53 protein-coding genes (1 of these 53 cut by a window edge) are annotated in these 90,573 nt (G+C 73.5%); 27 read left to right on the forward strand and 26 right to left on the reverse strand.

Going from position 1 to position 90,573, the window contains the following annotated elements; all coding sequences use genetic code 11:
• Together ABT023_RS14695 and ABT023_RS14700 are read right to left on the reverse strand one after the other, a co-directional pair.
• Nucleotides 1-1,074, reverse strand: partial view of a sugar ABC transporter ATP-binding protein gene (locus tag ABT023_RS14695; protein WP_350885488.1) — the 5' portion only. The gene continues 480 nt to the left of window position 1, outside the view; only the first 1,074 of its 1,554 coding nucleotides appear in the window; it begins with the start codon at nucleotides 1,072-1,074; its stop codon lies beyond the left edge, outside the window.
• Between the two features lie 19 nt (nucleotides 1,075-1,093).
• The gene (locus ABT023_RS14700) at nucleotides 1,094-2,155 is read right to left on the reverse strand and encodes a sugar ABC transporter substrate-binding protein (RefSeq protein WP_350885490.1); all 1,062 of its coding nucleotides are present in this window, start codon (nucleotides 2,153-2,155) and stop codon (nucleotides 1,094-1,096) included.
• A 441-nt stretch (nucleotides 2,156-2,596) separates the two neighbouring features.
• Here ABT023_RS14700 and ABT023_RS14705 point away from each other — a divergent pair, with 441 nt between their 5' ends.
• Genes ABT023_RS14705 through ABT023_RS14740 form a run of 8 tightly spaced genes read left to right on the forward strand, consistent with a single transcriptional unit; the run spans nucleotide 2,597 to nucleotide 9,797 of the window.
• A complete protein-coding gene (locus ABT023_RS14705; RefSeq protein ID WP_350885492.1) occupies nucleotides 2,597-3,178 on the forward strand; it encodes a glucose-6-phosphate isomerase family protein in 582 nt (193 codons plus the stop codon).
• Entirely contained in the window at nucleotides 3,165-3,848 is a 684-nt protein-coding gene (gene deoC / locus ABT023_RS14710; RefSeq protein ID WP_350885494.1) for a deoxyribose-phosphate aldolase, read from the forward strand. The genes ABT023_RS14705 and deoC overlap by 14 nt, the downstream gene beginning before the upstream one ends.
• The gene (locus ABT023_RS14715; protein ID WP_350885496.1) at nucleotides 3,845-4,783 is read left to right on the forward strand and encodes a hypothetical protein; all 939 of its coding nucleotides are present in this window, start codon (nucleotides 3,845-3,847) and stop codon (nucleotides 4,781-4,783) included. Before deoC ends, ABT023_RS14715 begins: the two co-directional genes overlap by 4 nt.
• Nucleotides 4,780-5,586 (forward strand): MBL fold metallo-hydrolase, encoded by an 807-nt coding sequence (locus tag ABT023_RS14720; RefSeq protein WP_350885498.1) that lies wholly within the window; start codon nucleotides 4,780-4,782, stop codon nucleotides 5,584-5,586. Before ABT023_RS14715 ends, ABT023_RS14720 begins: the two co-directional genes overlap by 4 nt.
• Nucleotides 5,583-6,470 carry an SIS domain-containing protein gene (locus ABT023_RS14725; RefSeq protein ID WP_350885500.1) on the forward strand — a complete coding sequence of 296 codons (888 nt, stop codon included), beginning with the start codon at nucleotides 5,583-5,585 and terminating at the stop codon, nucleotides 6,468-6,470. The genes ABT023_RS14720 and ABT023_RS14725 overlap by 4 nt, the downstream gene beginning before the upstream one ends.
• Nucleotides 6,467-7,981, forward strand: coding sequence for a xylulokinase (locus ABT023_RS14730; RefSeq protein WP_350885502.1), 1,515 nt, complete (start codon nucleotides 6,467-6,469; stop codon nucleotides 7,979-7,981). The genes ABT023_RS14725 and ABT023_RS14730 overlap by 4 nt, the downstream gene beginning before the upstream one ends.
• An 11-nt stretch (nucleotides 7,982-7,992) precedes the next feature.
• Complete coding sequence (locus ABT023_RS14735; RefSeq protein WP_350885504.1) at nucleotides 7,993-8,847, forward strand: class II fructose-bisphosphate aldolase; 855 nt, start codon at nucleotides 7,993-7,995, stop codon at nucleotides 8,845-8,847.
• Nucleotides 8,844-9,797: an NAD(P)-dependent oxidoreductase gene (locus tag ABT023_RS14740; RefSeq protein WP_350885506.1), complete on the forward strand. Its 954-nt coding sequence runs from the start codon at nucleotides 8,844-8,846 to the stop codon at nucleotides 9,795-9,797. The genes ABT023_RS14735 and ABT023_RS14740 overlap by 4 nt, the downstream gene beginning before the upstream one ends.
• Here ABT023_RS14740 and ABT023_RS14745 read toward each other — a convergent pair.
• Nucleotides 9,788-10,507 (reverse strand): SigB/SigF/SigG family RNA polymerase sigma factor, encoded by a 720-nt coding sequence (locus ABT023_RS14745; protein WP_502890678.1) that lies wholly within the window; start codon nucleotides 10,505-10,507, stop codon nucleotides 9,788-9,790. The genes ABT023_RS14740 and ABT023_RS14745 overlap by 10 nt on opposite strands.
• Before the next feature lie 451 nt (nucleotides 10,508-10,958).
• Here ABT023_RS14745 and ABT023_RS14750 point away from each other — a divergent pair, with 451 nt between their 5' ends.
• Together ABT023_RS14750 and ABT023_RS14755 are read left to right on the forward strand one after the other, a co-directional pair.
• The gene (locus ABT023_RS14750) at nucleotides 10,959-11,444 is read left to right on the forward strand and encodes a hypothetical protein (RefSeq protein WP_350885509.1); all 486 of its coding nucleotides are present in this window, start codon (nucleotides 10,959-10,961) and stop codon (nucleotides 11,442-11,444) included.
• 187 nt (nucleotides 11,445-11,631) lie between these two features.
• A complete protein-coding gene (locus ABT023_RS14755; protein ID WP_350885511.1) occupies nucleotides 11,632-12,990 on the forward strand; it encodes an FAD-dependent oxidoreductase in 1,359 nt (452 codons plus the stop codon).
• Between the two features lie 70 nt (nucleotides 12,991-13,060).
• Here ABT023_RS14755 and ABT023_RS14760 read toward each other — a convergent pair whose 3' ends face one another.
• Complete coding sequence (locus ABT023_RS14760; RefSeq protein ID WP_350885513.1) at nucleotides 13,061-14,272, reverse strand: MFS transporter; 1,212 nt, start codon at nucleotides 14,270-14,272, stop codon at nucleotides 13,061-13,063.
• A gap of 580 nt (nucleotides 14,273-14,852) precedes the next feature.
• Here ABT023_RS14760 and ABT023_RS14765 point away from each other — a divergent pair.
• The 8 genes from ABT023_RS14765 to ABT023_RS14800 all read left to right on the forward strand — a co-directional run bounded on the left by ABT023_RS14765 (nucleotide 14,853) and on the right by ABT023_RS14800 (nucleotide 30,764).
• Entirely contained in the window at nucleotides 14,853-15,608 is a 756-nt protein-coding gene (locus ABT023_RS14765) for a LuxR C-terminal-related transcriptional regulator (RefSeq protein WP_350885515.1), read from the forward strand.
• Nucleotides 15,609-15,613: 5 nt separating this feature from the next.
• Entirely contained in the window at nucleotides 15,614-16,453 is an 840-nt protein-coding gene (locus tag ABT023_RS14770) for an aminoglycoside phosphotransferase family protein (RefSeq protein WP_350885517.1), read from the forward strand.
• Between the two features lie 187 nt (nucleotides 16,454-16,640).
• Nucleotides 16,641-19,868 carry a non-ribosomal peptide synthetase gene (locus ABT023_RS14775; RefSeq protein WP_350885519.1) on the forward strand — a complete coding sequence of 1,076 codons (3,228 nt, stop codon included), beginning with the start codon at nucleotides 16,641-16,643 and terminating at the stop codon, nucleotides 19,866-19,868.
• Nucleotides 19,861-22,131 (forward strand): beta-ketoacyl synthase N-terminal-like domain-containing protein, encoded by a 2,271-nt coding sequence (locus tag ABT023_RS14780; RefSeq protein ID WP_350885521.1) that lies wholly within the window; start codon nucleotides 19,861-19,863, stop codon nucleotides 22,129-22,131. Before ABT023_RS14775 ends, ABT023_RS14780 begins: the two co-directional genes overlap by 8 nt.
• Entirely contained in the window at nucleotides 22,131-22,397 is a 267-nt protein-coding gene (locus tag ABT023_RS14785) for a phosphopantetheine-binding protein (RefSeq protein ID WP_350885523.1), read from the forward strand. The genes ABT023_RS14780 and ABT023_RS14785 overlap by 1 nt, the downstream gene beginning before the upstream one ends.
• The gene (locus ABT023_RS14790) at nucleotides 22,397-25,828 is read left to right on the forward strand and encodes a non-ribosomal peptide synthetase (protein ID WP_350885525.1); all 3,432 of its coding nucleotides are present in this window, start codon (nucleotides 22,397-22,399) and stop codon (nucleotides 25,826-25,828) included. The genes ABT023_RS14785 and ABT023_RS14790 overlap by 1 nt, the downstream gene beginning before the upstream one ends.
• Nucleotides 25,825-28,713 carry a type I polyketide synthase gene (locus tag ABT023_RS14795; RefSeq protein WP_350885527.1) on the forward strand — a complete coding sequence of 963 codons (2,889 nt, stop codon included), beginning with the start codon at nucleotides 25,825-25,827 and terminating at the stop codon, nucleotides 28,711-28,713. Before ABT023_RS14790 ends, ABT023_RS14795 begins: the two co-directional genes overlap by 4 nt.
• Nucleotides 28,710-30,764, forward strand: coding sequence for a non-ribosomal peptide synthetase (locus ABT023_RS14800; RefSeq protein WP_350885529.1), 2,055 nt, complete (start codon nucleotides 28,710-28,712; stop codon nucleotides 30,762-30,764). The genes ABT023_RS14795 and ABT023_RS14800 overlap by 4 nt, the downstream gene beginning before the upstream one ends.
• A 106-nt stretch (nucleotides 30,765-30,870) precedes the next feature.
• On the opposite strand, the gene ABT023_RS14805 is transcribed toward ABT023_RS14800, so the two are convergent.
• Nucleotides 30,871-31,854 carry a GlxA family transcriptional regulator gene (locus ABT023_RS14805; RefSeq protein WP_350885531.1) on the reverse strand — a complete coding sequence of 328 codons (984 nt, stop codon included), beginning with the start codon at nucleotides 31,852-31,854 and terminating at the stop codon, nucleotides 30,871-30,873.
• A gap of 110 nt (nucleotides 31,855-31,964) precedes the next feature.
• Here ABT023_RS14805 and ABT023_RS14810 point away from each other — a divergent pair, with 110 nt between their 5' ends.
• Both ABT023_RS14810 and ABT023_RS14815 read left to right on the forward strand, forming a co-directional pair.
• Nucleotides 31,965-32,900 carry an NADP-dependent oxidoreductase gene (locus ABT023_RS14810; protein WP_350885533.1) on the forward strand — a complete coding sequence of 312 codons (936 nt, stop codon included), beginning with the start codon at nucleotides 31,965-31,967 and terminating at the stop codon, nucleotides 32,898-32,900.
• Between the two features lie 196 nt (nucleotides 32,901-33,096).
• Nucleotides 33,097-33,627, forward strand: a complete 531-nt coding sequence (locus tag ABT023_RS14815; protein ID WP_350885535.1) for an AAA family ATPase — start codon at nucleotides 33,097-33,099, stop codon at nucleotides 33,625-33,627.
• A 213-nt stretch (nucleotides 33,628-33,840) separates the two neighbouring features.
• Here ABT023_RS14815 and ABT023_RS14820 read toward each other — a convergent pair whose 3' ends face one another.
• The 11 genes from ABT023_RS14820 to ABT023_RS14870 all read right to left on the reverse strand — a co-directional run bounded on the left by ABT023_RS14820 (nucleotide 33,841) and on the right by ABT023_RS14870 (nucleotide 62,876).
• Entirely contained in the window at nucleotides 33,841-34,800 is a 960-nt protein-coding gene (locus ABT023_RS14820) for an aldo/keto reductase (protein WP_350885537.1), read from the reverse strand.
• A 208-nt stretch (nucleotides 34,801-35,008) separates the two neighbouring features.
• Entirely contained in the window at nucleotides 35,009-35,743 is a 735-nt protein-coding gene (locus tag ABT023_RS14825; protein WP_350885539.1) for a beta/alpha barrel domain-containing protein, read from the reverse strand.
• A gap of 12 nt (nucleotides 35,744-35,755) precedes the next feature.
• Nucleotides 35,756-36,694: an aminotransferase class IV gene (locus ABT023_RS14830; protein WP_350885541.1), complete on the reverse strand. Its 939-nt coding sequence runs from the start codon at nucleotides 36,692-36,694 to the stop codon at nucleotides 35,756-35,758.
• Nucleotides 36,691-37,413, reverse strand: a complete 723-nt coding sequence (locus ABT023_RS14835; RefSeq protein WP_350885543.1) for a thioesterase II family protein — start codon at nucleotides 37,411-37,413, stop codon at nucleotides 36,691-36,693. The genes ABT023_RS14830 and ABT023_RS14835 overlap by 4 nt, the downstream gene beginning before the upstream one ends.
• On the reverse strand, nucleotides 37,410-38,639 hold the full coding sequence (locus ABT023_RS14840) for a MupA/Atu3671 family FMN-dependent luciferase-like monooxygenase (RefSeq protein WP_350885545.1): 1,230 nt from the start codon (nucleotides 38,637-38,639) through the stop codon (nucleotides 37,410-37,412). Before ABT023_RS14840 ends, ABT023_RS14835 begins: the two co-directional genes overlap by 4 nt.
• Entirely contained in the window at nucleotides 38,636-41,785 is a 3,150-nt protein-coding gene (locus ABT023_RS14845; protein ID WP_350885547.1) for a type I polyketide synthase, read from the reverse strand. The genes ABT023_RS14840 and ABT023_RS14845 overlap by 4 nt, the downstream gene beginning before the upstream one ends.
• Nucleotides 41,766-43,508 carry a non-ribosomal peptide synthetase gene (locus tag ABT023_RS14850; RefSeq protein WP_350885549.1) on the reverse strand — a complete coding sequence of 581 codons (1,743 nt, stop codon included), beginning with the start codon at nucleotides 43,506-43,508 and terminating at the stop codon, nucleotides 41,766-41,768. Before ABT023_RS14850 ends, ABT023_RS14845 begins: the two co-directional genes overlap by 20 nt.
• Nucleotides 43,505-47,122 carry an AMP-binding protein gene (locus ABT023_RS14855; protein WP_350885551.1) on the reverse strand — a complete coding sequence of 1,206 codons (3,618 nt, stop codon included), beginning with the start codon at nucleotides 47,120-47,122 and terminating at the stop codon, nucleotides 43,505-43,507. Before ABT023_RS14855 ends, ABT023_RS14850 begins: the two co-directional genes overlap by 4 nt.
• An 87-nt stretch (nucleotides 47,123-47,209) precedes the next feature.
• Nucleotides 47,210-47,434, reverse strand: a complete 225-nt coding sequence (locus ABT023_RS14860) for an MbtH family protein (protein WP_350885553.1) — start codon at nucleotides 47,432-47,434, stop codon at nucleotides 47,210-47,212.
• Nucleotides 47,431-57,801: a non-ribosomal peptide synthetase gene (locus ABT023_RS14865; RefSeq protein ID WP_350885555.1), complete on the reverse strand. Its 10,371-nt coding sequence runs from the start codon at nucleotides 57,799-57,801 to the stop codon at nucleotides 47,431-47,433. The genes ABT023_RS14860 and ABT023_RS14865 overlap by 4 nt, the downstream gene beginning before the upstream one ends.
• A 116-nt stretch (nucleotides 57,802-57,917) precedes the next feature.
• A complete protein-coding gene (locus ABT023_RS14870) occupies nucleotides 57,918-62,876 on the reverse strand; it encodes a non-ribosomal peptide synthetase (RefSeq protein ID WP_350885557.1) in 4,959 nt (1,652 codons plus the stop codon).
• A 268-nt stretch (nucleotides 62,877-63,144) separates the two neighbouring features.
• On the opposite strand from ABT023_RS14870, the gene ABT023_RS14875 reads away from it, so the two are divergent.
• Nucleotides 63,145-64,692, forward strand: a complete 1,548-nt coding sequence (locus ABT023_RS14875; protein ID WP_350885559.1) for an amino acid adenylation domain-containing protein — start codon at nucleotides 63,145-63,147, stop codon at nucleotides 64,690-64,692.
• Nucleotides 64,693-64,820: 128 nt separating this feature from the next.
• Here the strand turns inward: ABT023_RS14875 and ABT023_RS14880 are convergent, their stop codons facing one another.
• Genes ABT023_RS14880 through ABT023_RS14905 form a run of 6 tightly spaced genes read right to left on the reverse strand, consistent with a single transcriptional unit; the run spans nucleotide 64,821 to nucleotide 75,019 of the window.
• Nucleotides 64,821-67,073: a penicillin acylase family protein gene (locus ABT023_RS14880; protein ID WP_350885561.1), complete on the reverse strand. Its 2,253-nt coding sequence runs from the start codon at nucleotides 67,071-67,073 to the stop codon at nucleotides 64,821-64,823.
• Entirely contained in the window at nucleotides 67,070-68,755 is a 1,686-nt protein-coding gene (locus tag ABT023_RS14885; protein WP_350885563.1) for a condensation domain-containing protein, read from the reverse strand. The genes ABT023_RS14880 and ABT023_RS14885 overlap by 4 nt, the downstream gene beginning before the upstream one ends.
• Nucleotides 68,756-68,809: 54 nt before the next feature.
• Nucleotides 68,810-70,618 carry an ABC transporter ATP-binding protein gene (locus ABT023_RS14890; RefSeq protein WP_350885565.1) on the reverse strand — a complete coding sequence of 603 codons (1,809 nt, stop codon included), beginning with the start codon at nucleotides 70,616-70,618 and terminating at the stop codon, nucleotides 68,810-68,812.
• Nucleotides 70,615-72,447, reverse strand: coding sequence for an ABC transporter ATP-binding protein (locus ABT023_RS14895; protein WP_350885567.1), 1,833 nt, complete (start codon nucleotides 72,445-72,447; stop codon nucleotides 70,615-70,617). Before ABT023_RS14895 ends, ABT023_RS14890 begins: the two co-directional genes overlap by 4 nt.
• On the reverse strand, nucleotides 72,444-74,060 hold the full coding sequence (locus ABT023_RS14900; RefSeq protein ID WP_350885568.1) for a condensation domain-containing protein: 1,617 nt from the start codon (nucleotides 74,058-74,060) through the stop codon (nucleotides 72,444-72,446). Before ABT023_RS14900 ends, ABT023_RS14895 begins: the two co-directional genes overlap by 4 nt.
• Nucleotides 74,061-74,062: 2 nt before the next feature.
• A complete protein-coding gene (locus tag ABT023_RS14905) occupies nucleotides 74,063-75,019 on the reverse strand; it encodes a phytanoyl-CoA dioxygenase family protein (RefSeq protein WP_350885570.1) in 957 nt (318 codons plus the stop codon).
• 282 nt (nucleotides 75,020-75,301) lie between these two features.
• Between ABT023_RS14905 and ABT023_RS14910 the strand changes: the two genes are divergently transcribed.
• The 4 genes from ABT023_RS14910 (at nucleotide 75,302) to ABT023_RS14925 (ending at nucleotide 79,322) form a co-directional block, all read left to right on the forward strand.
• Nucleotides 75,302-76,612 (forward strand): condensation domain-containing protein, encoded by a 1,311-nt coding sequence (locus ABT023_RS14910; RefSeq protein WP_350885572.1) that lies wholly within the window; start codon nucleotides 75,302-75,304, stop codon nucleotides 76,610-76,612.
• A gap of 111 nt (nucleotides 76,613-76,723) precedes the next feature.
• A complete protein-coding gene (locus ABT023_RS14915; protein ID WP_350885574.1) occupies nucleotides 76,724-76,918 on the forward strand; it encodes a hypothetical protein in 195 nt (64 codons plus the stop codon).
• The gene (locus tag ABT023_RS14920) at nucleotides 76,905-77,708 is read left to right on the forward strand and encodes a phytanoyl-CoA dioxygenase family protein (protein WP_350885576.1); all 804 of its coding nucleotides are present in this window, start codon (nucleotides 76,905-76,907) and stop codon (nucleotides 77,706-77,708) included. The genes ABT023_RS14915 and ABT023_RS14920 overlap by 14 nt, the downstream gene beginning before the upstream one ends.
• A gap of 54 nt (nucleotides 77,709-77,762) precedes the next feature.
• Nucleotides 77,763-79,322, forward strand: coding sequence for a non-ribosomal peptide synthetase (locus tag ABT023_RS14925; RefSeq protein WP_350885578.1), 1,560 nt, complete (start codon nucleotides 77,763-77,765; stop codon nucleotides 79,320-79,322).
• A gap of 40 nt (nucleotides 79,323-79,362) precedes the next feature.
• Here ABT023_RS14925 and ABT023_RS14930 read toward each other — a convergent pair whose 3' ends face one another.
• The 4 genes from ABT023_RS14930 to sthA all read right to left on the reverse strand — a co-directional run bounded on the left by ABT023_RS14930 (nucleotide 79,363) and on the right by sthA (nucleotide 85,091).
• Nucleotides 79,363-80,232: an AfsR/SARP family transcriptional regulator gene (locus tag ABT023_RS14930; RefSeq protein WP_350885580.1), complete on the reverse strand. Its 870-nt coding sequence runs from the start codon at nucleotides 80,230-80,232 to the stop codon at nucleotides 79,363-79,365.
• 359 nt (nucleotides 80,233-80,591) lie between these two features.
• Nucleotides 80,592-82,064: a M28 family peptidase gene (locus tag ABT023_RS14935; protein WP_350885582.1), complete on the reverse strand. Its 1,473-nt coding sequence runs from the start codon at nucleotides 82,062-82,064 to the stop codon at nucleotides 80,592-80,594.
• 42 nt (nucleotides 82,065-82,106) lie between these two features.
• Nucleotides 82,107-83,306 carry a cytochrome P450 gene (locus tag ABT023_RS14940; protein ID WP_350885584.1) on the reverse strand — a complete coding sequence of 400 codons (1,200 nt, stop codon included), beginning with the start codon at nucleotides 83,304-83,306 and terminating at the stop codon, nucleotides 82,107-82,109.
• 381 nt (nucleotides 83,307-83,687) lie between these two features.
• On the reverse strand, nucleotides 83,688-85,091 hold the full coding sequence (gene sthA / locus ABT023_RS14945) for a Si-specific NAD(P)(+) transhydrogenase (protein WP_350885586.1): 1,404 nt from the start codon (nucleotides 85,089-85,091) through the stop codon (nucleotides 83,688-83,690).
• Nucleotides 85,092-85,434: 343 nt separating this feature from the next.
• Between sthA and ABT023_RS14950 the strand changes: the two genes are divergently transcribed.
• Both ABT023_RS14950 and ABT023_RS14955 read left to right on the forward strand, forming a co-directional pair.
• A complete protein-coding gene (locus ABT023_RS14950; protein WP_350885588.1) occupies nucleotides 85,435-89,793 on the forward strand; it encodes a peptidoglycan-binding protein in 4,359 nt (1,452 codons plus the stop codon).
• 58 nt (nucleotides 89,794-89,851) lie between these two features.
• Nucleotides 89,852-90,573, forward strand: a 722-nt coding sequence (locus ABT023_RS14955; protein ID WP_350885590.1) for a hypothetical protein, incomplete at its 3' end; no start/stop codon positions are given.

Below are 90,573 nucleotides of genomic sequence, written 5' to 3' on the forward strand. Positions count from 1 at the left end.
GGTGCGGCGTTCCTCCGCGACGTAGGCGAGGCCGAGTCGCTGGGCCGCGCCGGGTCCGGGGATCCGCACGGGCCGGCCGGCGACGCTGAGGCCACCGCCGGTCAGGCGGCGCAGCCCGATCACGGCCTCGGCGATCTCGGAACGGCCCGCGCCGACCAGCCCGGACATCCCGACGATCTCACCGCGGCGTACCGCGAAGCTGACGTCGGTGAAGCCGTCGGCGGTCAGGCCGCGCAGTTCGAGCGCCACCTCGGCCTGTTCGATCGCCTCGCTGCGGTCGGCCATGACCTCCGCCACGACGGCCCGCTTGCGTTCGCCGGCCATCAGCGCGACGGCGCGCTGCTGGTGGAGCTCGCCGGGCGGGCCGGCGGCGATGAACGCGCCGTCGCGCAGCACGATCACGTTGTCCACGATCGAGTAGACCTCGGCCAGCCGGTGGCTGACGAGGACGACCGCCACGCCCTCGTCGCGCAGCCGGGCCATCACCGCGAAGAGCCGCTCGGACTCCTCGTGCGTCAGGCTGGAGTTGGGCTCGTCGAGGAAGAGGACCTTGGGCTGGCGGGAGAGCGCCCGGACGATGTCGACCATCTGCCGGGACGCCGCCGACAGGTTGCGGCACAGCGTCGACGGATCGGGCAGGTAGTCGGCCATCTCCAGCCGGTCGAGCAGCTCGCGGGCCCGTTGGACGTTAGCCCCGCGCCGGGCCAGCCCGAACCCGGAGCGCTCACCGAGGTCGTAGAGGAACAGGTTGTCGGCAATGGTCAGTTCGCCGATGAGCAACGGTTCCTGGTTAACGACCACCACTCCGGCGGCGATCGCCTCCAGCGGGCTCGCGAAGGAGACGTCCTCGCCGTTGAGGGTGAGCCGGCCGGCGTCGGGCTGCATCTGACCGGAGCACAGGCGGATGAGGGTGGACTTGCCGGCGCCGTTCTCACCGAGCAGTCCGGTGACCTGGCCGGCCGGGAACTCCAGCGACACGTCGCGCAGTGCCCTGACCGCGCCGAACGACTTCGTCAGGCCGGCGGCCGCGAGGGCCGCCGGCCTGACGTCGCCCACATGGTTGGTTGGTTCCATGAGGTGGTGGCTTCTCCGATCAGGAGGCGCCCGGGGCGCCGAGCGGCTTCACCGAGGGGTCGTGCTCTGCCAGGTTGGCCTTCGTGACGAAGGGGGCGGTGGCCTCCTGCTTCACCTCGGCGGGCTGCTGGCCGGTCACGGCGGCGTTGAACAGTTCGACCGCGACGTTGTAGCCCTGACCGAACGCGTCCTGACCGATCACGCCGTGCATCGAGCCGTCCTTGACTGCCGCGATGTTCTCGGTGGTGATGTCGAAACCGATGACCTTGACGGTGTCCTGCTTCTTGGCGGCGGCGACGGCCTGGGCCGCGCCGAACGGTCCGCCGGCGGTGGCGTAGATGCCGACGAGGTCGGCGGTGGACTGCAGGTAGTTCTGCGCCGCCGCGAAGGTGTTGGACGCGGAGTCCTTGGCCTCGACGCCCTGGCTGACCGGGGTCAGCTTCGAGCCCTTGAGCCCGTCGACGAAGCCCTGTCGGCGCTGCTCCGAGCCGGGGGCGGTGAACTGGCTGACGATGATGCCGACCTTGCCGGCCTTGTCGCCGGCGGCCTTGATCATCTCCTGGGCCGCGGTCTGACCGGCCTTGTACTGCTCCTGCGCGTAGTTGATGGTGCCGCCGGAGGTTCCCACGCAGTCGAAGAGCGTGTTGTAGACGCCCATCTTGATGCCCTTGGCGGACAGGCTCTTGATGTCGGCGCAGTTGCCCTCGCCGGCGATGAAGAACCCGACGCCCTTGTAGCCCTGGGCGTCGGCGGCGCGGATGGCGCTGGAGACCGTCTGCACGTCGATGTTCTCGCCCGCGACGATCCAGTCCACCTTGCCCTTGTTGGAGCCCAGCACCCGGTTGGCGTAGTCGGCGCCGGCCTTCACCGAGACCCAGTACGGGTTGTTGGCGAAGCCGATCATGGCGATCTTGACCTCGGAGTCCGGAGCCTGGTCGGTCGGCGCGGGACGTCCGGCGATCGGGTCGGCCGGCTCGCCACCGCTTGAGTCGTCGGCCCCGCAGGCCGTGGTGGCCAGGGTGACGGCCAGCAGTGCGGCGACGCCCCGGGCGAGCGTCTTGCCGCGTGTCCGGTTGGACATCTTTCCTCCAGGGTTGGTGGGGGTGGGACGTTCCCCGTGCGTTCTTCGAGGAGTCAGTGGCCCGCCAAGAGGGCGCCGCCCGGGTGACCCGGGACGGATCCTTTCGGCGTTCGCTGTGGCCTCTGCACGTGTGCCGTGTGCGGAGGCCCACACTTACGGAGCAACACTACATTTGACCGTCCGGATGTCAACGCGGTGTTTCCAGAACGTTAGCCGAGGGTGCCGCGAGTTGGTAGCTGCGCTACCGCTGTAAGTCCGCTTTATCCGTGAAGTTCAGTTATGGCACCCCCAACCATTCCGCCAACTGAGTGAAATCAGGATGCTTTCGCTACAAACAGCACCTCGGGGCCGCCCGGGTGGGTGACATCGTGATGTAACTTTGCTACAAAGTGAGCCGAGGGCGTGCCGTACGGGTCCGCCGCCTGGAGCAGGAGGAGCACGGTGACCGCACCGCAACAGGGACCGGGCCTGGTCATCACCCCGAGGGGGATGGCCGGACGCACCGGTCGCTACGAGAAGAGGCTGGCCGACCTCGGCGGGCTCTTCGCCGACGAGGCGGCGTTCACCGCGCGCCTGGCGACCGAGGCCGACCGGGTCATCTACCACGTCGACGAGTTCCGCCCGTCGACCGAGGCGGGCGACCTGATCACCGGGATCTCCACCCTGTCGCCCGGCCGGGTCGGCGCCGAGTTCCACATGACCCGGGGCCACATCCACGCCCAACAGGACCGCACCGAGATCTACCACTGCCTGTCCGGCCACGGACTGATGCTGATGGAGACCCTCGACGGCCGTACCGTCGTGACCGAGCTGAGCCCCGGCGTCGTCGCGTACGTGCCGCCGGTGCACATCCACCGCAGCGTCAACCTGGGCGACACCGACCTGGTCACGCTCTTCTGCTACCCGGCCGACGCCGGCCAGGACTACGGCATCATCGCCCGCTCCGGCGGCATGCGGCACCGGGCCGTCGCCGACGGCGACGGATGGCGCCTTGAGGAGAACCGCTCCTATGTCGCCCGTTGAGATCACCGGCCACGCGTTGGCCCGCATGGTCGACATCAGCGCCGTGCAGGCCCAGCACGGCCGCGTGGACGTCGAGGAACTCGCCGGCCACGCCCTGGCCGGAGACTTCGTCGCCGCTCACGTGCTGCCCTCCTGGCTGCCCGTGCTGCGCCCGCTGCTCGACGGATCGAACACCAACGCCGGCTCCCCGGTCGGCTTCCCGTCCGGCGGCACGGCCACCCCGGTCAAGGTGACCGAGGCGCGCTGGCTCCTCGACGCGGGAGTGCAGGAGATGGACGTCGTGATGAACGTCGGGCTGGTCCGCTCCGGCGAACTGGCCGCCGCCACCCGCGACGTCGCCGCCGTGCTGGAGGCCGTCGACGGACGGGTACCCGTCAAGGTCATCCTCGAGGTCGGCCTGCTCGACGAGAGCCAGCTGCGCGACGCGGCACGGGCCGCGGTCGACGCCGGGGCCGCGTCGCTGAAGACCGGCACCGGCTGGCAGCCCCGGCCGACCACGCCCGAGCACGTCCGCGTGATCCGCGAGATCGCCGGGGCGGACCGGGAGATCAAGGCGTCCGGCGGCATCCGCTCGTTGGCCCAGCTCCACACCCTGCTCGACGCCGGGGCGACCCGGTTCGGCATCAACACCGCGTACGCCGTGCGGCTGGTCGCGGAGGTGACGCCGTGACCCCCGACGACCTGCGGCCGGCCACCCGGCCCACCATGTACTTCATCGGCGTCAGCACCGCGTCGTCGGCGATCCACCGCGTCTTCGCGGCGTGGCGTCCCCTCCTCGGCCTGGACGGGGTCGACCTCGTCGGCATCGACGTGCCGGTCGGCGCGGAGCCCGCGGTCTACCGACGGGTCGTCGAGCACCTGCGCGACGACGAGCTCTCCCGCGGCGCCCTGGTGACCACCCACAAGCTCGACCTCTACGCGTCCGGCCACGACCTGCTGCGGCAGGTCAACGACGACGCCGCGCGGCTGCGCGAGACCAGCGCGCTGGTGGCCCGGGACGGCTGGATCGACGGCCTGGCCCTGGACACCGTCACGAGCCAGATGGCCCTGCGGTCCATCGTCGCGGACATGGCGGGCCGGGACGTGCTGGTCATGGGAGCCGGCGGTGCCGCCCTCGCCCTCTGCGACCACTTCGCCCACCGGGCCGGCGACGACGCACCCGGGCGGGTCGTCGTCACCGACGTCGCCGACCAGCGACTCGCCGCCCTCACCGCCGACATCGCCACCGGCGACCCGGCGATCACCTGGCGGACCCACCGCCTCGACCGCGGCGAGGCGCACGACGAACTGCTGGCGGGCCTGGCCCCGGGCGCGCTCGTGGTCAACGCCACCGGCATGGGCAAGGACCGGCCCGGGTCACCGCTCAGCGACGACGCCACCTTCCCGCACGGCGGGTACGCCTGGGAGTTCAACTACCGCGGGGAACTCGGCTTCCTGCGCCAGGCGCGGGCCCGGGCCGAGGCCGACGCGCTCACCGTCGCCGACGGCTGGCGGTACTTCGTCCACGGCTGGACCAGGGCGATCGACGCCGTGTTCGACCTCGGGATCCCCACCAGCGGCCCGGACTTCGAGCGGCTGTACGACGCGGCCCAGGAGGTGCGATGACGGTACGCGCACGGTGGCTCGGACAGGCCGGCTTCTGGCTCACCACCGCCGGCCCCGACGGCGACGCGCACCTGCTCGTCGACCCGTACCTGTCGGACTCCCTGGCCCGCAAGTACGCCGGCACGACGTTCCCGCACCTCCGGATGCTCCCGCCGCCGGTGAGCGCGACCGGCCTGCCGCCGCTGCGCGCGGTGCTCTGCTCGCACGCGCACACCGACCACATGGACCCGGACACCCTCGTACCGCTGATGGCCGCCCAGTCGGAACTCCGGCTGTCCTGCCCCCGCGCGGTCCTCGGCGAGGCGCTGCGCCGCTCCCGCGCGCCCCGGTCCCGGCTGGACGCCCTCGCGGACGGCGACCGGGTCGACTACGGGCCCTTCACGGTCACGGCGCTGCCCGCCGCCCACGAGGAACGCCTCCTGGACAGCCGCGGCGACGACCACTTCCTGGGCTACGTCGTCGAGGCCGCCGGCACCCGGATCTACCACTCCGGTGACTGCGTGCCGTGGGACGGGCAGGTCGAACGGCTCGGCGAGCTGGGCATCGACGTGGCGCTGCTACCGGTCAACGGACGCGACGCGCACCGGCTCGCCCACGGCGTACCCGGCAACTTCGACTTCGCCGAGGCCGTCGAGCTCTGCGCGGCTGCCGGCATCCCCACCCTGGTGCCACATCATTGGGGAATGTTTGACTTCAACACCGTCGATCCGGCCACCTTCGACCTCGACGCCGCCGCGCGCCGCGGCGTCACGGTGCGCCTACCCCACCACGGCGACACGCTCGACCTGGGGGCTGCCCGATGAACGCCGGGACCGTGCTGGAGCGCATCAACAAAAGCCTGGAGACACTGCGTCGTTCCGAGCGCAAGGTCGCCGACGTCGTCCTCGCCGATCCCCACGGGGTCGTCCGGATGACGCTGGCCGAACTCGCCGAGACGGTCGGGGTCAGCCAGCCGACCATCGTCCGGTTCGCCAACGCGATCGGCTGCGACGGGTTCCACGACTTCCGCATCCAGCTCGCGCAGAGCGTCGCGCTCGGCATCCCCGCGACGCAGTCGGTGATCGAGGCCGAGGACGGCACGGCCACCCTGGTCAGCAAGATCTTCGACTTCTCGATCACCTCGCTCGACCACGTACGACGCCACCTGGACCCCCAGGCCCTCGACCGGGCGGTGGGAGCCATCACCGCCGCCGGCCGGGTCGTCTTCATCGGGCTCGGCGCCTCGGGCATCGTGGCCATGGACGCGGAGCAGAAGTTCCCGCTGCTCGGGGTGCCGTGCTCGGCGCCGATCGACACGCACCAGCAGTTCCTCGCGGCGGCCACCAGCACACCGTCGACGGTCCTGGTGGCCATCTCGCACACCGGTCGCACCGTGTCGATCCTGGACACCGTACGCGTCGCCCGGGACCGGGGGGCGACCGTCGTCGGCATCACCGGCGGCCCGTCGCCGCTGGCCGAGCTGAGCGACATCGCGCTGATCGTCGAGTCCCTCGACAACACCGACGTCTACACGCCGACGATCTCGCGGCTGGCCCAGCTCGTCGTCATCGACACCATCGCCACCATGATCCTGCTGCGCCGGGGCGAGTCGGCGCTCGGCGACGTCCGCGAGATGAAGACCCGACTGGCGCAGATGCGTACCGGGTTGCCGTACCAGGGCAGCGCGGACCGGCGGGAGGAGACATGAGCGACGTCGCGCTCGCCTTCGACCTGGGCACCGGCGGCTGCAAGGCGGCCCTCGTCGACCTGGCCGCACAGGTCGTCGGCACCGCGTTCGCCCCCTACCCCACGGCCTATCCGGCACCGGGACGGCACGAACAGCGCCCGGCGGACTGGTGGGCGGCGGTCGTCGGCTCGTCGCGGGAACTGCTGGCCGCCGACGCCGGCCGGCACCGTGTCGTCGCGGTGGGGCTGTCCGGGCACAGCCTGGCGATGGTGCCGGTCGACGCGGACGGTGCGCCCCTGCTGGACTCGGTGCCGATCTGGTCCGACACCCGCGGGGAGGACGCGGCGGCGGCGTACTTCGCCGACACCGACGAGACCGACTGGTACGCGCGCACCGGCAACGGCTTCCCGCGCGGCATGTACACGGTGTTCAAGGCCGCGTGGCTGCGCTCCGCGCACCCGGACGTCGCCGCCCGCACGACGCGGATCCTCGGCAGCAAGGACTGGGTCAACGCCCGGCTCACCGGTGTCCAGCGCACCGACCCGAGCTACGCCTCGGGCAGCGGCGCCTACGACCTCCGTACCCGCCGGATGTTGCCCGACGTGCTGGCCGCCCTCGGGCTGCCGGCCGGCTGGTGGCCACCCATCGTGCCGTCCACCGAGTTCGTCGGCCGGCTCACCGCGGCCGCCGCGGCGGCCACCGGCCTACCGGTCGGGACACCCGTGGTGGCCGGTGGGGTCGACAACTCGTGCATGGCGCTCGGGGCGGGCCTCGACCACGCCGGTGAGGCGTACGTGTCGCTGGGCTCCTCCAACTGGGTCACGGTGGCCGCGGCCGACCCGGTGCTCGACCCGGTCGGCCGGCCGTTCGTGTTCGACCACGTCCTGCCGGACCTGTACGTCTCGGCCCTGTCGACCTTCGGCGGCGGCAGCAGCCTGAGCTGGCTGGCCGCCGCACTCGGCCGCGACGACGACCTCGACGCCCTGCTCGACGAGGCCGCCGCCGTGCCGGTCGGCGCGGACGGGCTGACCTGCGTGCCGACCCTCGCCGGCGGCACCGTCGCCGAGGGCGGCGTGGGCGTGCGCGGCGCGTACCTGGGGCTGGACCTCGGGCACACGCACGGCCACCTGGCCCGCGCCCTGGTCGAGGGCATCGGCTTCAGCCTGGCCGACGCGGCGCGCCCGATGCTCGCCGCCGTGCCCGCCGCCCCGGAGATCGCCGCGACCGGCGGCGGCGCCCGCGGCCGGCTGATGCTCCAGGTCCTCGCCGACCTCGTCGGCCGGCCGATCAGCCGCCCGGACGCCGCGCGGCACGGCGCCGCGCTCGGCGCCGCGACCCTCGCGCTGCTCGGCACGGGCGCCTGGACGGACACCGCGATCCTGCGGGCGGCCCGGCGCGCGGCGCTGCGCGTCGAACCGCGACCGGACCTCGCCGCCTACGCGCTGCCCCGCGCCCGGTTCGACGCCGCCCGCGCGGCGACCCGCGCCCACGCCGCCGCCGCGGCGACCGACCACCACCGCACCACGACATAGGAGAAGCCGCCATGCCCCTCGCCGACCCTCGCCCACTCCTCGCCGCCGCCCGCAAGGCGCGGCACGGCGTCGGGGCGTTCAACGCCACCCTGCTGGAGCACGCCGAGGCGCTGGTCACCGGCGCCGAGGCGGCCCGCGCGCCGCTGGTGTTGCAGATCAGCGAGAACGCGGTCCGCTACCACGGCGGCCTGCGCCCCCTCGCGCTGGCCGCGCGGGCGCTCGCCGAGGCGGCGACCGTCCCCGTCGTGCTGCACCTCGACCACGCCGAGGACGTCGACCTCGTCCACCAGGCGGTGGATCTCGGCTTCACCTCCGTCATGTTCGACGGCTCCCGGCTGCCCGACGACGAGAACCGGGCCGCCACCCGCCGGATCGTCGCGCACTGCCACGCCCGCGACGTCGCGGTCGAGGCGGAACTCGGTGAGGTCGGCGGCAAGGACGGCGTGCACGCCCCGGGGGTGCGGACCGACCCTGGCGAGGCCCGCAGGTTCTGCGAGGAGACCGGCGTCGACTCGCTCGCCGTCGCGGTCGGCACCTCCCACGCGATGGCGTCCCGCGACGCGGTGGTCGACCTGGAACTGGTCGCCGCGATCTCCGAGCTGGTGCCGGTGCCCCTGGTGCTGCACGGTTCCTCCGGCGTCGACGACGCGACCCTGCGGGCCGTGGTGACCCGGGGGATGACGAAGGTCAACATCGCCACCCATCTCAACAAGGTGTTCACCCGGGTGGTGCGCGAGCGGCTCGACGCGGACCCCAGGCTGCTGGACGCGCGCAAGTACGTCGCGCCGGCCCGCGACGCGATGGCGTCCGAGGTGGAGCGCCTGATCACGCTGCTCGGCCCGCAGACACCGCAGGTGCTGTCGTGACCGCGCCCCGGATCCTCGTCACCCCCCGGTCGATGTCGGCACCGGGCTCGGCCGCCGTCGACCGGCTCCGGGCCGCCGGCTTCACCGTCGTGGCACCCGCCCCGGGGCGGCAGCCCACCGGCGCGGAACTCGCCGCCGCGCTGCCCGGCGTCGTCGGCTGGATCGCCGGCGTCGAGACGATCGACGCGGGCGTCCTGGCCCACGCCGACGCCCTGCGGGTGATCAGCCGCAACGGCGCCGGCCGCGACGCCATCGACGGTACGGCCGCCGACGCGGCCGGCGTCCAGGTGCTCACCGCCCGGGGCGCCAACGCCCAGGGCGTCGCCGAACTCGCCCTCGCGCTCGCCCTCATGGGCCTGCGCGGCCTGCCCGAGGCCAGCGCCGCCCTGCGCGCCGGCCACTGGCGGCGCGGCACCGGGCGGGAGGCCGCCGGGCGTACCCTCGGCGTGGTCGGTCTCGGCGCGATCGGGCGCCGCCTCGCCCACCTGGCGGGCGGCCTCGGCATGCGGGTCGTGGCGCACGATCCGTTCGTCAGCGACGGCGGCGACGTGGCGCTGCTGCCGCTGGAGGCGCTGCTGCGCACCAGTGAGGTCGTGTCGCTGCACGTCCCGCCGTCACCGGCCGGGCCGCTGCTCGGCTCCGCCGAACTCGCCCTGCTCCGCGACGACGCCGTCCTGCTCAACACCGCACGCTCGACCCTGGTCGACGAGGTGGCCCTGCTGGCGGAGCTGGAGTCCGGCCGGATCGCGCTGTACTCGGTCGACGCGTTCGACCGCGAACCGCCGGAGCCGTCGGCCCTGCTCGCCCATCCCCGGGTGGTGCCGACGCCACACCTCGGCGCTTCGACGACCGAGAGCGTCCGCCGGGCGTCGGACGCCGCGGTGGAGAATCTGCTCGCCGCCCTCGGCGTCGCCGCTGAACCGCCGCACGGGCCGGAGGGTCAGGCGTAGTCCTCGGCGAGCTGGCCGCGCAGCTGGGCGAGCGCTCGGGTGATGAGCCGGGAGACGTGCATCTGTGAGACGCCGATCCGGCCGGCGATCTGGGCCTGGGTCAGGTTGCCGTGGAAACGCATGCTCAGGATCCTGCGTTCGCGTTCCGGCAGCGTGGCGAGGGCCGGGCCGAGGGCGACGCGGATCTCGGCCAGGTCGAGGCCGTGGTCGTTGACGCCCAGGGTGTCGCCGAGTTCCCTGCTGCCGTCGGCCCCGATCGGGGTGGACAGCGAGGTGGCCCGGTAGGCCCGGGCCCCTTCCAGTCCTTCCAGGACCGTCTCCTCGGTCAGGTCGAGGTAGGTCGCGATGTCGGCCACGGTCGGCGAGCGCCTCAACGTCTGGGTGAGGGTGCTGTTCGCCTCGCTGATCGTCAGGCGTAGTTCCTGCAGGCGGCGGGGCACCCGCACGGCCCAGGTGCGGTCACGGAAGTACCGCTTGATCTCGCCGATGATGGTGGGGATGGCGTATCCGGTGAAGTCGACGCCCCGGGTGGGGTCGAAGTTGTCGACGGCCTTGATGAGCCCGACCGCGGCGGTCTGGGCCAGGTCCTCGTCGTGTGCGCCGCGTCCGGCGTAGCGGCGTGCCAGGTGGCGGGCGAGTGGCAACCACGCCTCGATGGCGCGTTCCCGCAGGGCCGGTCGGCGGGGGTCGTCGGCCGGGGTGGCGGCCATCGAGGCCAGAAGGTTGTCGGCGCTGTCGGCGTTCTGCGCGCTGCTTCGTCGGCCGAGGCGGGTGCTGGTCGACGGTTCGAGGGTGGTGGACATGGGGTGGTCCTTCCGCACGTGCCCGTGGATCGGATCGACCGGAAGATCTCCGAACCGGCTGTCGCCGGAGCACACGTACGGGCGGGTGCGCTGTCGCAAGGCCACGATCACGGGCCTCGCCACCGCGTCATGTCGTCCAGTTGATGCCGCGAACACTACCCGAAGGATTGGCTAATTACTAGCCGAACGGACGATGCGGGATGGATGTGCCCTTCGCCCGGTCAGGTGTCGGATCTCGGGCAACGAGGGTTGGCGGGGCCTGGCCGGCGGCGCTCCGCCGATCGGTGTCCAACTCGTGCCCGCTTCGTGATCATCGGCGGCTCTGCCGGAGTGTGCGGGGCCGTGCCAGGATGTGGCGGTGTCGTACCCTCCTCATCCGTCGTACCCACCCATGCCCGGCGCCGTCACGCCGCTGATGGCCTACCCACACCCGATTTCGCCGCCCCCGGGCCACGCGGTGCTGGCCGTCTCGGTCAACCGCGGGCCGTACATCGTGCCCGCCCCGACCACCAGCAAATTCAAGATCGACCGCCAGGCGGTGCCGATCCCCGGTGAGGGCACCTGGTACGTGGCCGTCCCGGCGGGGCCGCACGACGTCCGCTACACCGACTTCATGGGCATCCCCGTCATGACCACCGCGCTCGTCGCCCACCCCGGGGCCCTGCACGCCCTGTCGTTCCGCTTCGGCGGTTGGCGCAACCGCGTCCACGACGGGAACGGCACCGACGTGACGAAGTTCGGCATGTGGTCGAACTACAGCGTCCTGCTCGTCACGCTGGTCGTGTTCGGGCTGCTCTGCTGCGGCGGCGCCGGGCTCGTCGCCTCGCTCTCCACCTCGCCCTGACCACCTCGCCGCCGGCCACTGAGGACAGCTTTCGTCCGAACCGGGCGCCGTCCTCGGTGGCCGGCCCGGATCTTTCGCGGATCAGCTTCGGCGAAAGGCCGGCCGACTGTGCGGGAGTCCGGGCCGTCGAGCCGGTTGCGCAATCTGGAAGAGGACCGGCGCGCCTCGGTCGCCTACCGTCTCGACCATGGGCCGCGCAGGCAACGCCGTGGTACTGGGTGCCAGCATGGGCGGGCTGATCGCCGCCCGGGTGCTCAGCGACGCGTACGACACCGTCACGATCGTCGACCGCGACATCCTGCCCGAGGCGCCGGCGCCGCGGCGCGGGGTGCCCCAGTCGCGTCAGCTGCACGTTCTGCTGGCCCGCGGGCGGCAGGCGCTCGACGAGCTGTTCGACGGTCTCAGCGACGAGCTGCACGCGGCCGGCGCACCCCTCGTCGACCTCAACGGGCAGGTGCACTGGTGCAACGACGGCTACCCGATGCGCCGCTCCCCGTCCCAGCTCATCGGCGTGGGGGTCAGCCGCCCCCTGCTGGAGCGCACGGTGCGGGCCCGGGTGGAGAAGCTGGGGAACGTCCGTTTCCAGCCTCCTGCGGAGGCGACCGGTCTGCTGAGCACCGACGACCGTCGCCGGATCACCGGTGTCCTGGTGACGCCGCGCGACGGGGCGGCCTACCGGCTCGACGCCGATCTGGTGGTCGACGCCTGCGGCCGGGCGTCGCGTACCCCGGGGTGGCTGACCGCGCTCGGCTGCCCGGCCCCGCAAGAACAGCGGGTCGCGGTCGACGTCACCTATGTCACCCGCAACTACGAGCGCGACCCCCGCCACCTCGACGGCCTCCTCGGCGCGCTGACCAACGCCGTTCCGGGGCGTCCGCGCACCGGCATCGTCGCCGCCCAGGAGAATGGCCGCTTCGGGGTGGCCCTCGCCGGGGTGCTCGGCGAGCAGCCGCCGCTGGACGACGAGGGCTACGCACGGTTCGCCGAGTCGCTGGGTCTGCCGCTGATCAGCCGGTTGGTGCGCGAGGCCACCCCCGTCGGCGAACCGGCCCTGATGCGCTATCCGGCGAGCGTCCGGCGGCGCTACGAGCGGCTGCGCCGCTTTCCGCTCGGCTACCTGGTGTTCGGGGACGCCCTGTGCAGCTTCAACCCCGTCTACGGTCAGGGAATGACGGTCGCGGCCACCGAGGGCCTGCTGCTGCGGACCCTGCTGGCGGGCGACCGGGACCGGCTGTGGCGGCGGTTCTTCCGCGGGGCCAGCAAGCTCATCGACGGCCCGTGGTCCATCGCGGTCGGCACGGATCTGCGCTTCCCCGAGGTGGACGGGCGCCGGACGGTGCGGGTGCGGCTCGTCAACGCGTACGTGCACCGGCTCCATGCCGCCGCCCGCACCGACGCGGTGCTCGGCACCGCCTTCCTGCGGGTCCTCAACCTCGTCGACCCGCCGCACCGGCTGCTGCGTCCGGCGATCGTGCGTCGGGTGCTGCGGGGCGGGGCCTCGCGGTCCGCGCGGGGTGCCCGGCCCGCAGCCGCCCCGGGGACCTGATCCCGGCCGCGACCGTCCGTAGGGTGCCCGGCCCGTCGGCCGGGATGGTCCCGGCCGACGGTGCGGGGCCCTACGGGCTGGTCGCGGAGGCTGCCGCCCGGACGAGCGTGACCTCGCCGCGGCGCGCGACCGGGACGATCAGCGCCGACGCGGCCAACGCGGCCACCGCGATGCCGAGCCAGCCCCAGAAGCCGAAGGCGATGACCAGGCCGGACAGCACGGCCGGGCCGATGATGTTCTGCGTGATCACGTGTAGGTCGAACGCGCCGAGGTACTCGCCCTGGGCGTGCTCCGGGGCGAGCCCGAAGGCGAGGCCCCACCCCGAGGCTGCCTGCATCACCTCGGCCACCGACAGGATCAGCACCGCGGCGACGATCGCGACGGACACCAGCACGACGTCGTCGTTGAGGGCGGTCACCGCGATGACGGCGCATCCGCCGGCCAGCCAGTAGCCGGAGCGCCGGGCGAGCCTGCCGGCACCGTCCACGGTGTCCGCGCCACGGCTGGCCCGCACCTGGAACAGGATGACGAACACCGTGTTGAAGATGAGCAGCAGCGGGATCAGGAAGTGCGGCAGCGAGGTGCGGTTGAGTGCCCACAGCGGCATCGTGACCAGGATGACGGTGACGTGGGAGGCGAGCACCGTCGAGACGCCGACGACGGAGAGGAAGCGCGGGTCGCGTACGGCGGCGAAGCGCTTGAAGCCCACCGGAACGGGACGCGACGGCGTGTCGGGCAGGCGGGTGACCAGCAGCGCGGCGCTGGCCATCAGCGCGGCGGTGGTGAGCGGGATCAGCACGAGCAGCCGCTGGCTGAGCGCGGCGACGGCAGCCACGCCGATGCCGATGCTGAAACCGATGTTGAACACCGACCGCATCATGGCCTTGAGCTTGACCCGTTCCTCGGCGGGCACGAGGTTGCCGACGAGCGCCCCGTTGGTCGGGCCGGTGCCGTACTCGATGAAGCCGACGGCGACCACCAGGGCGAAGAAGTGGACCGCGTTGTCCACCAGGGCGTAGAGCCCGAATCCCACCGCCAGCGCGGCGAACAGCATGACGAGCAGCCGGCGCGCGCCCACCCGGTCGGCGATCACGCCGAACAGGACCGATGAGATGAAGGCGGACATGCCCGCCGCGGACAGGCCCAGACCGACCTGCTTGGGGTCGAGTCCGACGCGGAGCGTGAAGTAGACGACACTGCCGCTGAGAAAGACTCCCTTGCCGATCGATTCGGCCAGCCGGATCGCGATCAGTTTCCTGCGTAGCGGATCGGTCGGTACCAAACGGGTTCCGGAATCAATCAATCGCGAAAAGGGCATATTCGCACATCCTGGTGTGGGGGAGCGGTCGGCGTCAATCATCGCGGTGGCGGGGCAGGGCGGGACAGGGCGTTCGGTGGGCCGGGGGTGGGACGAATTCCTGGGTCGATCGGGACAGCTGCCCGTGGACGCCCGGAGCTCGGTGGGCTAGTCGTGCGGCCCGACCAGGGCGGGCGTCCTGGGTCGTGCGAGGCGTTGAGCAGGGGGCCCTGGGTTTCGTCCCGGCCCTCCGGTCCGTTGTGGGCCGTTTCGTCGTCGAGAAGCTTCCTTCGATCGCTCATATTGATTTGATCGCTGCAATTGCGTCAGAAGATGGACATGGATACCGTACGGCTAAGTACGCGTGTTCTTCTGTTGGTGGTCATCAAATGTTCACGCCGATGCGGAGTCGGCTATTCCGCGACGCCTCCACCGAAGGGAGGCGTCGCGGGCCAGTTAGGACGGGTGAGGTGTTGTGATGGTCAGCGTGGGCTCGACCACCGAACTGGCTCCTACGATGAGGCGGGAGCCAGGAGGTGTCGCGTACGAGGCAGTATCCCGTGCTGTGACAGTTGTGCTGGCCGATGCCCAGCCGGTGGTGCGCAAGGGCCTGCGTGCCCTGCTGTCCTCCTCGGCCGAGGTCGCCGTGGTCGCCGAGGCGGGTACCGCGCGGGAGGCGATGAAAGGGGCGGCGGCGCTGCGCCCCGACGTGCTCGTGCTCGACATCGAGCTGCCGGACTTCCAGGCGGGCGTGACGCTGCAGGAGATCGCCCGGCTCTCGCCCTCGACCGCGGTGCTGGTCTTCACCGCGGTCGAGGACGAGGGGTCGGTCTTCGCGGCCATGCGCGCCGGCGCGCGGGGCTACGTGCTCAAGAGCTGCCCGGGCGACGGCATCGTGCGGACGATCCGGGGCCTCGCGACGGGCGAGGTGATCCTTGGACCCAGGGTGGCCGATCAACTCATCGCGAAGCTCGGCCGGGAGCCCCGCAACCAGCAGCTCTTCCCGGAGCTGACGACGCGCGAGCGCCAGGTGCTGGAGCTGATCGCTTCGGGCATGCGCAACGGGGCGATCGCCACGCAGCTGCACCTGTCGCCCAAGACGGTCAGCAACCACATCTCGACCATCTTCAACAAATTGAACGTGTCGGACCGGTACGAGGCGATCGAGGTCGCCCGAAAGGCCAGGCTGGAGCGCCCCGCGCCGAGTCCCGACCGGGTGTCCGGTGGCAGCGTCCCGCTGGCCCACAGGTGGGGCGCCGCGCCCCTGCCGAAGGTGGGCGACTCCGCCGCGTACGCCGACGCGCGATCGACGGAGAGGTGAGTGGGATGGTCCTTGATCTGGAAGCGATCACGAATCGACTGGAGCCGAGGTTCGGCAAGGCGGCGCACCGCTGGGTCGGCACGTTGCCCCGGCGGCTGGACGAACTCGTCGAGCAGTGGGGGCTCGACCTCGGCGACCAGCTCAAGTCCGGCAACTCCTCGGTGGTGTTCCGGTGCCGGGGCCCGCAGGGCGACGCGGTGCTGAAGCTGTCACCCGACAGCTACGCCGTGCGGGAGGAGGTCGACATGCTGCGCCAGTTCGCGGCCAGCGGGCGGGTGCCGGCGGTGCTGGCGACGGCCAAGGGCGCGGTGCTGCTCGAATCGATCCACCCGGGCACGTTGGTGGAGAAGATGCCGCAGCCGCCCTCGCCGGCGGAGTACGCCGCGTTCCTCAACGACCTGCACGGCGTCGGGGACCCGGCGGCCTCGCCGCGGCGGCTGGAGGACTGGATCGACGTGCTGTTCAACTCGGCGGTGCGGCGGGGCGCCGACCTCACCGGGTCGAAGCGGCTGCGCGACGACCTGTTCGCGGCACCCACCGACACCGTGCTGCTGCACGGCGACCTGCACCTGGGCAACGTGCTCAGCGGCGGTGCGAAGGGCCTGGTGGCCATCGACCCGATGGCCTGCGCCGGTGACCCCTGCTTCGACGCGGTCGACTACGTGCTGGAGGGTCTGGACCGTGCGGAGATGGTGCGCCGGCGTGACGAGTTGGCCGCGGCGGCCGGCATCGACGTGGAGCGGCTCGACATGTGGTGCCGGGTGACCGCCCCGATCGGGGCGACGTACGTCAGCAACCCGGGGCACTCCGCGGAGCTGGCCGCCTTCGGCCGCGGCGAGTACTAGCGACGTTCCCCGGCGGTGCGCGCATCCCGACCGGCCCCCGGTCCGACGGCTGACCCCGTCGGGCCGGGGGCCGGGCCGCATCCGGCGGAGGCATCGAGGTGCCCGGAACGCGACCCGGGAGGATTTCCCCGGGCAGCGGGGAACGATGCTCTGTCGGGTGGGAGGTCCGGCGGACCACGCTCGATCCATGGTTCGTACCGGTCCTGCTTCCTTCGCTCAGGAACGACTCTATTTCCTCAACCAGCTCCAGCCCGGCAACCCGGCGTACGTGGTGGCCTTCGCGGTCCACCTGCACGGCGCGCTGCGGCCCGAGGTGCTGCGCGGGGCGCTGACGCGCGTCGTCGCCCGGCACGACGCGCTGCGCACCACGTTCGCGTTGGTCGACGGTGTGCTCACCCAGCGGGTGTCGCCCACCCCGCACGCGGACATCGACATCCAGGTAAGCGGGTGGGCCGACCGGGACACCCAGGAGACCTTCCTGCACACCCTGGTCGCCGAGCAGGCCCGCCGTCCCTTCGGGCTCGGCGACGGGCCGGTGCTGCGCGCCTTCCTGCGTTCCTGGGGCCCGGACGAGCACACGCTCGCGGTGTTGGTGCACCACATCGCCTGCGACGGCTGGTCGGTGGGCCTGCTGCTGCGGGACCTCGCCGCCGAGTACAACGCCGCGTTGTCCGGACCCGGTGCCGCCGAGTACGCCGAACCGCCGCAGTCCCACCTGACGTACGCGCGGCGGCAGCGCGAGTCCTGGGAGCGCGACAGCTCCGGGCTGGACTTCTGGCGAGCCCGGCTGCGTGACGTCCCGCAGCTCGCGCTGCCCACCGACTTCCCCCGGCCGAGCGTGCTCAGCGCCGACGGCGCGGTGCTCCGCCGCCCCGTCGAGCCCGCGCTGGTCGAGCGGCTCACCGACTGGGCCAGGGCGCGGGGTGCAACGCTGTTCGCGGTGACGCTGGCCGCGTACGCCTCGGTGCTGTCGCGGTACGCGCGCCAGGACGAGGTGGTGATCGGCGTGCCGGTGGCCAACCGGATGGACGAGGCCGAGGAGCGCCTCGTCGGCTGCCTGGTCAACACGCTGCCGATCCGCCTCGACGTGTCCGGCCGGCCGAGCTTCGCCGAACTGGTCGACCGGGCCCGCGGGGCCAGCATGGCCGCGTTCGCCAACCAGGACGTGCCGTTCGAGCAGATCGTGCGGGCCACCGTGGGGGAGCGGCAGCTCAGCCACGCCCCGCTGTTCCAGACCTCCCTGACGGTGCAGAACTTCCCGTTCGCGTTCCCCGAGTTCGACGGGGTGAAGCTGACCGAGGTCGACGTCGAGATCGACGTCACCAAGTTCGACCTGGGCCTGACCCTCGACGTCTCCACCGCCACGCCGTTCCTGCGTGCCGAGTACAGCACCGAACTGTTCACCCCGGCGACCGTCGAGACGCTGCTCAACCACTACCTGACCTTCCTGAGGTCGGTCGTCGACGAGCCGGACGACGAGCCGTCCATGGTGACGGAGGCCGAGCGGCTGCTGCTGACCGAGGGGGTGAATCCGCCGGTCCCGCAGCGGCCGGTCGAGCACCCGTCGGTGCTGCGCCGGTTCGCCGAGCACGTGGCGCACACCCCGGACGCGGTGGCGGTGCGCCACCGGGACGTGGAGGTCACCTACGCCGAGCTGGACCGGTGGGCCGGGCGGATCGCGGCGGGCCTGGCCGATCGGGGCGTACGGCGCGGCGACCGGGTCGGGCTGCTGCTGCGCCGCTCGCCCGCGATCGTCGCGGCGATCCTGGGCGTGTGGAAGCTCGGCGGCGTCTACGTGCCACTGGACCCCGAGTACCCGCAGCAGCGCCTCGAACTGATCACGGCCAACGCCGCGATGCCGTTCATGTTGGTGGAGGCCAGCACCGCCGACACCGCCGGGGCGCTGGCGCAGGACCGCGACATCCGGCTGGCCGACGCGCACACCCTCAACGGGACGTCCGTGGTCGCGGAGACGTTCCCCGGTCCGGACGACCAGGCGTACATCATCTACACCTCGGGCTCCACCGGTGTGCCCAAGGGCGTCATGGTCGGACACGGCGGCCTGGACGCCCTGCACAGCCCGACCCCGGCCGGCCTCGACGTCACCGCCGCCGACGTGTGGCTGGCGGCGAGCTCGTTCTCGTTCGACGCCTCGGTGTGGGAGATGTGGGGCGCGCTGACCACCGGCGGCCGGCTGGTCGTCGCCGACCAGGCCGACCTGGTGGACCGGCAGCGGCTCGCCGCGCTGGTACGGCGCGAGGCCGTCACGGTGGTCTTCCAGACCCCGGGTGCGCTCTACCGGCTGCTGCCCCCGTACCTGCGGCTGCTGGGCGCGCACGAGGTCTCCAGCATCCGCTACGTGGTTCTCGGCGGCGAGGCGCTGAGCTGGTCGCGGGTCACGTCGCTGGTCGCCGGCGCGCCGGGCATGCGCGCGGTGTTCGTCAACATGTACGGCATCACCGAGGGCACCATCCACGTCACGATCTTCGCGGCGCCCGCCGCGGACCTGGCCCGGGTCGGGGAGGGCAACGTCGGTGTGCCGTTGCCGTCGGGGCGCTGCTACGTCCTCGACGACGACCTGCGGCCGACCGGTCTCAACGTGCCCGGCGAGCTGTACTGCGGCGGCGTGCTCGTCGCGCACGGCTACGTGGACAACCCGGAGCTGACCGAGGCGCGCTTCCTGCCCGACCCGTACGGCAGGGGCGTGATGTACCGGACCGGCGACGTGGTCAAGTGGGGCGTCGACGGGAACCTGGTGTACCTCGGCCGCAACGACAACCAGGTGCAGCTGCGCGGCTACCGCGTCGAGCTGGCCGAGGTCGAGGGCGCGTTCCTGACCCACCCGGCGGTGCGTTCGTGCGCCGTGGCGGCGGAGAACGACGAACTGGCCGCCTTCGTCGTCGGCGAGTTCGGCCCGGACGCCGAACGCGAGTTGCGGGCCTACGTGCGGGGGACGCTGCCGGCGTACATGGTGCCGTCGCGGATCCTGACCGTCGCGGCGATCCCGCTGACCACGCACGGCAAGGTGGACACCGCGCGGCTGCTGGCCGACAGCCGCGCCGCGCGCACGGCCGCAGCCCCCGCGGCGCGGCGCGACCTCACCGCCGGCACCGGCCTGGAGGAGCGCATCCGGGCCTGCTGGGGCGAGGTGCTGGACCGGGTCGACATCGGGCTGCACGACAACTTCTTCGACCTGGGCGGGCACAGCTTCACGCTGATCGCGCTGCAACAGCGGCTCTCCGAGGAGGGCCTGGACGTCTCCGTGACGGACCTGTTCCGCTCCGGCACGGTCGCCGGCTGCGCCGCGCACCTGCAACAGGAGGCCCCGGTGCTCGCCGACGCGAAGGCGGCGCAGCGCCGTCAGGGTCGCGCCCTGCTCGCCGACCGGCGCCGCACCGGAGGCGGCCGTGGCTGAACTCGACGACAGCGCGGCGGTGGCGGTGGTCGGCATGGCCGTACGGGCCCCGGGCGCCGAACGCGACCTGGACCTGTTCTGGCACCACGTGGTCGACGGGGTCGACGCGGTCACCTTCTTCACACCCGAGCAGCTCGTCGGCTGGGGCGTGCCGAAGGACGTGGTGGAGCGGCCCGACTTCGTGCCCGCCCGGGCGGTGCTCAGTGGCGCGGACCGCTTCGACCACCGGCTGTTCAGCTACTCGCCGTCGGACAGCGCGCTGATGGATCCACAGCAGCGGATCCTGCTGGAGTGCGCCTGGACCGCGCTGGAGCACGCCGGCTACCCGCCCGTCGCGGCCGACGGCAACCGGATCGGCGTGTACGTCGGCACCGGCCTGAACGTCTACCTGCTCGACAACGTGTGGCCCAACGAACGCGCGGTCGAGGCGGCCGGCGGCCTGGGGCTGATCATCGGCAGCGACAAGGATTTCGCGGCCACCCGGATCGCGTACAAGCTCAACCTGCAGGGTCCGGCGCTGGCCGTGCAGACCGCCTGCTCGACGTCGCTGGTCGCGGTGCACCAGGCGGCACAGGCGTTGCTGACCTACGACGCCGACGTGGCGCTGGCCGGTGCCGCCACGGTTGCCCCGCCGACGCGGCGCGGGCACCTGTACGAGCCCGGCGGGATCTTCTCCGCCGACGGCAGGTGCCGGGCCTTCGACGCCGCGGCCGACGGCACCGTGCCCGGCGACGGCGCGGGCGTGGTGGTGCTCAAGCGGCTCGGGGACGCGCTGCGCGACGGCGACACCGTGCACGCCGTGATCCGCGGCTCCGCGGTCAACAACGACGGCTCCCGCAAGGCGGGCTTCACCGCGCCCGGTCCCACCGGCCAGAGCGGCGTGATCTCGGCGGCGCTGAGCGTGGCCGACGTCGACCCGGATACCGTCGGCCTGATCGAGACCCACGGCACCGGCACCGCGCTCGGCGACCCGATCGAGGTGGCGGCGCTGCGGCAGGTCTTCGACAGCGTTCGGCCCGACCGGCGGCCCTGCGCTCTCGGCGCGGCCAAGTCGGTCGTCGGGCACCTGGACACCGCCGCCGGGGTGATCGGCCTGATCAAGACGGTGCTGGCGCTGAAGCACCGGGTGATCCCGCCGATCGCCCACCTGCGCACGCCCAACCCGGCGGTCGAACTGGACGGTTCGGTGTTCGAGCTGCCGGCGACGGCCCGGCCCTGGGAGCCGATCGACGGCGTACGCCGGGCCGGGGTGAGCGCCTTCGGCATCGGCGGCACCAACGCCCACGTCGTGCTGCAGGAGGCCCCGGCCGTCCGGTCCCGGCCTCGCCGCCACGTCACCGAGCTGGTTCTGGTCTCCGCCAAGACCGCCGCCGTGGCGCAGGACAGCCTGGACCACGCCGTGGCCCACGTGGCCGGGACGACGCCCGGCGAACTGGCCGACCTCGCGTACACGCTGCGGACCGGCCGGGCCGAGCTGCCGTGGCGGGCCGCGTTCCTGACCGGAGCACACGGCTCGCCGGCGACGGTCCGGCAGGCCGGCGCGAAGGGGCGGGCGCGCGGGGTGGCGCTGCACCTCACCGGGGCCGGCGAGCTGACCGGCAACCGGCCCAACTACGACGCCGACCCGGTGTACCGCCGGGTCGTCGACGAGGGCGTGGCGCTGCTGCGCGGTCACGACCTCGACGAGGCCGTCCGGGAGCGCTGCGACCGGCTGCTGGCCTGTGTCGGCCTGGCGCGGTCGCTGCGCAGCCGGGGGCTGGCCCCGCGCGCCGTGGCCGGCGCCGGCATCGGCGCGGTGGCCTGCGCGGTCGTGGCCGGGATCATGTCCGTCGCGGACGCGCTGGGGCTGATCCGCGGCACCGGCGTCGACGGCGTCCGGCTCGGCCCGGCCGACCTGCCCGTCCACGCCTTCGACGGGCAGCCGCTGACCGGCGGCGGCGACCTCGCGTACTGGCGGGCGCGGGCGGCCGAACCGCCCGCGTCGGCGACGCTGCCCGTCGACCTCGACCCGGTGTTCTGGATCGAGGTCGGCACGAGCGTCACCCCACACCTGGGCCCGGACCAGCCCGTGCTGCCCGCCGACCGGCACGCCCGGCTGCTCGCGACCGTCGGCGCGCTGTGGCAACTGGGTGTCATCGGCGCCTGGGACGGCGTGCACGACACCGGACGGCGTCGGCTGCCCGCCCCCACCTACCCCTTCGCGGCCACCCGGCACTACCTGGACGCCCCCGCGACCCACCTGGACACAGAGAGGCACCACTGATGCGCGACGTACACGACCGGACCTGGGTGGCCGAGTTCGAGGAGCTGTGGATGGAGGTGCTCGGCGTCGACACGGTCGACGACGACGACGACTTCTTCGACCTCGGCGGCCACTCGCTCAGCGCCCTGCGGCTGAGCACGCTGATCCGTCAGGAGCTCAACCTCGCGGTGATGTTCGGCCACGTCCTGGAGAACCCCCGCCTCGCCGACCTGCGTGACGTCGCGAGCCAGGTGTCGCCGGACAGGCCCGTGGCGGAGAGCGTGTGATGGCCGCCCGCGACCTCACCACCTGGACGCCGCTCGCCGCACGGGTGCTCGGCCTCACGCCCGAGCACCTGCGCGACGCGGCCGGCACGGAGTCGTTCGTCGCCCTCGGCGGCACCTCGCTACAGGCCATCGCGCTGGTCTCGCTGGGTCAGCGTGAGCTGCGGGCGCACGTGGACAGCGCCCGGCTGCTGTCTGCGCTGCCGCTGGCGCGGGCGCTGGCCGGCGCGGTGGACTACGTGGACACCGCGCCGCCGGTGGCCGCGCGGCGGCCCGCCGAGCTGGAACTGCTGCCCGGCCAGCGGTCCATGCTGGCCGCGCACCTGCTCGACCAGGACGCGCCCTACCACCTGATGTTCACGCTGGAGGCGGACGGGCCGCTCGACGGGGCCCGGACCCGTTCGGCGCTGCGCGAGTTGGCGACCCGGCACGAGGCCCTGCGCACCCGGTTCGTCCGGGACCCGCGTCAGGCCCGGATCGTGCTGCCCGCGCCGTACGAGCCGAGGCTGCTGCACCAGACGCTGCCCGGCGACGACGCGGTACGCGCCGTGCACGAGCTCTACGGCCGGTCGGCCGCGCGGTTGCTGCGCCCCTTCGAACAGCCGCCGGTCGTCTTCGTGCTGACCCGTGCCGGGCGGCGCGACCTGCTCACCATGCTGGTGCACCACACGATCAGCGACGGCTGGAGCGTCGGCGTGCTGTGGCGCGAGTTCGCCGAGCTCTACGCCGGAAACGGCCCGCTGGGCGCCGCGCCGTCGCCGGACTGGGTCGGCTCGCGGCTGGCCGCGCAGGAGGCCTCCGGGGCGCTGGACGGCGCGCTGGCCCGGACGGCGGCCCGGCTGGACGGCGCGCCGTTCACGGTGACGCTGCCCACCGACCTGCCGCCGGTCGTCGAGGCCGACGGTCACGGCGCGCGGCTGCACCTGTACCTCGACGCCGAGGCGGCGCGGGCCGCGACCGAGCTGGCCCGGCACTGCCGGGTGACGGTGACGTCGGTGGCCATGGCGGCGTGGGCACTGGCCGTGTCCCGCCGCGCGGGCCTGACCGACCTGGTGCTCGGGGTGCCGGCGGCGGGCCGGTTCGAGGCGGGCATGGACGACATCGTGGGCCTGTGCACCCGGGTCGTCCCGGTGCGCTGCGGCGCGGCCGACGACGTCGACGTGCGGGACTACGTACGCGGCGTGGCGGCGGCGCTGGCCGAGGCCGCCGCCGACGCCGACGTGCCGTTCGAGCGGGTCGTCTCCGGGCTCGGCGTCGACACCGACCCGGGCCGCAACCCGCTGGCGCAGGTCGGCTTCGCCGCCCACCACGAGCTGGTGCCCGACGAGCTGGCCGCCGGTGGCCGCACCTGGCGGGTGCACGAGGGTCACTGCCACGGCGCGGTGTTCGACGCGCTGCTCTACCTCCAGTCGTGGTCGGGTCGTCCCCGGTTCGCCCTGGAGTACGCGACGTCGGCGCTCACCGCCGCCGACGCCGGGGAGCTGGCCGAGTCGTTCGGGGCGGCGCTGCTGGAGCTGGCCGCCGGTCCGGGCGCGGCCCTGCGCGACGTCACGACCCTGTCGGCTGGGCAGCACGCCCGGCTGCGGGAGCTGGGCGCGGGCGGCTCGTACGACACCTCCGGCGACGTGTGGAGCCGGTTCGCGGCGCACGCGGAGTCGGCGGGCGAGCGGATCGCGCTGGTCGACGCGCACGCCGGGCTCACGCTGACCTACCGTGAGCTGCACGACCATGCCGTCGAGCAGTCGCGGCTGCTGCACGCGCACGGCGTGCGCGCCGGTGACGCGGTGATCCTGGAGCTGCCGCGCTCGGCCGCCGAGGCCGTCGCGGTGCTGGGTGTGCTGCGGCTGGGCGCGTACTACGTCGCGGTCGACCACCTCGCCACCGACGAGTGGCGGGCACACCTGGCCGCAGCCGTCGCGCCACGGGCCCGCCTCGGCGCGGGCCCGCCCGGCCCGCAGTGGTCGGGCGTGGGCGACTGCGCCCCGGCCTGCCTGCGCACGCCGCCGCGGGCCGGGGACGACGCGATCGGGGCCGCCCCGGCCGGCCCGACGCGGGCCGCGTACGTCTCCTTCACCTCGGGCTCGACGGGCGTGCCCAAGGGCGTGGTCGTGCCGCACCGGGCGGTGCTGCGGCTGGCCGACGATCCGCGGCTGTTCGCCGACCGGTCGGGCATGCGGATGATGCGGCTGTCCCCGCTGGCGTTCGACGCGTCCACGCTGGAGCTGCTGGTGCCGCTGGTCAACGGCGACACGGTGGTGGTGTTCCCGCCCGGGGAGCCGACGCCGAGCGGCCTGGCCGAGTTCCTGCCCACCGCCGGGATCACCCACGCCTGGCTCACCTCGGGCGTGTTCCACCTGGTCGCCGACCACCGCCCGGACGGGTTCGCCGGGCTGCGGCAGCTGTTCACCGGGGGCGGCGTGGTCTCACCGGCGCACGTGCGCCGGATGCTGCGGGCCTGCCCGGGGCTGCGGGTCACCAACGGCTACGGCCCCACCGAGAACACCACGTTCACCACGACGTACTCGGTCGACCACGCCGACGCGACGCCGGACCCGCTGCCGATCGGCGCGGCGGTGCACGGCACCGACCTGTACGTCGTCGACCCGTCCGGACGCCTTGTCCCGCCGGGCGCCGTCGGCGAGTTGCAGGCGGCGGGCACCGGGCTCGCCGACGGCTACCTCAACGACGCCGCGCGCACGGACGCGTCGTTCGTGCGGCACGCCGGCCTGGGGGCGCGCCTGTACCGCACCGGGGATCTGGTGCGCTGGGGCGCGGACGGGCAGCTGCGCTTCCTCGGCCGCAACGACCGCCAGGTGAAGATCGCCGGGCACCGGGTGGAGCTGGTCGACGTCGAGCGCAGGCTGCGGGCGCAGCCCGGGGTGCGGGACGCGGTGGTGTTCACCACCGGGGATCCGGCGACCGGCGTACGCCTGTGCGCCGCGCTCAAGCCCGCACCCGACGGACTGGTGGTGGCCGGCGTGCGCCGTGCGGTGGAGGCCGAGCTGCCACCCTACGCCCGGCCGCAGCAGTGGGTGACCGTGGCCGAGTTCCCGCTCGACCGCAACGGCAAGGTCGACCTCAGGGCCCTGGGCGTGCTGGCCGCGGTGCCGCAGCCCGCCGCCGTCACGCCCACAGCAGCGGCGGCGGGGCGGCCGGCGTCGATCCCCGCCCCGAGCTCGGCGTCGGTGGCCGAGTTCGAGGAACTGGTGACGGGGGTTTGGGTGGAGGCGCTGGGCACCGACGACTTCGACGTCGACGAGGCGTTCTTCGACGTCGGCGGGGAGTCGCTGCGGTTGGCGATCGTGCGCCGGCTGCTGCAGGAGCGACTGGCCGGCCGGGCCGTCCCGCTGACCGACCTCTACCGCTTCCCGACCGTCCAGACGCTGGCCAGGCACCTGCACGCACAGACCGAAGGAGTAGGCGCATCCTCATGAACGGCGACATCGCGATCGTAGGCATGGCGGGCCGGTTCCCCGGCGCTGCCGACGTCTGGCAGTACTGGTCCAACGTGGTCGCCGGGACGATCACGATCAGCGAGCTGACCCGCGGCGAGCTGCTGGCCGCGGGCGTGTCCGCCGACCGGCTCGACGACCCGGCGTACGTGCCGGCGCGGGGCGTGCTGGCCGACCCGGACCTGTTCGACGCCGCCTTCTTCGGCATTACGCCACGGGAGGCCGAGACCATGGATCCGCAGCACCGGCTGCTGATGCAGACGGCGTGGGCCGCGTTGGAGTCCGCCGGGCTGGCCGGCCAGCAACCGTTCGGGCGGGTCGGCGTGTTCGCCGGGGCCGGCTTCAACTACTACGCGCTGCACCACGTGTTCACGCAGCCCGGCCTGGTCGAGACCCAGGGGCTGCTGTCGGTCGTGCTGGGCAACGAGAAGGACCATCTGGCGGCGAAGATCGCGTACCGGCTGGACCTGGGCGGCCCGGCGGTCACCGTGCAGACCGCCTGCTCGACGTCGCTGGTGGCGGTGCACCTGGCCTGCCAGAGCCTGCGCACCGGCGACTCGGACGTCGCGCTCGCCGGCGGAGTCTGTGTGGCCGTGCCGCAGCAGGCCGGCTACCTCTACGAGACGAAGGGCATCATGTCGCCCGACGGCACGTGCCGGCCCTTCGACGCCTCGGCCGACGGGACGGTCCCCGGCAACGGCGTCGCCATGGTGGCGCTCAAACGCGCCGAGGACGCCCGCCGCGACGGGGACACCGTGTACGCCCTGATCAAGGGGTCGGCGGTGAACAACGACGGGGGCCTGAAGGTCGGCTACACCGCGCCCGGCGTCGCCGGGCAGATCGACGTGCTGAACCGCGCGTACGCCGCCGCCGGCGTCGACCCCGCGAGCGTCGGTTACCTGGAGGCGCACGGCACCGCCACCGAGGTCGGCGACGCGATCGAGCTGGCGGCGTTGACCGAGGTGTTCCGTCGGGGCGAGCGGCCGTGCTCGATCGGCTCGGTCAAGGCCAACGTCGGACACCTCGACGCGGCGGCCGGTGTCGCGGGCCTCATCAAGGCCACGCTGGCGCTGCACTTCCGGCAGATCCCGCCGCTGGCCGGCCTCAAGCAGGCCCGGCCCGAGCTGCTCGACGGGTCGACCCCGTTCACCGCGGACAGCGTGGCCCGACAGTGGGACACCGCCGGCGGGCCGCGTCGGGCGGCGGTCAGCTCCTTCGGCCTGGGCGGCACCAACGCCCACGTGGTGCTGGAGGAGGCCGACGGGCCGGCCGTGCCCGGTTCCTCCACGGCCGACGGCGACGCCGAGCTGATCGTGCTGTCCGGGCGCAGCCCGGAGGCGGTCCGGGCGGGCGCCGAGCAGCTGAGCGAACACCTGCGGCAGCGCCCCGACCTGGCCGTCGGCGATGTCGCGCTGACGTCGCAGACGTACCGCAGGCACTTCCCGCACCGGCTCGCGGTCGCCGCGCGGGACGTCCCGGCGGCGCTGACCCGGCTGCGCAGGGCACCGGTCCGCGAGGCGGCCCGCCGGCCCAGCGTGGTGTTCCTGTTCCCGGGCCAGGGCGCGGAGTTCCCCGCCATGTCGCGGGGCCTCTACGACCGTTACCCGTCCTTCCGTGCCGACCTCGACCACGGGGCGGGGCTGCTGGCCCCGGACCTGGGGCTGGACCTGCGCGACGTGCTGGTCGACGTCGACCCGCACGGCGTCGTGCACCGCACCGACGTCACCCAGCCCGCGCTGGCGCTGCACGAGCTCGCGCTCGGCAGGCTGCTGGTGTCGTGGGGCGTACGCCCGGCGGCGCTGATCGGCCACTCGATCGGCGAGTTCGCGGCTGCGGCGCTGGCCGGCGAGATGGCCGCCGAGGACATGCTGCGCCTGGTCGTGACCCGCGGCAGGCTGATGCAGGACGCGCCTGAGGGCGGCATGCTGGCCGTGCTCGCGCCGGTGCCCGACCTGGAGGAGCACCTGGCGGGCCTGGACGACCTCGACGTGGCCGCGCGCAACGGCCCCGAGGTCACCGTGGTGGCCGGGCCGGTGGCACAGCTCGCCGCGTTCCGGGAGCGCCTGGCGGCGGCCGAGATCCGCTGCCGGACGTTGCCCGCGCAGCGCGCCTTCCACTCGCGGATGATGGCCGGGGCGGCCCGGCTGCTCGGCGTCGAGGCGGATCGCATCGCCCAGCGACCCCGCACCATCCCGGTGGTCAGCAGCATCGACGGCGGGTTGCTCGGCAAGGGGCTGCCGCGCGCCGAGGGCTACTGGGCCGCGCAACTGCGCAGCCCGGTGCGCTACCACGACGCGCTGCTGACCGGGCTGGGCCTGCCCGATCCGGTCCTGGTCGAGGTCGGGCCGGGCACCGCGCTGACCGGCGCGGCCCGGGAGGCGCCGCAGGACGGGCGGCGGGTACCCGGGTTCGCCCTGCAGCCCCGGCCGACGGAGCGGGCCGACGCCGGTGACGTGCTCGCCGGACTCGGCGGGCTGTGGACCGCCGGCGCGGCCGTGGACTGGGCAGCGGTGCGCGGCGACAGCAGGGCGCGGCGGGTCGCGCTGCCCACGTACCCCTTCGCCCGCACCCGGCACTGGCTCGACGCCGCACCGGCGCGACCGGCCGAGGACCCTCCGCAACCGGCGGCGGACCCCGCCGGTGCCGGCGGGGACGAGGTGCTGAAGGAGATCATTGAGCTGTGGGGCCGGATGCTCGGCTCTCCCGAGATCGGGCCGGACGCGAACTTCTTCACGCTCGGCGGTGAGTCGCTGCTGTTCATCCGCATGATCAGCCAGGTGCAGCGCAGGTTCGGGGTGCGCGTGCAGACGGAGGCGCTGTCCGCCGATCCCACGCCGCGCGTGCTGGCCGGGCTGGTGACGGCATGACCGGCCGTGTCGATCCGACCCTGGCCGCGGCGGTGGCGGCCGTGCTCTGCCACCGCCTGTCGGCCGCGACCTCGGTCGCCGTGCACGGCCCGTGGGGCGACAGCCTGGTGCGGGTCCTCCCGGACAGCACCCTGACCCAGGTACGCGAGCGGACGCGCGGCCCGCAGCCGGGTCCCGCCGTCGTGGTCCCCGCGTCGGACGAGCCCCCGGCGTCCGTGGCGGTGGGCGTCGGGCCGGCGGCGCCCACGACGGGCGGCGCCGGGGCGTCGGCGGTGCTGGGCGGAACACCGGTGTGGTTCGCCCGCGGCCACGGCGATCCCGCACACCTGCAGGAGCGCCTGGACACCCTGCACGCCTGGCTCGCCGCCCACCCGGACCGGCCGGTGCGGGAAGCCGCCCTGGTCGGCCCGGGGGAGCGCAGGACGCTGCTCGGCTTCAACGCCGCGCCGACCCCCGCGCCGCGTACGCCCGTGCACGAGACGATCTGCCGCCAGGCGCAGCTCACCCCCGATGCCGTCGCGCTGCGCGGCGGCGGACGCGACCGCACCTATCGCGAGTTCCTGGACGAGGCGGCGGCGCTGGCGGGGCGGCTGCGCGCCGAGGGCGTGGGACCCGGGTCGGTGGTCGGCCTGTGCACCGAGCGAAGCCCCGAGATGGTGGTCGCGGTGCTCGGCGTCCTGCTGGCCGGCGGGGCGTACCTGCCGCTGGATCCGTCCCACCCGCGCCCCCGGCTGGACCTCATGCTCCGCACGGCCGACGCGGCGCTGGTGCTGGCCGACGACGAGGGGCGGGCCGCGCTGGGCTCCGGCGGGGAGCCGTCCGTGCCCGTACGGCCGCTGGCGGGCGGCGACCTGCCCGCCGCGCCGGTCGACTGGCGCGGCTACCGGGCGCCGGAGGAGGTGGTGCGGGGGCTGTCGTACGTCATCTTCACCTCCGGCTCCACGGGAGCGCCCAAGGGCGTGCAGATGACGCACCTGTCACTGGCCAACCGGCTGGTGTGGATGTGCGACGAGTACCCCATCGGCCCGGGCGACCGGGTGCTGCAGAAGACGCCGTACACCTTCGACGTGTCGGTGTGGGAGCTGTTGTGGGCGTTCATGACCGGCGCGACCCTGGTCACGGCCGAGGCGCAGGCGCACCGCGACCCGCAGGAGATGGTCGAGGTCGTCGCCCGCGAGTCGGTGACCACGGTGCACTTCGTGCCGTCCATGCTCGCCCTGTTCGTCGAGGAGCGCGGGCTGGGCCGGTGCACCGGCCTGCGCCGGGTGATCTGCAGCGGGGAGGCGCTGCCGCCGAAGCTGGTCAACAAGCTCACCACCGCTCTGCCGCAGGTCGAGGTGCACAACCTGTACGGGCCGACCGAGGCGGCGATCGACGTCACCGCCTGGCCGTGTCGGCGGCCCGAACCGGGCGACACGGTCCCCATCGGCCGGCCGATCACGAACGTCGCCGCGTACGTCCTCGACGAGCGCGGCGAACTCGCGCCGCTGGGCGTGCCCGGGGAACTGGTCCTCGGCGGGGACTGCCTGGCCCGGGGGTACGCCGGGCGGCCCGACCTGACCGCGGAGCGGTTCGTCGAGGTCGACGTCGCCGGGTGGCCGCAGCGGGTGTACCGCACCGGTGACCTGGCCTGGTGGTCGCCGAGCGGGCACCTCAACTACGGCGGGCGCATCGACACGCAGGTGAAGATCCGCGGGCAGCGGGTGGAACTCGGCGAGATCGAGTCGGTGCTCAACCGGCACCCGCTCGTCGCCAACAGTGTCGTGCTGCTCCGCGGCGACCTGGGCGCCGCCGCGACCCTGGTGGCGTACCTGGTGGCCGAGCGCGACGCCGACCCACGGCGCCTGGCCGAGCCCGCGCTGCGCGCCCTCATGGCGCAGCAGTTGCCCGACTACATGGTGCCCCTGCGGTACGTGGTCCTCCCGGAGCTGCCGGCGACCGCGAACGGCAAGGTCGACCGGGGTGCCCTGCCCGCCCCGCCGGCCCGGGTTCGCCGGCCGGTCGTGACCGTCGACGCCGCTGTCGGCCTGTCGGACGCCGGGCGTCGATGACCGGACCGTGCAGGCGTCGCGGCCCGCCGCCGCGCCGCCGCGCCGCCGCCCCCGTCGGGCACCGCGACTGTGCGGGTCCTCCCCGGGGGCGGTGCCCGGAAGCCGATCAGCGTGGCGCGCCCGTCGGCGTGGCACGGCCGGCGCGGAACGTGTGGCGGTAGGTCGTCGGCGGCACGCCGATCGCGGCGGTCAGGTGCTGGCGCAGCGAGGCGGCGGTTCCGAACCCGGCCTCGCCGGCGACCCGGTCCACCGGTAGATCGGTCGACTCCAGCAGGCGGCGCGCGTGTGCGACGCGTTGCTGGGTCAACCACTGGCCGGGGGTCGTCCCGACCTCGTCGCGGAAGCGCCGGGAGAACGTTCGCACGCTCATCCGCGCGTGGTCGGCCAGCTCGGACAGGGTCAGCGGTCGATGGAGCCGGTCGAGTGCCCAGTCGCGGGTCATGGACGTGGTGGCCGTCGAGGGCTCGGGCACCGGACGTTCGATGAACTGCGCCTGGCCGCCCTCGCGCCAGGGCGGCACGACGCACAGCCGAGCCACCCGGTTGGCGACCTCGCTGCCGTGGTCGCGGCGAAGGAGGTGCATGCACAGGTCGACCCCGGCGGCGACCCCCGCCGCCGTGAGCACGTCTCCGTCGTCGACGAACAGCACACCGGGATCGACCTTGATCCGGGGGAACATCCGTTGGAAACGGTCGGCCTCGTTCCAGTGCGTCGTCGCGGCGCGGCCGTCCAGGAGGCCGGCGGCGGCGAGGACGTACGACGCGGTGCAGATCGATACGATACGGGCACCCCGCCGGAGACGGGTGAATGCCTCGGCCAGCTCGTCGGGAAGCAGGTTCCGGTCCTCCGGGGGACCGCACACGAACGGGGGGATCACCAGGGTGTCCGCCGTCTCGAAGACCTCGACCCCGTGCCGCACCGCGACGACGAAGTCCGCGCTCGTCGCGACCGGAGCGCCGTCGAGGCTACAGGTGATCACTTCGTAGAGCGGGTCGCCGTCCTCGCCCGTCGCGGTGCCGAAGATCCGCACCGGGATGCTCAACTCGAACGGATAGACACCCTCAAGAGCCAGGACGACGACACGATGCATGGCCAGATCCTGTCACATGTTGGCGATCTGGCCACTCGAAGCGCGTACCCGTCTCCCGCAGTGTTGGCCGTACGCCGATCGGCGACTCGTACGGGAGCAAAGGAAAGATCATGCGTGCTGTCAGTCAGGACTCGCTCGGGGGCCCCGAGGTGTTGAAGGTGGTCGAGGTGGACCGCCCGGAGCCGGGGATCTCGGAGGTGCTCGTCCGGGTCCACGCGGCCGGCGTCAACCCGACCGACTGGTGGCACCGGGCCACCGGGGGGCTGCTGGGCGAGACGCCGGTCAGGCTGGGGTGGGACGTGTCCGGCGTGATCGAGGCGGTCGGGCTCGGTGTGACGATGTTCAGGCCCGGCGACGAGGTGTTCGGCATGCCGCGCCTACCGCAACCGGCGGGCACGTACGCGGAGTACGTGACCTCCCCGGCTCGGCACCTCACCCGTAAGCCGGCCGCGCTCTCCCACGTGGAGGCCGCCGCGCTCCCGGTGGCGGCGCTCACCGCGTACCAGTCGCTGGTCGACAGCGCCGAGGTGCGCCCGGGTCAGCGGGTGCTGGTCCATGCCGCGGCGGGTGGCGTCGGCCACCTCGCCGTCCAGATCGCCAAGGCACACGGCGCGTACGTCATCGGCACCGCCCGCTCGGCCAAGCACGCCTTCGTGTACGGCCTCGGTGCCGACGAGGTCATCGACTACACGCGGGTCGACTTCGCGTCGGCGGTGAGCGACGTCGACATCGTGATCGACACCATCGGGGGCGACTACGGGCCGCGCTCACTCCGGACGCTGCGCGACGGCGGCATCGTGGTGTCGCTCGCTGCGCCGGCGGAGGCCGATCTGGCGGCGAAGGCGCGCGAGCGCGGCGTACGGGCCGGCTTCACGATCGTCGAACCCGATCATGCGGGGATGAGGGCGATCGCCTCGCTCGTCGAGACGGGGCGGCTGCGCCCCGAGATCGAGGTGGTCCTGCCGCTTGAGCAGGTGGCCAGGGCGCACGAGATCGGCGAGACCGGCCGCACGACTGGCAAGATCGTCCTTGCCGTCATCGACTGATCGGGGTCGGGTCCGGGGCGGTCCTCGCCCCGGCCCTCCGGCCCGCTGGTGTCGGGGCCGTTGCAGTCGTCCGCGGGATTCGAGGAGTCGATCACCGCCGACCGGCTCGCATACGCCCGCGAACTCCTCATCGACCTCACCAACCGCAACGCTCCGTGACACGATCCCGGGCCGCCGGCGGGCGTACGCTGCCGCGATGAGCGCACCATCTCGCATCCTGGTCTACGGGGTGTACGGCGCGGGCAAGTCCACCCTCGCGGCGCGGCTGGCCGAGCGCCTCGGGGTGCCGTGGTACCCGGTCGACGACCTGCTCTGGCAACCCGGCTGGGTCGAGGTGCCGGTCGCGCAGCAGCGCAGCCGGATCGAGGAGATCTGCCGACGGGACCGCTGGATCCTCGACGGGGCGTACCACGGGTGGCGGGATGTGCCGCTGGCTCGCGCCGACCTGGTGGTCGGCCTGGACTACCCGCGTCGGTGCTCCTCGTGGCGGCTGCTGCGCCGTACCGTGCGCCGGCTGGTGACGGGGGAGGAGATCTGCAACGGCAACCGCGAGTCGCTGGGCAGCGTGCTGTCCCGGGACTCGATCCTGGTGTGGCACGTCACCGCGTTCGGCCGGGATCGCCGGCGGATGCGGGCCTGGCAGACGGATCCGTCCGGGCCGCCGGTGTTGCTGTTCCGCTCCCCGGCGGCCCTGGACCGCTGGCTGGCCGATCTGCCCGGCCGATGAAGAACGAAGGCCTGCTCCACACGGCGGGCAAGTTCGGCACGGGGGCATCGGTGTCAGTCCCTCTCTGCCGTTGACTCGGCCAGAAGGAGTTCCGAGCAACGGTGCGACCGCAGGTGGCCAGGATTCCGGCGGCGACGAGTCCGATGCGCAGCCGAGGTACGGCTTCCCCGTCGAGGACGGTACGGGCGAGTGAGCCGAGATGTCCCGTCGGGTTCAGCCGGTGGCGGTGACATCTGTGTGGACCAGGCCGGTGAGCACCTTGTCGACGAGGGCCATGGTCGTCCCGTCGAGGCGTACGCCGCTCCCGCCGACGTTCTCCGTCAGTTGCTCCGGCCCGGAGGCGCCGACGACCGCCGCGCGGACGCCGGGGCGGTTGAGCACCCAGGCGATCGCGAGCTGGGCGGTGGTGAGCCCACGCCGGGCGGCCAGCCTGCCGAGGAGCTCGACCCGGTCCAGCACCGCGTCGTGCATCAGCGCCGACATGGTCTGCCGGCCGAGGTCGGTCGCGCCCCGGCTCTGTGCCGGGGCCGGTCGTCCGGGTCGGTACTTGCCGGTGAGGATGCCCTGGGCCAGCGGCCAGAACGCGACCAGACCGAGTCCGAACCGCTGGCACGTCGGCACGACCTCACCCTCCGGGACGCGCCACACCACGTTGTACTGGGGCTGGTTGCTCACCGGTCGCGGAGCGCCGATCTCCTCGGCGACCCGGCAGGCCTCGCTGATCTGCGCGGCGGTCCACTCGCTGACGCCGTAGTGTCTGATTGCGCCGGCGGCGACGAGTTCGGCGAAGGCCCCGATCGTCTCGGGCAGCGGAACCGAGTCGTCGAACCGGTGGGCGCTGAGCAGGTCCAGATGGTCCACCCCGAGCTGCCGCAGGCTGCGCCGGGCACTGGACAGGATGTGGTCCCGGGACAACCCGCCGCTGCCACCCGGGTACGGGTAGTACACCTTTGTCGAGATCACGTAGTCGTCACGGGGCACGCCACGAAGCGCGCCGCCCAGCGCCTCCTGCGCGCCGTCGTACGAGTCGGCCGTGTCGAAGAGGTTGACACCCAGGTCCAACGCCGCACGCACCAGGGCGTCGACCCGCTGCTGCCGGTCCCGGCCGATGGTCAGCCAGCTACCGAGGCCGACCTCGCTCACCGACAACGTCCCCAGCTCGCGGTACCTCACCTGGCCTCCTCCCCGGACCGGCCGGGCTGTCGCGTTCGCCGCACCGGTCCCCTCGGGGCGCCGGCAGTGGGTGGGGCGGGTCGCCGGCCGGGATCTGCCTCCTGGCACGGAGGTGCCGTGGCGGAGGAGCATCCCCGGGATGATCCTCCGCCACGTCCGTCACCGGCCGGATCTACCGGCCCCCGGTGGACTCAGCCCCCGGTCGGCCTCAGCGGCCGACGAGCTCGGTCGGCGTCTCGACCGAGTCGATCGCCTTGCGGAACTCGCGCAGCGCGGCCACCGGGTCGCCGTCGGCGAAGAGGCACGAGTTCACCAGGATGGAGGAGAAGCCCTGCTCGGCGGCGGCGACGGCGTGCTCGACGGAGCCGACACCACCATCGAGCATGACCGGCACCGTGGCGGTGGCCAACAGCGCCTCGGTCGCCGTCCGCCACTGCGGGTCGATGCCCCGCCGGGCGCCGATCGGGGAGCCCATCACCCGGACCATGGTGCTGCCCAGCTCGACGCAGTCGGCGAAGACCGCCGCGTCCGGGGTGATCAGCGGCCACACCTCGAAACCCTCGGCCACCAGGACAGCCGCGGCCTCCACGACAGCGGCGTTCTGGCTGACGTGGTAGCCCTCGTCGAGCACCTCCAGCTTGATGATCCGAAGTCCGGTCATCTCGACCGCCCGGCGCGTCCGGTCGATGGCCTCGGCCGCCGTGGTGGGGTGGTTGATGTTGAGCACCGGCAGCACCGGGGAGCCCTCACCGAGGGAGTCCCGGACCGAGCCCAGAGTCGCGCTCGAGTAGCCGATCGGCAGGTCGTCGCCCCGTGTGACCTGGTCGATCGAGTGGGTGTTGACCGCCAGATAGCGGCAGCCGCTGGCGTCGAGCATGGCGACGGCCTGGCGGGTGTCCACCCGGTGCTCTGGCCGGGCACCGAAACAGTGGAAAAGTTCCACGAGTGTTCCTCCTCAGATACGGGCAGCTTGGTGGGGTTCGGACGTACGGGTGAGCCAGCCCAGATCACGGAAACGTCGCCCGCGGACGGCGTCACGGAAGGCCTCCGCGACAGCACGGAACACCGGACCACGCGGGTCGGTCCCGTGCCCGTCGATTTCGGTGGCCGGCACGAGCTCAGCGGCCGTGCCGGTCAGGAACACCTCCTGCGCCTGGTACAGGTCGGTCAGCTCGACCGGCCCCTCGGCGACGTCGATGCCGAGCTGTCGGGCCAGCACCAGCACGGTGTCCCGGGTGATGCCCGCCAGCAGGCTGTCGGAGAGCCACGGCGTCAGCAGCCGGCCGCCGCGTACCAGGAAGACGTTCGCGACCGTGGACTCGGCCACCCGGCCGGAGACCGGATCGAGCTGGATCGCGTCGTCGAATCCCCGCGCCGCGGCAGCGGTACGGGCCAGCGCCGACACGGCGTACGTTCCGGTCGCCTTCACCTGCGGGGGGAACGAGGTGGCGGCCGGACGACGCCAGGGTGACACCGTCAACCGGACGCCCGGCGGGAGTGCGCCCGTCCCGGTGTCGGCCGGCGCCATCGAGTAGACCTCGACCGCGAGGACGAACCGGAACCGGCCCAGGTCTACGCCGAGCTGACTGTCGGGCGTGTAGAGAACCGGGCGCAGATACGACTCGTCCGATCCGCCGGTGTCCGCCGCGGCCAGCACCCGCTCGCGCAGCCGGGGAAGGTCGTAGTCGTGCGGGATGCCCAGCTGGTGGGCGGAACCGAGCAGCCGTCGCAGGTGGTCGTCGAGGCGGAAGATCGCCGGGCCCTGCGCCGTCGGATAGCACCGGATCCCCTCGAACACCGCCGTGCCGTGCTGCATGCTGTTGCTGCCGAACGGCAGGCCGTCCGGCCCGGCCGGGTCCCACACCGTCCGCAGCGCGCTGCCCCGGACGCTCATCGCGGCGTCCGCGTTTCGAGATCGGCGGCTTCGACCAACAACTCCAGCAACACGCGGTGGTCCTCCAGTACCGCGCCGTGCCCACCGGGCACCGCCACCGACCGTGACCCGGGCCCGCCGACCTGCTGCCAGGCCGCCAGGTGTTCCGCGCCGACCAGGGGATCCTCGCTGCCGGCCACCGCCAGCACCGGGCAGTCCAGCCGCACCCGGGCCCGCGGATGGCTCTCCACCACCGCACAGTCCGCCCGCCAGATCGGCAGCATCAGGGCCCGCAGCTCGGCCTCGGGCAGCGCCGTCCGGACCATCATCCCGTGCGTGGCCAGGGCCTCGACGAACTCGTCGTCGGGCAGGTGACCGACCCGGGCGTCCGCGTCGATCAGGTGCGGGGGCGGCGAACCGGCGACGACCAGGCCACGGCAGCCGATTCCCTGGTCGGACAGCCGGGCCGCCAGTTCGGTCGCCAGCAGCGCGCCCATGCTGAACCCGAAGAGGACCAGCTCACGGGGATCGCCGCCGGCGTCCAACTCGACCCGCAGCTGCCGCCACAGATCGTCGGCGAGCGACCCGAAGGTGCGGCAGGCGGGCTCGCCGTACCGGCCGTCCCGGCCGGGCAGCGTCGGCACGTGGCAGCCCGCCGCCCGGCGCAGCTCCTGAAGCACCGGCAGGTAGGTTCCCCTGCCCCCGCCCAGGTGCGGGTACACGCTGAACCAGGCGGTCAACGCAGGTCCCCCGCGCGGTCACGTACCTCTTCCTGCAACCGGCCGAGCTGCCGGACGCACTCGAAGACCTGCTCGTCCGGCAGGCCGAAGTCGACCAGACAACCCAGCTCGGTCACCCCGGCCGCGACCAGGCGGTCGACCATCGGCAGGCAGCTCTGCACGCTGCCGAACAGGCCGGACTGCCGCAGGTACCGCTGGAGCCCGTGCTCCAGCAGCAGGGCCCGGTCGGCCTCGGTCACGTCCTCCGGGCGGACCCCGACGTCCTGGGTCGCGGCGAACTTCTCGAACAGGTTCAGGTGCGCCGAGAGGTATCGGCCCAGGGGCTCGCGCACCCGGGGGACGACGTCCTCCGCCCGCTCCGCGAGATGGGTGTGCAGCATGCAGGTGACCTGCCGGTCCGCGCTGACGTGTCCGGCCTCCGCGCGGGCCTTCCGGTACAGCGTCACCTTCTCGGCGATGTCGTCGACGGTCTGTTCCAGCATCGCGGTCAGCACGTGCAGGTCGAGCTCCCCGGCGGTCTGCCAGGTCTGCGGGTTGCTGGAGCTGGTCAGCCAGGTCTCCAGCGGCCGGGCCGGCCGCGGGTAGGTCCGCGTCTCGATCGTCCGACCCTGCGGTCCGGCGCGCAGGCTGCTGCCGCCCTCCCAGAGGGTGCGCAGGACCGCCAGGCGTTCGGTCAGCACCTCCTTGCGGCGCTCGTACGAGTCGGGGTCGAGGACGAAGTCGTCGGCGTGCCAGCCCGACGCGAGCGACAGCGCGACCCGACCCCGGCTGATCGCGTCGAGCACGCCCCACTCCTCGGCCACCAGGAGCGGATCGTGCAGCGGCAGCACCACGCTGCCGGCCCGCAGTCCGATCCGCCGGGTCCGGCTGGCGATCGCCGCCAACAACACCGCCGGAGCGGGGTACGGCGCCCCGAACGGGTTGAAGTGCCGCTCGGGCACCCACACCGCGTGCAGGCCCAACTCGTCGGCGAGTTCGGCGCAGCGCAGCACGAGGTCGTACTTGTCGGCCGGCGCGTCGTCGAGGTCGGCGGAGAAGAAGAACAGGCTGACCGCGAGCGCCGGCCGCCGGCCGGGCGGCGCGGCCGGCTCGGCGGACCGCGCCGGCGTGGACGGCGTCGACGGCGCGGCGCCCCCCGCCTGGCGCTGCCGCAGCAGGCGCTCGACCAACTCCCGACGTTGCGGGGAGAGCCGGTCCAGGTCGATCCCGTCGATCGGCGCGCTCATCGGTCGGCCGCCACGTTCAGCTCGGCCAGCCGGGCCGCGACCTCGTCCTCGGAGAGCGCGTCGACCTCGGCGAGGAGCGCGGCCAACTCGTCGGCCGACCCGTCGGTCGCCGCGTCGGGCTGCCCCGCCTCCGGACGGGCAGCCCCGGCCGTGGCCGGGGCCTGCGGCCCGTCCGGCGGGACGAAGCCGCTGACCTCCAGGTGCGCGGCCAGCCCGGCGACGGTGGGCGACTCGAACAACGCGGTCATCTCCAGGTCGGCCGCGCCGTCGCGGCGGACCTGGGTGACCATCTGCATCGCCAGCAGCGAGTTGCCGTCCAGGTCGAAGAAGCTGTCGTTGAGTCCGACCCGGTCCGTGCCCAGCAGTTGCTTCCACAGGGCGACGAGGTAGCGCTGGGTCCGGGTGAAACCGGCGTCCGCGGCCGGCGCCGCCGGCGCAGCGACCGGTCCGGCCGGCGCAGCGGCCGGCGCCGCCGCCGCGCGGGCCGCCGGGAGCATCGGGTCCAGCCAGTGCCGGGTCCGGGCGAACGGGTAGCTGGGCAGCGACAACCTGACGCGCCGCTCGTCGGAGTAGTAGGCGGCCATGTCGAAGCTGCCGCCCAGCAACCACAGGTCGGTCAGGACGCCGAGCAGATCCTCCGCCTCCCGGGTGTCGTCCACCGTGAGCACCGGCAGGCAGGTCGCCTCCGCAGCGGTGGACCGCACCAGGGCGCTCAGCGCCCGGCCCGGCCCGACCTCCAGGAACGCCGACACCTCGTCCTGGACCAGCGTCCGTACCCCGTCGGCGAAGCGCACCGGCTGGCACATCTGGGCGACCCAGTAGTCGACGCTGGTCGCCTCCCGCGCGGTCAGGTAGTCGCCGGAGACGTTGGAGATGATCGGAATCCGCGGCTCCCGCAACGTGAGCCCGGCGAGGCCGGCCCGCAACCGCTCGGCCGCCGGCTCCACCAGCGCGGAGTGGAACGCGTGGCTGACCCGCAGCCGGGTGGTGGTCACGCCGTCCTGGCGCAGGACCGCGGCGAACTCCTCGACGGCGTCCTCGGTGCCGGCGACCACGACCAGCGACGGCGCGTTCTCCGCCGCGACGCTCAGGTCCCGGCCGTCCAGCAGCTGCCGTACCTCGTCGATCGGCAGGTTGACCGAGAGCATGGCGCCCTCGGCGGTCTCGGCCAGCGCCTGCCCGCGCAGGGCCACCAACGTGACCGCGTCCGGCAGGTCGAGTACCCCGCCGAGCACGGCGGCGACCAGCTCACCGATGCTGTGGCCGAGCATGGCGTGCGGTCGGACCCCCAGGTCGATCAGGGTCTGTCCGAGCGCCCACTCCACCGCGAACAGCGCCGGCTGGGTGACCTGCGTCCAGGCCAGGGCGGCGCGGGTCTCCTCGGTGTCGCCCGCCTCCGGGTTGATCGCCGCCCGCAGGTCCAGACCGGCCCCCCCGAACAGGTCCAGCACCGTCTCCAGGTGCCGGGCGAACAGCGGGTCCCGCCGGGCCAGCGCGGCGCCCATGCCGACCCGCTGCGCGCCCTGCCCCGGGAAGAGGAACACCGGACGGTCGTTGGGGCGACGCCGGCCGGTCTTCTGCCGCCGGCTGCCGGTGGCGGACAGGGCGGAGGCCACGTCGGTCAGGTCCCGGGCCAGGACCACCCGGCGGTGCTCCCACTCCTGCCGGCCGGTGGCCAGCGTGTACGCCACGTCGGCCAGCTCGACGCCCGGGTGCTCGCGGGCCCAGCGACCCAGCTTGCGGCTCATCTCCTCCAGCGCCTCCGGCGTGCGCGCGGAGAGCTGCACCGCGTGCCGACGCCGGCCGGAGCGGGCCCCACCGGGCGACGGGTCCGGCTCGCGCAGCACGACGTGCGCGTTGGTGCCGCCCATGGCCAGCGAGTTGACCGAGGCGAGCAGCGGCCCGTCGGCGTCCAGGTCCACCAGCTCGCTCGGCACCCGGAACGGGCTGCTGTCCAGCTCCAGCTTCGGGTTCGGCCGCCGGAAGTTGACCACGGGAGGCACCCGGCGGTGCCGCAGCGCCAGGACCGCCTTGATGAGCCCGGCGACGCCCGCCGCCGCGTCCAGGTGACCGATGTTGGGCTTGACCGAGCCGAGCCAGCAGTACTGCCGGTCCGGCGTCGACTGCTGGAAGGCCCGGCTGATCGCCGCCACCTCGATCGGATCGCCCAGCGGGGTGCCGGTGCCGTGCGCCTCCACGAACCGGATGTCCCGCGCCGACACCCCGGCCCGGGCCAGCGCCCCGCTGACCGCCCGGTACTGGCCGTCGATGCTGGGTGCGGTGAAACTGGCCTTGGCCCGCCCGTCGTTGTTGATGGCGGAGCCGAGGATCACCCCGTGGATCTGGTCGCCGTCGCGGACCGCGTCGGCGTACCGCTTCAGGACCACGACGCCCGCGCCGTTGCCCGGGATGCTGCCGGCCGCGTCGGCGTCGAAGGCCCGACAGTGGCCGTCCGGGGAGGACGTGCCGCCCGGGTTGGCGAGGTACCCGCCGCGCAGTGGCATCCGTACCGACGAGCCGCCGGCCAGCGCCATGTCGCACTCCCGGCCGACGAGGGCGCGGGCGGCCAGGTGGATGGCGACCAGCGAACTGGAGCACGCGGTCTGCACGCTCAGGCTCGGCCCCCGCAGGTCCAGCCGGTGGGAGACCCGGGTGGCCAGGAAGTCCTTGTCGTTGCCCACCATGGTCTGCAGGTCGCCCACCATGGCCGCGACGTCGTCGCGGTGGCCCATCACGTTGTAGAGCATGTACGTGTTCATCGTGCAGCCCGCGTAGACCCCGATCTCACCGTCGTAGCGGCGCGGGTCGCAGGCGGCGTCCTCAAGGGCGTGGTACGCGGTCTCCAGGAAGATGCGGTGCTGGGGGTCCATGATGGACGCCTCGCGGGCGGAGTACCCGAAGAACGCGGCGTCGAAGGCGTCGGCGTCCTCCAACGCGGCGGTGGCGTCCACGTAGTGGGGGTTGTCCACCAGCTCCGGGCGCACCCCCGCGGCCAGCATCTCCTCGCGGGTGTGCCGGGTGACGCTCTCGACGCCCTCGCACAGGTTCAGCCAGTACGTGTCGACGTCCGGCGCGCCCGGCAGGCGGGCCGCCATGCCGACGATCGCTACCGCGTCGGGGTGTTCGTCAAGGGGCGTCATGGCCATGTTCGGTCCTTCGGGGTCGGGCCAGCGCGGGGGCGGGCGACGTCGGACGGGTGGTGCGCCGCGCGGCGAGGTGCCCGGCGAGGTCCCGCGGGCAGGGGTACTCGAACAGGTAGTGGATCGGGAAGGTCACACCGAGGCTGACCTGGAGCTGGTGGTGCACCCGGGTCACCACCAGCGAGTGCGCGCCCGCGTCGAAGACGTTCGTGTCCGGTGCGACCGTGCTCAGGGCCAGGGCGTCGGCCCAGATGCGGCAGACCGCTGCCTCCACCTCGCGTGCCCCCGCCGACCCGGGCAGCACCTCGGTGTACTCGCGCTGCGCCGCCTGGCGCAGCAACGCCTCGTCGAGTTTGCCGTTCGCCGTCATCGGCAGCTCGTCGAGCGTGACGACCTGCTCGGGCACCATGGCCACCGGCAGCCTCTCGCCGACCAGCCGGAGCAAGTCGGTGGGGTCGACCCGTCGGCCGGTGACGAAGGCGACCAGCCGGCGGGGCTCCTCCAGCACCAGCGCGGCGCAGCCGACGACGCCGGGCACCTCCCGCATGGCGAACTCCACCTCACCGAGTTCGACCCGGAACCCGCGTACCTTGACCTGCCGGTCCGCGCGGCCCACCACGACGAAGCCGTCGTCCGGATCGAGGTAGGCCAGGTCACCGGTGCGGTAGTAGCGCAGGCCGGCTGGGTCGGCGGCGAACCGCTCGGCGGTCGCCTCCGGCCGGTGCAGGTAGCCGTCGGCCACCCCCGGCCCGGCGATGAGGATGTTCCCGAGCGCCCCGACCGGGAGCGGCCGGTCGTCGTCGTCGGCCAGCCAGATGCGGCTCGCCGCCGACGGCAGCCCGACCGGCAGCACCGCAGGCAGTTCCTCGTCCGGCACCTTCGCGGGGATCTCGTAGGCCAGGCAGTTGACCGTGGCCTCGGTCGGGCCGTACCCGTTGACCAGCCGGCAGTCGGTGGCGACCAGCGCGCGCAGGCCGACCACCGTGGACCGCTTCAGCACCTCGCCGCCGAGCAGGACCAGGCGCAGGTCGGGCAGGGGCTCACCCGTGGCGACCAACTGGTCGGCGTACGACGGTGTGGTGAACAGGACGGTGACCCGCTCCCGCCGCAGGAACCGGGCGTACGTCCGCGCGTTGGTGCGGTCACCGGGTGCCGGCACGACGACGCAACCACCGTACGGCAGGGCCGTGAACAGCTCCTGGAGACCGAAGTCGAAGCCGAGGGAGAGGGTCTGCGCCATCCGTACCCACGGCCCCAGCTCCCACGCCCGCCCCTCCCAGGCGATCAGGTGCGACAACTGGCCCTGCCGGATCAGCACCCCCTTGGGGCGGCCGGTGGACCCGCTGGTGTAGACGGTGTACGCCGGGTCGTCGGGACCGGGCCCGCCGGGCGGGACCGGGGCGGCGCCACCGGACGGGGGGCCCGTCGGCGTCTCATCCGGGCCCGTCGCGCCCAGCGCGACGTCGAGCAGCACGATGCTCGGGGCGTGCGGCAGGCCCGCCGTCAGCCGCGCCGCCCGGTCCGCCTGCGCCGCCGAGGTGAGCAGCAACCGGGGCGCGCAGTCGGCCAGCATCTCGCGCAGTCGGGCATCGGGGAACTCGACGGGCAGCGGGAGCACCCCGAACCCCACCGACCAGGCGCCGAACATCCCGACCGTGAAGTCGGCCGGCGACTCCAGCAGCAGGCCGACCTGCCGGCGGGCTGCCTCCTCGGCGTCCCGCGCGGTCACCGCGCACCGCCCGCGGGGTGCTCCTGTGCCATCGCGGTCCGCAACGCCGCGCCGACCCGGTCCGTCCGGGCGACGAAGTCGGCGAAGTCGATGGTCCGGCCGGCCTCCACCAGCGCCGGCGCGTCGGGACGGTCGGTCGCGACCGACCGTATCCGGGCCAGTGGTGGCGGATCGAGCGGGGGCGTGTCGCAGCTGCCGAGGGTTCGGGTGAGTGTCTCGTCGGCGGGGGAGAGGAGCAGCACGTCGTCGACGACCGTCGTGCCGGCGGAGCCCGCCGCCCGCACCATCGCCGCGAACGTGGCCAGGATCGCCTCCGCGGTCCGGGGCAGGAACAGGTCGGTGGCGTAGTCCAGGGTCAGCAGGTAGCCGGTGTCCCGTGGGGTGACCACCAGGTCGAGGTCGTACCGGCAGCTGCGCCGGGGCACCGGGACGCTGTGCAGGACCAGCCCGTCGAGTTCCAGCCGGGCCGCCCGGCCGCTGATCGCGTCGAGCAGGCCCGGCACCTCGGGCAGCGGGTTCTCCTGCACCGTGATGAGCGTCTCGACCAGGGGCAGCCGGCCGGCTGCCCGTTGCGGGCGTACCGCCTCCACCGCCCGTACCAGGGGATACAGGCCGGCGTCGAGGCCGGCGAGGAGCTGCTGGCGGACGTCGGTGACCAGCTCCGCCAATGGCTGCTCCGGCCGCACCTGAACGGCCAGCGGCACGGTGTTGGTACACAGTCCGCCGACCTCGGCCAGCCGGCCGGACGGCCGGCCGACCACCGGTACGCCCACCACCACCGGGTTCGGCGTGCCGTAGCGGTGCAGGCAGGCCGCCCAGAGCGCCGACAGCAGCGCCACCCGGGCAGGTCCCGCGCCCGGGTCGGTGACGGGCACGGCGTGTTCGACCCGGCCCGCCCGCGCGCCGCGGCGGCTGCTCCGCGCCCCGTCGGTGCGTACGTCGAGGGACGCGGCCCGGTTCGGTAGCCGTTCGACGAGCCGGCTGTCCCGCTCGGCGGCAACCGGGGCGGCCAGGTACTGCTCCTGTGCGGTGACGTAGTCGTCGTAGGAGCCGCGCGGCTCGTCCGGCGGCGTGCGTCCGGCGCGCAGTGCGGCGTACCCCCGTCCCAGGTCACGCAGGGCCATGCTCAACGACCAGAGGTCGGTCACCGCGTGGTGCACGACGAGCTGGTAGACCTGCCGCTGCGGTGACTGCCACCGGTGCAGCCGCAGCAACGGCCCCTCGTCCAGCCGGAACGGCACGGTCGCCGCGTACCCGAGCTGCTCCTCGATCTGGTCGTCGCGGACCGGGATCGGCTCCGGCGCCAGCGCCTCGGCCATTCGTTGCGCCGACACCGGCTCACGTCGCCGCAGGTTGCCGTCCGTGACGATGCGGGCCGCCAACTCCGGCTGCCGGCGTACCGCCGCGTGCAGCGCCGCCCGGAACATGTCCACGTCGGTCGACGGGTCCAGCTCCCAGGCGAAGGAGATGTTGTACTCGTCGCTGTCCGGATTGAGCATCTGGAGGAACGCCAGCGACTCCTGGGCCTTCGACAACCGCCCGTGGGCGTGGCCGCCCGCCGCCGGCGCGGTCCGCCCCGGTCCGGTCGCCGGCTGTGCCGTGCCGGCCGGCGGGTCGACCACCCGGGCCGTCACGTCCGCCAGGCTCAGCCCTTCGAGCAGGTCGCGCACCGGCACGTCGACCCCGAACTCCCGGAAGACCAGCTCGGCGACGTGCAGTGCGTTGAGTGAGTCCATTCCGTAGCTGACCAGCGGTTCGGCGTCCAGCGGGATCGGCGTTCCGAGCGCCGTCTCGACCACCTGCCGGACCCTCGGGGGCGACGGTCGCCGGGCGAGGCCGGCCGGCACCGGACCCTCGGTCGCGGCCGGGCCGACCTCGGTGTCGGCCGAGCCGATCCGGGCGTCGCGGGTGCCGTAGTCACCGTCCTGGTAACGGCGCGCCGTCTCACCCCGGCGCAGCTTCCCGCTGGTGGTCCGGGGCACCGTCCCGGACCGGACCCCGACCAGGTCGATCAGGGCGACCCCGAACGCCGCGGTGATCCCGACCGCGAGCCGCCGGCGGTCGTCCGGGCCGAGACCCCGGCCCCGCGCCTCCCCGACGATCACGACACCACGGCCCGCCGGATCGGCGAACGCCACCACGCCGCCGACCCGCAGCGCCGGCACCGACTCGGTGGCCACCCGTTCCAGGTCCTGCGGGTAGAGGTTGCGACCCCGGATCACGATCATGTCCTTGACCCGGCCGGTGACGTGCAGCTCGCCGCCGACGAGGAACCCGAGGTCCCCGGTGCGAAGCCAGGAACCCGGCAGGCCCGCCACGGTGGCGCCGAAGACCGCGCCGGAGGGGTCCGGCCGGCCCCAGTAGCCGGCCGCGACACTCGGGCCACTGACCAGGATCTCGCCCACCTCCCCGTCGGGCACCGGGGCGTCGCCGTCGACCACCGTGACGGCGCAGCCGTACGGCACCCCGCAGGAGACCACCTCGGTGCCGTCGGCGGACGTCCGGGTCCGGGCTCCCGTCCCGGGCGGCACCGCGGTCACCAGCAGGGTCGCCTCGGCCAACCCGTAACAGGGGATGAACGCCTCGCGCCGGAAGCCGGCCGGTGCGAGCAGTTCGGCGAAACGGTCCAGGGTCGCCGCGCGGACGGGTTCCGCGCCGCTGTACGCCTTGCGCCACCCGGACAGGTCGAGGCCGTCGGCGGGCGCGCGTTCGAGCGACCTGATCACCAGGTCGTAGGCGAAGTTCGGCGCGCCGCTGGTGGTGACACCCAGCTCGCCGATGGCCCGCAGCCAGGCGACCGGGCTCCGGACGAAGTCCTTGGGGGCGGCGAGATACGCCGGGATACCGGCGTAGACGGGATGCAGCAGGTTCCCGATCAGCCCCATGTCGTGGTAGGCCGGCAACCAGCTCAGCACGACCGAGGTCTCGTCGTGGTCGAAGGCGTGGGCGATCGACCGCAGGTTCGCGACGAGGCCGCGATGGGTGACGACGACCCCCTTCGGCGCCCCGGTGGAGCCGGAGGTGTACTGCAGGAAGGCCGGCGCGTCCGGATCCACCGGCACCGGCTCGGCCAGCGGCTGCGCGGCGGGCCGCCAGTCGGCGGGGACGCCGAGCACCCGACCGGCCAGCTCGGCCATGGTCTCGTCCGAGGTCCAGACGAGCGTGGCGCCGCTGTCGGCCACGATCCGGCCCACCGTCCGCGCCCCCGTCTCGCTCTCCAACACCGGGTAGACCGGCACCGGCACGCGACCGGTGTAGAGGCACCCGAGGAAGGCGGTGACGAACCCGAGGCCGGGTGGGTGCACCAGCAGCACCCGGTCGCCCGGGGCGGTCGTCGCCTCCAGCCGGGCGCCGATCCGCGCGGCGGCGTCGTCCAGTTCGGCGTAGGTCAGCCGCTCGGTCGGGCGGGCCAGGTCGCTGAGCCAGGTGAAGGCCGGCCGATCCGGCCGGTGCCGGCTGTGCGCCCGCAGCGCGTCGGGAAGGCTGTCGTGTCCGCTGTGCAACGCTGCCCCCGCCCCCATCGCCGACCCGGGTACGACCGCGGAGGCCAGGTCCGTTCCACGCGCACCACCGGCGCCGGACGGCCGGGTCGCGCCGGCGGACAGGTCGAACATGCCGGCACGTTAACGTCCACCGGTTCGCACCGGGTTACGTGCCGCCCGGTGGGTGGGGACCACGCACCGGGCGGCGTGCCGACCGGTCTACTCGGCGGGCGTCCTCGCGTCCATCCACTCGGCCAGGCTGCGGGGGCGCATGTCCGTCCAACTGGTCTCCACGAAGGTCAGGCACTCCTGCCGGTCCGCCGGGCCGTGGACCACCTGCCAGCCGTCCGGCACCGGCATCGCACCGGGCCACAACGAGTACTGGTGCTCGTCGTTACGTACCACCACGTACGTGCCGTTCGGGTCCTCGAACGGATTGCTCATTGCTCCTCCTCGTAGGTGTCCGCCAGGCCCGGGAGGGCGCGGGCGATCATCGGGCCGATCGTCGCCAGTGCCGGCGGCTCCAACAGCCGCCAGTGGTCGGTCGCCACCTCACGGATCTCGATTGCGCCGGTGACGTGGGGCCGCCACGCCGCCGCCTCCGGCCCGGTCACCGGTGTCGTCGCGCGGAACAGCAGCAGGTCGCCGGTGAACCGGGGCGGGGCGTACGTGCGCATCAGGTGGTGGTGGCGGTCGACCAGCCGTTCGATGACCGCCGCGTCCCGTGCGTCGACGCCGTCGAACTGGCGGGTCTCCCGGCGCAGGAGGTCGACCAGTGCCGCCCCACCGGCCGCGTCGTCCGGTCCGGCGCCGCCGTCCGCCCCGGCCCGCGGTGGTGGGTAGCCGTCGATGGCCGCCAGGAGTCCCACCGACTCGCCCGCCGCCTGTAACCGGCAGGCCAGCTGGTGGGCGACCAGGGCACCGAAGGAGAAACCCACCAGGTGGTACGGCCCGTGCGGTTGGCGCTGCCGCAACTGCGTCAGGTGCCGTTCGGCGAGCGCCTCGACGCTCTCCGGCAGTTCGTCGCCGGAGAGCGCCGGTGCCTGTAGCGCGTAGACCGGGTGGGCCTCGCCCAGATGGCGCAGCAGCCCGGCGTACCCCCAGCCGAGTCCGGTGACCGGCGGGAGACAGAACAGGGGGGCGCCGTCGCCGGCCGGACGTAGCGACAACACGGGGTCCAGGCCGGCGGCCGGCGCCCCCCGCGCGATCCGACCCGCCAGGCCGGCGACCGTCGCCCCGTCGAACACGTCGCCCAGACCGAGACGTATGCCCAGGACGTCGTGGACCCGGCTGACCAGCCGGATGGCCAGCATCGAGTGCCCGCCGAGGTCGAAGAAGTTCTCGTCGACACCGACGTCCGGCAGCTCCAGCAACTCGGCGAAGATCCGGCGCAGCGCCTCCTCGGCGGGGGACGCGGCCGTCCGGCCGATCGCGACCCGAGCCCGGGGCGCCGGTAGCGCGTCCCGGTCGAGCTTGCCGTTCGGGGTGAGCGGCAGCCCGTCGAGCGGCACGATCGCCGCCGGCACCATGTACGACGGCACGCGTTCGGCCAGGAACCGGCGCAGGTCCGCCGGGTCGAGCGCCTCACCGGGCCGGGGCACGACGTAGCCGAGCAGGCTCCGCTCGCCCCGGTGCTCCGCCACCACGACCGCCGTCCGCAGCACCGCCGGATGCCGGCCGAGCGCCGCCTCGATCTCGCCGGGCTCGATGCGGAAGCCGCGGATCTTGGTCTGGTCGTCGGCCCGTCCGGCGAACTCCAGCACCCCGTCCGCCTGCCACCGGCCCAGGTCGCCGGTGCGGTACATCCGCTCGCCCGGGTGGAACGGGTCCGGCACGAAGCGCTCCGCGGTCTGCGCCGGTTGGCCGAGGTATCCCCGGGCCAGTCCCACCCCGGCGAGATACACCTCGCCCGTCACGCCGGGCGGCACCGGCACCAGGCGCCGGTCGAGGACGTACACCCGGGTGTCGTCCAGGGGGCGGCCGATCGGCACGGTGGCCGGCACCGGCTGCCCGGGACGCAGGCCGTGGTGGGTGACCACGAAGGTGGCCTCGGTCGGACCGTACAGGTTGGTGATGGTGGCCTGCGGTGCGTGCTCGCGCACCGCGCGGACGGCCCCCGTGGAGGCCACGTCACCGCCGGTCCAGATCTCGCGCAGGCCGGTGAACGCGTCCGGCCGCTCGTCGGCGAGCAGCGTGAACAGGCCGGCGGAGAGATCGGCGGCGGTGACCGCCGGATCGGTCAGGGCCCGGTGCAGCGTGTCGACGTCCAACGGGCCGGCCGGCGCGACCACCACGGTGGCGCCGTTGAGCAGCGGCACCCAGGTCTCGTGCACCGACAGGTCGAAGGCGTGCGGCGAGTGCATCAGCATCCCGTCGCCGGGACCGCACCGCCAGCACGGGTCGGCGGCCAGGTCCAGGACGTTGCGGTGGGAGACGGCGACGCCCTTCGGCGCCCCGGTCGACCCGGACGTGTACATCACGTAGGCGAGGGAGTCGGGGTGCTGCGCCACCGCCGGGGCCAGGTCGTCGCCGGGCTCACCGGGGGTGTCGTCGTCCACCACCAGCACCGGCACGTCGCAGCGCAGCCCGACCGACCGGCTGGCCCGGTCGACCAGGACCACGGCCGCCGCCGACCCCCGGACCACCACCTCCATCCGGGACACCGGCTGCCCGGTGTGCAACGGCACGTAGGCGCCGCCGGCCTTCAGCACGGCCAGGCTGCTGACCAGCACCTGCGGCGAGCGTTGGTGCAGGACGGCGACGGGCGTCTCCAGGGTCACCCCGGCCCGGCGCAGCCGGTGCGCCAGTCGGTTCGCGCGCCGATCCAACTCGGCGTAGCTCAGCGTCGCGCCGGCCGCCCGGACCGCGACCGCGTCCGGGGCCCGTTCCACCTGGTCACCCAGGCGCCGGTGGATGGTGTCGGGCCCGGCCGGTGCGGCCCGCGCGGGGCCGGCCCAGTCGACCAGGATCCGGTGCCGTTCGGCCGGTTCGAGGATGTCGAGGTGACTGACCGGGACGTCCGGCGCGTCGGTCGCGGCCCGCAGCACCCGGACCAACCGTCGGACGAGCGCCTGCACCGTGCCCCGGTCGAACAGTTCCGTGCTGTACTCGACCAGCCCGTCGATGCGTTGCGGCCCGCCGTCCGCGCCGGAGCGCACGGTCAGGTTGAGGGCGAGGTCCAGCCGGGCGGTGGCGGTGCTGACCGGCAGTGACTCCGCCCACAGGTCGGCGAAGCGCAGCCGGTCCTCGGTGCTGTACAACAGCCCCAGCAGGACCTGGAACAGCGGCTGCCGGGCGGCGGCCCGGGCCGGGTTGAGCCGCTCGACCAGCAGCTCGAAGGGGACGTCGTCGTTGGCGTACGCCGCCTGGTCCCAGTCCCGGACCCGGGCCAGGAGCTGCCGGAACGTCGGGTCGCCGGAGACGTCGGTGCGCAGCACCAGGGTGTTGACCAGGAAACCGACCAGGTCGTCCAGGGCCGGCTCGTCGCGCCCGGCGACCGGGCAGCCGATCGGGATGTCCGCGCCGGCCCCGCTGCGGTGCAGCAGGGTCGCCACCGCCGCCTGCAACACCATGTAGAGCGTGCTGCGGGTGTCCCTGGCCAGCTCGCCCGCCGCCCGGCACAGCTCGGCGTCGATCTCGACGGGCACCACGTCACCACGGTGGCGGGGCCGCTGCGGGCGGGGCCGATCGGTGGGCAGCGTCAGTTCCTCCGGCAGGTCCCGCAGCGCCTCGCGCCAGAAGGCCAACTGGCGGGCGGCCCGGCTGTCGGGGTCCGCGGCGCTGCCGAGCATCTGCCGCTGCCAGAGCGTGTAGTCCGCGTACTGCACCGGCAACGGCGCCGCCACCGGTGCCGTACCGGCGACCCGGGCCGCGTACGCGTCGGCCAGGTCCCGCAGCAGGCAGGGAACCGACCAGCCGTCGGCGGCGATGTGGTGCACGAGCAGGAGCAACACCCGGTCGTCCGGCCCGGCCTCGAACAGGGTCACCGCGACGGGCGGCTCGGTCGCCAGGTCGAAGACCCGGTGGGCGGCGTGGTCGACCGCCGCGCGTAGCCCGGCCGGGTCCACCCGAACGACGTGGAGGCGGATCGCCGCCGCCGACGGGTCCAGCACGAGCTGGCTCGGCTCCTCCCCGACGAGGCGGTACACCGTGCGCAGGACCTCGTGGCGGCCCAGCATGTCGTTGCACGCGGCCTCGATAGCCACCGGGTCGGGCGCTGCGGAGAACCGCAGTGCGATGGGCAGGTTGTAGGTGGGGCTGCCGCCTTCGAGCCGGTCGAGGAACCACAGCCGGCGCTGCGCGAAGGACATCGGCAGCACGGCCGGCCGGGCCGAGACCCGCAGGGCGGGGCGCGCGGCCGTGCCTACGGGCTGCCGGCGGGCCAGCGCCGCCGGGGTGCGCGCCTCGAAGACGTCACGGACGGTCAGCTCGACGCCGGCGTGTTGGCGCAGCCCGCCCAGCAGGCGGATCACCAGCAGCGAGTGGCCGCCCAGGTCGAAGAAGTCGTCGTCGACGCCGACCCGGTCGACGCCCAGGACCTCGGCGAACAGGCCACAGACCAGGGCCTCGTGGGGGGACCGGGGCGCCCGGACGGTGGTGTCGGTCGCGGCGGCCGGTGCCGGCAGCGCGCGTTGGTCCAGCTTGCCGCTGGGGGTCAGCGGCATCCGGTCCAGCATCATGATGACGCCGGGCACCATGTAGGTGGGCAACCGCAGGCCGAGCTGCTGGCGGAGCCGGTCCGGACTCAGCTCGTGGCCGGGCACCGGCACGACGTACGCGACCAGGTGGGCGGCGCCGGCGCTGTCCGTCCGCGCGAGCACGACGAGTTCGTCGACGTCCGGGTCCTCGCGCAGCAGCGCCTCGATCTCGCCGAGTTCGATCCGCAGGCCCCGGATCTTGACCTGGTTGTCGGCGCGGCCGAGGAATTCGAGTTGTCCGTCGGGTAGGTAGCGGGCGAGGTCTCCGGTGCGGTACATGCGTGCGCCGGGGGTGGTGGAGAACGGGTCGGGGAGGAATCGCCGGGCGGTGAGGGTGGGTTGGTTGAGGTAGCCGCGGCTGAGGCCGGTGCCGGCGAGGTGGAGCTCGCCGGGGATGCCGGTGGGGGTGGGGTTGCCGTGGGGATCGAGGACGTAGGCGCGGGTGCCGGGTAGTGGTCGGCCGATGGGTGGTCGGGCGGTGTGGGGGTTGATGCGGGCGGCGGTGGAGTAGGTGGTGTCTTCGGAGGGGCCGTAGAGGTTGTGGACGTCGCGGATGTGGGCGTGGTGGTAGAGGTCGGTGACGAGGTCTGAGGGGAGCGGTTCGCCGGCGAGGTTGACGGTGTGGACGGTGTCGGGTAGCGGGTGGTTGCGGAGAAGTTCGCGCAGCAGGCTGGGCACGGTGTTGATGAGGGTGACGGGGTGGCCGGTGGTGGGGAGGTCGAACAGGGTGTCGACCAGGACGATGGTGCCGCCGCAGGCCAGGGGGGTGAACAGTTCGAAGACGGATAGGTCGAAGCAGATGGAGGTGGAGGCGAGGACGCCGGCGAGTTCGTGGGGTTGGTACCGGGTGGTGGCCCAGTTGATGAGGGTGGTGGCGTTGCGGTGCTCGACGGCGACGCCCTTGGGCCGGCCGGTGGAGCCGGAGGTGTAGAGCACGTACGCCAGGGCGTCGGGCCGGACCGGCAGGTCGAGGGGGGTGCCGGGTTGGGAGTCGATGTCGGCGGCGTGCTCGTCGAGGTGGATGAGAGTGCCGGGGTAATCGGCGAACCGGTCCCGCTGGCCGCTTTCGGTGACCACGATCGGCGCGGCGGCATCGGCGAGCATGAACCGGATCCGGTCGGCCGGGTAGGCGGGATCCAACGGTAGATAGCAGCCCCCCGCCTTGAGGACGGCCAGAAGGGCGACCGGCAGGGCCGGGCCTCGGGTCAGGCAGACCCCGACCGGCGCCTGCGGTGCCAGGCCGGCGGCACGCAGCAGGTGAGCCAACCGGTTCGCGGCCTGGTCCACCTGCCGGTAGGTCATCGACTCGCCCCGGTTCACCAGGGCGGTCCGGTGCGGGGTGCGTTCGGCTTGCCGCTCGACGAGTTGGTGCAGGCCGGACACGGTCGGCGGGGCCAGGGCCGGGGTGCCGGTCAGCAGCCGGGCCCGCTCGTCGGCGTCGAGCAGCGGGATCGCGCTGGCGGACGTTCTCGGATCGGTGGCGAGGGTGGTCAGGATCCGGTTGAGGTGGCGCAGCATCCGTTGCGCGGTGTCGGGGGTGAACAGGTCGGTGGCGTAGCCGAGGGCGGCGAGGATCCGCCCGTCGGGCTGCTCCAGCATGCTCAGGCTCAGGTCGAACTTCGCGGTGCTGTCGGTGACGTCGACGGGCTGGGTGGTGACGTCGCCGAAGGCGGGGTTGTCGCTGGTGGGTTCGTAGGAGAAGAAGGTCTGGAACAGGGGGTTGCGGCTGAGGTCGCGCTCGGGGCGTAGGCGGTCGACGACGAGGTCGAGGGGTACGTCCTGGTGGGCGTAGGCGGCGAGGCAGGTCTGGCGGATGCGGCCCAGCAGTTCGGTGAAGGGTGGGTTCTGGCTGAGATCGGCGCGCAGGACGATGGTGTTGACGAACAGGCCGATGAGGTTCTGGCTCTGTGGGTGGGCGCGGCCGGAGACGGGCGTGCCGATGGTGATGTCGTCCTGGCCGCTGTAGATGCTCAGGAGCGTCGCGTAGCCGGCGAGGAACACCATGAACGGTGTCGCGCCGTGGGCGCGGGCGATCTCCCGCAGTCTGGTGGCGGTGTCGGCGGGGACGTCGGTGGTGACGGTGTCACCGCGGAAGCTCTGCCGCGCCGGTCGGGGGTGATCCGTCGGCAGCTCCAGCAGTTCCGGGGCACCGGCCAGGTGTTCCTGCCAGAACGCCAGCCCACCTGTGAGGCGGTCGTCGTGGAGGATGTCGTGTTGCCAGGCGGCGTGGTCGACGTACTGGATCGGCAGCTCCGCGGGTCGGGCCGGCACGCCGCCGACTGCCTCCCGGTAGAAGCCGGACAGCTCGGTGAACAGGATGCCGAGGGACCAGCCGTCGGAGACGATGTGGTGCATGTTGAGCAGCACCGCGTGATCGTCGTCGGCAAGGACCAATACCGCGCAGCGCAACAGCGGCCCGTCCAGGTCGAACGGTCGGGCGACCTGTTCCCGCGCCCACACCGACACCGCGTTCCCGCGGGAGACCGCCGGCAGTTCGGACAGCCGGGTCACCTCGATGGTGGGCAGCTCACCAGAGACGAGCTGCGCCGGTTCCCCGCCGAGGTCGACGAACCGGGACCGCAACGCGTGATGCCGTTGGCAGACCCGGTCCAGCGCGGTCTGCAACGCCGGCAGGTCCAACCGGCCGGGGATCCGGTACGCCGCCGGCAGGCTGTAGGCCACGCCCACCGAGTCGAGCTGTTCCAGGAACCACAGTCGCCGCTGCGCGTACGACAGGCGCAGTTGTCGTGACGCGGTCGCGTCCGCGTCGACCCGGGCCAGGAACGCCTCCCGCTGCGCCTCCGACAACCGCGCGAACCGCTCGAACGAGCCGTCCGTCGCCCGTCCGTCGCCCGGCGTCTCCGCGAGCAGGTCGTCGAGGATCCGGTCGATTCGTCCGGTGCCGCCGGTGGCCATGGGTGCCGTCGCCGTGTGTTGTCCTCGGCGTATGTGTTGGGCGAGTCCGGTGATGGTGGGGTCGGTGAGGAATGCGGCGAGGGGGATGTCGGTGCCGGTGCGGTGGCGTACCGCCCAGACCAGTCGGGTGGCCAGGAGGGAGTGGCCGCCGAGTGCGAAGAAGTTGTCGTGTACGCCGATCCGGTCGATGCCGAGGATCTTGTGGAAGTCGTCGGCCAGGTCGCGTTCGACGTCGTCGCGGGCCGCGACGAACTCCTCGGCGCTGTCTCGTACGCCGGTCTCGGGTGGTGGGAGGCGGCGTAGGTCGACCTTGCCGTTGACGGTCAGCGGGAACTGTTCGACCGGTACGAACACCGACGGCACCATGTACTCGGGCAGGGACCGCCGTAACCGTTCCCGCAACCCGGCCGGGTCCACCGCCGTGTCGTCGGTCTGGATGTAGGCGACCAGCCGCCGGTCCTGCGGAGCCACCTCCACCACCCGGGCCAGCACGGCCCGCACCCCGTCGCAGGCCGCCACCGCGACCTCGACCTCACCCAACTCCACCCGAAAACCCCGGATCTTCACCTGGTTGTCGGCCCGACCCAGGTATTCGAGCTGCCCGTCGGGGAGAGAGCGGGCCAGGTCACCGGTGCGGTACATGCGCGCACCGGGGGCGTCGGCGAAGGGGTCGGGGAGGAAACGTAGGGCCGTGAGGGCGGGTCGGTTGTGGTAGCCGCGGCCGAGGCCGGTGCCGGCGAGGTAGAGCTCGCCGCGGATACCGGTGGGGGTGGGGTTGCCATGGCGGTCCAGGACGTAGGCGCGGGTGCCGGGCAGGGGACGCCCGATGGGTGGGCGGGGGTCGTCGGGGTTGATCCGGCCGGCGGTGGAGTAGGTGGTGTCCTCCGACGGACCGTAGAGGTTGTGCACGTCGCGGACGCCGGGGTGGGCGTAGACCTGGGCGACGAGGTCGGCGGGCAGGGGCTCCCCGGCGAGGTTGACCGTGCGCACGGTGTCGGGCAGCGAGTGGGCGCGTAGCAGTTCCCGCAGCAGGCTGGGCACGGTGTTGACCAGCGTCACCGGGTGCCCGGTGACGGCCGGCAGGTCGAACAGGGTGTCGACGAGCACGACGGTGCCACCGCCGCTGAGCGGGGCGAACAACTCGAACACCGACAGGTCGAAACAGATCGAGGTCGAGGCCAGCACCCCGGTCAGTTCCTCGGCCCGGTACCGGTCGGTCGCCCAGTCGACCAGGGCGATGGCGCTGCGGTGCTCGACCGCGACGCCCTTCGGCAGTCCCGTCGACCCGGACGTGTAGAGGACGTACGCCAGCGCGCCCGGTGGGACGGGCAGGTCGAGGGGGACGGCTGGCCGGGCGTCGATGTGGGCGGCGTGTTCGTCGAGGTGGACGACGGTGCCGGGGTGGTCGGCGAACCGGTCGCGCTGGCCGGTCTCGGTGACCACGATCGGCGCGGCCGAGTCGGTCAGCATCAGCCGTAGCCGGTCGGGGGGGTAGGCGGGGTCGAGGGGCAGGTAGGCGCCGCCGGCCTTGAGGACGGCCAGCACGGCGACCGGCAGGGCCGGGCCCCGGGTCAGACAGATCCCCACCGGCGTCTGCGCCGCCAGGCCCAGGGCCCGCAGGTGGTGGGCGAGCCGGTTCGCGGCCTGGTCCAACTCTCGATACGTCATCGACGTTCCCCGGTGCACCAGCGCCGTGCCCTCCGGCGTCCGGGCCGCCTGCCGCTCCACGAGCTGATGCAGACCGGAGACCGGGCAAGGGGGAAGCGCGGGGGTGCCGGTCAGCAGCCGGGCCCGCTCCTCCGCGTCGAGCAGCGGGATCACGCTCGCGGACGCCTTCGGATCGGCGGCCACGGCGGTGAGGATCCGGGTGAGGTGGCGCAGCATCCGTTCGGCGGTGCCCGGCGTGAACAGGTCGGTGGCGTAGCCGAGTGCGGCGAGGATCCGCCCGTCGGGCTGCTCCACCATGCTCAGGCTCAGATCGAACTTCGCCGTGGTGTCCGTGACGTCGACCGGGCGGACGGGTACGCCCCCGAAGTCGGGGGTGCCGCTGGCGGGTTCGTAGGAGAAGAAGGTCTGGAACAGGGGGTTGCGGCTCAGGTCCCGGTCCGGGCGCAGCCGCTCCACCACCAGGTCGAACGGCACCTCCTGATGCGAGTACGCCGCCACACAGGCCCGCCGCACCCGATCCAGCAACTCGACGAACGGTGGATCCTGACCCAGATCGGCCCGCAGAACGATCGTGTTGACGAACAAACCGATCAGATCCTGGCTCTGCGGATGACCGCGACCCGACACGGGCGTACCGATGACGATGTCGTCCTGACCGCTGTGGACACCCAGCAGCATCGCGTACCCGGCGAGGAACACCATGAACGGCGTCGCCCCGTGGGCCCGGGCCAGCTCCCGCAGCCTGCCCGCCGTCTCCACCGGGATGAACTGCTCCGCGATGTCGCCCCGATAGCTCTGCCGGGCCGGCCGGGGGTGGTCGGTGGGCAGGTCCAGCAGTTCCGGGGCACCGGCCAACTGCCCCTCCCAGAAGGCCAGTTCGGCCTCCAGGCGGTCGTCGCGGAGGGTGTCGCGCTGCCAGGCGGCGTAGTCGACGTACTGGATCGGCAGTTCCGCCGGCCGCGCCGGCTCACCGCCGACGGCCTCCCGGTAGAACATCGACAGCTCGTCGAACAACACCCCCAACGACCAGCCGTCGGAGACGATGTGGTGCATGTTCACCACCACCGCATGATCATCCTCGGCCAGCACCGCCACCGCGCACCGCGCCAACGGACCACCCAGATCGAACGGCCGAGCGATCTGCTCCCGCACCCACCCCGACACCGCCGCATCCCGATCCCCCACCGCCAACCGGGTCACCTCGATGCGAGGAAGTTCCCCCGACACAAGCTGCGCCGGCTCCCCACCCAGATCCACGAACCGCGCCCGCAACGCCTCATGCCGCCGACAAACCCGATCCACCGCCACCTGCAACGCCGGCACATCCAACCGACCCGCAACCCGAAACGCCGCCGGCAAGCTGTAGACGACCCCCACCGAATCCAACTGCTCCAAGAACCACAACCGGCGCTGCGCATACGACAAACCCACCTGCCGCGCCGCCACCGCATCCGCACCCACCCGGGCCAGGAACACCTCCCGCTGCGCCGCCGACAACCGCGCGAACCGCTCGAACATCCCGTCTGCCACGTGTGTGTCTCCCCGCACGATCGGTCGCCGGCCACGTTCAGTGCATCCGCCTGTTGCCCGGCACGACCTGCGCGGCGGGCCGCCCCCGCCGGCTGGTGGGGCCGCTGCGGCGGTCGTCAGTCGTTCGCGTCCGCCGGGTCGCCGAACAGGTCGTCGAAGATCCGGTCGATCCGCTCGGTGCCGTCGGCCGCCGCCACCGGCTCGGCCGCCGCCATCTCTCCCCGGCGTACGCATTCGGCGAGCCCGGCGACCGTGGGGTCGGTCAAGAATCCCGCCAACGAAACATCCACCCCGGTCCGACGACGCACCGCCCACACCAACCGCGTCGCCAACAACGAATGACCACCCAACTCGAAGAAGTTGTCCCACACACCCACCCGGTCGACACCCAACACAGACCGGAAGTCCTCCACCAAACCCCGCTCCACCTCATCCCGAGCCGCGACAAGCACCCCACCGCCGTCCCGCACCCCGAACTCCGGCACCGGCAACCGCCGCACGTCGACCTTGCCGTTCACCGTCAACGGAAACTGCTCCACCACCACGAACACAGACGGCACCATGTACTCCGGCAACGACAACCGCAACCGCTCCCGCAACCCACCCACACCCACACCATCCACCTGCACATACGCCACCAACCGCCGATCCCCCGGCACCACCTCCACCACCCGCGCCACCACCGCCCGCACCCCCGCACACGCCGCCAACGCCACCTCCACCTCACCCAACTCCACCCGAAAGCCCCGGATCTTCACCTGGTTGTCGGCCCGACCCAGGTATTCGAGCTGCCCCTCGGGCAGATAGCGGGCCAGGTCACCGGTGCGGTACATACGCGCACCGGGGGCGTCGGCGAAGGGGTCCGCGACGAAGCGCTCGGCGGTCAGCGCGGCGCGCTTGAGGTATCCGTCGGCCAGCCCGACCCCACCGATGTACACCTCCCCGCGGACCCCCTCCGGGGCCAGTTGCCCCTGGTCGTCGAGGACGTAGATCCGGGTGTCGGCGATCGGTCGGCCGATCGGCACCCAGCTCGGCCACTCGGCCGGCGTTCCGGACAACGCGTAGAGCGTCGCGACGTGGGTCTCCGACGGCCCGTACTCGTTGAACAGGCCGCAGCCGGGCAGCGCGGTGAAGAGCCGGATCAGGTCGTCGTTGACGAGCAGTTGCTCCGACCCGGCGATCACCGTGTCCAGCGCCCAGGGCAGCGGCGCGCCCGCGCCGAAGCCCTCGGCGACCTGGAGCAGCGCCGGAGCGGGGATGAACATCCGGTTGACCCGCCGGGCGGCCACCAGCTCCAACAGCCCGGGAAGGTCCTGCCGCTCATCCTCGGTGATGAGCACCAGGGTCCCGCCGTCAACGAGCGTCGAGAAGATCTCCTGGAAGGAGACGTCGAAGCTCAGCGACGCGAACTGGAGGGTGCGGTAGCCGGCGGGCCGGCGCGGGTAGTGGGCCAGTTGCCAGGCGACCAGGTTCGCCACCGCCCGGTGCGGCATGCAGATGCCCTTGGGTCGACCGGTCGACCCGGAGGTGTAGGTGACGTAGGCGACCGCGTCCGGTCGCAGGTCGATCGGCGCGGGCGCGTCGGCGGCCGGCGGCAGCTCGTCCACGTCGATCAGCGGCACGTCGACCGACGGCAGCCGGCCGGCCATCGTGGCGTCGGTCAGGATGACCGGGGCGTCGATGTCATCGAGGATCAGCCGGATCCGCTCGGCCGGATGCTTCGGGTCCAACGGGACGTACGCCGCCCCGGCCTTCAGGGTGCCCAGCACGGCGGCCAGCATCTCGAACGACCGCCGGACCGCGACGCCGACGAAGCTGCCAGCGCCGATGCCGCGCCGGCGCAGCTCCGCGGTCACTGCGTCGGCCCGCCGGTCGAGTTCGGCGTACGTGAGCTGCCGCGCGCCGGCCACCGCCGCCACCGCGTCGGGCGTGCGGCGCACCTGCCGCTCGACCCAGCGGTGCAGCAACGGCTCCGGCACCTGCACCGGCGCCGTCCGGTTGTAGTCGACCAGCAGCCGCCGCCGCTCGTCGGCCGAGATCGTCGGGACCTCGGTGAGCCGGAGGCGCGGATCCGCCGCCACGGCGGTGAGCAGCCGGACCAGCCCGTCGGCCAGCCGCCGTACGGTGACGCGGTCGAACAGTGCGGTGCTGTAGTCGATGACCCCCGCCAGTCCGTCGGCCGCGCCCGACGGCGACTGCCGGGGCGCGAACTCGATGACCAGGTCGACGATGGACACCCCCGCCCCGGTCTGACCGAGCCGCACGTCGAGGCCGGGCATCCGGACGGGGTCGCCAGCCGGTTCGAGCATGTTCAGCAGCACCTGGAACAGCGGGTTTCGGGTGACCGTACGGGTCGGGTTCAGCGTTTCCACCAGGCACTCGAACGGGATGTCCTGGTTCGCGTACGCGCCGAGGTTCTTCGCCCGCACCCGCTCCAGCAGCTCCACGAACCTCGGGTCGCCGGTGGTGTCGGTGCGCAGCACCAGGGTGTTCACGAAGAACCCGACGAGGTCGTCGAGTGCGGCGTCGCCCCGCCCCACGACCGGCGTGCCGAAGGCGATGTCGGTGCCGGCGCCGAACCGGGTCAGCAGCGCGGCGACGCCGGCCTGGAGGACCATGAACAGGCTGCACCGGTGTTCCCGGGCCAACGCCGCGAGCGCCGCGTGCGCCGAGGCGTCGAGCGCGAACTCCACGGTGTCGCCGCGGAAGTCCATCTCGCCGGTGCGGGCCCGGTCGAACGGCAGCGGCAGCTCCTCGGGCAGCCCGGTCAGCTCCCGGGTCCAGTAGGCCAGCTGGCGGCCCAGCGGGCTGTCCGGGTCGGACCGTCCGGCGAGCAGGTCCCGCTGCCAGAGCGCGTAGTCCGCGTACTGGACGGGCAGGTCGCGCCAGGCGGGCGCCGTCCCGCCCCGCCGGGCGGCGTACGCCTCGGACAGGTCGCGCAGCAGCGGGGCCACCGACCAGCCGTCGCTGGCGATGTGGTGCAGGACGAACAGCAGCGTCCACTCGTTCGGGCCGGTCGTGAACAGGTGGGCGCGCCAGGGCAGCTCGGTGGCGAGGTCGAAGCAGCGCGACACCGCCTCGGTGAGGGCCTTGTCCAGCTCCGACGCCGCGACGGCGACCGGTTCGGTGACCGCGGTGCGCGGCGGGGCCGGGACCACCACCTGGACGGGTTCGCCCGCGTGTTCCTCGAAGCGGGTGCGCAGCGTCTCGTGTCGGCCCACCACGTCGCGCAGCGCGGCGTCCAGCGCGGCGAGGTCCAGCGGGCCGGCCAGGTGCAGCACCAGCGGGCTGTGGTAGATCGGCGCGGTGTCGCCGACGAGCCGGCTGAGGAACCACAGCCGCCGCTGCGCGTAGGAGAGCGGAATCAGCTCCGGCCGGGGCCGCACGGTCAGCGCGACGCGTCCCCCGGCCGCCGGCTCCCCGGCCTCCTCCGCCTCGGTGGTGAGCCCGAGCAGGTCCAGCAGGCCGTTGAGGGTGCTCGCCTCGAACAGGTCGGTCAGCCAGACGTCCAGCTCCAGTTCGTCGCGCAGCCGCAGCACCAGCCGCGTTCCGGCCAGGGAGTTGCCGCCGAGGGCGAAGAAGTCCCCGTCCGGGTCGACCGGGCCGGGGCCCACCGCCTCGGCCCACAGCTGACGCACCCGGGCGGCGACCTCGTGCGGCTCGTGGCCCGGTGCCGGCGCCACCACCCGGGCCGGTGCCGGGGCCGGGTGCGCCGCGACGCTCTGCCGCCGGGCCGACCGGGCCGGAAGCTCCACCCGCAGGTCGGCGACCCGCCGCTGCGGGGCGGCGACGACGTCGGCGAGCAGGTCCGCGTAGCACCGCGAGACTCCCTCGATGGTGGCACGGTCGAACAGGTCCGCGGCGTAGCGGAAGTCGACGTGCGCGCCGCGCGCGCCGAGGGTCACGTCGGCGACGAGGTCGAACTCGGTGCTGACCTCCGCCGCCGCCAGGTACTCCTCCGACAGGTCGGTGACCTCCAAGCCGGGCAGCCGCATCGGTTCGTCCTCCGGCACGATCTGGAAGACGACCTGGTAGAGCGGCTGGCGGCTGCGGTCCCGGGGCGGGTTGACCCGGTCCACCACCCGGTGGAACGGCGCCGAGGCGTGCGTCAGATCGGCGGCGACGTCGGCCCGCACCCGGTTCAGCAGATCGACCCAGGAATCGTCCGGTTCGCACCGCAGCCGCAGGACGACGCTGTCGGCGAAGAGCCCGATCAGGTCGGCCGACTCGGGCTCGTCGCGGCCGGCCACCGGGGTGCCGACGACCACCTCGGGCTGCGCGGACCACCGGGCCAGCAGCACCGTGAAGGTGGCGAGCAGGACCACGAACGGCGTGGTGTCGTGCGCCCGGGCGAGCGCGCCGACCCGGTCGGCCAGCCCGGGGTCGAGCGGGGCCCGGTGGTTGGCCCAGCGGAACCGGCGGACCGCCGGCCGATCGCCGTCCAGCGGCAGCGCCATGGTGGACAGGCCGGCCAGCCGCTGCTGCCAGTAGCGCAGGCCGGCCTGCACCTCGGGTTCGAGTTCCTGGCGTTGCCAGACGGCGAAGTCGGCGTACTGGGCGGCCAGTTCGGGCAGCTCCGGGCGGCGTCCGGTGGCGTGCGCCGAGTACAGCTCGGACAGCTCCCGGCGGAGCACCCCCTGTGACGTCTGGTCGAAGACCAGGTGGTGGGAGGCCAGCACCAGCAGATGGCGCCGCGGGCCGCAGCGGATCAGCTCGCCGCGCAGCAGCGGCGCGTGGGAGACGTCGAAGGGCTGCTCGTACCAGCGCAGCACGAGCGAGCGGACCGCCGTCTGCAGGGCGGCGGCCGGCAGCCCGGACAGGTCGGCGTAGCCCAGGCCGGTCCCGGCGGTCTCGTCGAGCACCTGGCGGGGGGTGTCGCCGACAGGCGTCAACGCGCACCGCAGCAGCTCGTGCCGGGCGAAGATGTCGCCGATCGCGCGGTCGAGCGCGGCCCGGTCCAACTCGCCGTCGAGGGCATGGACCAGCACCGTGCGGTAGGCGGAGAGGTCCGGTACGAGCTGCTGCGACAGCCAGAGCGCCTCCTGGCTGTACGACAGCGGCGGTGCCTCTTCCATATGGGTGGCCACCCCTTCGCGGTCCGTCCGGTGCGGCTCACCCCCCGCGTCGGACTCGCGTCGGGGCCCGGCGCGGCTGGTCCCGCAAGACGGTGACGCTAGGCGGGCCGGGTTAGCGGGTGGTTATGCCGAGCCGCCGCCGTCGGCGACATAACCGGGAGCCAACCCGGGCGTGGCAGGATGCCGCGTGGGAGCGGGACGCACCCGGGCGGCCCGCTGCGACGTCCGAGCGGCCGCCGCCTGTGCCGTCCCCGCGCGGAGGAGACCTGTGACGACTCGCCCACGACCCGACTCGCTGTCCGACGTGTTACGCGCCTCGGCCCGCCGGCATTCCGAGCGGACGGCGTTGGTCGGCGCCGGCGTCCGGCTGACGTACCGGGACCTCGACGGTTGCGTGGACGCGCTCGCGGCCCGGTTCCGGCGGGCCGGGGTGCGCCCGGGGGACCGGGTGGGCCTGCACGTGGCCCGGGGGCCGCTGGCGCTGGTGGGCTCCGCCGCGCTGATGCGGGCCGGTGCCGCCTACCTGCCGCTCGACGTGGCCCAGCCGGCCGCCCGGCTGCGGTACATCGCCGAGGACTCCGGCCTGCGGCTGGTGGTCTGCGACGAGGCCGGCAGCCGGGGCGAGTTCGGGGCCGGCGTGAGCCGGCTGACCGTGGACGCCGACGACCTCGGTCGGCGGGCGTCGACGGACCCGGACGACGAGCCGGCGATCCCCACCGGGTCCGGGGCGTACGTCATGTACACGTCGGGGTCGACGGGCGCGCCGAAGGGGGTGGAGGTCACCCACGCGAACGTGCTGGCGCTCCTCGACGACGCGTTGCCGCTCTTCTCGCTCGGTCCGGACGAGGTCTGGCCGTTGCAGCACGGCCACGGTTTCGACATCAGCGTCTGGGAGATGTGGGCCGGCATCGCCGTCGGCGCCACCCTGGTCGCGGTCACCGGGCCCGCCACCGAGGACGTCGAACAGCTCGCGGAGCTGCTGGCCCGGCACCGGCCGACGCGGCTGCACATCGTGCCGAGCGTCTTCCGTCACCTGGCCGAGCTGGTGGCGGAGGACGATGTGCGCATCCCGCTGCGCAACGTCACCTTCTGCGGCGAGGCGATCAACTACCAGGCGATGCGGACCTGGGCGGACAGCCAGCCGGGGCCGGCCCCGCAGTGGCTCAACTCGTACGGCATCACCGAGACCACGGTCTACAACACGCTGGCCGAGCTCTCCGCCGCCGACATCGCCCGCGCCGATCCGGCCACACCGATCGGAGCCGGCTACCCGACCAGCCCGGTGGTGGTACGCGCCGACGACGGTCCGGCGGCGGTCGGTGCGGTCGGCGAGATCTACATCGGCGGACGGCAGGTCAGCCCGGGCTACCTGGGCCGCCCCGAACTCACCGCGCAGCGGTTCGTCTCCCTGCCGGACCGGCCCGGTATCTGGTACCGGACGGGGGACCTGGGCCTGACCGGCCCGGACGGGCGGCTCCGCTACGTCGGGCGGATCGACGAGCAGGTCAAGATCCGCGGCTTCCGGGTGGAACTCGGGGAGGTCGACTTCGCGATGCGCGGGATTCCGTGGGTCCGCGACGCCGCGTGTGTGGTGCACACGTCGGCGTTGGGCGAGCCGATGCTCGCCGCGTTCGTGGTGCCGGCGCAGGACGCGGCGCCCGCGCCGCAGGCGCTGCTCACCCGGCTCCGTGCGGAACTGGCGGCCCGACTGCCGGCCCACATGCTGCCCAACCGGGTGGTGCCGGTGCCGGTGCTGCCGCTCAACGCCAACGGCAAGACGAATCGGCGGGCGCTCGCCGCCGAGCTGGACGGCTGAGCCGTGACCGCCGGGCATCCGTTCCGGTTCGCCGTCGTCGCGGACGGCGTCGAGGCCCGGAGTGGACCACCCTGGCGCAGCGCGTCTGGTGGCGCGGCTCAGCGGCAGGTGACCTGCCTGCGCAGGGGCTAACCGGGTCCGCCCGGCCCACCCGGCAGGGGCCGACCGGGGTCGCCCGGCCGCCGCAGCAGGGCACCGAGCCGCCGCAGCAGACCCGGTCGGGTCCCGGGCGACCCGACGGGGTGACCGGTGCCCGCCGGCCGGCGGGTCCGGCCGCCGCCGAGCAGGGGGTCGGTCGCCCCCGTCGCCCAGCGCAGCACGGCCGCCTGCTCCTGGGGGCCGGTGCCGGCCGGGCTGCCCGGCAGGGTGAGCAGCCCCCGCTCGGGGCGCGCCGGGTCGACCACCAGCCGCATGGCCGCCCCGAAGTCGGGCTGGGCGACGCAGACGGTCTCGGCGCAGCCGGAGAGCTCCACCACGGGATCGGGCGTGGCGACGGCGCCCAGCGGCGACCGGGCGAGCAGGTTCACCTCACCCCACCGGGCCGGCCGCTCGTGCCCGACCCGCCCGGCCACCACCGCCCGTGCCAGCAGCAGCTGCCCGACGACGAACCGGCGCGGGGTACGCCAGTGCGGCGGCACCAGCCCGTCGGGGAGCGCGTCGAGCAACCCCCGCAGGGCGGACTCGTGGCCGTGGTAGCAGTAGGTGAAGTCGGGGTCGTAGCGGCGGCAGGGCGCGGTGAGCGCGGCGAAGAGCTCCTCACGCAGCAGCTCCCGGAAGACGACGAGCACCGCCAGCCCGTACTCGTCCCGGTCCGCGGTGCCGGTCCACCGGGTGATCTCGTCGCGCAGCGTCGGCAGCGGTTCGGGGGCGTCGCCGACCGGCAGGTGGCGCAGCGCGAGATCCCGGTAGTAGGTGTACAGCTCCGCCCGCACGTCGAGCTGGAGTCGCGCCGCCACCGACTCGGTCGCCGCGCCGACCGCGCGCAGCCGCTCGGCGACCCGTCGCGCCCGCTGACCGCCGAAGAAGTTCCAGGCCACCCCCGAGGAACGGGCGGCGGCGGTGCCGTTGTTGCAGCTCACCACGAACCCGGAGGCGGGATCGACCACCCGGGGCAGGCGGTCGGCCGGGATCCACTCGACGCCCTCCCCGGGCGGGGAGAACCCGCGCGGCCCGCGCTGCGAGCGCGCCGGGAACCGGCCGCCGACCGTCCAGGCCACCCCGCCGTCGCGGTCGGCGAGCACCGCGTTGACCGGTGGCAGCCCGCTGTCGGTGAGTACCGCCACCCCATCGGCCACCGTGATCGCGCCGTACATGCCCACCAGGCCGAAGTCGAGCGCCCGGGGATCGGTGAGGGTGGACCGGAAGGCTACGGCCCGGCCGGCCAGCTCGCCGACGATCGGGCCGCACGGGCTGTCCCGTACCTCCAGCACCTCATCCGGACCGCCCCGAACCGCGATGGTCTCCCGGCGCGGGGTGCCGGGTCCCCCGACGGCGGCGGCGTCGCGCGGGTCCGCCGGGCCGGCGTCGTACAGGTCGACCACGTCACCGGGGAGCCGGGTGAAGCCCCAGGCGACGTGCTGGTTGGTTCCCGACACGATCACCGGCAGCCCCGGAATGGTGACGCCGGTGACCGTGGTGTCCGGCAACGCGATGGTGGCGGCGTACCAGAGGGACGGGTTGGTCAGGGTCAGGTGGGTGTCGCTGGCCAGTACGGCGGTCCCGGCGTGAGACGCGGCCCAGGCGTTGCTGCCGACCGGCCGCTGGTCGGTCACCACCAGCGGCTGCCCGTCCCGTGGCTCGGCCTGCCCGATCAGCTCACGCAACCGGGCCAGCGGCGGGGCCGGCGGGTGGGGTGCGGGCCGCCCGCCATCGACGTCGGTCTCGAACTCGTCCTGTTCGGGCAGGAGGAAGTCCACGACATCCGCGGGCAGCGTGCGCCGCATCACCTCGACCATCCGCAGCTCGCTGCCGTCGGAGGCCAACTCCTGGAAGAGTAGCTGCGCGACGGCGATGGAGTCGACCGGTGACCACCGTCGGTGACCCGTCGCGTCGCCGGCCGCGTCGTTGACGCCCGCCGTGAACGCCTCGACCAGGTCTCGTTGCCCCGCCGGCAGCAGCGTGAAGCACCGCCGGGCCACCTCGGCGAGGTTGAGCCGACGCTGCCAGCGGTCGCCGGGCAGGGCGGCCGGACCGGCCACCTCCGCCAGCCGGCCGTGGATGCGGCGGCAGATCAGGTCCATCTGCTCGCGCCGGTGGTGCGCCACGCTCCAGCCCAACCCGAAGGTGGCCTCCTCGACCGTGCCTGCGGCGATCCGGGGCCGGTCGGAACGGTCGTAGCGGATCTCCGCGCCGCCGCGCCGCACCACCCGTGGCCGGGTCATCGGGGCGGGGCCCCGACCGCCAGCGGCGTCGGCAGCGGGACGTCGGGGGCGCTGACGACGGCGGTCAGGAGCCCCACCACGCTGTCCAACAGCGCCCGCGCCCGGGCCGCCTCGTCGGGGTCGTCGGCGTGCTCGACCACCAGCCGCAGCCGGTCGGCGTCGCCGAGGTGGGCATGGACGGTGCGCTGGGCGGCGATGGCCACCGGCAGCAACGGCGGTCCGTCGTCGGCCACCGGCCGCAGCCGCAGCCGTCCATCGGCCGGCCGCCCGCCGGCGAGTTCGACGGAGAGCACCACGTCGATCAGTTCGGCCGGGTCGACCGCCGCGTCGGCGGCCGGCCCGGCGATCAGCGTCTCCAGCGGCAGATCCGACCACTGCCGGGCCGCCGCGAGCCGCTCGCCAACCAGTTGTACGAGCTGACGGGGGGTCGCCTCGGCGGCGACCGGAACGGCCAGCAGGGTGCTGTTGGCGAACGGGCCGACGGTCCGCTCCACCTCCGCCAGCGGGCGGTTCTCCAGCAGCGTGCCGACCCCCACCGAGGAGAGCCCGGTGAGCCGGGAGACCGCTGCGGCCACCGCTGCGGTCAGCACGACGACACTCGTCGTGTTCTGCCCGGCCGCCCACTGCCGGACCGCCCCCAGCACCTCGGGGGCCACCACGGTTGCGCTACGGGCCACCGCGACGGTCGCGGCCGGTCCCCGGGCCACCCGGGCGGGGTCGTCGGTCAGCTCCCGCACCACGGCGCGCCAGTGCGGGCGGCTCTGCCGCAACATCGCCGGCCACCGCCCCTCCTGCCACAGCGCATAGTCGAGGTACGAGACGCCGTCCGCCGGGCCGGCGGCCACGGCCACGTCCTCGGCACCGACCTCGGCCTCGGTCAGGGTGTCGTACGCGGCGGCCAGGTCGTCCACGAGCACCTGCTGCGACCGGCCGTCGCAGGCGAGGTGGTGCAGGTGCAGCGCCAGCAGGTCGGCACCGCCCGACCGGCGGAACAGCTGCGCGTGCAGCAGGCCACCCGCCGCGAGGTCGAACGGCCGTAGGTGGGCCTGCCGCACCCGGCGGCGCACCCGGCGCAGCGCGTCGGCCGACGGCGGCAGCTCGCGCAGGTCCGTCTCGTCCAGGACGTCGTCGGCGACGGCGGGCAGCACCAGCTGGACGTGCCCGGCGCCCTCCGGGCGGAAGCCGGTACGCAGCGCCGGGTGCCGGTCGACGAGCAGGTGCAGCGCCCGACGGAGCAGGTCCGCGTCGACCCGGCCGCCGTCGCCCGCCTCGACCTCCAGCACGACCGCGACCTTGTTCGCCGGTGACGGCCCGAGCCCGACCTCGACCAGCATGAGCTGCTGCTGTTGCAGGCTGAGCGGGCCGCGTTCCCGCTCGGTGGCCTGCGGGACGTCCACCGGCTGCGCGTCCTTGCCGTGCCGGGCTGCCAGCGCGGCCTGGGCGGCGAACTCCGCGAAGACCGGGAACTGGAAGATCAGGTTGGCGGGGAGTTCGACCCCGAGGCTCCTGCGTGTCCGCGCCATCAGGCGGGTGGCGAGCATCGAGTGCCCACCCAGCTCGAAGAAGTTGCTCTCCGCGTCGACCTTCGGCACGCCCAGCAGGGTCTGCCACAGCTCCCGCAGCCGTCCGGTGAGGTCGTCGTCCACGGCCGCGTCGCGTCCGACGTCCGGAATCCTGTCCACGGTCCACCTTCCACTTCCCGGCACCGTGGCTCGCACGCGCCGTCGTCGCTCGGCTCAGGCGTAGGCGCGGTGCTGCCTGCGGTACATGTCGGCGTAGCGGCCGCCGGGTCGCGCCAGCAACGTCTCGTGGCGGCCGACCTCGACGATCGAGCCGCCGTCCACCACCACGACGAGATCGGCCGTCCGGGCGGTGGAGAGGCGGTGCGACGCGAACAGGGTGACGCCGTTGGCCTGCTCGGCGGCCCGGCGGGCGGCGTCGAGGTACCGGCGCAGGACCGCCTCCTCCGCGATCGGGTCGATCGAGGCGGTCGGCTCGTCCAGGACGAGCAGGCACGGCGCGGGGCGCATGCTGGCCCGCGCCAATGCCAGCCGCTGCCACTGCCCGCCGGACAGGTCGACGCCGTCCTCGAAGGAACGCCCCAGCCTGGTCGACAGGCCGTGCGACAGCCCGTCCACCACCTCGGTCGCGGCCCCCCGGCGTACCGCCTCGGACACCGCTGACTCGTCGTCGACGCGGGTGAGGTCACCGAGCCCCACGCTCACCCCCGCGCTGAACTCCAGCCGGGAGAAGTCCTGGAAACACGCGCTCACCTGGGCGTACCACTGTCCGTCCGGGATTGCGGCGAGATCCGTGCCGTCCACCGTGATCCGGCCCTCGGTCGGCGCGTACAGCCCGGCCAGCAGCTTGATCAGGGTCGACTTGCCGGCACCGTTGCCGCCGACCACCGCCACGGTGGCACCCGCCGGGATGTGCAGGTCCACCTGACGCAGGGCCCAGCCGTCGGCGCCGGGATAGCGGAAGCCGACCCGGCTCAGCGTGATGCCCGAGGTGAGGTTGCGGGGTGCGGCCGGACCGCTGGCCGGTAGCGCCCGCACCGCCTCGTCCACGTAGTTCTCCAGCCACAACAGCCGGCGGGAGGAGGCGACGGTCTGCTGGAGGAAGCCCAGCGACTGCACCAGCTCGTTGACCTGCATGCTGATCGAGGTGACCAGGCCGAGGGTCAGCACGACATCACCGAGCGACACCGACCCGTCGATGTAGCGCCACATCACGAGCACCAGGCCGCCGACGTAGCCGGCGGCGAAGACCAGCGCGCCGAGGGTGGTGAGGAGCAGGTTGCCGGCCATCGCCCGGACCACCCGGCGGTCGGCCGCCCCGACCGCTGCGGCCAGCCGGCGGCGCAGCTCGGGCACCACCCCGAACAAGCGCAGTTCCTTGCCGGCCGCCGGCGTGGTGCCCACGGCGTACAGGTGCCGGCCCTGCCGGGCCGCGCCGGCCCCCGCCTCGACCGCGGCGATCCGCCGCCGCTGGCCCCAACGGGAGGTCAACAGGGCGGGCACGGCCAGCACGGCGATCACCAGCATCCACGGGTCCACCAGGGACAGCAGTACCGCGGTGACGAGGGCCCGCACGCTCGCGCCGAGCACCAGGGAGAGCGCGTCGGTCCCTTCCGAGAGGAAGACCCGTTCCTGGTCCAGGATCTCCAGGTTGTCGAGCACCTTCGGGTCCTCGAGGTGGGCCACCCCGGGCAGGTGGCTGACCAGCGTCATCATCCGACGGTCCACCGACGCCGCGGTCGCCTCGATCATCCGGACCGACAGCTCGATGGCGGAGGCGATCGTCCCCGACCAGAGCGCGGCGGTCAGCACCAGCGCGACGACGGCGGCGGTCACCGTGGTGGTGTCCCCGACCACCGAACCGTCGATGATCAGCTTCACCAGGTACATCAGCAGGGTGACCAGGGTGGGGCGTAGACCGAACATCAGCAGCGTCAGCAGGGTGGCCCGGCGGTCGGCGCGCAGGGACAGGCTGATCGCGGCGACGAGGGCACCGCGCCGCCGGGTCCCGGTCGGTCTCGTCACGTCCGGCCCTCCTCGTGGAATCGCTGAGCCTGCACCGTGAACATCGAGGCGTACTCGCCGCCGAGCGCCATCAGGGCTCGGTGGTCGCCGCGCTCCACCACCCGTCCGTGGGCGAGTACGACGATCTGGTCGGCGGGCCGCACCGTGGAGAACCGGTGGGAGACCAGCACCACCGTCCGGCCGGGCGCGGCGGCCAGCAGCAGGTCGTAGAGCTCGGTCTCGCCCCGCACGTCGAGTGCCGAGGTCGGTTCGTCCAGCAACAGCAGGCCGGCACCGCAGTGGGTGGCCCACAGCGCCCGGGCCAACCCGACCCGTTGCCACTGTCCACCGGAGAGGTCGACGCCGTCGAACTCCCGGCTCAGCACGGTCGACCAGCCCGCGGGCAGCTCGGCGATCACCTCGTCCAGGCCGCTGGCCTTGGCCACCTGGTCGAGGTCGTGCTGCTGGGCCGGATGGTCGGGCGCGCCGAGCAGGATGTTGTCCCGCAGCGGCAGGCTCCAGCGGATCCAGTCCTGGAACAGCGCGGCACAGTGCCGCTGCCACTGGACCGGGTCGAGGTCGCGCAGGTCGACGCCGCCGACCAGGACGCGGCCCTCGGTCGGCTGGTGGAAACCGCACAGCAGCTTGACCAGGGTGGTCTTCCCGGCACCGTTCACCCCGACGATGGCCGTCGAGGCGCCGGCCTCGATGGTGAGGTCGAGACCGCGCAGCACCCAGTCCGTGGAGTGCGGGTAGCGGAAGCCGACGCCCTCGAAGACGATGGAGCCGTTGCGGGGGATCGGCTGACGCCGGCCGGCCGGGCCGGCCGGGAGGTTCGATCGCTCCAACTCGCGGACGGCCCGCACCGTCTCGCCACCGACCGCGATGTGCAGCAGGTCGGGGGTGGCGACCAGGAACCCGCCGCAGCCGACGGCGGCGACGGCGAACGCGGTGAACCGGCCGGGAGTCAGCGCCCCGTTGGTCAGGTCGACGGCGAGGGGCACGAAGACCAGTGCCTGCCCGACCGCCACGGACAGCGTGCTCAGCACGCTCACCCGGACGACGCCGGACCGCTCGGTGCGTACCTGACGCAGCGCGCGGGCCCATTCACCCTGGTAGCCGGCGAGCAGCCAGTCGGCCAGGCCGAAGACCCGGACCTCCTTGACCGCGGGCGGGGTGGTCACCAGCGACTTCAGGTACAGGGCCCGGGCCAGGCCGGCCGGGGTGCCGTCGGCCGAGACGAGCTGGCGCTGGTACAGCCTCGACACGACGACCATGGCGTAGGCGTACGCGGCGAGCAGGCCGACCGCCACCCACCAGCGGTAGCCGAGCAGCACGAGGGCGGAGAGGGTCGCCGCGGCCCGGGCCAGACCGATGTTGACCACGCCGGCGACGGCGTCGCGCAGGTTGGTGGCGATCAGCCCGCCCCGGGTGGCGGCGAGCAGCTCACGGGTGGTCGGGTTCTCCAGCCGGTCCAGGCCGGCGGGGGCCGCCAGCGCGGCGACGACCCGGCCGGAGACCGCCCGGTCCAACGCCCGCCCCACCCGTTCCGCGACGGCCCGGGCGATCATCGGCAGCACCAGCTGCGACAGGAAGACCAGACCGAGTCCGGCCGCCGCCAGCAGGACGTGCCGACTCGCCGCCGGCCAGCCCTGCGCGTGCAGCCGGTCGAGGCTGCCGACCAGCATCCCGGAGGCGACCGCGAGGCCGGCGGGCAGGCCCGCGAAGCAGGCGAGCGTGCCCAGCAGCGCCACCGACCCGGCGCGGTCGGTGCGCAGCGCCTCCGTCATCAGCAGGACCACCGGTGGCGTTCGTCTCCGGGGCGCTGTCGAGGTGGTGGTCGCGGTCATGAGGCGAGGACACCCCGGTCGTGTCCGGCCTCGGCGTCCGGGCCGGCGAGTTCCGCGAAGGCGGCACCGAGGCCACGGCCGGCGGTGGCGAACGAGTCGTCCGGCCAGGAGTCCACCAGGTGCCGGGTCACGCCGCGTAGCCCGTCGTCGGACCACAGTTCCAGGACGAGCCCGAAGGAGGTGAGGTCCACCTGGTCGCCCACCTCCAACGACGGCTCGACGCAGAGCCGGCCGCCGGGCAGTTCGCGTACGGCACGGGGGTCGGGTTGGAACGCGAGGCCGAGGGTCGGCAGGTGACCCAGCGCGGCGAGATCCCGGCCGTCCGCGGCGAGGAGCCTGACGGCCTGCTCGAACGGCATCTCCTCGTGGCGCAGGGCTCGCCCGGCGGCCTGGTGCACGGCGGCGATCTGGTCGGCCGTGGAAGCGGCCGGATCCACCTCCACCGCGACCGGCAGCAGATTGGAGAAGCACCCGACGATCGCGTCGCTGCCCGGCCAACCCCGGTTGGCCACCTGCATGGCGAAGACCTGTCGCCGCTCGCCGGTGTGCCGCGCGGCGAACCTGGCCAGACCCGCCGCGAGGACCGAGAAGAAGCTCACCCCGCTGGTCGCCGCGGCGGCTGCCAGCCCGGTCGCGGTGGGCTGCGGGATCTCGAAGTGGCCGGTCCGCACGACATGGCCCTGGACGGGGATGTTGCGGCCGGTCAACCGTGGCGCGGGCCGGTTGAGGATCTCGGCCAGTCCGCTCAGGTGCTCGGCGAGCCGCGCGCCGGTGAGCGTGTCGGCCTGCCACTCGGCGAAGTCGAGGTACTGGACCGCCAACGCCTCGCGTGCGCCTCCCGCACCCAGGCGCGCCGAGTACGCCTGGGTCAACTCGTCGAGGAGGATTCCCCGGGACAGGCCGTCGTACGCGATGTGGTGGATGCAGGAGATCAGCTGCCAGGTGTCCTCGGCGGTCCGGACCAGGGTGAACCTGGCCGGTGTCTCGGTCCGCAGGTCGAAGCCGTCGACGTGTTCGCGTCGGATCAGCCTGCGCAGCTTCGCCGGACCAGCGGCGCGTAGGTCCACCGTCCGGATCCGGGCCGGCCGGTCGACCACGCGCTGCACCGGCTGGCCGGCAACCTCCTCGACGACCGTGCGCAGTGCCCACTGTCGCGCGACCACGTCGCCGATCGCGCCGACCAGGGCGTCCGGGTCCAGGTCACCGGTGAGGCGGAACAGGTCGACGCCGTTGAAGAAGCTCATCCCGCCGGCGGACCGGTCGATGTCGTAGAAGAGCCGCTGGCTGAACGACAACGGGCTGCCCACCCGGCGGCGGCGGGCGGTCACACTGATCGACCGTCGTCGGGTCGGCTCGGCGACCGTGGCCAGGGCGGCCAGCCGCTCCGCGAGGGTGCGTGCGCTGGTGTGGGTGAACAGGTCGGCGAGGGTGACCGGGATGCGGTACCGCTGCTGCAACCGGGACACGACCCGCATGGCGTCGAGCGAGGAACCGCCGAGCCGGAAGAACGAGTCGTCCGGCTCGCACGCCGCCGCGCCGATCTCCTCGCGGAACAGCTCGGCCAGCGTGCCGGCGGTCGGCGTCGCGTCCGCCGGCGCCGGCCTCGCGTCCACCGTCATCGGGACGCGGGCCGGCGTTGTTCGAGCAGCTCGACGATCCGGGCCGCGAGCGCGGCCGGCGGCAGGCCGCTGACCTCCGGCACCGTCAGCTCGACGTCGTACTCGCCCCGGATCCGCTCCCGCACCCGCAGGGCGTTCGCCTCGTCGCCGCCCAGTTCGGCCAGGTTCTCGTCGCCCGGCTGCCGGTTGATGCCCAGCTCCTCCCGCAGGTACCGGGCCATGATGCTGGTGGTCAGCTCGGTCTCGCTCAACACGCTGGTGTGCGCGCCCCGGAACCCGATCACCAGCACCGGCCGAGGGCGTCCGCTGAGGTTGGCGCCGCTGAGATGGATCGTCCGGCAGTCGAAGAGGGCAGCCGAGCCGGCCGGGTAGTCCGGCTCGACGCGGAAGCGGCTCAACCGCTCCAGCACCTCCGGCTCGACGCCGTAGAACTGTCCTCCCACGGTGTCCGGGGCCTGCTGGCTGTGCGGGGCCAGGCCGAGCCGGTGGCTGCGGCGGTAGAAGGCCAGGCCGCCGTTGACGGCGGTCACGTCCTCCAGCGCGATCCACATGTGGATGAAGTCGGGCGGATCGACCGGCGAGGTGAACAGCTCCTGGTGCGCGGGGAGCGCGCCGGCGCCCGGCGGCTTGGGGAACGACTCCAGGTAGAACACGACCGGCTCCCAGTCCACCGCCTGCCGCACCAGGTCGAGGAAGAGCGGGCTGTTCGCCAGTTCCAGGAACCAGGGCTCGTACTCGTGCAGCTCGCGCATGCAGCGCAGGGTGCCGTCGGCGAACCACTCGTTCGCGGCCGGCGGGACGGTCGGCAGCACCTCCCGCTCGTACCGCTCCAGCGCCGCCCGGGTCCGTTCGACCTGGTCGGCGTCGAAGAACCGGTCGATGAAGACGACGCCTTCGCGCTTCAGCGTCTCCGCGACACCCGGCTCACCCGGCCTGAAGAACCGCTCCGTCATGACAGCCACCTCCGGTCGACCCGCATCCGAACAGGCGTGCCGCTGACGGGCTTACGCGCAGGGTAGGAGACGCGGGTTATCTCCCGGTTATGCCGGGATCGCCGGTGGAAACCGTCGGAGGTGGAGCACATCCGGGGTCACCCCGGCGCGGGGTATGGTGTCGCCTTTCGAATCGGTGGCCGCCGCCGGTCGACGGCGCGGCGAGCCGGTTCGCCCCGTTGGTTGCACCCATCGTCGCTGGTCGCCCAGGCGCCGGCCGAACCGACATCGAGGTGAGTGGCTGTGTCCAGGACCGGTCCGACCGTCCCCGTGCGCCCGGCGGGGTCCGGCCCGTCGTCGGCGGTGCCGCTGACCGCGACCCAGCAGGGCATCTGGCTCGCGGAGCTGGTCGATCCGGGGGAGTCCGGCTACCACGACACCGCCGTGTCGCGGCTGGCCGGCGACTTGGACGCCGACGCGCTGCGGGCGGCGTTGACGGATGTGCAACGGCACCACGAGGCGCTGCGGTGCCGGATCGAGACCACCGAGGACGGGGTCCCGACGCAGGTCTTCGACGTCGACCGGGTCGACTGGTCCTACCGGACGGCCGGCAACCCCGACACGCCGGTCGAGCGGCTGGTCGGCCTGGACAGCACCGAGCCGTTCGATCTGGCGGCCGGGCCGTTGTGGCGCGTGCGCCTGGTGCGTACCGGCCCGGCGGAGCACATCCTGATCGTGGTGACCCACCATCTCGTCACCGACGGCTGGTCGCACGGGGTGTTCCTGCGTACCCTGCTCGCCTGCTACCTGGCCCGGACGCAGCGGGTCCGGCCGGCCCTGCCCGAGCCGGGGCTGCGCTATCGCGAGTGGATCGTCGACAAGCTCCGGCGGGAGCAGGAGGCCCAGCAGCCCGACCGGGTACGCCAGGCAACTGCCCGGCTCGCCGACTCACCCCGCCGCTGGTCCCCGCCGGGGCTGACCGCGGGCCCGACCGGCCGCCGCGCGGTGCCGGTGCCGGTGCCGGTGTCCGAGGCGCAGCGTCAGGAGTTCCGGGCGGCGTGCCGGCGGTTGAACGTCACCCCGTACATGGCGCTGGCGGGACTGTTCGCGCTGCTGGTGGCGCGTGGCACCGGAACCGGCGAGGTCGTCGTGGCCGCGCCGGTGGCGCACCGCGCCGATCCCCGGGCGGCGGCACTGATGGGTTGCCTGATCGAGGTGGTGCCGGTGCGGGTGCGGGTCGATCCCGCGCAGCCGGCCCGGGAGGCGGCCGTCGCCGGCCGGACCGCGACGCTGGAGGCGCTGCGCCACCTGGAGGTGCCGTACCGGGAGGTCGCCCGGGGGCTGGGGGTGCCGCCCGGGGACGGGGACCCGCTGACCAACCTCTCGCTGGAGGAGTTCAACGCCCCGATGGGAAGCCATCGTCTCGCCGGGCTGGAGATCGAACCGTTGCCACGGGTGGGACTGCGTACCCGTCACGACCTCGCGCTCAGCATCCCGGCCGGGTTGTCGCGCGCCCCGGAGCTGCTGGTGCCCGCCGACCGTTGGCAGCCCGGTGCGGTCGCCGCGCTGGCGGCGGAGTTCGCCGACCTGGTGGGCGCCTGCGACGTGGCGTGAGCGCCGGTGGCTGCCTGCTCCCGGGGCGCCCACGCCGCGTCGGGGACCCGGGCGCTGCCCATAACCTCGGGATAACCGCCACCGGCTAGCTTGCCCACGGAGGTGGTAGTCATGCCGAGTTCGTTTTCCCGTTTCCTCGACGAGGCGGAGCTGGCCAAGGTCCGGGAACTGTACCTGGAGTCGCTCGACGCGTTGGACGACGACGAGGACGACGACGAGGTGGGGGCTGCGCCGGATCGCGTCGACCCTGCCGGCGCGGATGCGGTGGGTCGAGGGGAGAAGGCTGGTTCCGGTGAGACTGTCTGACGACCAGATCCACGAGTACGGGCGCGACGGCTTCCTGTTCCTGCCGGCGTACTTCTCCGCCGAGGAGGTCGCGTTCCTGCGGGCCGAGTTGCCCGCCGTGTTCGGGATCGACTCGCCGGCGCTGATCCGTGAGGCGGGCAGCGGGGTGGTTCGCGGGGTGCACGGCGTGCACGAGTCGAACCCGGTCTTCGCCGCCCTGGTGCGCCAGGCGCGGATGATCGAGCCGGCCCGGCAGTTGCTCGACGGCGACGTCTACGTGCACCAGTTCAAGATCAACGCCAAGCTGGCGCTGATCGGGGACGTCTGGGAGTGGCACCAGGACTTCCGTTTCTGGCACGAGGAGGACGGGATGCCCGAACCCCGGGCGTTGACCTTCGGGCTGTTCCTCGATGACGTGGACGAGTTCAACGGCCCGTTGATGCTGGTGCCCGGCTCGCACCACGGCGAGCTGTGCGAGGTCAGCCGCCAGGCCGGGGCGGAGGGGTGGGCGAGCACGCTGGCCTCATCGCTCAAGTATCAGTTGCGGGCCGACACGCTGGCCAAGGCGATCGGGGACCGGGACATCGTCGCGCCCAAGGGACCCGCCGGCTCAGTCCTGATCTTCCACAGCAAGATCCTGCACGGCTCGGCGCCGAACATGTCGCCGCGCAACCGGACCATCGTGCTCACCACCTACAACAGCGTGCACAACGCGCTGGACGAGGTGGCCGATCCGCGACCGGAGTTCCTGGCCAGCCGTCGGCCCGTCCCGTTGACGCCGCGCGCCGCCGACCGCCTCGCGCCCGTCTAGGGCCCGGCCGAACGGCCGATCCATCTTCGAGGTCCAGACCCCAGGAGGACAACCGTGACCACGGTGGCGCACTCGTCGGCCTGGAACTCGACGGATGAGGCCTTCCCGGACCTGCCGCTGCCGGCGCTGCTCGTCGCGCAGGCCGCCCGGACACCGACCGCGGTGGCGCTCGTCGCCGGCCCCGACGAGCTGACCTACCAGGAGCTGGACGCGCGATCCAACCGGCTCGCCCGCCAGCTGATCGGGATGGGCGTCGGACCCGAGGACGTGGTCGCCCTCGCGTTGCCCGGGTCGGCGTCCTTCCTGGTCGCCGCGCTGGCCGTGCTCAAGTCGGGGGCGGCCTACCTGCCGATCGACCCTGGCTATCCGCACCACCGGATCCGACTCATGCTCGACGACGCGCGGGTGGCCGTCCTGCTCACCCTCGACCCGTTCGCCGCCGACCTGCCACCCGCCGGCCTACCCGTCGTCGTGCTGGACCGGCCCGAGGTCGTGGCGGAACTGGCCGGACGGGATGCCACCACGATCACCGACGGTGAGCGCAACGGCGCGCTGTCCCCGTTGCATCCCGCCTACCTCATCTACACCTCGGGATCGTCGGGCCGGCCCAAGGGGGTGGTCGTCTGCCACCGGTCGGTGATCAACTACCTGACCTGGGCGACGCGGGCCTACCCGTCCTGCGCCGGCACCACGATCCTGCACTCACCGGTCACTTTCGACCTCACGGTGACGGCCCTGTTCGCGCCCCTGCTCACCGGCGGGCGGATCCACGTCACGGGCACCCGCGGCGGTCCGGCGGCACGGGCCGCCCTGCGCCGGTCGCCCAGCACCTTCCTCAAGGCCACCCCGGGGTTCGTCCCGATGCTGGCGGCGTTGCCCCCCGACTTCTCCCCGGCCGGGGAACTGGTGCTCGGCGGTGAGGAGTTGCTCGGCGACGCGTTGTCGGACTGGCGCCGGCGGCATCCGACCGCGACCATCATCAACGAGTACGGCCCGACCGAGACGACGGTCGGGTGCATGGAGTACCGGATCGCGCCGGATGACGATCTGCCCGGGGGCCCGGTGCCGCTCGGCCGTCCCATCGCCAACACGCGGATCCACGTGCTCGACGAGCGACTCGCCCCCGTCGGGCCGGGGACGGTCGGCGAGTTGTACGTCGCCGGGGCGGGGGTGGCCCGCGGGTACGTCGGCCGGCCGGCGCTGACCGCGGAGCGTTTCGTGCCGTGTCCCTTCGGCGTTCCCGGCGAGCGGATGTACCGGACCGGGGACCTCGCGCGTTGGACGGCGGACGGCCGGCTCGTGTACGCCGGGCGGGTCGACGAGCAGGTGAAGGTGCAGGGCTACCGGGTCGAGATCGGTGAGGTGGAGGCGGTGCTGACGGCGCACGGGATGGTCTCCCAGGCCGCCGTGGTGCTCCGGTCGGGTCCGGGCGGCGGCCTCCTCGCCGGCTACGTCACGGCCGTTCCCGGGCGGCTGCCGCAGGCGGCCGAGCTACGTGAACACGTCGCCCGGCACCTGCCGTCCTTCATGGTCCCCGCGGAGATCGACGTGCTCGACGAGATTCCCCTGACCCCGAACGGGAAGGTCGACCGCAGGAAACTCGCCCAGCGGTGACCGGCCGGGGTGCTCGACGGCGGTCAGCGCCGAGAACGACTCAGATGCCGACCGGGATCTTGCCCCGCACGATGGCCGAGATGTCCAACGTGGCGTCGAGGAGTTCGCCGCGGATCGCCTGCTGGTGGAGCCGATGTGTCGACTCGCCCAGGTCGATCTTGAGTTCCTCGCGCAGCCGGGTGGCGCAGATCTCGTACCACCGGTGGGCCTGGGACAGGTGCCCCAGGTGAGCGTGTACGGCGATCAGGATCCGGTAGGTCTCCTCCCGGTACGGCTCGATCTCGAGCATCTCCCGGCAGCGGTCGATGACGGTGAGGTAGTCGCCGGTCGCCAGGTTGGCTCTGATCAACCGTTCCAGCGCGATCAGGCTCCTGCTGCGCAACCACATCCGGTGCACCTCGGCCCAGTTGAGGTGCACCCCGGGGAGGAAGTCACCGTGGTAGAGCTCCATCGCCGCGGCACAGAGCCGGGCGGCCTCCCCGCCGTCACCCCGGGCGTCCGCCATGCGCGCCCGGTCGATCAGGTCGTCGAAGACCTCGAAGTCCACCCATACGCCCTCGGTCTCGAGGACGTACCCGAGTTGGTGGGTCACCAACCGCAGCGACGGGCCCGCGGTCCCCGTGACCGCCCCGCCGGCGACCTCGACCGCGTGCTTGTTCTGGCTGGCCAGCGCGGCGCGCAGCATGTGCACGGCCACCTTCAACGAGCTTGAGTTGCTCGACCAGGAAGCGTCCGGCCAGAGCGCCTCGTGCAGCGCCTCCCGCGACAGGACCCGCCCCCGGTTGAGCAGCATGAACTGCAACAGCACGCGTGCCTTGCCGGCCCGCCAACGGTCGATCTCGTGGCCACCCGCCTGGAACTGGAACCTGCCCAGCGTGCGTACGACGACGGCTGACTCCGAGGTCGTCATCATCCCCTCCTCCATCAAGCCCTGCCACACGACCAGCAAATGGTGGCCGTCCAGCTCGACCGGTGGATTCGCGTCCGGCCACGCGGCAAGGCCAGCGCAGTCGTACGCGTGGGGGTGTCCTTGTCTCCATCGCGAATCGGATGCCGGCGCCTCGGGAGCCTGATCCGCTCTCTGAGGTTCTGCCGCGCGCTCGTCAATCGTTTTGCGGTGCAAGTGGATCACTTCGGTCGGGACCCGGTGAACCCCTACGATGCCCCTATCGGCCACCGCCGTAACCGGTGGTAGGCCCTGGTGAAGCGACCGAATCGAGACTCGGAGGGGTCACCGCCGAGCCGGTGCGGCGTCATCAGCGGGAGGACTCACGCCGGGTGCGCGACATGGTCGAGAGCGCCCCGGGTCAGGGGTGGTGCCGGGACGGTCGCCGCCCGGACGTCCCGGACATCGTCGGCCAGCCGCCCGAGTACCCACGCCACGGCGGGAACGTTGGCGTCCAGGGCCTCCCGGTTGAGGGTGTCGAGCCGGTCGCAGCGCTGGTGGTAGCAGTGGTCGAACATCTGCCCGGCCAGGCCCCCGAAGCGGGCCTGCTGCGTCGGCGTCTTGACCTGTAGGTTGCCGCCGTCGATCCCGCCCGTCGGGATGCCCACGGCCTCGAACGCCAGGTGGTCGGACCCGACGGACTCCGGGCCGGTCCGCTCGTAGGGCAGCCCCCGACGGTCGAAGTACCCGGCGAACAGGTCGGCGAGCACGTGCCCGCCGCCGGCCCCCGGGTCCCAGACGAAGCGACCGTAGTTGGGCGAGGCGATCAGCTCCCCGTTGAGCACGGCCGCGACGCGCCGCCGCTCGTCGCCGGAGAGGGCGGCCACGTAGTGCCCGGAGCCGACGTTGATCATCTCCTCCGCGCCCCACCAGGCGAACCGCACCTTGTTGGTCACGGCGTGCTGGCGGTTGGCCAGCGCCAGGGCCACCTGGAGGACCGTGGCGGCCATCGCCGCGTTGTCGTTGATGCCGGGTGCCTCGGGGACGCTGTCGAGGTGGGCGCCGAGCAGCACGACGTTGTCCGGGTCGCCACCGGCGGTCTCGGCGAGCACGTTCACGGTGGTCCGGGCGACGGCCCGGGCCCGCAGCGTGAGGTGCACGCGGGCGCCGTCGCCGCGCGCGGCGCGGGCCAGCGCCTCCCCGTCCCGCTGGGCGACCGAGGCGGTCGGGATCGTGAACCCCTCCGGGGTGAAGGCGTGGAAGCGGTAGCTGTTCTCCGGGGACGGGGTGACGTAGTACAGCAGCACCCCCCGTGCGCCCAGGCCGGCGGCCACCTGCTGCTGGCGGGTGTAGCCGCAGGCGGCCCGCGCGAGCACCACGATCGCTCCGGCGGCGTCGACGCCGGCGTAGTCGGCCGGGTCGCAGCCGGTGCGCCCGTCGATCGGCGCCGCCACGGGCGCCTCGATGCCCTCGGCCGGCGTCGACGGGGTGAACCGGGTCATCAGCACCGGCACGTCCCCGCCGCCGGCCCCGTCGACCCGTAGCCGCTCGGTGGTGATGTCGAAGTCGGTGTAGGGGACGGTCTGCTCCACGACCTGGTACCCCGCGGCCCGCAGCACGGTGCTGACGTACCGGGCCGAGCGGGTGAACCCGACGCGGTTGTAGCCGCGGTCGCCGCCGCTGGCGTCGGCGATGTGCTGGAGCGCCGTCAGGTGACGGTGGACCCCGGCGCCGGTGACGGTCGCGGCCAGCCGGTCGGCCAGGGACCCCGGCGCGGCCCGGGCGACGCCGCCCGGGGGCAGGGCGACGCCGGCCAGCAACAACGCGCCGACCAGCCCGGCCAGTCTGTGGTACACCCTCACGCTACGCACGACACCTCCGGTCGTTGTCGGGCACGGTCAGTCAGCCCGGTGCGACGGGCGCACCGATACGGGAAGCCCGGCCAGCCCGCGCAGGGTGGCCGTGGGCTCGTACGTCGCCGGGCCGGCCGGCGCGAGCCGCAGCCCGCCCGCGCGCAGCGCCCCCAGCACCTCGCGCAGTTGGAGGGTCGCCAGGCCGGCGCCCAGGCAGGCGTGCGCGCCCCGCCCGAAGGCCAGGTGCAGGCCCCTGCGCCGGGTCAGGCGCACGGCGTCGGGGTCGGGGAAGACCGCCGGGTCGCGGTTCGCCGCCGCGATGAACAGCACCAGCACGTCGCCCCGCCGCACCGTCTGCCCGCCGACGGCGTGGTCGCGTACGCAGACCCGCGCGTCGGCCTGCACCGGGCCGTCCAACCGGATCAGCTCGTCGACGAGGGCCTCGTCGGTGTCCCGGGTCGCCGGGCCGGCCAGCAGCTCCGGGTGCCGGACGAACCGGGCGAGGACGCCGCCCAGGAGCCGGCTGACCGACTCGTAACCGGCGTGCAGCACCGCGCGCAACGAGTTGGCCAGCACGGCGGCCGGCACGTCCTGAGCCCGTGCGGCGCGCCGGGCCGCCCCGACGAATCCCCGCTCGTCGGCGTCGGCCATCCACTGCGTGACGAGCCGGCTCAGCTCAGCCCGCGCCTGGTTGCCCGGCTCCGCCCGGGCGGGTTCGATGCCGGCGTCCATGCTCCGCACGATCGCGTTGGACCACTGCTCGAACTCGGCGCCGTCGGGCGGCGGCACGCCCAGGAAGGCGGTGATCGTCCGCAGCGCGACGGGGCGCGCGAACCGGCTCACCAGGTCGACGGCCCCGGGCTGCCCGGACAGTTCGGAGAGTTGCCGCGCGGCGATCGTCGTGAACTGCTGTCGCACGGTGGTCAGCGGCTGCTCGTGCAATGCCGAAACGAGCAGGTGCCGAATGGCGCCGTGCTCGGGAGGATCGAGTGACTGCACGCTCAACTGGGTGTCCGGGATTTCGACACCGATCCGCCGGAAGTCGGAGCCGAAGTTCGTGGTGTCGCCGAGCACCTGTCGGCACTCCGCATACCCCGTGACGACCCAGGAATCCAGGAACTCGTGCCGGTGGACCGTATTCGTTTCCCGGAGTTTTCGGTAGAACGGGTACGGGTCCGCGATCACGGAAGGGGCCAGTGGATCGTAGATCGGGTCACGCACCGCAGCACTGGCCTCGTCCGTCACAGGAGACGTCCCTTCCGAGGTGGTGGGCTGTTCGCGGGCACATGGCGCCGCGGCCGTCCGGACCCGCCGGACGGCCGCGGCAGCGCGACGTGTCAGTGGAGGTAACGCATTTTGGGCCCCCTTCCGCTCGGCTCTCGGATCGTCGGTGAAGCTGACGGCGATCCGGCAGTAATCCGTGATACGGGTAGGACGAGGCCAGGAGTGCCACACCCCGAAACGGCGAAACGCCGAGATTAAGTTTCAGAGGGTGGGCGCCCCCGTGCCATTCGTCAACCTGCCACAGGGAGGTTCGGGGTGTCAACGTTCGACGTCGAACAATGCGCCGACCTTCATATGGTGAACCTTGTGCGATAAGTCCGACGTATGGTCGGACACTTTTTGCTAACCGTCGATCCTGCTGATGTTGCGGATCTTGTTGGACGCGTCCAGGGCGGCCACCTTGTACGCCTCGGCCAGGGTCGGGTAGTTGAAGACCATGTCGACCAGGTAGTCGACCGTGCCGCCGCAGCCCATGACCGCCTGCCCGATGTGGACGATCTCGGTGGCCCCGGTCCCGAACACGTGCACGCCGAGCAGGCGGCCGTCGTCCGGCGAGACGAGCAGTTTCAGCATGCCGTACGAGTCGCCGACGATCTGGCCGCGGGCCAGCTCGCGGTAGCGCGCGACGCCGACCTCGAACGGCGTCGAGCTGTCGGTGAGCTGCTCCTCGGTTTTCCCGACGAAGCTGATCTCGGGAATCGTGTAGATGCCGATCGGCTGCAACCCGTTCAGCTCGCGCACCGGCTCGCCGCAGGCGTGCTGCGCGGCCAGCCGGCCCTGCTCCATCGACGTGGACGCCAGCGCGGGGAAGCCGATCACGTCACCGACCGCGTAGATGTGGTCCACCGCGGTGCGGTAGTTCGCGTCGACCGTGATCCGGCCGCGCCGGTCGGCGGCCAGCCCGGCCGCCTCCAGCGCCAGGTCGTCGGTCTGGCCCTGCCGTCCGGCCGAGTACATGACGGTGTCCGCGACGATCTTCTTGCCGCTCCTCAGGACGCACAGCGCCGCGGTCTGGTGCTTCTCCACGGCGGCGACCTCCTCGCCGAAGCGGAACGTCACGGACAGGTCGCGCAGGTGGTACTTGAGCGACTCGACGACCTCCTCGTCGCAGAACTCGAGCATCCGGTCGCGGCGTTCCACCACGGTCACCCTGGTGCCGAGCGCGGCGAACATGGACGCGTACTCCATGCCGATCACGCCCGCGCCGACCACGACCATGCTGCGGGGCACGGCCTCGAGGTTGATGACGCCGTCGGAGTCGACGATCGTGCGGTCGTCGAAGTCGACGCTGTCCGGGCGGGCCGGGCGGGTGCCCGCGGCGATGACGGCCCGGTCGAAGGTGATCCGGGACTCCTGCCCGGAACCGCCGTCCACCCAGATCGCGTGCGGGTCGGCGAACCGCCCGGTGCCGGTGATCAGCGCGACCCGGTTGCGGGCCAACTGGTTGCGGATGACGTCGGTCTGCCGGCTGATCACATGTTGGGTCCGGGCGGCCAGGTCGCTGACCGTGATGTCCTCCTTGACCCGGTAGCTGCTGCCGTACAGGTCCCGCTGGCTCATGCCGCTCAGGTAGAGCACGGCCTCGCGCAGCGTCTTGGAGGGGACGGTGCCGGTGTTGATGCACACCCCACCGATCATGTCGCGGCGGTCCACGACGGCGACCCGCCTACCGAGCTTGGCGGCGGCGATCGCGGCCTTCTGACCGCTGGGCCCGGAGCCCAGCACCAACAGATCGTAGTCATACACGGCGTAAGCCTCGCAACCCGGCGCAACCCCCGCCACCGGAGCCGGCAGGCCGGGGCAGCCGCTCATTCTGCACCGGGGCGCCGCCGCCCGAACGGGCCGGGGGTCCGCTGCCCGTACGGCCGAGCGGCGGGCGTCCCGACCACCCGGGACACCCGTCTCTGGTGGACGGGCGCGACCCCCCGAAAGACTGCCGTGCGCCGCTACCGCAGCGGCCGTGGCGCGTTCACCGTGCCGCGAATCAGCGGTCGCCGGCAGGGACGGGTGAGAGTCCCCGCCGGTCCGCGCGGCGCACCGACCCACACGGCCGGATCCGGCTCGTGGAACTGCGAAAGGAACCTCGACGATGGACGCTCCGGGCGGACCACCCCACGTTGTCTGTGGGCCGATCGTGCGCCGGGTCGACCCGGGCAGCGTGGCGGTCTTCGTCGCCGTCCGGTCCGCCTGCACCGTCGCCCTCACCGTGTTCGAGGTGGGCCCCGGCCCGGACTTCGCCCCGGGCGCCACGGTGGCCACGGGCAGCCGGGCCGCGGTCCGGCTCGGCGGCAACCTGTACGTGGCCACCGTCCAGGCCGTCGGCGGCCTCCGGCAGGGCCGGCTCTACGGCTACGACCTGTCCTTCCCGGGCTCCACCGGCGCCTGGCCGAGCCTGCTGGCCCCGGGGGCGGTGGCCGCCGACAGGACCGCCGCCCGAACGCTGCTCAGCTACGCCGGTGACCCGCTGACCAAGGGGGGCGCGCCCGAGTACCCCAGCTTCGTGACGCCTCCGGCGGACCCCGGGCAGCTGCGGATCTTCCACGGGTCGTGCCGCAAGCCGCACGGCGAGGGCCACGACGCGCTGGCCGTGCTGGACCCGATCATCGCGGCGGCCGGCGGGAACCCGAAGCTCCGCCCGCACCAACTGGTGCTCGGCGGAGACCAGATCTACGCCGACGACGTCGCCGACGTCCTGCTGGCCATGGTGCACGGGCACGACGCGGTTCCCGCCCGCGACGGGCTGCCGGCCGTACCGGCGCTGCCCGGCATCGGGGCCGCCCTGGGCCTGCCGCCGGAGCTGCTCCCCGACGGCTCCACCACCCCGCCCGCCGACCGGCTGTTCACCCCCGGCAACCGGGCGGTGACCCTGGCCCGGGACGCGAAGTTCACCTCCGGCGAGGCCGACAGCCACCTGATGTCGCTGCGCGAGTACGCCTGCATGTACCTGCTGACCTGGTCGGACCAGCTCTGGCCGGCGACGTACCCGAGGTTCGAGAACGTCTTCCCGGCCGACACCCGGATCCTGCGCGACCCGCAGAGCGGCGGGCCCGGCGACACCGTCTACGACCGGCTGCTGACCGGTCGCGCCTACGACGCCAGCAGCCAGCAGCAGAAGATCATCCACCGCTACCTGCGGTGGCGGGAGCAGAGCCTGCGGCTGATGAACTTCCAGCGCGGGCTGGTGGCCGTGCGCCGGCTGCTGGCCAACGTGCCCACGTACATGGTCGCCGACGACCACGAGGTCACCGACGACTGGAACATGACCCGGGAGTTCGTCACCGGCGCGGTGGTCACCTCGGAGCTGGGCCGGCGCGTCGTGCGCAACGCGATGGCCGCGTACGCGGTCTTCCAGGCCTGGGGAAACACGCCGGACCGGTTCGCCGAGCAGGGGGCGGCCGGCGAGCCGGGCCGGGACCTGCTGGCCGCGCTGAGCGGCTGGCTGGCCGCCCCGGGGGCGGTGGACGACCTGCGGCTGCGGGAACGCCTCGGTCTGCCCACCGCGGTCGGAACCGACGGTCGGCCGGTCCGCCCGGCCGGCGCGCTCACCTACCACTTCACGGTCACCTGGCCGCGCTACCAGCTCGTCGCCCTGGACACCCGCACCTGGCGGGAGTTCCCGGCCGGCGCCGAGCACCCCGGCGGGCTGCTGCTCGCCGACCACCCGCTCAACGAGATGATCAGCGGCGGCGGGGTGCTGGACGACGAGTCGGTCACCGTGCTGGCGCAACCGGTCGCCGTGTTCGGCATGCCGCTGCTCGAACAGGTGGCCCAGCCCGCCATGAAGGCCCTCTCCGGCCGGTACGAGGCCGACGCCGAGGACGCGTGGATCACCAGCGACGCGGCCACCCACAAGTTCCTCGGTCGGCTGCTCTCCGCCGCCCCGCCCGGCCCTGACGGCGTCCGGCGTCGGCGGATCGTCATGCTCGGCGGCGACATCCACTTCGGCTCGGCCGAGCGGATCCGCTACTCCGCGACGCTGCCGTACGCCTGCGGCCCCGACCCGGCCCACCCCTTCCAGGGGGTCAACCGCACCGAGGGCGTGATCGCCGGCTTCGTCTCCAGCGCGTTGCGCAACGAGGTGTTCCTGACCCGCGTGCTGCACGACGTCGGGTACGTGCCGCTGCTGGACAGCCTCGGCCGGATCGACCTGGTCGGCTGGGCCAACGAGGACGAGCAGCGGCAGGGCCGGCGCTTCCAGGCCGGGGTCCAGGTGAGCGTGGCCGCCGACGCCGTCTCCGGTTGGTGGGTCTCCGGCCGGCCCGCGGTCAGCGAGTACGACCGGCTGAAGCTGCTCAGCCGCCCGCCGGAGTGGAGCATCCAGGTGCAGTTCGCCCACCACGACGAGGCCGACCCGACGGTCCGGCGGGACGGTGCACCGGAAGGCGTCCTCGACCCGACCGGGCTGCCCCGCGACCAGGCGCTGGCGCAGTACCTGGCCGCCGCCCGCAACCTCGACGGGTACCTCGGCAAGTGGGGCAACGGCAAGGAGATCGTCGGCCACAACAACCTCGGCGAGATCACCTTCGACTGGCCGGCGGGCGAGGGCAAGTCGGCCACCCAGCGCCTCTGGTGGCACCTGCCCTCGGAGAACCGGGCCGCCGCGCTGACCAAATACACCATCGACCTGTCGTACGGCTGCTCGCTGCTGGCCGACCCGCCGTACGGCTACGTGCTGCGCCCCGACGACCACGACGCCCGCTCCGGGGCCAAGGCGCACTACGACGGCGCAGACCGGCCGCCCGCCCTGGTCACCGACCGTTGGGTGACCCGGTTGCAGGCCGACCTGGCCACGCTGGGGTTCGGCCCGGCGCGCAACCCCGGCGAGTTCGACTCGACGACCTACTGGGCGGTGCGCGAGTTCCAGACGCACGCCCGCGCGGCCCGGGTCGCCCACGAACCCGCCGGGGCGACCGCTACCCGGTACTCCGACCGGTTGACGCCCGTCGACGTGCCGGAGGCCGAGCGCTATCCCGGACCGGTCAGCGGGGTGGCCGACCTGGCCACCCAGCTCGCCGTCCGGCACTGGCTGGACAAGCGCTGGCGCTGCCCGGTGGTGGTGGAGGCGTGGCAGGTCGCCGGCGGCAGCCCACAACAACTCGCCGCCGGGAACGTCTGGCACGCCGACACCGCCCACCCGGCCGACCAGCGGCTCTACTCGCGGGTGGTGACCGGTCGTCCGGCCGACGCCGGGCCCGCGCCGGCCAACCATCCCGAGCTGATCCCGCTGGGCGGCTGGAGCAGCCGGCCCGCCGCACCGCAGTGGGCCGGCCCGCTGGTCGAGCCGGCGGTCGAACTGCTCCCCGAGGCGCTGATCCCGCCGGGGGAGGGGGCGACCGGCGGGCCGTCGCTGGCCGCGCTGGTCGCCGCCGCAGGCAGCGCCGACCCCGCGACGGCCGACCCGGCCCGCCGCCGGCTGTCCACCTTCAAGGTGCTGCGGGCGGTCGCCGAGAACACCCGGCCCGGCTCCGCCGGCGGCTGGTTCGACGCGCTGGACGGCACCGACGCGGGGGTGCTGCGGATCGGCCCGTTCGGCTGGCCGGCGGACGGGCCCCGCACGACGCCGGTGACCCTGCCGCCCCGGCCGGACTGGCGCACCGAACCCGGCCAGCTCTGGGCCTGGCTGGCCGCGCTGCGCGCCACCGACCGCGACGCGTACGAGGCCATGGGCGGGCTGGCCGGGCTGTCCGCGACGCCCGGCTGGGGCGTCGACGGCGGCGCCCTGCTCCACCCCGAGCTGCGGGTCAGTCGGGCCCGACCCGCGATGAGCGACCAGACCGGCGGCGCGGGCCGGCCGATCGAGAACGTCGTCGAGCTGCTCGAACTGCGCGGCTGGCACTGGGTGCACCGCTTCACGACGGGCCTGCGAACCCAGCGGGGAGTCCGGCACAGCATCTGGCGCTTCGCCCGCCAGGGCCTGCACGACCTGCTCAGCACCGCGTGGGACCCGCCCGGCGCGGCCCCGGTGACGGTGCCGGACGTGCCCGGCCCGGACGGTAACCCCCGCCGGGTCCGGGTCGGTGACCTGTTCACCTCGGAACGGGCGGTGGCCCAGCTCGCCTGCTGGCAGGCGTACCGCGCCCACCACCTCGTCGCACTCGGGCCGCCGGCCGCCGGCGAGCCGCCCGAGCAGCGGACCGTGCCCCGCGCCGCCACCGAGCTGCGCACCGTGCTGACCGTGGCCCGAACCCTCGGGCCGGACTTCACCGGCCCGCCCACCGGCTGGACCGACGCCCACGAGACCGCCCTGATCACCGCGATCGGCCAGGTCGCCACGGCCGACGCCGCGCTGCCCGCCGCGCTGGCCGCGGTGCGGGCCTGGCCGACGTGGCCAAGCGGCACCAACTACCAGCTCCCGGTCGCCGCGCTGCCGGCCGCCGACCGGACGCTGTCGCCGCGGCGTGGCTCGCTGCGGCTGGACACCGGCGAACTGTTCCGGGTGACCGGATGAGCGCCCGCCGAACCCGACGCGACGACGACCACCACCGCAGTGAAGGAGACCCGGACGCATGAGCGACGACGTCGAGCGGAACCGGAACGTCCTCGCCCTGCTCTGGGGCGAACTCCGCACCCTGGCCGAGCCGGTGCTCGGCTCGTACGACCCGTGGCGGCGGGCCCGGCTGATGCGGGCGCTGGGCTGGGACCTGGAAGCGATCAGCGGGGTCGACGCGCACACCTTCGAGACGTGGGTCGGCACCGTCGGGACGGCGGTCGACACGCTGGACGCGGCGATCGCAGACGGCCTGCCCGACTCGCTGGCCGACCTCAAGAAGATCGCCACCGCGGCCGGCACCGCGTTCGGGCAGGTCGGCACGCTGCCGCCGACGGTGCGCGGGAAGCTGCCCCCGGTGGACGGCCTGCCCGAGGCGCTGGTCGACGACCTGGTCGACCACCTGATCCTGACCTACCTGCTGCGCCGGGCGCCCTGGACGGTGCCGCTGCTGACCCTGCTCGGCCTGGTCACCCCCGGCGTCGAGCTGCCGCCGAGCCCGCCGATGCCGGCCGGCGACGCGCCGATCCGGCTGCCCCGCCACCGCGACGAGCTGCATCTGGAGCGGCTCGTCGAACTGGTCTCCGACCCCGGCGGGTACCTCAAGGACCTGTACGCGCCCGCCGGCTGGGGCACCCCGGAGGCCGTCGAGGCGCTGGCCGCGCGGCTGCTGCCCCGGCTGGCCGCGACGCTGCGCGCGTTCGGGGTGGACGCCGCGCACGGGGTGCGGCCGGGCATCGG

It is taken from the genome of Micromonospora sp. NPDC002296 (assembly GCF_040296145.1).
Lineage (GTDB): Bacteria > Actinomycetota > Actinomycetes > Mycobacteriales > Micromonosporaceae > Micromonospora.

Bases quoted from the DNA above. Each gene is read 5' to 3' on its own strand.
- ABT023_RS14700 (WP_350885490.1), bottom strand. From the start codon at position 2,155: ATGTCCAACCGGACACGCGGCAAGACGCTCGCCCGGGGCGTCGCCGCA.
- deoC (WP_350885494.1), top strand. From the start codon at position 3,165: ATGTCGCCCGTTGAGATCACCGGCCACGCGTTGGCCCGCATGGTCGAC.
- ABT023_RS14720 (WP_350885498.1), top strand. From the start codon at position 4,780: ATGACGGTACGCGCACGGTGGCTCGGACAGGCCGGCTTCTGGCTCACC.
- ABT023_RS14725 (WP_350885500.1), top strand. From the start codon at position 5,583: ATGAACGCCGGGACCGTGCTGGAGCGCATCAACAAAAGCCTGGAGACA.
- ABT023_RS14730 (WP_350885502.1), top strand. From the start codon at position 6,467: ATGAGCGACGTCGCGCTCGCCTTCGACCTGGGCACCGGCGGCTGCAAG.
- ABT023_RS14735 (WP_350885504.1), top strand. From the start codon at position 7,993: ATGCCCCTCGCCGACCCTCGCCCACTCCTCGCCGCCGCCCGCAAGGCG.
- ABT023_RS14745 (WP_502890678.1), bottom strand. From the start codon at position 10,507: ATGGCCGCCACCCCGGCCGACGACCCCCGCCGACCGGCCCTGCGGGAA.
- ABT023_RS14755 (WP_350885511.1), top strand. From the start codon at position 11,632: ATGGGCCGCGCAGGCAACGCCGTGGTACTGGGTGCCAGCATGGGCGGG.
- ABT023_RS14770 (WP_350885517.1), top strand. From the start codon at position 15,614: ATGGTCCTTGATCTGGAAGCGATCACGAATCGACTGGAGCCGAGGTTC.
- ABT023_RS14775 (WP_350885519.1), top strand. From the start codon at position 16,641: ATGGTTCGTACCGGTCCTGCTTCCTTCGCTCAGGAACGACTCTATTTC.
- ABT023_RS14785 (WP_350885523.1), top strand. From the start codon at position 22,131: ATGCGCGACGTACACGACCGGACCTGGGTGGCCGAGTTCGAGGAGCTG.
- ABT023_RS14790 (WP_350885525.1), top strand. From the start codon at position 22,397: ATGGCCGCCCGCGACCTCACCACCTGGACGCCGCTCGCCGCACGGGTG.
- ABT023_RS14795 (WP_350885527.1), top strand. From the start codon at position 25,825: ATGAACGGCGACATCGCGATCGTAGGCATGGCGGGCCGGTTCCCCGGC.
- ABT023_RS14800 (WP_350885529.1), top strand. From the start codon at position 28,710: ATGACCGGCCGTGTCGATCCGACCCTGGCCGCGGCGGTGGCGGCCGTG.
- ABT023_RS14805 (WP_350885531.1), bottom strand. From the start codon at position 31,854: ATGCATCGTGTCGTCGTCCTGGCTCTTGAGGGTGTCTATCCGTTCGAG.
- ABT023_RS14810 (WP_350885533.1), top strand. From the start codon at position 31,965: ATGCGTGCTGTCAGTCAGGACTCGCTCGGGGGCCCCGAGGTGTTGAAG.
- ABT023_RS14815 (WP_350885535.1), top strand. From the start codon at position 33,097: ATGAGCGCACCATCTCGCATCCTGGTCTACGGGGTGTACGGCGCGGGC.
- ABT023_RS14830 (WP_350885541.1), bottom strand. From the start codon at position 36,694: ATGAGCGTCCGGGGCAGCGCGCTGCGGACGGTGTGGGACCCGGCCGGG.
- ABT023_RS14840 (WP_350885545.1), bottom strand. From the start codon at position 38,639: ATGAGCGCGCCGATCGACGGGATCGACCTGGACCGGCTCTCCCCGCAA.
- ABT023_RS14845 (WP_350885547.1), bottom strand. From the start codon at position 41,785: ATGGCCATGACGCCCCTTGACGAACACCCCGACGCGGTAGCGATCGTC.
- ABT023_RS14855 (WP_350885551.1), bottom strand. From the start codon at position 47,122: ATGTTCGACCTGTCCGCCGGCGCGACCCGGCCGTCCGGCGCCGGTGGT.
- ABT023_RS14860 (WP_350885553.1), bottom strand. From the start codon at position 47,434: ATGAGCAATCCGTTCGAGGACCCGAACGGCACGTACGTGGTGGTACGT.
- ABT023_RS14870 (WP_350885557.1), bottom strand. From the start codon at position 62,876: ATGGAAGAGGCACCGCCGCTGTCGTACAGCCAGGAGGCGCTCTGGCTG.
- ABT023_RS14880 (WP_350885561.1), bottom strand. From the start codon at position 67,073: ATGACCCGGCCACGGGTGGTGCGGCGCGGCGGCGCGGAGATCCGCTAC.
- ABT023_RS14895 (WP_350885567.1), bottom strand. From the start codon at position 72,447: ATGACCGCGACCACCACCTCGACAGCGCCCCGGAGACGAACGCCACCG.
- ABT023_RS14905 (WP_350885570.1), bottom strand. From the start codon at position 75,019: ATGACGGAGCGGTTCTTCAGGCCGGGTGAGCCGGGTGTCGCGGAGACG.
- ABT023_RS14915 (WP_350885574.1), top strand. From the start codon at position 76,724: ATGCCGAGTTCGTTTTCCCGTTTCCTCGACGAGGCGGAGCTGGCCAAG.
- ABT023_RS14930 (WP_350885580.1), bottom strand. From the start codon at position 80,232: ATGACGACCTCGGAGTCAGCCGTCGTCGTACGCACGCTGGGCAGGTTC.
- ABT023_RS14950 (WP_350885588.1), top strand. From the start codon at position 85,435: ATGGACGCTCCGGGCGGACCACCCCACGTTGTCTGTGGGCCGATCGTG.